Raw genomic sequence first — 115,343 nt, forward strand, 5'->3', positions numbered from 1 at the left:
GTCAGGGTTTCAAGCAGCAACGGATAAAGCGTGCCGAGCAACACCATGGCGGCGGCAATCGACAAAAGGACATTGTTAAAAATAAGCGCCCCTTCGCGCGAAATCGGCTGAAACAGCCCGCCGCCCTTCAATGTCGGTGCCCGCCAGGCATAAAGTGTTAGCGACCCGCCAACCGCAATGAACAGCAGGAACAGGATAAACACCCCGCGCGTCGGATCGGTGGCAAAGGCATGCACCGAGGTCAGAGCACCCGACCGCACAAGAAACGTCCCCAGAAGCGAGAAGGAAAACGCCAGGATCGCCAGAAAGATGGTCCAGCTTTTCAGTGCGTCACGCTTTTCCACTACGATGGCCGAATGCAAAAGCGCAGTCCCCGCAAGCCATGGCATGAAGGATGCGTTTTCGACCGGGTCCCAGAACCACCAGCCACCCCAGCCAAGCTCGTAATAGGCCCACCAGGAACCAAGCCCGATGCCAGCGGTCAAAAAGACCCAGGCTGCCAGTGTCCAGGGGCGCACCCAACGTGCCCAGGCCGGATCAACCCGGCCTTCAATAAGGGCTGCGACTGCAAAGGCAAAGGCGACTGAAAACCCGACATAGCCGAGATAAAGGAACGGCGGATGAATGGCGATGCCCGGGTCCTGCAACAGCGGGTTCATGCCTTCCCCATCCAACGGCGGGTTCAAGACGCGCTCAAACGGGTTCGAGGTCAGAACAATAAACAGGATAAAGCCAGCCCCGATCAGCCCCATCACACCCAGCACACGGGCCAGCAGGGTAGGCGGAAGATTGCGGCCAAATGCCGCAACCGCGCCACCAAACAGGGTCAGGATCAGCACCCAAAGCAGCATCGATCCTTCGTGATTGGCCCAAACACCGGTGATCTTGTAGATCATCGGTTTGGAGGTGTGGCTGTTAGCCAGAACGTTAAGGACCGAGAAGTCGGAACTGACATAGGCATAGGTCAGCGCAAGGAAACTCGCCGCGACCAGTGCAAAGCATGCCAAAGCCAACCGTGGTGCGACGGCCAGAAGTGCGGCGTCACGCCGCGATGCCGCCAGAAACGGTACGGTGGATTGGGCCACTGCCATCACCAATGACAGTATCAGCGCGTAATGTCCGATCTCTACAATCATATTATCGTTTCTCGTCCCTAGCAGGCTTTACAGTATCAATTATGTGCCCGGATGCGACATATAATCCCTTTAAAAAGGCTTGGAAACCTTGCGGAATATCAAATATGCGCTATTTGCTGCCCTAGGACGGGCGAAAATATGGCAATAGACATTACATATTGTACGCAAACAGGCTATAAAACGGTGGTCAGTAAGCGTATTGGTAGGCCAGAGGTTGACAACTGATGAGTCAATGTCCCGTCATTGACATAGCACAGAAAGAGACTTGGGCGCGTCGTGCAACGACGGCCTCCATTGTCATTGCTGCGACACTGATCCTGATCAAGGCTGTCGGCTGGTTTCTGACCGATTCCGTCAGCCTTCTATCTTCGATGATTGATAGCATGCTTGACGTTGGTACCTCTGTGATCAACTTCATGGCGGTGCGGTCGGCCTGGCGTCCGGCGGATTACGATCACCGGTTTGGCCATGGCAAGGCAGAACCGCTTGCCGGTCTGTTCCAGTCTGCCTTCATGATTGGGGCTGCGATCCTGGTTCTGGCAGAGGCGGCATCGCGCATCACCGAACCCATGCCGATTTCCTTTGCCGTCGAAGGCCTTTGGATCATGGGCGTTTCGCTGATCATGACCATTGGCCTGGTTTTGCTTCAACGCAAGGCGGTGCGGATTTCAGGCTCCGCCGCAGTCGAGGCGGACTCGCTTCATTACAGCAGCGATATCCTGTCCAATCTGGCGGTGATGATTGCCCTGTTTGGCGGGATGTCGGGCCTTGCCTGGGCCGATCCGGCGATTGGTGGACTGGTTGCGATCTTCCTGCTGTATTCCGCGGTCAAGGTTGGTCGGACCTCGGTCAAGGTTTTGATGGATGCGGAACTACCCGAATCTGATAGCCAGCGCATCATCGAACTGACCATGAAAAACCCCGATGTCATCGGTATCCACCGTCTGCGGACCCGGTCATCGGGCGTGCATCGCTTTGCCGAGATCGAATTGATCATGGATGGCGGCATGCTGATGCGCGAATCGCACACCATCTGTCATCAGGTGATGGACAGCATCCGTGCCGAATATCCTGATCTCGATATCACCATCCATCCCGAACCGCCCGAAGACATCCATCTTGATGAATTCAGCGGCTATACCGAGGATCCGGAATTCTGGCACACCGGCCGCGCCAAACGTGCCGGGCAGCACGACATCCCGGTCAATAACAGTGGCGGCGAAGTCGCGGCCATGGGGCGCTAGGCGCCAGCCGGTTTCACAGATGACCACAAAAAATGGCGGACCCTTTCGGGCCCGCCTTTGTTTTATGCAGTGTTTTTGCAGTTTGCTGTGTTGAAACCTAAAGAACGGTCAACATACTTGCGACCAGCGGGTGACGGACGATGTCCTTGTCACGCAGCTGGACGCAGGCGACATCCTCGACATTTTCAAGACGTTCGGACATTTCCGAAAGACCCGACATTTCCGGCAGAAGGTCGGTCTGGTCCGGGTCGCCGGTCAGGATCATGGTGGAGTTCCAGCCAAGGCGGGTGACCAGCATCTTAAGCTGTCCGTATGTGCAGTTCTGCGCCTCGTCGATCACCACAAAGGCGTTGTTGAGCGTGCGACCCCGCATATAGCCGATCGGTGCAATTTCGATCGTGCCATCGGAGATATAAGTCTTAAGTCGCTTCGCCCCCAGACGATCGTTGAGCGCATCATAAAGCGGGCGCAGATACGGTGCCATTTTGGCTTCGACGTCGCCTGGCAGGAAGCCGATATTTTCCCCGGCCTCAACTGCCGGGCGGGCCAGAACAATGCGGGCGATGTCGCCGTTATCAAGGGCTTCGACCGCCTTGGAGACGGCGATATAGGTCTTGCCGGTGCCGGCCGGGCCAAGGGCCATGACCAGATTGTAATTGTCGATGGCATCCATCAGGGCTGCCTGGTTTTCACTTTTCGGGCGGATGTTGCGGCGGTAGCTTTGATCGCGTTGTCCTTTCTGTTCTGTTCCGGTCTGATCCGACCCGCCAAGCGGGTGCCAATCAGCATTGTTTTCATCAAACAGTTCATGAACATTGTTATTAGACTGCTGCGGACGGTTACGACGACGTGCTGCGCGCTTACCCATGACAATCACCTCAACAAAGTGGCCAAAAAAGCAAAACGCGCCATTCCGTTATGGAAAGGCGCGCATTCAATTTTCATCTCGCGATGGAAGTGGCGGTAGGAGTTTCCGCCGGTCACAGCATGTTGCATGTGCGATCCGGGGGGCGAAAATTCTCGGTTTAAGACGCTTTTTCGCGGCACTCGGGAACTCCTCCTGCGGTCCAGTTATTGACCGTTAATTGGAATCGTACCCCTATATGCAGTGTCTTGTCACGGCTTTTTGCGCGATTAAAGTTTCATGAATTCGCTTTATGAGTCTTTTCAGGTATTTATCCCGCATCTGCGAAGGAAGTTTTTTCCAATCAACCGTGCGTTGGTGTTGCTGAGCGCGATGGCAGGGCGCTACTGATCACCCAGGCGAGCGTTAAAAACGCGATTGATGTCACAAGGCATCCGACCAACCCGCCATAAAGATAGGCCACCCCCGAAAGCACCGTTCCGGTCAAACGCCCGATGGCGTTCGACATATAATAAAACCCGACATTCATAGCGACCTTGTCGCCCTCGGCATAGGCAAGGATCAGGTAGGAATGCAGCGATGAATTGATCGCAAAGACAATCCCGAACACCAGCAACCCACCCAGAACGGCAAGTTCCGGGGCGAAGTTCTGTGTGATGGCGATGGCAATAGCAGCAGACACGGCAATAAGGGCGGCGATCCAGATTTGCGCAGTTCGGCCATCGGGTTCACGGGTTTTCGCACGCAGCATCTTCGGTGCAATGGCCTGAATAAAGCCATATCCGATCACCCAAAGCGCCATGTAACTGCCGACCTCAATATGGCCCCAGCCAAGCTCTGACGCCAGAAACACCGGAAGGCCCACGACAAACCAGATATCGCGCGATCCAAACAAAAACAGCCGGGCGGCGGACAGCACATTGATCTTGCGATCACGCGAAAAGACATCGCGAAATTTCGGCTTCATCGCACCTGCCGGGCCTGCCATCGCAGAGCCGAGCGATATCGCAACCGCCACAAGTGTCAGCGCAAGGCCCGCTGCCATCGCCAGAAGCGCACCGGAAAAGCCAAGCCAGGACAGCAACGCACCACCCATGAAAAAGCCCACACCCTTAAGCGCGTTCTTCGATCCGGTCAAAAGTGCGACCCAGCGGAAAAGTGCCCCTTCGGCATGGGCCGGGACCAAAACCTTGATCGCCGATTTGCTCGACATCTTGGTCAGATCCTTGGCCACCCCCGATGCCGCCTGAAGCCCCATGACATAGGCGACCGAAATCGCCGGAAGCCAATCGGGGTTGGTAAATGATAGTGCGGTCAGCGATGCAATTTGCAATGCCAACCCGGCAAAAAGGGTAAAGCGCAATCCGCGTGCCTGGGCCAGCCATCCACCGACCAGATTGGTGACGATGCCTGCCACTTCGTACAGGATGAACAACAACGCGATTTCAAATGCCGAATAGCCCAGCGCATGAAAGTGCAACAGCACCAACATACGAAGCGCCCCGTCGGTCAGGGTAAAGCCCCAATAGGCCCCGGTGACCAGCGCATAGTTGCGGATTGCGGCCGACATTTTGCTATTTCCCCAACAGGTGTTGCGCGACTTTGGCCGCCAAATCCGCCATCCGGCAGACATATCCCCATTCATTGTCATACCAGGCCAGGATTTTGACCTGCCGCTTGTCGATCACCATCGTTGATCCGGCATCGATAATCGAAGACCGGCTGTCATTAAGGTAGTCGGCACTGACCAGCGGGCGTTCTTCATAGCCAAGAATACCGGCAAGATAGGTTTCAGATGCCTCGCGCATCAGGCGATTGACGGTCTCATTATCGGTGTCTTCTGCGACTTCAAAGACACAATCGGTCAGCGACGCATTCAGCAACGGGACACGCACGGCAATACCGTTCAGCTTGCCCTTGAGTTCCGGGTAAATCATCGTGATTGCGGTCGCCGAGCCGGTGCTGGTCGGGATAAGCGATTGCAGGCACGACCGCGCACGACGCAAATCCTTGTGCGGCAGATCAACAATCGTCTGGGTGTTGGTCACATCATGAATGGTGGTGATCGATCCATGCACGATGCCAAGTTTCTCATGCATGACCTTGACCACCGGTGCCAGACAGTTGGTCGTGCAGCTCGCCGCGGTCAAAAGGTGATGCTGCGTTGGGTCATAAAGATCATCATTCACGCCATAGACGATATTAAGCGCACCTTCTTTGACCGGGGCGGCAACGATGACCTTTTTAACCCCCTGATCAAAATAGGACTTCAATGTCTCGGGCGTTTTGAACTTGCCGGTGCATTCCAGAACAATGTCGCATCCCATGCCGACCCAATCGGTCTCGCCGGGGGTGGCATTTTCGCTAAAACTGATCTTGTGCGTCTGATCGATGACCACATAATCATCGATGCAGGCAACACCATTACCCCAGCGGCCATGGACCGAATCAAATTCCAGCAAGTGGGCCGCGGTAACCGCCCCGCCCTTGATTTCGTTGATATGGACAAATTCAAGGTCCGGGTGACCCCATCCTGCGCGCAGAACCAGACGGCCCATGCGGCCAAAACCATTGATGCCAATGCGGATTTTGCGGCTCATATCAGGGCTCCGTTAGTTTGCAATTTTTGATGGAGTGAACCAGCCACGGGTGCGGTTGGCAATGGCGACAAGCGACAGCATCACCGGCACTTCGACCAGCACACCAACCACGGTGGCAAGGGCCGCCCCCGATGAAAAGCCAAACAACCCGATGGCGGTCGCCACAGCCAGTTCAAAGAAGTTCGAGGCCCCGATCATCGAAGACGGGGCGGCGATTTTATGCTCCACACCCAGCACCTTGTTGGCGACATAGGCGATGGCGGCGATGAAGTAGGTCTGCAAAATGATCGGCACCGCCAGAAGGGCAATGATCATCGGCTGGGCAATGATCTGCTGCCCCTGAAAGGCAAACAGCAGAACCAGCGTGCTAAGCAACGCAATCATCGATACGGGTTTAAGCCTGGCATCAAAGCTATTGAATGCCGCGACCCCGCCTTTCATGACGCGGTTTCGGATGATCTGGCCGACAATCACTGGAATAACGATAAACGCCACAACCGAAATGGTCAGCGTTTCCCAAGGAATGGTGATCGCCGAAATGCCCAGCAACAAGGCCACAATCGGCGCAAAGGCAAAGATCATGATCGTGTCATTAAGTGCTACCTGGGTCAGCGTAAAGTTCGCATCCCCCTTGGTCAGGTGTGACCAGACAAACACCATCGCCGTGCAGGGGGCTGCCCCCAACAGGATAAGACCGGCGATATAGCTTTCGATTTGTGACTCGGGCAAAAGCGGGCGGAACAGAAAGCCGATAAACAACCAGCCAAGGGCTGCCATGGTAAACGGTTTGATCAGCCAATTCACACCAAGCGTGACACCGATCCCGCGCCATTGCCGACCGACTTCGAGAAGCGCACCAAAATCTACCTTCATCAACATTGGCACAATCATCAACCAGATCAGAACCGTCACCGGCAGATTGATCTCATAGACGGTCAGATTGCCAATCGCCTGAAACACGCCGGGGAACATCTCGCCCAAGACGATGCCGACCACGATGCTGACAGCAACCCAGATGGTCAGAAAACGTTCGAAAATACCCATCTAGCAGCATCCTTTTTTATCGACGGTGGCAGAACGGCTTGGCAGCCCGCACAGTTCGGGGTGCCCCTGACAGCAGTCATCTGCAAGAAACCCCAGAAGATCGCGCATGGCATCGGGAACGATCCGGTAAATGATCGACCGGCCTTCGCGGGTGCTGGTAATCAGCCCGGCCTGACTAAGTGTGGTCAGGTGTGATGACATGGTGTTGTGCGGAATGGATATCTGCCGGGCCAGTTCGCCCGCGGCAATACCGTCATTCCCGGCCCGGACCAGCAAGCGGAATGCTGCCAGTCTGTGTTCCTGTGCCAAGGCGCCAAGGGCGCTGATTGCGTGTTTTGTTTCCATATGTCGGGAAATATCGACATATATTGGCGCTGGCAAGTGACATTTGTATTGCAGTGGTGGTCATGCCCAAGTGCGACGTCAAAAAGGATATTTGAATCAGCCAGATGCGGGCGTTTCAGAAAATGTATTTAAATAACTAGAAATATAGTTATAATGACCGCATGAGTGAAAAAACCATTGCACCGGCCTTTGCCGCACTGGGCCACGAAGCCCGTCTGAAAATCTATCGTCTGCTGGTCAAAGCCGGGGACGAGGGACTTAATATTGGCGATATCGGGCGGGTGCTTGGCCTTCCGGCATCGACCCTTTCCCATCATCTGGGCACCCTGGTTCAGGCTGGTCTGGTCAAACAGGAAAAACTGGGGCGCGAAACCCGTAACCGGGCGGATTTCGATGTTATGCGCGATCTTGTCGGCTTTATCACCGATGAATGCTGCAGCGGTGTCGATCTTGATGTCGCCAGTGAAACGGAAAAGGCCTGCTAGGTCGGGCTTTTTTTTGGATCAATATAACTAATTTTCTAGGGATATGGATATGAGTGCCCTGACATTTCAATTGCGCCGCATCGGCACTTCTGCCCGTCAAACAGACCGGGTTTTGCTGGCAGCCTGCATTATCCTTGCCGCGATCTTTATCTTTGACGCGCCGCAATTTGTCCCAAGTTTGCAGTTCACGGCTGAGTCCTTTGTTGGCACGGCACCTTTTCTGGTGCTCTCAATCGGTATTGCTGCCTATGCGACGGCAACCGGGGCCGATAACCTGATTTCGCGCGCCTTCGCCGGGCGGCCTGTGCGGATGGTGTTTACCGCGGCCGCCTTTGGGGCGCTGTCGCCATTTTGCTCCTGCGGGGTGATCCCGCTGATCGCAGCTCTGCTTGCTATGGGGGTTCCGTTGGCGCCGGTCATGGCGTTCTGGTTGGCCTCGCCCGTGATTGACCCGGCGATGTTTGTTCTGACCGCGGGCACGCTTGGGACCGAATTTGCGGTGATTAAAATGATCTCGGCGATTGGCCTTGGTCTGATGGGTGGTTTTATCACCCTATGGCTGGGCTCGCGGGGCTTCCTTGCCGACCCGTTGCGTGACGGGGTTGGCAATGGTGGCTGCGGCGGGGCCAAGGTCCGTTCGCACAAGGCGGTTGTCTGGAAATTCTGGCGCGATGATGAACGGATCAAAAAGTTCAGATCGTCCGCCATTGCCAACATGATCTTTTTGGGCAAATGGATCGCCTTTGCCTTCCTGCTTGAAAGCATCATGGTTGCTTATGTCCCGGCCGAAAGTGTGAGTGGATTGCTTGGTGGGGACGGGATTGGCCCGATTGCCATTGCCACCCTTGTCGGGGTTCCGGCCTATTTGAATGGTTATGCCGCCCTTCCAATCATGGAAGGCCTGATTGCGCAGGGCATGCAATCGGGGGCGGCGATGGCGTTTCTGGTGGCAGGCGGGGTGTCGTCGATCCCGGCGGCGATTGCCGTTTTTGCGCTGGTCAAAAAGCCGGTCGTTGCGCTGTATCTGGTTTACGCGCTGGTCGGTTCGTTCGCAATTGGCGTTATTTCGCAAGCCTGGCTGGGTTAAACCGCCCGCTTCATGTCCGATATGATGATTTCACGGTGGCAATGACGTTAAAAATCGCTACATTGCGCGCCAAGAAATTCATATCGGATTAAAGTTGATAACCATGTCGATGATTGACAAGCAGGTATCGCGTCGCCGTACCTTCGCTATCATTGCTCACCCGGATGCGGGTAAAACCACCCTGACCGAAAAACTGCTTCTTTTCGGGGGTGCCATACAGATGGCTGGTGCAGTGAAGGCGAAAAAGGAACAAAAGGGTGCCCGTTCGGACTTCATGAAGATCGAACAGGATCGCGGTATTTCCGTGTCCTCTGCGGTTATGACGTTCGAGTTCGAAGAAAATATCTTCAACCTGCTTGATACGCCGGGCCACGAAGACTTTTCCGAAGATACCTATCGCGTGCTGACCGCCGTTGACTCGGCTGTCATGGTGATTGACGGTGCGAAGGGCATCGAGGCCCAGACACGCAAGTTGTTTGAGGTCTGCCGTCTGCGTGACGTGCCGATCACGACGTTCGTTAACAAGCTTGACCGTGAAGCCCGTGATTCATTCGAACTGATCGATCAGATCGAACAGGATCTTGCCCTTGATGTGTCGCCGGTGACTTGGCCGATTGGCTCGGGCCGTGATTTCCATGGTTGTTATGATCTGGTCAATGATCAGCTTCTGTTCATGGAAAAAGGCGGCAACGTCGTCAAGGAAGCCATTCCGATCAAGGGGCTTGATGATCCAAAGCTTGATGAACTGATCCCGGATTACCTTCTGGAAAAGCTGCGCGAAGAAGTCGAAATGGTGCGCGAAATCTGTCCGCCATTTGATTTGCAAAGCTACCGCGAAGGCCATCTGACCCCGGTCTTCTTTGGGTCGGCAGTCAATAACTTTGGCGTGCGTGAATTGTTGCGCGGCATTGGCGAAATCGCACCTACCCCGCGCCCGCAAGAAGCGGCAACGCGTCTGGTCGAAGCAGTGGAGCCAAAGGTCGCAGGCTTCGTGTTCAAGGTACAAGCCAACATTGACCCGAACCACCGTGACCGCATTGCGTTCATTCGTCTGTGCTCGGGCCATTTCAAACGCGGCATGAAGCTTAAGCATGTGCGCGCCGGCAAACTGATGGCGGTGCATAACCCGATGCTGTTCTTTGCCAATGAACGTGACATTGCCGAAGAAGCCTGGCCGGGCGATATCATCGGTATTCCGAACCACGGCACGCTGCGCATTGGCGATACCCTGACCGAGGGCGAAGATCTTCGCTTCCGCGGGGTTCCGGCCTTTGCCCCGGAATTGCTCCAGAAAGTCCGCCTTGATGATCCGCTCAAGGGCAAGCACCTTCAGCGCGCGCTTGAACAGCTCGCCGAAGAAGGCGCATCGCAGGTCTTCAAGCCGATGATGGGCGCGGACTGGATCGTTGGCGTGGTCGGACAGCTTCAGTTCGAGGTTCTGAAAGAACGCATCTCTGCCGAATACGGCATCAAGGTGCATTTCGAACCGACGCCTGCCTATGCCGCCCGCTGGGTGGTGGGCGATGATCCGCTTGAAATCAAGAAATTCCGGGATGCCAACCAGTCCGCGCTGTTCGAAGACCATGACGAAACACTGGTCTTCATCGCGCGTAACGCCTGGCACCTTGAAACCACGCAACGCGACTGGCCGAACCTCAAATTCGAGGCCACCCGCGAACAGAACCTGATTGCAGCGTAATTACTGCACGCAGCCAAACGCAAAAAGCCGCCTTCATCCGAGGGCGGCTTTTTCTTTGCGGGTCTTCGGCGGTTGTCTAGTTGCCGATGAAATAGCGGCCAACACCGACCAGAACCATCCCCACGGCCATGGCGGCAAACAGGTTTCGCGCAAGCGCCATGGTAATCACGGTGGCGGCTGCCCCGGCAATGCCAATCGCACCTGCCGAAAGCGCACTTGGCACCCAGACGGAAATCAAAACCGCACCGGGCAGGCGTTCCAGCACATGCGCCCAGCGGCCATGTTGCGGCAAACGGTCCGCCATCAAAAGCCCACCCAGACGCATGCCATAGGTCACCGCCGCCATGCCAAGGATGGTCAGAACGGCTTCAAGGCTGAAACTTGTCAGATCAGGGAATTGGGTCATTGGCCCGTCTCCATTGCAGTCTCCGTCACAGGTTTGGCAGCGTTTGTGCCTTCGGGCGCGCCATAAGCATCGCGGCCTTCAACGGCAAATTCGGCCTCAAGGCTGTCATCATCCATGTCTTCGCGCCAAGTCAGGGCGGCGACAAGGACACCCGCACCCGCACCGGCCAGGATCGACCAGGTGCCGGGCAAGGTGTAATGGCCGATGACCGATCCGATTGCGGCGGCAATCCATGGCAAAAGGTCAACCTTGCCCTTCCACATGCCAATGGTCAGCGCGGCAAAGACGGCGGTAAAAGCGAAATCAAGCGCATAAACTTCCGGGTCGGGAATGCCCCCGCCAAGCAGGTAACCCACCGTATTGCCGGTCGCCCAAACCACGCCCAGGAAAATCCCCCCACCCAGCAAAAAGCCCGGATTGGCCAAATCCTTTTGCGTCATCGAAACGGCCCAGTTTTCATCGGCCACCATATGCATGCCGGTCACCTTGACCCACAGCGGTCGACCGCGAAACACCGGTCGCAGTGACGCCCCGATCAGGATATAGCGCATATTAATCACCGCCGTTGCGATGATGATGGTGGCACTTGGAATGGTTTCGCGCCAAAGATCGACCGACACGAACTGTGCCGATCCGGCAAATACAGCCAGGCTCATGAACAACAGCTCGCCAAGCGACAATCCACGCTGTGCGGCCAACACCCCAAGCACCGCCCCAAAGATGATGGTGCTGGGCAAAAGCGGCAGGCAGGCAAGGGCACCGCGCCGGATGGTGTCCGCGTCGAAATGCCCGATCTCGGGTTGGCTCTGGGGCTGGTTTTGGGGCTGGTTCTCGGTCTGACTTTCGGTCTGTCCGGGGCGTGACATTTCCGACGTTTCCTGTGGTTGTTGGTGCCGGCTCGTTTTGGCGACCGGCACTTTCATGGGCGTAAACGGGTGGGCGAGGAGCCATCATTTCAGGCGCCATACTGCCCGATATCAAATAGGCGGTATTGGACGATATTGCTATCGGTTGTTGGTGCCGGTTTTGGCCCTAGGGGCTAGTCCGGCGCGGTGGCGAAATCGGCGATCAGCATATCAAGGAACAGCTTGGTGATCGGATCGGGTTGCTTGCTGTCATCAAGGCTTGCCTGAAAGGTGACCTTCACCTTCAACCGATCCGGCAGCACCATGCGCATGCGCCCGGCCTCGACAAACTGCTTGGCGTAATGTTCTGGCAAATAGCCCAAAAAGGCGCCTGACAGGATCAGGCGTGCTTCGGCCTCCATGTCCGAGACGGTCGCATGCGGGCGGGAAATCGCGAATTCCTTCAAATCCCGACCCAGCCAGGATTTGCGCCCGATCAGGCGATAACGCCGGATTTCATCAATATCTATGTCCGCATCATCCAGCGCAAAAAGCGGATGGTCTGAGCCGCAATAGAACCGGTGGATTTCGTCATAAAGCGGGATATAGCGCAGACCCAGCACGGTCTTTGGGAAGCTGCAAATACCGATCTGGATATTGTCGGTCACCACTTCGCGCAGCAGGTCATTGGGCGGATAAGTCACGACATTGAGCGTCACATCCGGTGCGCGTTCCATAAACCGCGCAATGGTCTTTTCGATCCGCCGTGCCCCCGGATCGGTGATGGTATTATCGGTAAGCCCGATGGTCAGAGTGCCGCTCAGCTTGTCACGCAGCGCCCGCATCTTGGTTTCATATTGCGCGACCGATTTGAACAGCCGGTGGGCTTCTTCAAACACCACTTGGCCTTCGCGTGTCAGGGCAAAACCACCCCGTCCGCGTTTGCAAAGCGTGAACCCCAGCCGTGTTTCAAGGGCGGTGACATAGCTTGAAATTGTTGAAAGTGACAGATTGAGATCACTTTGCGCCGCGGCAAAACCCCCGGCCTCGACGATGGTCAGGAAGATGCGCAAAAGCTTGAGATCGGCCTGTTCCGTGATCATCGGGCGGGGTCCATGGGCAAGGGGTCATTACTTTGAGGATTGCCAAAGTAAAGTTCAGAAATACGTGATTTTTAACGGCCGCGCAATTTGATCTGATCGGGCCAACAAAAACATCCGGCCATTGGTTCAGATCGTATCGAACCGATGTGCCACTTCAGGAGGTCCCATGTTCACCGACGACAAGCTTGCAAAACTGCGTGAAAAATACGGCAACGCCAAGGGTGCCGACATCTTTGATCCGCATTTCCGCGAAGTGGCAGCATCGCAGTTTTCCGAAAGTGGCGGGCGCAAATGGCCGTTTGCTGGCGTGCCGACTTTCCTTGATGCACCGTTTGCCGCCGATGCCGAAAGTGACAACTTCGCAGACCTCGACATCGCACTCGTCGGGGTGCCGATGGATCTTGGGGTGAGCAACCGTGCCGGTGCCCGTCTTGGCCCGCGCGCGGTGCGTAATATCGAACGCATCGGTCCGTATGAACATGTCCTTCGCATGGTGCCCGGTGCGATGGCGCGCATTGCCGATATTGGCGATGTCCCGTTCCGCAGCCGCTATTCGCTTGAAAGCTGCCACGAAGATATCGAGGCCTACTTCAGCAAGATTGTCGGCGCTGGCGTCATTCCGATTGCGGTCGGCGGTGATCATTCGATCAGCTATTCGATCCAGAAGGCGGTGGGCAAGGATCGCCCGGTTGGCATGATCCATCTTGATGCCCATTGCGACACCTGCGGTGCCTATGACGGTTCGCGCTTCCATCATGGCGGCCCGTTCCGTGAAGCGGTTATGGATGGCGTCCTTGATCCCGAACGCACCATCCAGATCGGTATTCGCGGTGCGTCAGAATATGTCTGGGAATTCTCCTATGACAGCGGCATGACCGTGATCCACGCCGAAGAAGTGCCGAAAATGGGCATTGATGCCGTAATCGCCAAGGCCCATGAAGTGGTCGGAGATGGCCCGGTTTATCTGTCCTTTGATGTTGATTGCCTCGATCCGTCCTTCGCACCAGGCACCGGCACGCCGGAAGTCGGTGGCCTTACCTCGCGCGAGGCATTGGCGATCCTGCGCGGGCTCAAGGGGCTTGATTTTGTCGGTGCGGATGTTGTCGAAGTCGCCCCGCAATATGATGCCACCACCAACACCGCCCATATCGCCGCACAGGTCCTGTTCGAAGAACTGTGTCTGGTGGTCGATGCGATGAAGCGCCGCGACGCTGGCGCGTAAATACAACTGATGTCGCCTGCCCAAGCTAAGCGTGTGACGGGCAGGCGATGTCGATTTTGTGCCCGATTAGGGATCAAGACTTGCGATAAACGCGCCGGGGCTGACACCCCACATGGCCTTGAAATGCCGGTTCAGGTGGCTTTGATCGGCAAAGCCGGTGGCCGCGGCCGCATCGGCAATGCTCGCCCCGTCAAACAGCAACCGCTTGGCACGCCGTAACCGCATATGATTGAAATAGGTATGCGGCGGAAGCCCGGTTGCCGCCCGGAACACGCGCAGCAAATGAAACCGGCTGAGCCCGGTAATCATCGCAAGATCATCAAGCGATATATTGGCATCCAGATGTGCCGCCATATAGTCAATCACCGCCCGAACACGTTTGTCCTCTGACCCCGGCTGATACAGATAGGGCGGGGCATCGGCATGGCGCAGCGCAAGCCGGGCGGCACTGTATAGAAGCTGACTGTCGCGTTCCAACAAGCTGTTGCTGCCGTTGCTGCCATCGTCATTCGGGCGAAACAGGCGGTGCAGCCCTTGCAGTTGCAAATGCAATTCCGGGTCGTTGACGACACAGGAGCCAAAAAACGGCAGGCCACTGTTTTTGGGCGAAAGCTCCGTCACCAGATCGCCAAACACCTTCGGGTCGATGAACATGATCTGGTATTGATAGCCATCATCGGATGCCGGGCTGCCATCATGCACTTGCATCGGGTTCATCATCAAAAGCTGCCCCCGCGCGGCGACATAATTTGTCCCGCGGGTCGTAAACCGCTCCGCCCCGTTCAGGACAGTGCCAAACGCGTAATAGTCGTGGCTGTGTTTTGGGAAAGAGAAATTCTTGTAATCGGCTTCGAACATATCAATGCCGTCGGCTGCCCGCCAGTGGCGGGCAATCTCGCGGGGGCGGCCGGTCGCCGGTCGCGATGACGTCTGGCGACGCTGGGCTGCCGTGTTCTGTCGCGCAGCACTGTTCATAAGGCCATTATAACGCCAAGGGCGGATGCCAGCTTGTACAATATTGTCATCGTGACATTTTAGTTGGCATCATTCCAAAAAAATCGCCGGAGGCCCGAGCAACCTTGCGGCGGAGGGTCGAGTCGCGGTTGATTTTTGGAAATCTGCCGCTTTGAAGCCCTTCGAAACGGATAATGACCTTCGGCCAATTGTATAATGCGATGTTCATATGAACATTTTCGGGTGGCCGGAATGTTGTTTTGCGCAGCGCAAATGACCATCCGGCACCTTGTTTGATCGACAAATGCGGGTTTCATCCAACTGTTACAAAACCGCGCCCTGCACACATGTATGAATCGCGCCAAACGTAAATTTTGCTGTTTGGATGTCCCATGTTTCTTGATCGCATTCGTATCGGATCGCGCATCTTCGCCGGTTTCTTTGTTCTGGTTGTTCTGCTGGTTGGCCTGTCTGCCCTGTCATCAACATATCTTCTGGGCTTTGGCGCACATGCAGACCGCATTGCCAAAAGTACTGGTCTGGTCGGGCTTGCCAATGACTATGCACTGCGTCTGGAACGTCTTTCCAACCAGGTTCTGTTGTTTGCCCAGACGGTTGATCCGCTTGACCGCGAAGGCATCACCACCATGCGCGAGGCGGCCGAGCAAAGCGGTGCCACCCTTGTCACCCAACTGCGTCAAAACGGCGATAGTGATCGCGCAGATGCACTTGAAAGCCTTAGTGCCGATTACATCGCAACGCTGGAGCCCCTTGTGCTGCGGGCTGAAAACCTGTCGGCGGCATCGGAAACCATGCTGCTTGGCGCCAATCAGCTTGGCAAATCCGCAAGCCAGCTTGAAGATTTCATCGCCAAACGCGATCCGGTGATCGCCGAGAAATATGCAGACAAGCTTGGCGCGGCCAACTTGGCTGCCATCGTCAATTCCCTGCAATTCCCGATCCTGCGTACCGCGGACTCACTTGATGCCGCCCGCACGCAGACCTCGGCCCTGACCGATCTTCAGGAAGAAATCAAAGCGTCCTTTGACGGTCTGACGCGCAACGAGAAAAAACTTTTCTCCTACGCGATCCGCGACAATGACTTGCTAAAACAGGGTGCCAACCAGCTCGAAGCCTCCATCGCCGGGTTCCGTCAATCGATGGATGACTTCAAATCGGCCGTCCGTGAAGTCCAGACCATCACTCAGAATATCCGAACAGACGCCATGACCAATCAAACTGCCCTGGTCGAGGCCGCCCATAATCAGTCGGAAAACTCGGCCCTGACCAACATCGTGGTTGCCGCCATCGGGGTTCTGATTGCCGTCGCCCTTGCCCTTGGCATCGCGATCAGCATCCTGCGTCCGCTGCGTCGGGTAAATGGTGACATGACGCGGCTCAGTGAAAACGACACCGATATCGCGCTTGCCGATATCAAGCGCCGCGATGAATTCGGGGCGATGTCACGGACCGTTGCGATCTTCCGCGAAAACGCGCTTAAGATCGAAAAAATGGCCGAGGAACGCATCACGCTTCAGCGCATCGAGGAAGAAAAACGACGTGCATCGCTTGGCGCGATGGCCGAAACGATTGAGGGCGAGACCACCGGTCTTGTCAAATCGGTCAATCATCAGGTGACCCGCATGCGCGAAGCCGTGGTCGAGGTCGCGGCCGCCGCCGAACGCGTCACCGGACAAACCGAAACCGCAACCAGTGCCGCACACGACAGCCAGTCGCATTCCAATGCCATCGGCGATGCTGCCAACCGTCTGCGCGAAGCCATCGTCTCGATCGCCAACCGCGTCGAACATCAACGTGAAATCGCGCAAAGTGCTGTCGGCTCGACCGAGGAATCGGCAAAGGCCGTCGATGACCTGCGCGAAGTTGCCACCAGCATCGAACAGATTGTCGACCTGATCCGGGGCATCGCCGGGCAAACCAACATGCTGGCTCTGAATGCCACCATCGAGGCCGCTCGTGCGGGGGATGCTGGCAAGGGCTTTGCCGTGGTCGCGGCAGAGGTCAAAAACCTTGCTAGCCAGACCGAACGCGCGACCGAACAGATCACCGAACATGTCAACGCCATGGGCGCTGTTACCGATCGCTGTGTTGCCTCGATGGAGGATGTCGGGGTCACGGTTCGTTCGATGATGTCGATTTCCGAAGAGGTCGCAGGCGATGTTGAACATCAACGCCGCGAGACCGAGGAAATTACCGGTGCCATCGCCCTTGCCGGCGATGCGGTGCGCAATGTTGCGACTGCCATCGGTGCAGTATCCGAAGATATCGAAGTCACCCGCAAGCTCAGCCTTGATCTTAATCGTCGTGCCGACGAGGTTGACCGCAATGTGACCGAGCTCACAGCATCCCTTGACCGTGCGGTGGCGTCCGCGGCAGGCAACGAAGACGCAGATGCTGATGACGACAACGCCAACGACACCACCAGATGGCACGATGACAATCTGGTGGTCTTCCCGCAAACGCAACAGCGCGGTGCCGCCTGATTTGTCGGCATCAGCCCGCCGTTTCACTGCTAAAATTCAAAATTGAACAACAAAGGCCTGCACACCGTATAGAGGGTGTGCAGGCCTAATGCATTTGCTCAGTGCTATCGGCGCAAAACGCAGGATTTGTCAGCAGTTAAGATACAAACTGCGACGTTTCTGATACACTTTTTGTGTGGTTCTCACTGGCGGGTTGCAATATCGTTCGGGGCAACGGTATTTCATCAAAAGCATAAAGCCTACTATTCGGTACTGAATTGAAATACCGGCACTTTCCCGGCGCGGGAACAGTGTCATTTGCAGTAAGGTTGTTTGGTCAGCCCGACTTGGAAGTATCAATGTGATGGCGCGTAAATCAACGCTTCTGATCGCAGGTGTTGCACTGATTGTTGTTGCGGCCTCTGCCTATATCTTTGCCAAAGACGACATCACGGCGTTAATTGCGCCCGATGCGCAACCCGCAAGCACGGCACAGCGCGGCGGTGGCGGCGAACGCAGTCTTCCGGTCATTGCCGAATATGCCAGCCTGATGGATGAAAAGACCGTTGTCGAAGCGGTCGGCACGGGCAAATCGGCCCTGGGCGTTTCGATCTATCCAGCCGTGTCGGGCGAAGTTGCAGATGTGCTTGTACGCGCCGGTGACAAGGTGACCGAGGGACAGGTTCTTGTCATCCTGGACTCTGATCGCGAACGCCTTGCCCGCGATCTTGCTGCTGTTCAGGCCCGCGATGCCGAACAACTTCTTGCCCGCTATGAAAAGGCCCGTCCGCTGGGTGCCGTTGCCGAAAGCGAAGTCGACAGTGCCCGCACCGCCCTGGCCGAGGCCCGCATTGCCCTTGATCAGGCAGAGGTCAATCTGGCCGATCGGACCATTCTGGCCCCGTTTGATGGCATCGTCGGCATTCCGCAGGTTGAGGCTGGCGACCGTGTTGACAGCTCCACAGCCATCGTAACGCTTGATAATATCGATAGCATTCTGGTCGATTTCGAAGTTGCCGAAACACGGTTTGATAATGTCCGTCCCGGCCAGTCTGTCCGGGTCGAAACCTGGAGCCTGCCGGGCGAGGAATTCACCGGTGTGGTTGAGTCTATTGGCAGCCGTATCGATCCCGAAAGCCGCACCTTTGCCGTGCGCGCCCGGGTGCCAAACCCCAATAGTCGCCTGCTCGCCGGGATGTCCTTTGCGGTTTATGTCGACATCGAAGGCAAACAATACCCCGCTGTTGCCGAAATCTCGGTCCTGTGGGGTGATGAAGGCACCTATGTCTGGCGGATCGGCGATGAAGACAAGGTCTCGCGCGTTCCCGTCCGTGTTGTGAAACGGACCAATGGCCGGATCCTTCTGGATGGCGGGATTGAAGAGGGTGATCTGGTCGTGGTCGAGGGCGTCTTGCGTCTGCGTCCGGGCCGGACTGTTTCGGCAACCATTCGCGGTGATAACCCCGCGCCTGAAAATGCGCCGTCGGATGCGGGCGGCGTTGCCACCCGCGAAGGCGCTGGCGAGGGGTCCTGATCATGACGACAGGAACCGAAAATCACGATCATAACGATCTTGCGTCACTCAGTATCCGACGCCCTGTTCTGATCAGTGTGGTGTCCATGCTGATCATCCTGGCCGGTCTTGCCGCGATGCTGGGGGTCGAAATTCGCGAACTGCCCAATGTCGACCGCCCGACCATCACCGTGACCGCCGACTATGACGGGGCATCGCCGGAAACGGTCGATTCCGAAGTCACCGGGATCATCGAAAGTGCGGCATCGCGCGTCAGTGGCATCAAGGAAATCAGTTCGCAAAGCGAAGAAGCCAATGCCCGCATTCGCATCGAATTCTACCCAGATGTTGAAATCAACGATGCCGCCAGCGACATCCGCGAAGCCATCAGCCGTGCGGAACGCAGCCTGCCCGACGGGGTGGAAAACGTCCGCGTGGTCAAGGCCGATGCCGATGCCAGTGCGATCATGCGCATTGCGGTTGTCAGCAACAGCCTGACCGAGGAAGAACTCGCCAACATCGTCGAAGACCAGATCAGCCCGTCCTTGCTGTCTGTGCCCGGAGTGGCCGAGGTCGGGGTTAACGGGGATCGCGAACGCGTTTTGCATGTGCGCATCGACCCGCTCCGCATGGCAAGTTATGGCCTGTCGGTTCAGGATGTGGCCGACCTTCTGCGAACCGCCCAGTTTGATATTCCCGCCGGCAGTTTTGAATCATCCGATCAGAAATTGTTTGTTCGTGCCGATGCATCCGTTTGGGAGGTCGACAGACTGAACCAGATGCTGGTGCGCGACGGTGTCCAGATGGGCGACGTTGCCGATATCTATTACGGCCCGGACGATGCAACATCCTATGTGCGACTGAATGGTCGCACGGTGATCGGGCTGAGTATTACCCGTCAGGCACAATCCAACACGATTGCGATTTCCAATGGCGTGCGCGATGTCGTTGAACGCCTCAACGAGCAATATGACGATCTTGATGTGTTCGTGAACTCCGATGACGCGGTCTTTATCGAAGGCGCGCTGTGGGAAGTAATCTTTAGTCTCGGTCTTGCCATCGCGATTGTGATCGGGGTGCTTTATCTGTTCCTCAGATCCTTTACCGCGACGCTGATCCCGACCATCACCATTCCGATTGCCCTGATCGGTACGGTTGCCGCCATCTGGGCGATGGGCTTTTCGATCAACATCCTGACCCTTTTGGCGCTGGTTCTGGCAACCGGCATGATTGTCGATGACGCGATTGTTGTGCTTGAAAACATTCAACGCCGCCGTCATCAGGGGCTTGGGTCGATGGCCGCGGCAGTGCTCGGCTCGCGCCAAGTGTTCTTTGCCGTGATCGCCACCACGCTGACACTGATTTCGGTGTTCGTTCCGATTTCTTTCCTGCCAAGCACGGCGGGGCGTCTGTTCCGTGAATTCGGTTTTGTGCTGGCCTTTGCGGTGGTGGTGTCATCCTTTGTCGCACTGTCGCTGTGTCCGATGCTGGCATCGCGCCTGAAACATATCGATCCGCATGATGGCAAGGCCGACGACGCCCCCAACATGCTGGAGCGTTTCGGCTTCTTCTGCGCCGGGATTTATCGCCGCATTCTCGAAGCCGCCCTTGGCAGCCCGATCATTACCGTAATGATTTGTGTCGTTGCCGGTGGGCTTGCCTTTGGCGTCTATACCAACGTTACGCAGGAATTGCTGCCCGATGAGGATCGCGGACGTATTCTTGTTTCCATGCGGGGTCCGGACGGGGTCGGCATCGACTATATGGACCGTCAGGTCGAGGCGGTTGAAGACATCCTGCGCCCGGTGGTCGAGGCGGGGGATGCCTATAACATCTACACCATTGTTGGCCTGTGGGATCCGAACCGCGCCCTTGTGATCGCCCCGCTAAAACCGTGGGAAGAACGGTCCCGCTCGCAGCAGGAAATTACCGCGTCGATCCGCGGGGATCTGAATGCCCTTCCGGGTGTGCAGGCCTATGTCTGGCAGCCCAACAGTCTGGGTTTGCGCGGCGGTACGGGCGAGGGACTTGAATTTGCCCTGACCGGGACAAGCTATCGCACGCTGGCCGAAAATGCCCGCGTCATGCAGCAGGAGATCGAGGCGAACTATCCCGGCTTCACCGGCCTTCGGGTATCCTATCAAACCACCCAACCGCAGCTTCTGGTCAATATTGATCGCAAGCGCGCCTTTGATCTCGGTATCCCGATCGAAGAACTTGATACCACGCTGCGTGCGATGATCGAAGGATACGAAGTCACCGAAATCAATGTCGATGACCAGAACGTCCCGATCAAGCTGCGCAGTGCGTTGGGCAGCATCAATGACCCGTCGGACCTTGAAAATCTGTTTGTCACCGGCACCAATGGTCGCATCCTGCCGCTGTCTTCTGTCATCACCTTGACCGAAGAAGCCGTCGCCTCCGAACTTGAACGCGAAGGGCAGCAACGCGCCGTCACCATTTCGGCCAATCTGGCACCGGGCTATACCCTGGCCGAGGCGGTCGCGGATGTGAACACGGTTGGCGATCAGTTGCTGCCACCCGGTGTCGGCATCCTGTTCCTTGGCAATGCCGCCGCCCTTGGTGAAACCGCCAATGATGTACAGATCACCTTCCTGATTGCCGTCCTTGTCGTGTTGTTGGTTCTGGCCGCCCAGTTCGAAAGCTTTACCTCCGCGCTTGTAGTGGTGTTGACCGTGCCGTTTGGTTTGGCGGCGGCGATCTATGCGCTGGAGCTGAGTGGCACCTCAATCAATATCTACAGCCAGATCGGGCTTGTGATGCTGGTCGGGTTGATGGCCAAGAACGGGATTCTGGTTGTCGAATTTGCCGATCAGTTGCGTGATGCCGGGAAATCCGTGCGCGATGCCGTGCATGATGCCGCGATGGTGCGTTTGCGTCCGATCATGATGACCATGATTTCCACCGTTCTGGGCGGCTTGCCGCTTGTCCTTGGCACCGGTGCCGGGGCAGAGGCGCGTGCGGCCATTGGCTGGGTGGTGTTTGGCGGTCTTGGCTTTGCCACCGTCTTTACATTGTTCCTGACCCCGGTGCTCTATCTGTTGCTAGCGCCCTTGGTGTCGGCCCGTGCCGATGGTGGCAAGAAACTGCAATCGCAACTGCGCGCCGCCGAAGCCATTCCTGATCATGGCGAGGCGGCATCACATGTCGCGGCGGAGCCCGGAAGTGGCGGTCTTCAAGGAAGTGCGAAATAATATGAATAATCCTCACATTTCTGCGATTTCGGGAATTGCCCTTTTGCTTGCACTGGCTGGCTGTCAGTCTGTCGGGCCGGATTACACCGCGCCGAACTTCGACCTTGTCGGGGCCTACACCCCGGAAATCCCGGTAATTGCCGCCAATCAAAGCAAACAGGACCGCTGGTGGGAAAGCACCACCGACCCGGTTTTAAATGGTCTGATTAATGAAGGTGTCGAAAACAATATCGATCTTCAGATCGCAATAAGCCGCATCCGTGCAGCGGCGGCCACTGCACGTGGCGTTACCGGGGCCAATGGGCCGCAGGTTGGCGCATCGGTTAACGGATCGGCCAGCCGGTCGACCTCCAGCCGCGCCAGCGGCAGCCAGGTAGATGATTTTGGCTATGGCGCGGGCATTGATTTGGAATGGACCGCCGATATCTGGGGCGGTCAAACCCGCGAGGAAGAAGTCGCCGAGGCGGATTATCTTCAACAGGTCTACCTGCGCGAAGACGTCTATCGCACGATGATCGGCGACATCATCCGCAACTATATCGAACTGCGCGGGGCGCAGCGGCGCCTGGCCCTTTTGCGGGACTCGCTTGATCTGCAACGCCAGACCAGCAACATCGTGCAGGTCCGTTTGCAAACCGGGCTGGGGTCCGAGCTTGATCTGTCGCGTGCGCGCGCCGAGGTCGCCGATCTTGAGGCGACGGTTCCGATCCTGCAAACCACCATTGACCGGTCGATCAACGCGATTTCGATTCTGGTTGGCGCACAGCCGGGCACCCATCGTGATCTGTTGCTGGATGCATCGCCATTGCCCGAATTTCAAAGCAGCCCGCCAATTGGCATCCCGGCCGATTTGCTCCGCCGTCGCCCGGACGTGCGCGCGGCCGAGCTGGCGCTGATTTCCGCGACCTCGCAAATCGGGGTGGAAACCGCAACGCTGTATCCGGAATTGACGCTTGATGGGTCGTTGGCCCTTGGTGTGACCGGCTATGGCACCGGTCCGATTGTCCGCACCGCCATGGCGGCCATCGGCGCATTGATCGATGCGACCCTGTATGATGGTGGCGAACGGCGTGCGAATATCACGGTGGCCGAGGAGGAGGCAGAACAAGCCTTCCTGACCTACCGCCAGACACTTCTGAGCGCGATTGAGGAAGTCGAAAGTGCGATTTACGGCTATGTCGGGGCGGTGGCACAGCGCGATTCCCTGATCGCATCGGTGCAATATCACCGCGATGCCTTTGAACAGTCACGCGTGCGCTACGTGCAGGGCCTGTCGGACTTTCTTGATGTGCTCGATTCCCAGCGCAGTCTGACAACGTCGCTGCAATCATTGGCCGATTCAGAAACCGATCTGGAACTTGAAACCATCAATCTCTATAGTGCGGCGGGCTTAAGTGTCGAGGATGTCGAACGTTATGCCAACGAGGCTGGCGTGACGTTGGTAAACGGCTAGAACCTGTTGCGGCAAAGCACATATCAGCAAACTGTGGCTTGAGTTTCGCCGCCGTTCATCCTAGGTCTTTGGCAATCTGCATTCCGGGGAAAACCATGACCGGCGATCTGTTTGCCAATGAACCACCACGCAATCTTTTGCCCTTTGACGGCGAAGTGTTGTTGCTGCGTGACATCATGGATGCTGATGAAGCCGACAAGACCTTTGCCCGGCTGCAAAGCAACATCGTCTGGCAACAGGAAATCGCCAAACTCCATGGCAAGGAAATCCCGGTCCCGCGTCTGACCGCCTGGTATGGCGAAGTCGCCTATCGCTATAGCGGGGTGTATCACCCGGCAAGCCCGTTTCCCTCTATCGTCGCCCCGTTACGCACCTTGGCCGAAGAACTGGCAGGGGCGCGCTTTAACACCGTGCTGCTCAACCAGTATCGCGATGGGCGCGACAGCGTTTCCTGGCACGCCGATGACGAGGAAGTTCTGGGCGAAAACCCGGTGATTGCCAGCCTGACATTTGGGCAGGAACGCCGGTTTCATTTCCGCCACAAGAAAACCGGTGATCGCCTCAGCATCGATTTGCCGCATAACTCAGCACTCATCATGTCAGGCGCGACCCAGCATTGCTGGCTGCATCAATTGCCAAAGACCGCCCGCCAGGTCGGACCGCGGATCAACCTGACCTTCCGCAATACCCGCCCCGAAAGCCGATAAGTGATCGTGTCCTGACGCGGTAATGCGTTCTGGTAGTATCGTGCTGGTTCTGGCTATAGTGTCGGCAATTCAACTGGGTAAAGATCACACACGACAGTTTCGGGGATAAGGCACGCATGGCAAAACGCGTAAAACTTCTGGATGTCGCCAAGGCGGCCGGGGTTTCGCAAGGGACAGCCTCCAATGCGTTTGGCAAGCCTGACCTGGTCCGCCCGGAAGTCCGCGAACGCATCTTTGAAGCCGCGCGCGAACTGGGCTATCGCGGGCCGCATGTGATGGCGCGCATGCTGCGCACCGGCAAGGCGGGGGCGCTGGGTGTCGTATTTCCCGATAATCTTGAATATGCCTTTACTGATCCGGTGGCGATTGAGCTGCTGCGCGGGATCGGGCGCGAATGCGCCCGCCACGGCGTCAATGTCATGATCATTTCGGCCGAAAACCCCGAACAGGCGATTGCCGCGGTCAATAACGCCGCGGTCGATGCCTTTCTGGTGCATTGCTATTCCGATAATAACGATATCATTGCGGCCATCCAGCGTCGCAATCAGCCGCTGATCAGTATCGATACCGACATTGCCGGTGCGGCGGGCACAGTGGTACTCGATGACTTCTCGGCGGCAAAAAATGCGGCCCGGCATTTGCTCGATTGCGGCGCCTCGAAATTCGCTATTCTGTCGCTGCAGGCAACCGAACACGATCATTTCGGCCCGATGAGCCCCAACCGTCTGGGCGCGGCCAGCCACCGGGTTGTGCGCGAACGGCTGGCGGGCTATCACGCGGCGCTTGAGGCCGCCGGAATTGCCGCAAGTGATGTTGTCCACATCGAATGCGACAACCAGTCCGAACAAAGTGCGCAAATGACGACAGAGCTTCTGTCAAACCATCCCGAAATCAACGGCATTCTCGCCATGTCGGACGTGATTGCCATCGGCGCAATCGACGCCGCGCGTGCCATCGGGCGCAACGTGCCGGGCGATCTCAAGGTCATTGGCATTGATGGCATTGTCGCTGGCGAACGCACCGACCCGCCACTCACCACCATGCATCAGGATTCGGTGGAAAAAGGAAGGCTTGCTGCCGAAATGGCGCTGTCCGATGAACCGGGCAAAACCATCACTCTTCAAACCAGCCTGTTGCTGCGTGGCTCTACTCAGGCCCCGAACTAGGCGAGCTCGGCGTAGCGATAACAATCCGTCGTGTGGTCCATTACGATCCCCGTGGCCTGCAGGAAGGAATAGATGATTGTGGTGCCGACGAACTTCATGCCGCGTTTTTTCAGATCCTTGGAGATTTTGTCGCTGAGGTCGGTCGAAACCGGCACATCTGACATCCGTTTCCAGTGATTGATCACAGGCATTCCTCCTACAAATGACCAGATGTAAGAATCGAAGCTTCCGAACTCTTTTTGGATGGCGATGAATGTTTGCGCATTTTGAATAGACGCCGCGACTTTTAATTTATTTCGAATAATCCCGGGATCGGCCAGAAGGGCTTCCTGCTTGGCCGCGTCATAGGCCGCGACTTTGTTCACATCGAAATTGTCATAAGCCGCGCGATAGGTATCCCGCCGTGCCAGAATGGTCAGCCAGCTTAGGCCCGCCTGCGCACCTTCAAGGATCAGCATTTCAAAGAAATGTCGGTCATCATGCACCGGCACACCCCATTCCGTGTCGTGATAATCGACATAGAACGGCTTGTCGGCATGGCTCAGGGCCCAGCCGCAGCGCGGGTGGTGCTGATGATCAGTGTTTGGCATGTGTCTTCCTCCTTGAATGCCCGCATTCTGGCCGTGGAGCATGCGAACTCGCAAGCTGTAATCGGGGTGCGCCTGACATCTCCTGACAGTTTCTGGCAGGCGTTTTGACAAGCCGGTTGGTGAGCATGATCACAAAGCGATGAAAACTTGCGCTCATTTGCGGCAAAATCAACGCTGTGTGCTTGCGTCAGGCGCAATTGCCGACTAGGTTTTGCTGCGTGCAAACATCTTTCCGGGCCCAAAGCATCCGTGCGCCCGGCGATTGTAAGGAGCGGCGATGCTGGCGATTTTTTGGCTTATTGACACTGTGGTGGGGATCTACATTTTCATGCTGATTGCATCTGCAATCCTGTCATGGCTTGTGGCGTTCAACGTGATCAATACCAGCAACCGGTTTGTTTATTTGGTTGGTGATTTCCTCTATCGGGTTACCGAACCGGTATTGCGCCCGATCCGGCGGATCATGCCCGATCTTGGCGGCATTGATATTTCGCCGATCATCCTGATCCTGATTTTGCAGTTCGCCAACATGCTGATCCAGACCGATGTCCGGATGGCGCTTATCGGGTATTAGGCCTGACCCTAATGTCTCATTTCGCCTAGTAAAATGTCTCATTTAGACAATGTCTGATCACGCGCCCGTGTTACGGTCCGAGCCATCAGGGGTTCGGCTGTTTGTTCGGTTAACACCAAAGGCATCGCGGAACGCGATTGGCGATGTGGTGGCCGACACTGACGGGCAGCAGTGGCTTAAGGTATCGGTGACGGCGGTGCCGGAAAACGGCAAGGCCAATCAGGCGCTGATAAAACTTTTGGCAAAAGCGGCCAAATGTCCTAAATCGTCGGTCAGGATTGTTTCCGGGCAAACTGATCGCACCAAAACGCTGCTGATCGACGGAAATCCCGAAGAGCTGATGGCGAAAATATCCCAACTCACGGGGCGGACAGACATATGAGTGACGCGAAAATCATCGACGGCAAGGCATTCGCAGCCAAACTGCGCACCGACATCACAGCCGAAGTATCGAAACTTAAAACCGAACATGGCGTAACACCGGGTCTGGCCGTCATTCTGGTCGGCGAAGACCCCGCCAGTCAGGTCTATGTCCGCAACAAGGGCAAACAAACCCTTGAATGCGGCATGAATTCCTATGAGCACAAGCTCCCGGCGGAAACCAGCGAAGAAGACCTGCTGGCCCTGATCGCCAAGCTGAATGCCGATGAAAATGTCCATGGCATCCTTTGTCAGCTTCCGGTGCCCAAGCACATCAACGAGCAGGCCATTCTGGCCGCCATCGACCCGGCCAAGGATGTTGACGGCTTCCACGTTGTGAATGCCGGCGCTCTGGCGACGGGCGGCGAAGGTTTCGCGCCTTGCACGCCGTATGGCTGCCTGATGTTGCTTAAAGATGCGCTTGGGGACCTGTCGGGCAAACGTGCGGTCGTGGTTGGCCGTTCGAACATCGTTGGCAAGCCGATGGCGCAACTGCTGCTGAAGGAAAGCTGCACGGTCACGATCGCGCATTCGCGTACCCGCGACCTTCCCGAAGAAGTCCGTCGTGCCGATATCGTGGTTGCCGCGGTTGGCCGCCCGAACATGATCAAGGGCGACTGGATCGCGCCGGGTGCCACCGTGATTGATGTCGGCATCAACCGCGTTGAAGGCGCTGAAGGCAAAATGAAGCTGGTCGGCGATGTCGAGTTTGAAACCGCATCCAAAGTCGCCGGTGCCATCACCCCGGTTCCGGGCGGTGTCGGCCCGATGACCATTGCGTGTCTTCTGAACAACACCCTGATTTCGGCTTGTCGTGCCAATGGCCTTGAAGTGCCGAACCTTGGTTTTGACAGCTAAGCCATGTGAGCAAATTGAAACTGAAAAGGGCAGCCATCGGCTGCCCTTTTTTCGTGGTATTTTTGCAAGCTACTCCGGCTTGACGAAAGCATCAACAACGTTTGAAATATGGTAAGCGACTGGGGTGTTTTCCGACATTATTACCTTTCCATCCACTATAAAGATGAGATGAAAAACGTTTTCTTCTGTTTCCATAACCTCGTTACGTACTTCGTCGTTAGCAAACAGAAGTTTTAGGGCCTTTCTCGAAAAACGATCAATACGGCCCATGTTGCCGGAGTCAGAATTATCTCGTGCTTGGTAAACAGTGAGGGCCTCATCGGTAAACCGCTGCTCGTCTTCTATTGGCTTTTTAACGAGATCATATGAAACGGCTCTGACCAGCTTCTCTGCTTCAGATGATGTTATATTGAACTGTTGAATAACTACACCACCGTCTTGAACGATGTTGTTTATTTGGGAGCCTGTGTCTTTCGCGATGGGCTTGAAAATATTCAGATAGTTTTTTAATTGCGGTTTTGAAGCGGAGAAATTTTCAATCTTTTTGTTGCCTAGATAGTGGTGTGCGATTTCACTAAGATGAGAGGCAAAGCCAGCTAAAACTTCTCGATGCTCCAGAATTATTGATGCTTGTTCTGCAAGACTTATGAAGTCGGCGATTATGCTACCTGTTCGTATTTCCTGAACATATAGCTGTACATTCTCGCCCGCGGTATCGTGGCCTGCTGACTGCGCAAATCGTTGGTACTCTTCTGCATACGCGGAAAAAGATGCAGTTAATTCAAGCAACTGGACTGGGCGTTTGTTCTTGATTTCGACTGTTAAGCGTAGTGAGTCCGGCTTTGACATGCAACTTAACCTCAAAGGCTATAGAGTGTTTATCTAATACAACCTTATATGGAATAAGTTTTGGTAGGAAATATTTTCGACAGCGTTTTCCTGTGGTTTATTTGCTGCCGTGATTGCTAAAGCGGCCAAACCCACAGCAACATCGGTACACCCACAGCCACGACGATGATTTCAATCGGCAGGCCGAGGCGCCAGTAGTCGCTGAAGCGGAAGCCGCCGGGGCCGAGGATGAGGGTGTTGTTCTGATGGCCGATGGGGGTCAGGAACGCGCACGAGGCGCCGATGGCGACCGCCATCAGGAACGGGTCGGAGCTGGCATCGAGTTGGGCGGCGCTGCCAATTGCAATCGGGCACATGACGGCGGCGGTTGCGGCATTGTTCATGAAGTCCGAGAGCGTCATGGTGACAATAAGGATCAGGGCAAGGGCAACTGGCGCGCTTCCTTGTGCGACGGTATCGAGCAGGAAGCGCGCAATCAGATCGGCACTGCCGGTACTTTCCATGGCATTGGCGACCGGGATCAGCGCGGCCAGCAACACAACCACCGGCCAGTCGACCGCATCATAAAGGGTGCGCGGCGAGACCACACCCACCAGCAAAGTGGCAAGCACGCCAAGTGCAAACGAAATGGCGGCAGGCAGGATGCCAAAGGCCGCAAGCGCAATTGCAACGGCCATGATGGCGGTGGCCTTGAGCGCCTGTGTCTTATCGCCAAGGTTGAGCGACCGTTCGGCCAGCGGCGCGCAGCCCAGGCGATTGCCAAATTCGTGAATAGAAGCAGGCGTTCCTTGCATCAAAAGCACGTCACCCGCCTGCATTTTCATGGTGCGCAAGCGTGACATCGAACGTTGTCCCTGACGGGACAGCGCCAGCAAGTTGATGCCATAGCGGCTGCGGATGCGGATATCGGCCGCAGATCGCCCGATGAAGGAGGCGTTTGGCAGGACCACGACTTCGATCAGGGAGATATCGTCGGACTGAAGGGCTCTTTTCTTTGTATCAGAGTCCTTTTTCTCAGATTTGGAGGCGTCATCCTTTTCGCCGTCAGCCTTTGGCGCGTCACCGGATTTTTCGGCTGCCTTTTGTGCCTTTTGCGCGCGAACCTGTTCCTTGGCTTCTTCCTTTTGTTCGGCGTTGGCTTCTTCGCTGCGCAGTTCGGCTTCCAGGGTCAGCTCAAGGCCGGAAAGGGCACTTGCCAGTCCTTCGGGTTCGGCTTCGATCAGCAGGATGTCGTCCTGTTGCAGTTCGCGATAGGGGCTTGGTGCCGGAATGCGGCGTTCGTTGCGGATCAGGCCGATCACCTGCGCGTCCGACTTTTCAAGCTCGTCATTGATTTCGCGCATGAACATGCCGATGGCCTTGCTGCCCTCGGTAATGCGGGCCTCGGTCAAATAGGATCCGGTTTCAAATCCTTCGGCCCCGGCACGCTCGCGGGTTGGCACCAGAAAACGGCCCAACAGAATGACAAACAGCAGTCCGGCAAGGGCGATGGCAACGCCGACCGGGCTGTAATCAAACATCGAAAATCCTGCCCCGTTTACCTCGGCCCGAAAGCCCGAAACGATCAGGTTGGGGGGCGTGCCGATAAGCGTCGTCATGCCGCCAAGGATCGAGCCAAAGGCAAGCGGCATCAGGATTTTGCCTGGCGGCAGGTCCTGTTTGTTGGCGATTTGCAGGGCAATCGGCATCAAAAGCGCTAGTGCCCCGACATTGTTCATGAAGGCCGACAGGATCGCGGCCAGAAGGCTGAGCGCTGCCATGGTGACAAACGGCCCGGCCGATTGCGGCAGGACGGTACGCGACAGGGTATCAACCGCCCCTGACCTTTGCAGGGCGGAAGACAAGATCAGTATACAGGCGACCGTAATCACGGCCGGATGGCCAAATCCGACAAAGGCCCCGTCGGTCGGAACCAACCCCAGAACCACACAGACCAGAAGGGATGCCATCGCCACCATGTCATGGCGCCAGCGCCCCCATAAAAACAGCACGACGGTGCCAAGCAGCACGGCCAGAATCATGATTTGCGGGGTGCTCATTCGGGCTGTCCTGTTTGTTGGGGCGCTTTTGTCGCGATCGGGATTGAAGCCTATGAGGGCGGCGATGCGCGGTCAAGTTCGTCCGTGCGAACGAGCGCAAAATCATCCTGCCAGAATTGTCAGGAGCCTGTGTTAGCATGCACCTGTTTTTGTTCGATTTTCCAAGTGTGTCCTGATGCCGATTGACAGTGCTGCCACCCCGTCCCCGACCGTTTCGATATCTGCCAAACAGGCGCGTAACCTGGCACTTGTCGGGCAGGGCTTTGCCGCCAATCCCGACCGGGACGTGACCAAGCGCCAGATCCTTAAAACCATCCGCGCGACCAATATGTTGCAGGTCGACAGTGTCAATGTCCTGACACGGGCCCATTACATGCCGATCTTTTCGCGGTTGGGCGTTTATGACCCGAAGATGCTTGATGAAATGGTCTGGGGAACGGCGCGCCAGCGCAAGCTGTTTGAATATTGGGGCCACGAAGCATCGATGATCCCGGTTGAGGATTATCCGCTTTATCGTTGGCGGATGCGTGATGCCGAACGGGGCATGGGGACGTGGGGACGGATCGCGCGGGTTCAGCGCGAACAACCTGATCTGATTGACAACATCCTGCGCCATATTGACCAAGAGGGCGCGGTTGCGGCCAGTTCTCTTGAGACCGAGGGGCGTAGCAGCGAGAAATGGTGGGGCTGGTCGAACACCAAAACCGCGATGGAATACCTGTTCTGGAGCGGACAGGTGATGGCGCGCAAACGGCGCAGCAGTTTTGAGCGCGAATATGATTTGCCGCATCGGATCATTGGCGACGCGGCACACGAACCCGAACGGGATCGACAGGATGCGATGTGCGACCTGATCTGCCAGGGGATTGCCGCCATGGGGGTCGCCGCCGAGATTGATCTGCGCAAATATTTCCGTTTGCCAACCGATGAAACCAAGGCCTGTCTGGCGCGACTGGTCGAAGAGGGCCGGTTACTGCAAGCCGACGTCGAAGGATGGAAGCAGCCGGGTTATCTGTGCCCGAAGGTCAATCCGCGGTCACGTGCCAAGCCGACATGCCTGATGGTGCCGTTTGATCCGGTGATGTGGGAACGTGATCGGGTGGAGCGGATTTTCGGCTTTAACTACCGGATCGAGATTTATGTTCCCGCCGAGAAACGCCAATACGGCTATTACGTTTTGCCATTCATGTTAAATGGCGAATTTGTTGCCCGGGTGGATTTGAAATCAGATCGGCAGGCCGGGGTGCTTAGAGTGCAGAGTGCGCATCTTGAAGACCATGTGAGGGCCGCCGATGTTGCCGGGCCGTTGATGGAAAACCTGCAACGGCTGGCGGTCTTTCTGGGACTGGGCGGGGTCGAGGTGATGCCCGCCAATGACTTTTCAAAGTATATAGGGTCAGCACCCATTAATTTGGTTTAAATGGTTAAACAGATTTGTGTGGATACGCGGAGCAAAGCCGCAGGAAGATATGCATCTTTCAAGGTTTTGCGACAAAGTAGCCCGTGCAAATCCGTTTAATCCTTAGGACAGGCGTTAAATTTGCAAACTCCTGCGTCAAAATCCTTGCGCGGGATACCAACCCGCTCGGCGGACTTTTCCTTGGATTTCGCAAATTTAACGTCTGCCATTCAAATCAAATTAATGGCTGCTGACCCTATCCAGTGTACCCGTAAGGTAAACGGGGCGCAGGTCCCACATCCGCGCCCCGTTTATCCGTCGAACTGGCTGACCACAAAAGCTTCAGGACAATGTGGTCATATTGTTTCACCTGGCCTTACCAGCAGGTGTAACCCCCATCTGCCAGAACGATGGACCCGGTCATCAGGCTGGAAGCGTCAGAGGCAAGGAACAGGACAACCGATCCGATTTCTTCGGTCAGGCCAAGACGGGCCATCGGGGTGCCGTTGATCCATGCGTCATACATTTCCGGCTTGGATTTTACGAATTCATTGAGCGGGGTTGCGATATAGGTCGGTGCGACGGCATTGACGCGCACACCGCGGTTGCCCCATTCGGCCGCCAGCGACTTGGTCAGGTGGTGGACCGCTGCCTTGGAGGCGTTGTAATAGGCCTGTTCCTGCGGCTTATTGACGATGAAGCCGGACATGGAACCGACATTGACGATGACGCCGTTTTTCTTTTCAAGCATCTGCTTGCCGAATTCACGGCAGCACCAGAAGGTGCCGTTCAGGTTGACGTCAATGACATTGAGCCAATGTTCATCGGTGACGGTTTCCGCCGGGGTTTCCGAACGTGCGATACCGGCATTGTTGACCAGGATATCAACGCCGCCCTGCTTGGCCATTTTTTCGGCACTTGCACGGACCTGATCGGTGTTGGTGACATCCATGATGTCGATATCAGCCGAGTAACCTTTGGATTTCAGGTAATCGCGGCCTTCTTCGGCAACACCTTCGCTGATGTCACCGATGATGACATGGGCGCCGGCCTCTGCCAGTGCTTCGCAGCAGGACAGGCCGATGGCACGACCGCCGCCAGTGACATAGGCCCGACGGCCCGTAAGATCGAACTTTTTCAGATACATTTTGGACTCACAAGTGGCTTGGTTGGTAAGACGGGATCGCAATGTTTGTGGGACATCGCGATCCGGTTTTTGCACGTATCAGGATTTGGCCAGCGCCAGCCCTTGGGCATCAAAGCGATGGATGCGATCCTGTTCCGGGGTCAGGAAAATCTTGTCATGTTCGCCAAGCGGGATTTCCCCGGTGGCACGAACCGTCATCGGACCGAGACCGTCGGCTTCGACATGAAGATATGTTTCGGCACCAAGGTGTTCGGCGATCTTGACGGTTGCCGGGATTTCACCCTTTTCGGTGCTGACCGCGAAGTGTTCCGGGCGAATGCCGATTTCGTGGCAATCGTATTTTTTGGCAAGCTCCCCGCCCAGGAAGTTCATTTTCGGTGACCCGATAAAGCCCGCGACAAACTTGTTTGTCGGGTTGTTGTAAAGTTCCATCGGCTTGCCGACCTGTTCAACACGGCCGGCCTGAAGGACCACGATCTTGTCGGCCATGGTCATGGCTTCGACCTGATCGTGGGTCACGTAGATCATGGTGGTTTTCAGTTCCTGATGCAGGCCGGTGATTTCGAGCCGCATGTTCACACGCAGCGCCGCATCAAGGTTGGAAAGCGGTTCGTCAAACAGGAAGGCCGCCGGGTTGCGGACAATCGCACGGCCAATGGCAACACGTTGACGCTGACCACCCGAAAGTGCGCCCGGACGACGTTCAAGATAGTCGGTCAGGTTCAGGATCTTGGCCGCAGACTGGACTTTCTCTTCGATAACTTCCTTGCTTTCACCGGCCATTTTCAGGCCAAACGCAATGTTGTTATAGACGGTCATATGCGGGTAAAGCGCATAGGACTGAAAGACCATGGACAGGCCACGTTTGGCCGGGGCCTCGTTGGCGACATCGGTTCCGTTGATCAGGATTTTGCCATCGGTGACGTCTTCAAGGCCTGCAATCAGTCGCAGAAGCGTTGATTTGCCACAGCCCGACGGACCGACGAAAACCACGAATTCACCGTCATTGATATCAAGATCGACACCGGGAATAACATCGAGTGTGCCGAAGGTTTTCTTGACTTTTTCCAGTCGGATAGCACCCATTTTGGTGTTCCTTCTTTCCAGATTGCTATCAGGCTGCGGTTACTTGACCGCGCCGAATGTCAGACCACGAACCAGCTGTTTCTGAGAGAACCAGCCAATCACGAGAATTGGGGCAACCGCGAGCGTCGATGCGGCTGAAAGCTTCGCCCAGAACAGGCCCTCGGGACTTGAATAAGACGCGATGAAAGCTGTCAGCGGGGCTGCATCGGACGTTGTCAGGTTGAGCGTCCAGAAGGCTTCGTTCCATGCCAGAATGATGTTGAGCAGCATGGTCGATGCGATACCGGGAACCGCCATGGGCAACAGCACAAAGATGATTTCCTTGGGCAGGGTTGCGCCATCCATGCGGGCCGCTTCGAGGATGTCGGTCGGGATTTCCTTGAAATAGGTGTAGAGCATCCAGACCATGATCGGCAGGTTCATCAAGAACAGAACCATGATCAGACCAAAGCGGGTATCAAGCAGTCCCCAATCGCGGAACACCAGATAGATCGGGACCAGAACGCCAACCGGCGGCATCATCTTGGTCGAGAGCATCCACAGAAGGGCGTCCTTGGTGCGCTTGGTCGGGTTAAAGGCCATTGCCCATGCGCAGGTCACGGCAAAGACCAGACCGACCAGGGTGGAACCGACGGCGAGGATCACCGAGTTCATGGCGAACTTGAAATAGTTCGAGCGTTGCTGGACCTCGGCATAGTTTTCCAGTGTCCAGTCGAACGAGATGAAGCTCGGCGGGATGGACACCGCTTCGAGTTCGGTCTTGAAGCTGGTCAGCACCATCCAGAAGATCGGGAAGAAGATCAGAAGACCCACGATCCACGCGAAGACCGAGAAGCTGACATAGCCAAGGGGTGTTTGTTTGCTTTCCATGTCGTGCCCCTATTTGTCCAGGTTCTTGCCGATGAGGCGGATCAGGAAGATCGCCACGATATTGGCCAGAATGACCGCGACAATGCCGCCGGCAGATGCGCCACCAACATCGAACTGCAACAGCGCCTGCATATAGACAAGGAAGGCGATGTTGGTCGTTGCCAGGCCCGGGCCACCACCGGTGGTGACAAAGATCTCGGCAAAGACGGTAAGCAGGAAGATGGTTTCGATCAGAACGACCACTGTGATCGCACGGCTAAGGTGCGGAAGCGTAATATAGAAGAAGATCGCGACCGGACCGGCACCATCCATCTGGGCGGCTTCTTTTTGATCGCGGTCAAGCGATTGCAGGGCTGTGAGCAGGATCAAAACGGCAAAGGGCAACCATTGCCATGACACCATGATGATGATCGAGGTCAGCGGTGCATTGGTAAACCAGTCAATCGCGGGCAACCCAAACAGGCTGGCGATCCAGGCAAACATGCCTGACACCGGATCCATCAAAAGGTTCTTCCAGACCAGCGCGTTCACGGTCGGCATGATGAAGAACGGTGCAATCACCAGCAGGCGCAGGATGCCACGCCCGAAGATCGGCTGATCCAGCATCAGACCCAGAAGGATGCCACCCACCACCGTGATGACCAGAACAGACCCGACCAGCAAAAGGGTATTGGCAAGGGATGCGAAGAATGCCGGATCTGTCAGGAAGAATTCGTAGTTAAGTGTACCGATCCACTCTTCCATTCCCGGCGACAACAGGTTGTAGCGCAGGAAGGAGAAGTAAATCGTCATGCCCAGCGGGACGGCCATCCACAAGAACAGGACGATGATCGACGGTGCGGACATGATACGCCCGGTAAGGGTCGAGGCCCGTGTCGACATGATGTGCTCCCCGAAATTGTCGTTTCGATCCGTGACTTTAAGGGAAAAAAAGGGTGGTGTGTTTTGCAACCACCACCCAAGTTTCTCTCAGGTCAAGGAGGTTCAGACCGGACGTCGCATCAAGGGCGGAAGTCCGGTCTGGGTAGTGTATCAGTAGTAACCAGCCTTGCGCATGGTGCGATCAGTGCTGGACTGAGCGGCCGAAAGGGCCTCTTCAACACTCATCTGACCTGCAAGGGCTGCGGAGAACTGCTGACCGACCGTGGTGCCGATACCCTGGAATTCAGGGATTGCAGCGAACTGAACACCAACATACGGCTTCGGTTCCAGGGTCGAGTTGATCGGATCAGCGCTGTCGATCGCCAGAAGGGTCTCGTCTGCGAACGGTGCCGCTTCAAGATATTTCGGGTTTTCATAAAGCGACATACGGGTGCCCGGCGGTACGTTTGCCCAACCTTCTTTGGAGGCAACCAGTTCCAGATAGGCTTTCGAGGTTGCCCAGGAGATGAACTTCTGAGCAGCTTCTACTTTCTGGGAACCCATCGGAATGCCAAGGTTCCATGCCCAGAGCCAGTTGGCGCCGGTGCAGGTTACAGCGCACGGTGCTTCGGTGAAGCCGACCTTGTCTGCAACTTTGGATTCTTTGGGGTTGGTCACGAAGGATGCCGCAACGGTGGCGTCAATCCACATGCCGCATTTGCCGGAGTTGAACAGCGACAGGTTTTCGTTAAAGCCGTTCGAGGTCGCACCGGGAGGGCCGTAGTTACCAAGGACGTTGGTGTACATGTCGAGGGCATTTTTCCACTCGGCACTGTCAAAGGTCGGGTTCCAGTTCTCGTCGAACAGGCGTGCACCAAAGGCGTTGCCCATGGTGGTGATCAGCGCCATGTTTTCACCCCAGCCGGCCTTGCCACGCAGGCAGATGCCATAGACACCTTCGTCAGGCTTGTGGAGTTTCTTGGCGATTTCAAGAGTCTGGTCCCAGGTCAGGCGACCGTTGATTTCGATACCGGCAGCTTCGAACAGATCGGTGCGGTACATCATCATCGAGCTTTCGCCGTAGAACGGTGCAGCATAAAGCTGACCATCGTTGGAAACGGCAGAGCGGATGGCAGGCATCAGGTCATCGACGTCATAGTCGGAACCAAGATTATCAAGCGGTGCGAGCCAGCCTTTTTCAGCCCAGATCGGCACTTCGTAGGTCCCAATGGTCATGACGTCATACTGACCGCCTTTGGTGGCGATGTCAGTGGTAACGCGCTGACGCAGGGTGTTTTCCTCAAGCGTGACCCACTCAAGGGAAATGTCAGGATTCTTGGAGGTGAAATCATCCGTCAGCTTCTGCATGCGGATCATGTCACCGTTGTTGACGGTAGCGATGGTCAGTTTCGTTTCGGCATTGGCGTGTGCAACACCGCCTGCCAGCAGCGCACAAAGCGCTACTCCCATTACGCGTTTCATATTTCCTCCCAAAGGACTATTTACCCGCTGAGCAACTTCGGTTGCCCACATTGATCATTTGTTCAGGTAATGAGCATTCACTCAATTTCGCTATTGCTTGTCAAACAAAATCGTTTTTGCGGCGCACAAAGAAACGCCCTGCCGATATGGGTGGCAGGGCGCAGAACTATTTGCTGTGTGGGTGAAAAATGCCGCGTGCTAGCGCAGCAAACTTTCCGCAGTGGCTTCGTCGGTAATCAGCGTTGAAATCAATTGGCCACGCATCGCACCGCGAATCGCGGCGACTTTTTTCGCACCCTTGGCGACCGCAATGGTGTTGGTCGCGGGCTGGACAGCCGGCGCACTGGTGACACAGTGATTGACCGGGTGATCAAGGATATTGCCGTCCTGATCAAACGACCAACTGATCACTTCGCCAATGCCGCCACTTTCGCGTAGTGACTCCAGCTCGTCTTTCGAGATAAAGCCGTCAATATGCAGCGGGGCATCATCGCCCAGATGCCCGACCCCGATAAAGCGGATGTCGGCCTCGCGCGCGAGTTTGAGGATATTGTCCATCGGGGGCTGTTGCTGCATGCGTTCGCGCATCTGCGGATCGGCGATGATCACCGGGATCGGCAGCGGATAATGCGGCGCACGGGTGCGGTCGGCAAGATCGGTCACCGCATCATAGAAACTGGCCGCCCCGTCATGGGCAATGGTGCCGACCAGGGAGACGATCTTGTGATGATAGGCATCAATACGCCCGATTTCATCGACCATGGCGCGCATGGCGCGCCCCGTACCAAGTGCGATGATTTTTGGTTCGGTGGAATGCAGCGCACGTTCGAGATAGTTTGCCGCCGCCTGCGCCATACCAAACATCGCATCGGGTGCCGCCGGATCGGTTGGCACCACATCGCAACCGGCAATGCCATAGGTCTCGCAGATCGCCTTGCCCAGTTCCATGCAACGCGCAATCGGGTGATCAAGGCGAACCTTTACCAGCCCCTCGCTGACGGCAGCAGATACCAGACGCTGTGCGGTCGGGCGTGACACGCCAAGCTTCTGGGCGATTTCATCTTGCGTGTTGCCAGCACAGTAATAAAGCCAGCCAGCGCGGGCTGCTTCATCGAGGCGGGCCGCTTCCTTGCGGGTGCGTTTGACCATCTCATTCCCCGGACTTTTTGATCCGTTGCCAAAAGGCGAACAGGTATTTTTTGATTTTGAAAATTTGTCTTCTTTTTCCCTAGCGCCTTTTTTTGCCGCTGACCAGCATCTTGCCGGGATATGGAACGACAAAACCCGCCCATGACAGGCGGGTTTTGGTTGTAATCTGTTGCTGATCCAAGGGATCGCTTATTTCTTCGGCAGGAATTCTGCGACCAGTTTCTCGGCAATCTGAACTGCATTCAGGGCGGCACCCTTGCGCAGGTTGTCGCCAACACACCACAACGACAGGCCGTTTGCGACTGTCGGGTCCTTACGCACGCGCGAGACAAAGACATTGTCTTCGCCCTGGACTTCCTGCGGGGTGACATAGCCTTCGTCCTGACGGTAATCGACAACCGAAACGCCGGGGAAGTTTTTCATCGCCTTGCGGGCTTCTTCGACCGTGATCGGTTTTTCAAACTCGATATTGACCGCTTCGCCATGGCCGACAAAGACCGGAACGCGCACGCAGGTGGCGTGGACTGCGATTTCCGGCGCAAGAATTTTGCGGGTCTCGACCGACATTTTCCATTCTTCGCGGGTCGCGCCATCATCCATGAAATTGTCGATATGCGGGATGACGTTAAAGGCGATCTGTTTGGTGAATTCCTCCTTCTTGGGCGGATCATTCACATAGATGCCTTTGGTCTGGTTAAACAGCTCGTCCATGGCGGCACGACCGGCACCCGACACCGACTGATAGGTCGCAACAACGATGCGTTTGATCGTGGCGATGTCATGAAGCGGCTTAAGGGCCAGAACCATCTGAATGGTCGAGCAGTTCGGGTTGGCGATGATGTTCTTTTTGGCGTATCCGGCCAGCGCATCGCCATTGACCTCGGGCACGACCAGCGGAACACCCGGCTCCATGCGCCAATAGCTGGAATTGTCGATGACAACACAGCCTGCCTCGGCAGCCTTGGGCGCCAGTTTCTTGGCGGTTTCACCACCGGCCGAGAACAGGGCGATATCGGCCTTTGAGAAATCAAAGGTTGCGGCATCAAGAACACTGATCTCGTCATCTTCGCCATAGCCCACGGTGCGCCCGATGGATTTCGACGATGCCAGCGCAAAGATTTCGTCTGCCGGGAATTTGCGTTCGGCAAGGGTGTTTAGCATCTCGCGCCCGACATTTCCGGTCGCGCCGACAACGGCGATTTTGTAGCCCATCAGGGTGCCTCTTTCAGTCTTGTCGGCATGGTGATCAAAATGGTGCCGGAACGGGAAAGCCCCGTGCGACAACGGATGACGCAGCGACCATGCCTTTGGGTAATGTCTGATAATCTGCGGCGAGATGTAAGGGTTTCTCGGCGATTGCGCAAGCATGTCGTTGCCAATGTGATCATGATTACTACTTGAGATCGCAGAAAAATCTGGCAGAATTACCAAAGGGGTTCATGTAACGAACCTGAAATCAGAAACGTTTTGCATCTTGCCAGGTTGATTTCTGAATTTCTGCCTGGTTGGCGTCCACGCCACCGATGTGACCACCTGACGATCCTCCGGACGGCCAGACAAAACGATCCTGATCACGGGTTCATTACAGATATGCGGCATTGCTGCATATGGGGCGATCACTAGGACCAGGACCCATTAATTTGGTTTGAATGGTTTACCGGATTTGTGCGGATACGCGGAGGAAAACCGCAGGACGATATACATCCTTCAAGGTTTTACGACAAAGTAGCCCGTGCAAATCCGGTTAATCCGAAGGACAGACGTTATATTTGCAAACTCCGGCGTCAAATCCCTTGCGCGGGATGCCAACCCGCTCTGCGGCATTTTCCTTGGATTTCACAAATATAACGTCTGCCATTCAAATCAAATTAATGGGTCCTGGTCCTATCCCGACTTTTATAAAAAGGACGGCCAATGACGTACCCGATGAGTTTGGATTGGACACAGAAAAAGGTTCTCGATTTCTTTCGGGAACATGTCACGCGCGGGACTTTGGTATTCCGTGTGGATGACAAGCACGAGATCGTGCTGGGAGATGGGTCAGAACCGAGGGCGGGTATGACCGTTCCGGACTGGACCAACACACTTAAAATGGCACTGAGCCCGGACCCGGGCTTTGGCGAAGCCTTCATGCATGGCGGGTTCGACCTTGTGAACTGCGAGATGGAGGACCTGATCAAGGTGCTGCGTCTTAATTTCGAAGGCGGGCATTCGACCAGCGGGTTTGGCAGCTTTATTGAAAAGCTGCAGGCGCTGAAATTCCAGATCGGGCAGTTTACATCGGTCAGGGCCGCCTCACACCGCGTGCGCCATCACTATGATATCGGCAATGATCTCTACACCCGGTTCCTTGATCCGGAGATGCAATATTCATGTGCCTTCTGGGATGATGGGGCGCAGACCCTTGAGGAAGCCCAGCATCGGAAAATGAGCCTGACCACCCAGCGGCTCAAGATCAATGAGCCGGGTCTGCGCGTGGTCGATATCGGTTGTGGCTGGGGCGGGTTAAGCCGCTTTATCCATCGTGAGACCGGGGCAGAAGTGCATGGCATCACGCTTTCGACCGAACAATATAACTGGGCGCAGGAAAAGCGCTCCGAGATGGGCGGTAATATGAAGGCGGGGCTTGATTACCACCTGCTGGATTATCGGCTGTTTGCCGATGCCAATGCCGGGAAGTATGACCGCGTGGTATCGGTCGGCATGTTTGAACATGTCGGTCGCCATCAGTTCAAAACCTATTTCGAAAAGGTCAGTGAGCTGCTTAAGGCCGGCGGGAGGGCTGTGATCCATACCATCATCAAGCCGCGGGCTGAGTTTACCTCACCGTGGATTGATAAATATATCTTCCCCGGCGGGTACATTCCGGCGGTGCATGAAGTGATCGAGGCCGCCGAACATTCCAACCTGACGGTAGAGGCGTCCAACTTCCATGCCGGTCGCAATTATGCCCAGACGCTGATTGCGTGGCGCGATCGGTTCCGCAAAGTCGCCGATGAGCTTGATCCGGAAAAATACGACGAAGAATTCAAACGCATGTGGGAATTCTATCTGGCCGGATGCATCAATGCCTTTGACGCGGGCGAGGGCGGCGGCGGCATGCGGGTCGGCCAGTTCGTCTTTACCAAGCCGGGCTTTGAATATGCCTGAGGATCGCAATGATATAGGGCGGGGAGCGATGGTTTCCCGCCCTGTTTGTTTTCTGCTTGCTGCTTCCCATATTCAATAAAGAGCCGTGCGACCCTGTTGCGGTAAAATGCACTGCATGACTGCAAATCAAAATCAAAACAAAGAAGATCAAAGACGTGCCTTCAAACCAAGCCACATCGCGTGATGGACCGGCACGACAGATGTGAAAAGCGGAAAACCGGTCATTCTGTCGGGAGGAAACGACATGTTTGAAATGATCACCCGGGATGACGCGACCCGCGCCAGAGGCGGTGACACAGCACTTGCCCCGCATATCGGACGACCTGAGGACTATGTCCGGGCCTTGGCCGAAATCGAAATGTCGAGCTGCGAACGCGATATGCTGCGTGCACATGCCAAAGCGCCGGGGCGCAAGATTACGGGGCTGAAGCTGGCCGAGACGGTCGGGCATTTCGGATGCCGCATCGGGAATAAGAAGTATGGCCGGCTTGCCGCCAAGGTCGCGGCCGCAGCAGACCTTCCGATGTGCAAAACCGATGTCAGTGATTATCTGGCGGCGATATTCACCCTTGCTGATGGCACGCAAAGCGAGGGCGAGGACTGGACATGGGTGATGCATGACAATGTCGCCCACGCGCTTGCGGATGCGGGCATCGTCTGAAATCCCAGATTGCTGATTTCATAAATTTCGAATTTTGCGGGCGGGTCGTGTAACACAGGCCGCCCGTGTTTCGTCCTTGTGGGCAGAGGGGAATTTTTCCCCTGTATTCCTCGTGTCACCAAGGAGAATTGCCATGACCCGCTTTGCCTTTCATGAAGTCAGCCCGAAACTGTTTCAGGCCCAGTTCGACCTTGCCACCAAGCTTGGCGAAAACCCGCTGATTGCACCGGTACTGCGTGACCTTATTGAGTGTCGGGTGTCGCAGATCAATGGCTGCGCCTATTGCGTTCGGATGCATTCTGACAGCTTTGCCAAACATGGCGGGGATCCGGTCAAACTTGCGATGTTGCCAGTTTGGCAGGGTGCCGAAGGGTTCAACGCGGCAGAGCGTGCGGCACTGGCATGGGCCGAATGCCTGACCCGGGCGGAATGCCAAGTCACGATTTCGAAATGCCACCGCGTGCTTCTTGATCATTTCGAAGAAGCCGAGATTGCGGAGCTGACCTGCATCATTGCGACGATGAATGCATGGAACCGGTTGGGCATCGCGCAGCATGAATTTGCATGATCGTCGCAAGCTTCCTGACGGAAGCGCAAAAACCCCTTACAATCGGAGACACACAGCGATACGGGATTTCCCCGTATCGCTTCACGCGTTTGGTGGGACATCTGTGGCAGATCGGGTTTTTGAACAACACAGGGCACGGTTGACCGCGTTGGCTTATCGTATGTTGGGCAGTCACGCCGATGCCGAAGATGCGGTTCAGGATGTCTGGCTACGGTGGCGCAATCAGGATCATGAGACGATCAATGACGCCACCGGCTGGCTTGTCCGGGTGTGCAGCAATATCTGCCTTGATGTGTTGAAATCAGCCCGCCGCCAGCGCGAAAACTATGTCGGTCACTGGTTGCCAGAGCCGTGGTTGCCACCCGAACAACCCAAAGCCGAAACGCAACTGATCGAACAGGACGGCCTTGGACAGGCTTATATGTTGATGCTTGAACGTCTTGCACCGGTGGAGCGTGTGGCGCTTGTGCTGCATGAAGTTTTTGATTGGATGCATGACGATATCGCCCCCCTGATCGAACGCACCCCGAACAATACCCGTCAGATCCTGTTCCGCGCCCGACGCAAGATGCAGCGCGACAGTGATCGCGATGCGACGCCCGAACCGAATGCAACGGCCTGTGATCGGGATCGGCTGGATGCGTTTGTCACGGCCATCGGGACGAGTGACGTTGGCCGGTTGCTAGATCTGCTGGCACCTGATGTGATTTTGCATTCCGATGGTGGCGGCAAGGCACTGGCGACGGCAAATCCGCTGTTTGGCGCCGATCATGTGTCGCGGTTCTTTCTTGGTGTCTGGGGCAAGCGCAGCCCGGGCGAGCGTATCTTTGGTGTCACGATCAAGGATCAATGCTGGATCCTTATGGCCGAGGACGGCGTTGTGGCCACCGCACTCTGCGCGACCGAACGTGATGGGAAGATTGTCGATCTGTTTGTTCATCGAAACCCGGACAAGCTGGCGCTGTTTTCCGGCATTCTTGCCGATGCCATCGAGATCACCGATTAATGCAAAAAGGCCGGATAACTATCCGGCCTTTTTAATATCGGGATCGCTTTAAACGATCAGACGAGCTTGTCGAGTTCGCTGATCAGCGACTCACCCATAACCGTGGTCGAAACCTTGGCCATGCCCGGCTGCATGATGTCCGCAGTACGCAGGCCCCCCTTAAGGACGTTTTGTACGGCATCTTCGATCAGGGTGGCATCGTCGCCCATGTCAAACGAATAACGCAGCATCATGGCGAAGGACAGGATGGTTGCCAGCGGGTTGGCGATGTCCTGACCGGCGATGTCCGGGGCGGAGCCATGTACCGGCTCATAAAGCGCCTTGCGCGCACCGTTTGCATCGGCCGCACCGAGCGATGCAGACGGCAGCATACCAAGCGATCCGGTCAGCATGGCGGCACAATCGGAAAGAATGTCGCCAAACATGTTGGTGGTGACCATCACGTCAAACTGTTTCGGGTTACGCACCAGCTGCATGGCAGCGTTATCGACATACATGTGGCTCAGTTCGACTTCCGGGAAGTCCTTGGCAACACGTTCGACAACTTCGCGCCACAGAACGGTGGATTCCAGAACGTTGGCCTTATCGACAGAGCACAGGCGCTTATTGCGTTTCATTGCCATGTCAAAGGCAACGCGCGCGATGCGTTCGACTTCCGGCTCGGAGTAAACAAGGGTGTTGAAGCCGTGACGGACACCGTCGCGTTCTTCGATGCCGCGCGGCTGACCGAAATAGATGCCACCGGTCAGTTCACGCAGGATCATGATATCAAGACCCTTAACGACGTCTTCCTTGAGCGTTGATGCACCGACAAGGGCGTCAAACACCAGTGCCGGACGCAGGTTGGCAAACAGGCCCATTTCCTTACGGATTTTGAGCAAGCCACGTTCCGGTTTGATGTCGAACGGCATGTCGTCCCATTTCGGACCACCAACAGCACCCAGAAGAACAGCGTCGGCTGCCATGGCATCCGCAAGCGTTTCGTCGGTCAGCGGGTTTTTATGGGCATCGATTGATGCGCCGCCGATCAGACCTTCGGTGATTTCGAAATTCACGCTGCGCTTTTTCGCCATCCAGTCCATGACGCGCTGAACCTGACGCATGACTTCCGGGCCAATTCCGTCGCCCGGCAGCATCAGTACTTTTTTGGTGGTGCTCATAAATGCTTCCTTCCCAGATTTTTGGGGCCGCTTACCCCGTAACGATCAGAAAACGGGCGGCAAACCGATGTTTGCCGCCCGCTTTTGCAATTACAGCGACAGCCAGGGCTGCGATGCAGCGCGCTTGGCTTCGAAATCGTTGATGGCATCGGCCTTCTGCAGGGTCAGGCCAATGTCGTCGAGGCCATTCAGCAGGCAATGCTTGCGGAATTCTTCGACTTCAAACTTGATGCAGCCGCCATCCGGACCAGTGATTTCCTGATTTTCAAGATCAACGGTGACGGTGGCATTTGCACCGCGTTCGGCGTCGGCCATCAGCTTGTCGACATCTTCTTGCGGCAGACGGATCGGAAGGATGCCGTTCTTAAAGCAGTTGTTATAGAAAATGTCGGCAAAGCTTGGTGCGATCACGCAGCGAATACCGAAATCAAGCAGCGACCACGGTGCGTGTTCACGCGACGAGCCACAGCCGAAATTGTCACCCGATACAAGAATCTTGGCATTGCGATAGGCCGGTTTGTTCAGAACGAAATCCGGAATTTCGTTGCCGTTATCGTCGTAACGCATTTCATCAAACAGGTTCTTGCCAAGGCCCGAACGTTTGATGGTTTTGAGGAACTGTTTGGGAATGATCATGTCGGTATCGACATTGATCATCGGCAGTGGTGCTGCAACACCGGTGAGCTTGGTGAATTTTTCCATTATCTTATCCCTTGCTTCCAGTTTCCCAGGCCAGACCGAGTGCTTCGATCAATTCTTCGGTCGCGTCGAGTTCCTGGGCCACGAAGTCCGGCAGGTTGATGCCGGTCAGTTGCGGCAGGAGGTGCTCAAGCACCGGTGCGCGGCCCAGACGAGGGGCACTTTCGCGGAAATTGATCAATGTGTGATCGGCCATGGGGAACCTTCCTTAACCGAGTTTGCGAATGTCGGTCAGATGACCGGTGATCGCAGCCGCAGCTGCCATGGCCGGGCTGACGAGGTGGGTACGACCACCACGGCCCTGACGGCCTTCGAAGTTACGGTTCGAGGTCGAAGCGCAACGCTCGCCCGGGGCCAGACGGTCCGGGTTCATCGCCAGACACATCGAGCAGCCCGGTTCGCGCCAGTCAAAGCCTGCTTCGATGAAGATCTCATGCAGACCTTCTGCCTCTGCCTGTTCTTTCACAAGGCCGGAGCCCGGAACGATCATGGCATTGACGGTTTCGGCAACCTTGCGACCCTTGGCGACTTCGGCAACAGCACGCAGGTCTTCGATACGACCGTTGGTGCAAGAACCAATAAAGACTCGGTCGATCTTGATTTCCTCGATCGGGGTGCCGGCGGTCAGCCCCATATATTCCAGCGAACGGGCAATGGCCTTTTGCTTGCCGGCATCCTTGCCGTCAGACGGGAACGGAACGGTGCCGGTAACCGGAACAACGTCTTCCGGGCTGGTGCCCCAGGTAACCTGCGGGACGATTTCGGCGGCATCGATTTCGACAATCTTGTCGTAATGTGCGCCTTCGTCAGACGGCAGGGTCTTCCAGTATTCAACAGCCTGTTCGAACGCGGCACCTTTCGGGGCCATCGGGCGGCCCTTGATATATTCAAAGGTTTTCTCGTCCGGGGCGATCAGGCCAGCGCGTGCGCCGCCTTCGATCGACATGTTGCAGACCGTCATGCGGCCTTCAACCGACAGCGAACGGATGGCTGAGCCAGCATATTCGATGACATAGCCGGTACCACCGGCAGTGCCGATGCGACCGATGATCGCAAGGGTGATGTCCTTGGCGGTCACACCCGGATGCAGATCGCCTTCGACCTTGACCAGCATGTTTTTGGCCGGTTTCTGAACCAGCGTCTGGGTGGCCAGAACGTGTTCAACTTCGGACGTACCGATACCAAATGCCAGCGCGCCAAATGCGCCGTGGGTCGAGGTGTGGCTGTCACCACAAACCATGGTCACGCCAGGAAGGGTAAAGCCTTCTTCCGGGCCGACGATGTGCACGATGCCCTGACGCAGATCGTTCATCGGGAAATAGTGAATGCCGGTATCCTTGGCGTTCTGGTCAAGGGTTTCAACCTGAATGCGGCTGTCTTCTTCCTTGATGCCTTCGGAACGGTCAGAGGTCGGAACGTTGTGATCCGGCACGGCGAGCGTCAATTCCGGATGGCGCACTTTGCGGCCTGAATTGCGCAGACCTTCGAAGGCCTGCGGGCTGGTCACTTCGTGGACGAGATGACGGTCAATATAAAGCAGGCAGGTACCATCATCCTGCGTGTCGACCACATGGCTTTCCCAAATCTTGTCAAAAAGGGTTTTAGGTTGACCCATCTCGACCTCCTCATAATACATCGATCTTTTGAGCAGCAACGATCAAGCCGCTGGGTGCGGTTCTGAATGGGACGAAGATCGCGACAATACCTGCTTTTGACGGCGGGTGGGGCTTGACGTTTCTCCGGCGCAACCGGCTTTATCCGGTTTGCGAAATTTTATTATCCAGAACCACGCGGGTTTGTTCGTTTTTGCCGCGGGAGTGCCTTTATACACGCCGCCTTCCAAATCGCAAGGTATCGGGCGCGTGTTTTTGGATCATGCACACTTTTAAATAGAGTGTATCATTTTACAGCATCCCAGAGTAGCCAAATCAGCGTTTAACGATATAGGTAAGGGATATCTGATATAATGAAAGCTGATAAATTTATCGTCGGATTTCTGCGGGACTGCATTCTTTGAGGCTAAATCCGGCGATTCGCTATAATGCAACCAATGAGTGTATTTGGCGGTTTCTGGTCTCGCCCTGACCAGGGACCGGAAACGAAAACGGGCCCACCCGAAGGTGAGCCCGTCTTTGTTCTGATGCTGAGAACAGCGAAGAATTACTTCTTCTTGCGTTCTTCGGCGGTCAGTTTGCCTTTGTGGCCGGTGGTCTGCTCGGCGATACGTGCAGATTTACCGGTACGGCCACGAAGGTAGTAGAGTTTCGCGCGACGTACGTCACCGCGGCGAACGACTTCGATTTTGTCGATGGCCGGGGAGTACGACTGGAAGATACGCTCAACGCCTTCGCCCGATGCGATTTTACGCACGGTGAAGGAAGAGTTCAGGCCGCGGTTCTTACGCGCAATGCATACGCCTTCGAACTGCTGGATACGCTCACGGGTACCTTCAACGACTTTCAGGTGTACACGGACGGTATCACCTGCATCGAATTCCGGAACTTCGCGCTGCGCAACGATTTTGTCGAGCTGCTCTTTCTCGAGCTGCTGGATGATGTTGGTCATGGTTTAACCCTCTTTGATGTTCCCGTTTGCCACGTACCGGTCCCAAAGGTCCGGGCGTCGCGCGCGGGTAATTTCTTCTGCCTGAGCATGCCGCCAGGCTTGTACCTTGGCATGATGTCCGGAAAGCAAGATCTCCGGCACGTCACGCCCGTTCCAATTGGCCGGGCGCGTGTAATGCGGATATTCAAGCAACCCGGTTTCAAAGCTTTCCTCGTCGACAGACTCGGTCTTGTTGACCGTTCCCTCGATGAGGCGAATGCACGATTCAATCAGGACCATGGCCGGCAGTTCGCCGCCCATGAGGATGTAATCACCGATGCTGATTTCCTCGGCCTCGTGTTCATCCAGAACCCGTTGGTCGATACCTTCGTAACGACCGCAAAGCAGGATGGCACCCGGGCCTGCTGCCAATTCGCGGCAGCGTTTCTGGTTCAGCACTTTTCCCCGCGGGCTGAGATAAATCAGCGGCAATTGCGGTGCATCTGCACGCAATTCACGCAGGGCGGCGTCGACAATATCCGGGCGCATGACCATACCGGCCCCGCCCCCAAAGGGATTGTCGTCTACAGTGCGGTGGCGGTCGGTTGCATGATCGCGGATGTCTTTGACATCAAGCGACCAGATCCCGTTTTCAAGCGCCTTGCCAGCCAAAGACTGACCAAGCACACCCGGAAACATTTCCGGGAACAGGGTTGCAACTTTTGCCTGCCACACAGACATCGATCAGGCCTCCTTCCCGCTGCCGGTCGCGGTTTCCGCGCCTACTGCATCTGCAGCAACGGCATCAGAATCGCGGTCGGCCTGAGAGTCCTTGCGGGGTTTGTTCGGACGACGGTTACGATTACCGGGTCCGTCCTCATCCTGCAGTAGCCCCTCGGGCGGATTTACCACCATCTTGCGTTCCGAAAGAATGACCTCGGGCACGACTTCCTTGGTGAAGGGAAGAACAACAACCTTGTTCTTGGCTTCTTCGAGCGCGACTTCGATTACGTCGCCAGCGCCAAAATCAGCCACACCCCGTACGGTGCCAAAAACCGAACCATCAATGTGGAACGCTTTCAGACCGACAAGGTCAGCAAGGTAGAATTCATCTTCTTCAACCGTGTCAGGCAGTGCAGCACGCGGTACATGCAGCTTGGTGCCCCGCAGCCGTTCGGCGGCGTCCCGGTCGTCCACACCTTCGATCTTGGCGATCAACTGGTCGCGGACATGTCCGACAGGAGACAGCTTGTATTTCACGCGTCCCTTGGCGTCGAACAACGGGCCGTAACCGACAAGGTTATCCGGATCGACGGTATAGCTTTTGACGCGCACGGCACCACGCACCCCGTGCGGGGCGGTGATCATGCCGACGCAGACATAAGCTTCGTCGTTTTTGGATTTGCGGGTATCAGCCATTTCGGTTCACAAGTTTCCGGTATCTGATCAAAGCGTGCGTTCAGCGATTACTCGCCTGCAGCTTCTTCTTCAGCAGGTGCTGCTGCTTCGGCAGCGGCTTCCGCAGCAGCGGCAGCAGCAGCTTCGGCTTTCTCAGCTTTCTCACGAAGACGTTCCTGAGCTTTCGCTTTCGGAGCAGACTTCTGCGGCTGTTCGGTCGGTTTGAACGCGTCAGCCAGGCCAGCTTTGCCCAGGAAACGTGCAACACGATCGGTCGGCTGTGCGCCAACGGACAGCCAGTATTTGATGCGCTCTTCTTTGAAGGTCACGCGGTTGTCAGCATCCTTCGGGAGCATCGGGTCATAGGTACCGACGCGCTCGATGAAGCTGCCGTCACGCGGGGCACGAACGTCAGCAACTACGATACGGTAGTACGGACGCTTCTTGGCACCGCCACGGGAAAGACGAATCTTGACAGCCATTCGGATAAGTTCCTTTCAGCTTGGGTTTGTAGTCTTCTAAATCATGACCCCGAGGGGCCTATTCACTTGGTCTTTGATCCGGCTTTGTGGGCCGGTTTTGGTTCCTAAGAGGAATTCTTGAAGAACCCATTTCAGAACCGGGGGCTTGGCTATTTCTTTTTGCCGAACCCCGGGAATCCCGGAGGCAAGCCACCGCCGCCTCCCAATCCCGGTAACCCGGGCGGCAAACCGCCCCCGCCACCGGTAAATCCTTTTGGCAAGTTGTTGAGATCGGGCATATCGCCGCCCTCAAGCATTGCCGGGTCCATTTTCGGCATGCCGCCAAACAAACCCTTTTTGCCCATCTTGCCCATCTTTTTGATCATGGTGGACATGGTCTGGTACTGCTTCAGAAGCTTGTTCACATCCTGAACGCTCAAGCCACAGCCAGCGGCAATACGCTTTTTGCGCGATGCCTTGATCAGGGCCGGGTTTTCACGTTCCTTCGGCGTCATCGACAGGATGATCGCTTCCTGGTGGGTCAGAAGTTTGGGATCAAGCTTGGTCTGCGACATCTGTTTTTTCAGCGCGCCCATGCCCGGCAGCATCCCCATGATGCCGGAAAGATCACCCATTTTCTGAAGCTGTTTGAGCTGTGCCAGAAGGTCGTTCAGGTCAAACTGACCCTTGCGCAGCTTCTTGGCCATTTTCTCGGCGTCTTCGGCCTTGATGTTTTCGGCAGCCTTTTCAACCAGGCTGACAACATCGCCCATGCCAAGAATACGGTTGGCGATACGATCGGGATGGAAGGCTTCCATCTCGTCGATTTTTTCGCCGATACCGATCATCTTGATCGGGCAACCGGTGATTTGACGCATCGAAAGGGCGGCACCACCGCGCGCATCACCATCAACACGGGTTAGAACGATACCGGTGATGCCGACCTTGTCGGCAAATTCCTTGGCAACGTTGACCGAGTCCTGACCGGTCATCGCATCGGTAACCAGAAGGGTCTCGACCGGGTTGACGGCATCACGGATCTGGGCGACTTCGCTCATCAGTTCCATGTCGATATGCAGACGACCGGCGGTATCAAGGATGACCGCGTCATAGCCTTCCTTGCGGCCGGTATCCATCGCACGTTTGGCAATCGAAACCGGTTTTTCGCCCATGACGATCGGCAGAATGCCAAGACCGTTATCGTCGGCCAGAACTTTCAGCTGCTGCTGGGCGGCCGGACGATAGATATCAAGCGATGCCAGAAGGACTTTCTTGTTGCGCTTTTTGGTCAGGTTCAGCGCGATCTTGGCGGAACTGGTGGTTTTACCCGAACCCTGCAGACCGACCATCAGGATCGGAACCGGCGGGGTGGAAGCGAGATTGATTTCCTCGCCTTCGCCCAGCATGTTTTTCAGTTCGTCATGGACGATCTTAACAACCATCTGGCCCGGCGTGACCGAGCGCAGAACATCGGCACCAACTGCACGTTCGGTGGCGTTGGAGATAAAGGTTTTAACGACCGGAAGTGCCACGTCCGCCTCAAGCAGGGCGACGCGTACTTCGCGCATGGCCTCCTTGACGTCGGATTCTTTCAGCGCGCCACGTTTGCGCAGCTTATCGAGAACCCCGCCAAGGCGATCGCTTAGTCCTTCAAACATTCCAAATCCCGTCTGTGTTGCTGGTGTTTCCACCGTGTGCGCACAAAAAACTAAAACCCAGTGCTCGAAACTCGAGGACTGGGGGAGTCACCTCTTGGGCGACCTTTGGTGGGGAGGGTTTATTGGATCAGGGGGTGGGAGTCAAGCGCAATCGGGCGCAAAAGCGCGTTATTCTGCGCTTTTCATCCTGTTTGGCGCGCAATCGGCGATTCCGCCACTGTGCCCGGGTGTTTAACCGGCAGTAATGCCCGGCTCGTGCCCTGAGTTACGCAGGCTCAATCGCGTGATTGTCAATCAGACGCGCCTTGCCCAGCCGGGCGGCAACAAAGATTCGGGCCGGTTTTGTCACCGTATCACTGATCAGTTCCAGCGTATCGGCATTGCGGACTTCAAGGTAATCGATCGGATCAAACCCGGCAGACAAGATATCTTCGCGCCCCTTGGCCAGAAGCGGGCCGAGTTCGGCGCCCTTGGCGGCCTTGGCGGTGATTTCAGCAAGCACTTTGTTGAGCGTCGGGGCAATCGCGCGTTCTTCCGGCGTCAGATAGCGGTTGCGCGATGACATGGCGAGGCCGTCATCTTCGCGCAGGATTTTTGCCCCGATGATCTCGACCGGGATGTTCAGATCTGCGCTGAAGCGCCGGATGACCATCAGTTGCTGATAGTCTTTCTGTCCGAAAATCGCCCAATCTGGCTGGGCCTGGAGCAGCAATTTGGTGACAACCTGTGCCACGCCATCAAAGTGGCCGGGGCGGGCCGCCCCACACAGCACATTGGTCATCGCGCCATCCACAGAGACCTTGGTGGCAAAACCGTCGGGATACATTTCCTCGACCGAGGGGGCAAAGCACAGCTCGACCCCGGCGTTATCGAGCAGTTTCTGATCGGCGGGCAGGGTGCGGGGATATGCACCGAAATCCTCGTTCGGGGCGAACTGGGTCGGATTGACGAAAATCGAAACGATCACCCGATCTGCATGTTCACGCGCCAGATGTGTCAGGCTGATATGGCCATCATGAAGCGCGCCCATGGTCGGAACCAGGGCGACACGCAGGCCTTCGGCGCGCCAGTTGGCAACAGTCGCGCGCAGATCAGCGACAGTGTGAACAGTCGTAAGGGACATCGTTTTCGTCGTATCGAAGATTGCAGAAAATCGCGGCGGTCTGGATCAGACCGCGCGCAACTTACCTTTTTTCGCTAACCCAAAGCAATGTTCATCCGTCGGGAACTGACGGGTGCGCACTTCGTCGGCGTATTGGCCGACGGCCTCGGATACCGCATCGCCAAGATTGGCGTAGCGTTTGACGAATTTCGGCGTGAAGTCGGAAAACAGACCAAGGATGTCTTCGGTGACCAGAACCTGCCCATCACAGGCGACCGAGGCACCAATGCCAATGGTCGGGATGTCGATGGCCTCGGTGATCTGACGGGCAACGGGTTCAACCGTGCCTTCGACGACAACCGAAAAGGCACCGGCCTTGGCAACCGCCTTGGCATCAGCAAGGGTTTTGCGTGCGGTTTCTTCGTCACGGCCCTGACTTTTGAAGCCGCCCATGGTGTTGACCTGTTGGGGCATCAGGCCAATATGGGCCATGACTGGCACGCCGCGCATGGACAGGAATTCGATGGTTTCGGCAAGTTCGGCACCGCCTTCAAGCTTGACGGCGGCACAGCCGGTTTCAGCCAGAATGTGGGATGCTGTGCGGAACGCCTGTTCCTTGGATTCCTGATAGCTGCCAAACGGCAGATCAACAACAACACAGGCATTCTTTGATCCGCGCATCACGGCCTTGCCATGGTTGACCATCATATCGACGGTCACGGCAAGCGTGCTTTCCATGCCATAAACAACCATGCCCAGTGAATCACCGACCAGAAGCAGGTCGCAATGTTCATCAAGACGTTGCGCCATCGGCGCGGTATAGGCCGTCAGGCAGACAATCGGATCTTTGCCCTTACGGGCACGGAGTTCTGGGACGGAGGTCCGGCCCATCTTTTTGCTGGTGGCACTCATGACGTTTCTCCCCCGGTACAACCGGATTTCGCTGCCCGATCTTTGTCGAGCGTGCGGTCATGTTTACAATATCATGACCGCGATCGGGAAACCTTTTTTGCAATCGCGAAATAGGCAATTCGGCCAATAACCGGGATTTTGGGCATAGTTTGGCTGATCGTTCGAAGGATCAGCGTCCTAAATTGCTATTGGCCGATTACAGGCACGCAGAAATCAAAGACCTTCGGCAAGATCTTCAAGCATGTCGAGACCGACCGCCTCGATATGGCGGTTATCCTTGAGCGTGATCGTTGCTTCCTTGCGCAACTGGGTCAGGGTACGTGACACGGTTTCAATGGTCAGACCCAGATAGTCGGCAATGTCGGAACGGCTCATGGGCACGTTGATGGTCTCGCTGCTTTCGCCGCGATGTTCCTGACGGCGGGCCAGCATCAGAAGGAAGGATGCGACCTTTTCCTTGGCGGTCTTGCGGCCAAGCAGAAGCATCTGATCCTGTGCGGCGGCCAGTTCATCGACCGCCATGCCCAGCATGCGTTTTTCAAGATGCGGAAACTTGTCGAACAGTTTTTCCAGCTTCTGGCGCGGGAACCGACATGCGGTTACCGGTTCAATCGCCTCGGCGGTGTAGCTGTAATTGGCATTCAGTGCGAGACCAAGAAAGTCACCCGCAAACAGAAAACCGGTGATCTGGCGGCGGCCATCGCCGAGCAATTTATACAACTTTACAGAGCCGGATGTGACGTTGAAGACGTAGTCTGCGTCTTCTGCCTCGTGGAAAATCGTCGTGTGCGGGTCATAATGTGCATGCGTAAGCAATTGACGCAGCTGATCATGTTCATCGCCATGCAATGCGGAGCAAAAAGTTAAGTCCTTGATAGAACAGGCTTCGCAGATTTGGGGGCGGACTGCCATCGTAGACTCCGATGCTGGTGACCCGGTAGGCGCATTGTAAACAAATCTATCCGATGAGATAGCCCTGTTTCAAGCAATTCTAACTATCGCCTTGATGGAACTTCTTTGAGTTCCCCGGAGGCGTGACGTCATCGTCATCAAACAGAATGCGATTTGCCGCACCTTCCATATCGTCAAACTGCCCGGAACGCAACGACCACAAGAAGGCCCCAAGGCCAAGAAGCCCCAGAAACAATGCAATCGGGATCAGGAGAAGGAGGTTGCTCATGGCATTATATCCCTGCCTGCTGCGACAACGTGGTCGCCGGTTTGATGCCGACCCCGTCAGACTTGCCCGATTTTGCGTGTAAACGCAAGGCATTGGCGATCACAATCAGGGATGAGGATGACATGGCGATTGCCGCAAAAAGCGGGGTGACAAACCCTGATACCGCCAGCGGGATCGTGATCACGTTATAAGCAAAGGAAAGGGCAAAATTTTGACGGACAAGTCGATCAGCCTTGCGCGCGACATCAATTGCCTCGATCACGGCGCCAAGCCGATCACCCTGAAACACGATATCGGCCGCATTTTGCGAAATTTCAGCAGCCGTCGCCGGGGACATTGACGCATGCGCCGCGGCAAGGGCCGGTGCGTCGTTGATACCATCGCCGACCATCAAATCATGGTTGCCGCGATCAGCGCGGGCCTGAATATGGTTGGCTTTTTCGGTTGGCGACATCCGTGCCATCCAGCTGGTAATGCCAAGTGTTTCGGCAAGCTGGCGCACGGTGCTTTCGCGGTCACCTGACAACAGGGTCATTTCAAAGCCACGCGTGCGCAGGGTGTCGATCACTTCGGGTGCGTCGCTGCGCATCGTATCGCGGAAGACAAACCGGGTCGGGGCAATGCCGGGTTCAGACAGCCACAATTCCGGTCCGGTAATATCGGATGGTACATCGGCGTTTTCGGCAACATCGCAGAAAGCACGACTGCCAAGCCGGATCGGACCCGCTGGGCCCTGCATCATCAGGCCGAGACCTGCTTGTTCGGTAACATTGGTTTGCGGGGGCACGTTTCCGGCGGCACGCACCAGTGCGCGGGATAACGGATGGTTGCTGTTGGCGGCCATGCCGGCGGCAAGCATCAGTTTGTCTTGCTGTGGTTCGCCGACCAGTTCGGGTTTGCCCGTGGTCAATGTGCCGGTTTTATCGAAAATGATGCCGGTGATCTTGGTCAGTCGTTCAAGGGCGGTTGCCGATTTGACAAGAATACCCGCACGCAACAGACGCCCGGTCGCAATGACCTGAACAACGGGAACCGCAAGCGCCAGCGCGCAGGGGCAGGTAATGATCAGAACCGCGATGGCGTTCATCAGCGCATCCTGCCAGCCGATGCCACCAATCAACCACCAGCCGATAAAGGTCGCCAGCGACAGGGTATGAACAACTGGCGCATAGGCCTTTGCCACCCGATCAGCAATGGCGACATATCTGGCACGGCCCTGTTCGGCATTTTCCATCAGACGCACGATTTCGGACAGCAACGTATTGCCACCGGTTGCCGTGACTTCGATACGAAGCGGGGCGGAAATATTGGTTGTTCCAGCAAATACGGTGGTGCCCGGACGGGTCAGAACGGGGATGCTTTCACCGGTGATGATGCTGGTATCGACATCGGACTGGCCGTCGATCACCTTGCCGTCGATGCCGATGCGTTCACCGGCCGCAGCCAGAACGATCATGCCTGGTGTGGCCTTTTGCGGTGCGATCAGACGCCGCGTGCCATCAGGTTCAATCACGGTGATCGAGCGGGCATTCAGCGATAGAAGATGTTCAGCCGCCGAGCGTGCCTGCCCGCGTGCGCGACCATCAAGATAGCGCCCGATCAGCAGAAAGAACAAAAGGGTAATCGCACTGTCGAAATAGGCATGCGGTTCGCCGCGAATGGTTTGTGCCAAGCTCATGCCAAGTGCCAGAATGACGCCCAGACTGATCGGCACATCCATATTGACGCGACGATTGCGAATGGCCCCAAGGGCGGATCGATAAAACGGCAATCCGGCATAGGCGGCGGCAGGCAGCGCGATCAGGGCCGATATCCAGTGAAACAGATCGCGGGTCGCCCCGCCCATGCCCTGAAAATATCCGGCCCAGACCGAGACCGACAGCAACATCACATTGCCCGCCGCAAACCCGGCAACCGCCAGACAGCGCAGCAATTCCTTGTTGCGCGATGTTGTCGCCTGTTCAAGGGCGGCTGGATCAAACGGGATCAGGCGATAGCCCATCTGCATCACCGGGCGAATGATGTCTTCGATATCGGCGACTTCACCCTGCCAGCTCAGTCGGAGGCGGCGTGTCGTCATATTGACGCGGGCCTGCAATACGGCACTGTTTCGTTGCAGGAGGGTTTCGATCAGCCAGACACAGGCAGCGCAATGGATGCCGTCGACCATCAGGTTCAGATGATGATGACCGTCGGTATCGGTGCTGGCCAGTTCGGTGAAATCAAAGCTTGCGATTTCGTCTTCGTCCGGGCGAAGGGCCCGGACCTTGGGATCGATTGCGCGTCGGTTGTAATAGGATGTCAGTCCCATTTCGCCCAAGAGCTCAAAGGCACCAGCACACCCGGCACAACAAAAGTCGGGTGCGGCAGGTGACATGGCTGTCACCGGCTCGCCGCAATGGCGACAGGGCTGAAGGGCGACGTTCATGGATTTACGACGACATACTCGACAGTTTGATAATCATCCCCCATCGCGTTGGCGATGGTGCGCAATTGCCAACGACCATAAACCGGGAAGGCAGCACTTGCACGATATTCACCCGGTGCGATTTCGGCCATCGCGATGGTGGTATCTAGATCATCACGGTCTGCCCGCGACATCACAATAGACATTTTCGCCCCGGTGATCGGGTTGGAATCTTTGTCGCGGAACAGGACGGTGATGGTGCCGTTTTGATCAATGACACCATCGACACTAAGTTTGCTGCGCCAGCCCAGTTCTTCCTGACGGGCAGCACCGGAAATGGCCGCGTTATAGTTGTTGCCCTCTTCGAAGGCATGTTTGGTCACAAGGCCATTCCAGCTGGTCATCGAAAAGGTGATCAGCGAGATATTGGCAATCAGCATGACGGCGAAGCCGCCGACAAAATACCACGGAATCCAGCGATCCGACTTGCGCGGGCCATTCTGATCTGTGGAAGGTGATGTCATCTGCATTGCCATATCTTGTCTCCTGAACTGAAACGCTTTTGCGATCAGCGGTCGTTTTCCGGACCGGCGAACACTGTATCATATGTTTCGGTATTGCCGGTTTCCTTATCGGTCACCGTGAATTCAAATGGTGTCGATTTACCATCAAGTGTTTGGGGATCCGCTGCCACAAAGACGCGGAAACTGCCGACCCGGTCGGGGGCCACGTCCAGATCATAGGTGCCGTCCTGGTTCGGGGTCAGGCCGATGATCTGGAAATCAGTTGCGTCAATCCCTTCAAGCGACAGAACATATGTTTTTTCTGCCTGTTCCTTGTTGAGAACCTTAAGGGTATAGCCGTTGCGCACGTCACCATCAGACAGGGCGACGAACAGCGGGTTACGGTCCCGCAAAACATTGAGCTCAAGCACCGAACGGTTGGCCAGACCAAACATCATGACCACGGCAATGATCACCAGCAGCAATGAATAGAAGATTGTGCGCGGGCGAATGATGCGCACGCGGGTCGCCTTGCCCTGTGAACGAAGCTGGGAGTTCTGGACCGAGTCGAACCGAACCAGATCGCGCGGGAATCCGACCTTGTCCATCATCTCGTTGCAGGCATCGATGCACAGCCCACAGCCAATGCATTCAAGCTGCAGGCCATCGCGGATATCAATGCCGGTCGGGCAAACGTTCACGCAGGCGTGGCAGTCGATGCAGTGACCGGTTTCTGGCACTTCGCCGCGCACAAGGTTTTTACGTTTGATCGGACCACGCGTTTCACCGCGCCAGCTTTCATAGGTGACGATCATGCTTTCATCATCAAGCATGGCGGACTGGAAGCGCGGCCAAGGGCACATATAGGTGCAAACCTGTTCACGTGCCCAGCCTGCCAGAAGGTAGGTCGAGCCAGTCAGGAATGCGATGGTGACATAAGTGCCAAAGGTGGCGTTGGCGGTAAAGATATCGACCATCACGGTCGGGGCATCGTGGAAATAAAGGACAAAAGCACCACCGGTCGCCATGGAAATGGCGATCCATGCCACATGTGTTGCCCCGACTTTCCAGATTTTTTCCAGCGTCCATTTCGATTTGTCGAGGCGGACACGCGCGTTGCGGTCACCCTGGATATAGCGTTCCACCAACATGAATAGGTCGGTCCAAACCGTTTGCGGGCATCCATAGCCGCACCAGATACGCCCGAACAAGGACGTCGCAAGGAACAAGCCCACAGCCGCCATGATCAGGATGCCGGTGATGTAATAGACTTCCTGCGGCCAGATTTCGATGAAGAAGAAATAGGCACGCCCCAGATCCATATCGATCAGAACGGCCTGATCCGGTGCGCTTGGCCCACGGTCCCAGCGCAGCCATGGCACGACCCAGTAAATGGCCAGAAGTGCAATCAGCGCAAACCACTTCAGATTCCGGAAACGTCCTGAGACGCGCTTCGGATAGACTTTGTCGCGCTTTTTATAAAGCGGGACTTCATCATAATCGCCTTCGTCGACGACGTGCGGGACGTTTTTGGGTTCGATATCTGGTTGCTGCAAAGTGGACATGGCCATGTTCGCTACCTGGTTGTTGCTCTGAACCTTGCGACTGCTCTCTGTGCGGGGCGAACCCGCCAGTCGCTTTAAAGGTTGGTCTGTCAGGAGAACTTGGGTTTCTGGCAGCTTTGCAGAGCAAACTCTAATTATTCAAATCTCAGGCAGAAAATACGAGAGACCCGGCTTGCTCACCATGACACATGTCAATTTATTAGCCGATATTGGTATGAATTGTTGTGGGTGAGCCGCCCGGTAAAGAAAAAGGCCCGCGATTACAAATCACGGGCCTTTTTGGAAAAGTTGTCTTGGACTGCGGACTTAGTATGCGGACTTACTGGCCGCCACCGAGCGAGTGGACATAAACCGTCAGCATTTTGATGGTTTCTTCGTCCAGACGGCCTTCCCATGCCGGCATGACGCCGCGACGGGAATTCATGACCGTTTCGGTGATGGTTTCTTTCGAACCACCATAGAGCCAGATGGCATCCGTCAGGTTCGGTGCACCGAGATCCTGAATGCCTTTGGCATCGTCACCGTGGCAAGAAGCGCAGTTTTCCTCAAAGACCACCGCACCGCGATCAGCCGCAGCGGCGTCAGTTGCACGGTCCGTGAAGGACAGAACATATTGAACCACATCTTCGATCTGGTCGCGTTCAAGCAGTTCGTCACGCCCAAATGCCGGCATATCATTGAAGCGGGTATCTTCATTGGCATCCCAGCGCACACCGACATGCAGTGTCTGGTTGATGGCATCAAGCGTCCCGCCCCAAAGCCACGCATCGTCCTGAAGCGACGGGAAGCCCGGGTTACCCGAACCACCGGTGCCATGGCACGGTGCGCAGTTATCGGCGAAAACGGCCTTGCCGCCAGCCATGGAGAAGTTCAGAAGTTCGCTGTCATTGGCGATTTCCGATACATCCAGGGCAGCCAGACGTTCCATGTAAGGTGCACGTTCGGCCGCAACACTGGCCATGGTTTCGTGCAGTTCGGTACGGTTGGTGGTGCCAAACATACCTTTGAGATAGTCATTGGCAGTCGGCCAGGACGGGTAAACCACCCAGTAACCAACAGACCAGATGACGGTGATCCAGAAGACATAGACCCACCAGGACGGCAGCGGAGTATTCAGTTCCTTGATGCCATCCCATTCATGACCGGTGGTATCTGTGCCGGATACCTGATCTTTCTCGACTTTTGTCGACATTGCTCTGTTCTCCCCTCAATCCTGATCCCGGAAGGGGATCTGCGCATGCGATTCCATGTCCTTGTTGCGCTTTTTGCTTGGCCACATGACCCAGGCAATAATCGCGCCGAACAGCAGCATCAGCCACAGACCCCACAGAGGGCGGAAAAAGTCAGCGAGTTGCGTAAAGAATTCCATGACGATCCCCTTGCATTAGCGCAGGTTCATCTGCGGGTTGTAGGTGGTGAAGTCGACCATCCGGCCCAGGACCTGCAGGTACGCAACAAGCGCATCCATTTCGGTCAATTCTGCCGGGTTGCCGTCAAAGTCACCTGTTGCCGCATTCGGATAGCGCGCGAGGAAATCATCGTCATAGGCCGCATCCTCGCTGGCCTGCAGATACAGGTCTGCCTTGGCTGCCTCGATCATCTCGTCTGTGTAGGGGACACCTACCATCTTGAGGGTCTCGAGATGTGCCTGAGCGTCATCGAAATTCAGTTTGCGTTCCGCCAGGAACGGATAACCCGGCATGATCGATTCCGGCACAACAGCGCGCGGGTCAATCAGGTGGGCCACATGCCATGCGTTGGAATATTTTCCGCCGACACGTGCCAGATCCGGACCGGTTCGTTTTGACCCCCACTGGAACGGATGGTCATACATCGATTCTGCTGCAAGGCTGTAATGGCCATAACGTTCGACCTCGTCACGGAACGGACGGATCTGCTGGGAATGGCAATTATAGCAACCTTCACGGAGATAGATGTTACGACCGGCCTGTTCGAGTGGCGAATAGGGACGGACACCTTCCACTTTCTCAATGGTCTGTTCCATCGTGAACAACGGTACAATTTCAACGATACCGCCGATGATGATGGTCAGGAAAATACCAAGGATCAGAAAGAAGACGTTCTTTTCTACGATATGGTGTTTTTTAAGAAGCATCTCTGGTTCCCCCCTTATTCGGCTGCAACGGGTGCAGGTGTGCCGATTGGTGCTTCGTTACGGAGGTCACCCTTGATGGTCTTGTAGATGTTCCAGACCATCAGCAGCGAACCCAGCAAGAACAGCAGGCCACCGGTTGCACGAATGATGTAGTAGGGATGCATTGCCTCGACAGTTTCGATGAAGGAATACTGCAGGAAGCCAAGGTCGTCATAGGCGCGCCACATCAGGCCCTGCATGATCCCCGAAACCCACATCGAGGTGATGTAAAGAACGATCCCGATGGTACCGAGCCAGAAGTGATGAGCCACAAGGCGCATCGAATACAGGCGTTCACGGTGCCAAAGGACCGGGATCAGGAAGTAGATCGCACCGAACGATACGAAGGCAACCCAGCCAAGCGCACCGGAATGCACGTGACCAATGGTCCAGTCGGTATAGTGCGACAGGCCGTTGACCGCCTTGATCGACATGACCGGGCCTTCGAAGGTCGACATGCCGTAGAAACCGACAGCCGCCACCATGAAGCGCAGAACCGGATCCGTGCGCAGTTTGTCCCAGGCGCCCGAAAGCGTCATCAGACCGTTGATCATCCCGCCCCATGACGGCATCCACAGCATGATCGAGAAGGTCATGCCAAGGGTCTGTGCCCAATCCGGAAGTGCGGTGTAGTGCAGGTGGTGCGGACCAGCCCAGATATACAGGAAGATCAGCGCCCAGAAGTGGATGATCGACAGGCGATAGGAATAAACCGGACGTTCGGCACGTTTCGGAATGAAGTAGTACATCATGCCGAGGAAGCCAGCCGTCAGGAAGAAGCCCACAGCGTTATGGCCGTACCACCACTGGGTCAATGCATCCTGTACGCCCGAGAACATCGAATAGGACTTCGTGCCCATGAACGAGACCGGAATGGCAAGGTTGTTGCCAAGATGGAGCATCGCAATGGTCACGATAAAGGCCAGATAGAACCAGTTCGCGACATAAATGTGCGGCTCGGTACGTTTCAAAAGGGTGCCGACAAACATTGCCAGATAGCAAACCCAGACGATCGTGATCCAGATATCAACGAACCATTCCGGTTCGGCATATTCACGACCCTGGGTCACACCGGTAACATAACCGATGGCCGCCATCACGATGAACAGCTGGTACCCCCAGAACACGAACGCCGGAAGTGCGCGACCGCCATAAAGCGGTGCGCGGCAGGTGCGCTGCACGACATAGAATGACGTTGCCAGAAGCGCGTTACCGCCAAAGGCAAAGATCACTGCCGAGGTGTGCAGCGGACGCAGGCGTCCGAAGTTCAGAAATTCTGTATCAAAATTGAGAACCGGAAATGCGAGCTGCCATGCAATGACATCGCCCACCAAAAATCCGACTACTCCCCAAAATACGGTCGCAAGTGCGGCCCAGCGCACAACGTCCATATTATAATTGACAGCAACTGAAGGCGATGCTGCCTGTGCCATGCTCCCCTGGCTCATGCTTGACTCCCGTTCAAGGTGGTCGGGTGAACTGCCCAAAACCCTCTCGGGCAGTTTCAAAAGTCCCGATGAACCGACGACCTTCTTGATCTTCGGTCCACCTGCACAAAAAGCCCCACCCAAAATGCACCTTGTCTGAAAGTCAGGGCGCGTTATTCCGGGCGAGGTTTCCCAATTCGTTCGGCGAGTATGCGGACAGTTCATCCAAAAGCCATTGACCTACGTCAATCTCGGCTTGCAAACCCGTCAGAAATTCAATCGGCGGAAACGTATTGGCCCTTCGGCTGGGTACTTCTGTACTGGCTGTGTTTATGCGCGCCAAACCCTCAAAAGGTGTTGATGCACATCAAGGTGGGGCCGATTTATTTGCGGCATGATCTGCTAAATTCCAGAGGGCAGGATCATGTCAGAAGCCTATAAGTCACTTCCACTTACAGCACAGACCGCGGATATGACATATCCGCTGGTTCAGATGTTGAAAGTCGACATGTCTTTTGACCGTTGGCGTGCATTCGTCGATCAGTATTGCATGCCGGTTAATAAGGAGTCCGTTAGTGCAGGCACCGACGGTGATGACATCCTCTGGCAACGTGAGCGCGGCATCATCGTGATCGCCAACGAGCGCGGCTATATCCATGGACTGTTTTCGTATTATGTCCGTGATGACATGACCGATGGCGTTGTCTTGCATGTCGACAATGTGATGGCGGTTGAAATCGTTTCGGGCGACTATGTCCTTGATACGATGCGCGATGCCATGAGCCGTTTGGCGCGGGTGCATGATTGCAGCAACGTCTATGTTTCGCTTGGTGAACTTGATGAACGTCTGAGGGGATATTTTTCCCGGGCCGGATATGCACCAAGCAAGGTGCGCTATTGCGCACCAGCAAGCCCGCGCTTGACGGCCTAGAGTTCAATCCAAGTCTGGCCTTTTCCGGTTTGATAAAACGCCCCCTCTGTCGGGAATTCCAACTGTGGACGCCTTGCGCAATCAGGATTATAAGGCGGGTATGAACGGTATTCCTTTTGTCAAAATGCATGGTTTGGGAAATGATTTCGTTGTCTTTGACGGACGACGCGATCCCGCTGTGCTTGATCTTGATGACGCGACCGCTGCCCGTATTGCCGATCGCAAGACCGGGGTCGGTTGCGATCAGTTGATCGTTATCGAACCGGCCCGCGATGATCTGGCCGATGCCTTTATGCGCATCCGCAACAATGATGGCGGCGAGGTTCAGGCGTGTGGCAATGCGACCCGCTGTGTGGCCAATATCGTCATGGGCGAACTTGGCCGCAAAGACGTGATCATTGAAACCGTTGTCGGTTTGCTGGATGCCAATGGCTTGGCCGATGGCCGTGTCACGGTTGATATGGGACAGGTCAAACTGGATTGGCGTGACATTCCGCTGTCCGATGCGGTCGATACCAACCATATTCCGCTTTCACTCGGTCCGCTTTCTGATGCGGTGGGTGTCAATGTTGGCAACCCGCATGGTGTTTTCTTTGTTGATGACGCCGAGTCCATTGATATCGAGAAATTCGGCCCGGTGCTTGAACATCACGAAATGTTCCCGGAACGCGCCAATATCGAAGTTTGCAGCATCATCGATGAAAACAAGATCCGCATGCGCGTTTGGGAACGCGGTGTCGGCGTGACCCGTGCATGCGGGACGGGCGCCTGTGCAGCTGGGGTTGCGGCGGCACGTCGTGGTCTTACCGGTCGCAAGGTCGAAGTGATCCTTGATGGCGGGCCACTGACCATTGAATGGCTGCCCGATGATCATGTGTTGATGACCGGCCCGGTCGCGACCAGTTTTTCTGGCTTTTTGCACGCGTCCCTTCTGGGAAACCATTGATCAGGTTTTCCTGATTGGTCTTTTGACCGGTTTGATCTGGCCTTGCGTCGGGTGAGTTGATCGGGCAAAACAAGGCGCATCAGGATTTGGTTCAATCCATGTCGGGACACCCAATCCCGTCTTTTGTGAAACTCAAAAGCAGGTTCAGATAATGGCTGACTTCAATACGCTTGACGGTGTCAATGTGGCTGGCAAGCGCGTTTTGCTGCGCGCTGATCTTAACGTTCCGATGAAGGATGGTGTTGTTGGCGATACGACTCGTATCGACCGCACTGTACCGGGCCTGATCGAACTGGCGGATGCCGGGGCGAAACTGGTGGTGATTACGCATTTCGGTCGTCCCAAAGGTGCGCGCGTCCCGGAAATGACCCTGAAACCGGTTGCCGATGCCCTTGCCAAGCAGCTTGGCCGTCCGGTGAAGTTTGCGGATGACTGCATCGGTGACGCAGCGGCAAGCGTGGTCAACAGCCTGAAAGACGGCGAAATCGCCCTTCTGGAAAACCTGCGTTACCACGCCGAAGAAGAAAAGAACGACCCCGCTTTTGTCACTGAGCTGGCAAAACTTGGCGATATGTATGTCAATGACGCGTTTTCCTGTGCGCACCGAGCACATGCCTCGACCGAGGGGCTGGCACGGGCGCTTCCGGCCTATGCCGGTCGATTGATGCAGGCTGAGCTTGAAGCGCTTGGCAATGCGCTTGAAGCACCAAAACATCCGGTGATGGCGATTGTTGGCGGTGCAAAGATCTCCACCAAGCTTGATCTTCTGGGCAATCTTGTTGCCAAGGTCGATCAGCTGGTTATTGGCGGTGGCATGGCCAACACCTTCCTGGCGGCAAAGGGTGTCAATGTTGGCAAGTCACTGTGCGAGCATGACCTGCTTGATACCGCGCGTGAGATTTTCAAAAAGGCCGAAGCCGCCAATTGCGAAATCGTCCTGCCGGTTGATGGTTTGGTGGCCAAGGAATTTGCAGCCAATGCGCCGCATGATGTTTGTGACATCAACGACGTCGCCGCAGAGGGCATGATCCTTGATGCCGGTCCGGCAACCATCGAAGATCTGAACAAGCGTCTTGAGACTTGTGAAACGCTGGTCTGGAACGGCCCGTTGGGTGCGTTTGAAATTACCCCTTTTGACACCGCAACAGTTTCGGTCGCCCAGCATGCAGCAGAACTGACCAAGGCCGGAAAGCTTTTGTCGGTTGCAGGTGGTGGCGACACGGTTGCGGCCCTGCGCCATGCCGATTCTGATCAGGCATTTTCATATGTCTCGACCGCGGGTGGTGCGTTCCTGGAATGGCTGGAAGGCAAGACCCTTCCGGGGGTGGCGGCCCTTCGCGCCGGCTAAGCCATTTGGTTTGAGTACAAAACAACAAACCCCGCCAACTTGGCGGGGTTTTCTTTTGCGGCGCGCTTAGGAAACCTAGTCCTTCTTGACGTCAGGCAGGCTGTTCTGGGCCGTGCTTTGCATGATTTCATCGCGTTCGGTCAGGAAACCTGCATAGCCGTTTTCCATCATGGCTCCGCCCAGTTCGATATAGACGGTAAACAGGCGCGATAAGGTATCGGCCTCGTCCGTATCCAGAACCGACAGCAACTCACCCGATCTGGCTTGCCCGGTTTCGAAATGCTCCCAGGCATGTTCGAGCAGGATTTTACCGAGATAATCGAGATCACTATATTTGCCTTGGCCGATGGCATTGCGGATTTCACCAAGGGTGATGTCGGCAGCGATCAGGACTTCCGAGGGGATGGTGACAAGGCGGTCGGGGCCTTTGATGTCTTCGGGCAGGTCGCGCAGAATGTGGATGATATAGCAAAAGATCGCCATGTCCCGCGCGTGATAGAGCGGCGGATTGGTCAGTGGCGACGTATAGCCGATCTCTGCGTCATAACGGGCGGACAACAGATAGACAAAAATCGATGCCGGTGCCGCGGTCGCCCCTTCGCAATAGGCGATAAAATCGTCCCATTCGTCCATCGGTTCTTCGGCGATGTCACGATGAAGCGCATCTGCCAGTTCGATCCATGGATCTGCGGGAAGGTCGCTGCGTCCCAAGGTCAGGCGCAGGGCCTGATAGACCTCAGACGACAAAGGGCCGTTTTCGGGCAGGGGATTATCCAGATCTGCCTTGGCGGCGATGACCTGTGCTTGCCATTGATGAATGGTTTGCAGGACAAATTCGCGTTGGGCATCGCGCTCGGCATCGGGCAGTTCAAGGAACCCGTCATCTACGATATCGTCGATCACACGCATCGAGGCATAGGCTGCCAGAAAGAAACGCTGCCGTTCGGGCGAAAGGCGCATTGCGGCACGATACAGATTGGCATTCTTTGCAGCTGCCAGTTCGTTGCAGGCATCGAAAGGTGGTCCAAGTACAGCGTGTTCAGGAGGGAGCGAATGGCTCATGCGTGTCTGGATGTCCCGTTGGTTTGCTTTCAAACAGTCATACAGCACTGCCAGCGCTGCGCAACATCCGAATTGGGAATTGTCAGGGGCGTTGGCACACGGTGCGCAATCGCATGATCAGAACTGGATCCGGTATCTGGCCGTCAGCCCCAACATGGCATCAATGCCATCAAGTAGACCATCACTGGGGCTCGTTGTGGTCAAATCACGTGAAACCGAGCCATGCAGACCGATCCAGATATCTTCGAGCGGCATGTAGGACAGTGAGCCGGCAAGTCCGGCATCGTTGGTCAAACCTGTTCCGGTAAAACCGAACCTTGAACGCGCACGATGTTGCATACCGAATGCATCGGTCTGGTAAACACCAAAATTTCCCGGTGTCGCGGCATCAAGATCAACGAACGGTCCGACGGTAAAACCAACATCAGGAGACGGTGAATAGCCAAAGCCGATTTGGGCATTCATGCCGTGATCAGAACGTGGCGTGCCACCGAATTCAAGCCAGTACTGTGCCGGATTGTGAGGATCTGTCGCATCAGGACCAAGCGTCAGGCCATAGCGTGCCGACGGGGTGAAGCTGCGATCAAAGCCGGTTGGGTTTGAAGATGAAATACCACCGGGGCCAAATGCGCTGCCGCCTGGGATCAACGTGATGCCGGTTTGCGATGTTGGTTCAGGTTGCAGCGATTGGGCAAAAGCCGAAGGGTTCTGAACCAGACCCGCATGCAGCAAAGCCGTCAGAAATATCCATATCCGGTGTCTTTTTGCCCAATTTGGCCAATGCAGCTTTTTCATGTCGCCTGTGCCCACAGGTGATCAAACAACCACAGCAATCGAGGCAAAAGCCAGACTGCGTCCTTTGCCGGACGCTTGAATGGTTTGATTTTGTCGGTCCCAACCAACAACCGTTGAACCCTTGCTGCGTTCTTGGCGCGTAGCAAACTTCATCGGGTTCTTGACGGACGGGGTTTTCCGGCGTGACTTGATCCTGTGTTTTGCCGGGGATTGCCGGTCAGGATGTGCTCGTGCTCAGAAAGTCCCGAATTGCGTCGATTTGCGCTTTATCATTTAAGTGGGGTGCGTGCCCGCAGTTCGCCACTGCAAAAACCGGCATTTGTGGTTTTTTCTGTTTCATTTTATCGACGATGGATTTCGGAATCAGATCGGACTGTTCGCCACTGATCAGCATGACGGGACAGGGCAGGGCTTCAAATTCGGCCCAGGCATCAAAGTTATCAATATGTTCGGCAAAAACGCGCATCACTTGCGGGTCGTAATGCATCATGAAATTGCCATTGGGCAGGCGACGTACGGAACGTGATGCCAAAAAGGCCCATGTCGCATCATCGGCCACCCCGAAGGAGGCATAAACCAGCCGTACAAGCTGTTCGACCTCGTCGATGGTTTCAAATTCCGGGGATGCCCCGACATAGGATTTGATACGCGCAACCGCCGTAGGATCAAGTTCTGGGCCAATGTCATTAAGCACCAGCCGTTCGATGCGTCCGGCGACTTCGGTTGTGGCATAAAGGCCAATGAGGCCACCCATGGATGTGCCGATCCAGTCGCAGGTATTGATGTTGAAATGATCAAGCAGTTCAAACATCTGCGCGACATAGAACGGCACGGTGTATTCCGTGTCCGGATCGCTGGCCCAACCGGAAAATCCCCGCCCGATCATTGACGGGCAAAGAACATAGTATTTGTCGGTGAAATGCGGCGCGACATGATCAAAGTCATCGGCAAGACGCGCCAGCCCGTGCATCATCAGAAGCGGTCGATTGGCCGGATTTCCCCATGCCCTGACATGGACTTCATAGCCACAGCATTTGACGAAATGTTCGCGAAAATCGGCCATGGGGTGCTCCTTGTCAGGGATGTCTTGTTCGGATTGTCAGGCGGACTTCTTGCGGGCGATCATGAACAGGCGATTGAACGGAAACAGGGTACGTCCGTCATCGCGTGACGGATAGACCTGATTAAGCCGTTCCTTGTATTTCGCAGTGAATTTTGCGCGCGCTTCATCATCGGGCAGGGCATCCATGACCGGACGCAGGATCGTTGAACTGGTCCAGTTATAGACCGCGTCTGGCCCGGTCAGCACGTGGCAATATTGGGTTTGCCAAAGGTCGACTTCATCACATGCAGGTGTCAGCACATCGAAATAATCACCCGGGCGCATGATGCGGGCCGCATGCATCGCGGTTGCCACTTCCTTGCGCCAGTCCATCCCGGCTTCGCCGATCAACTGGTGGCTGGGTGCCAGGAAATTGTTGGGCACCTGAATGGCGATGATACCGCCAGGGCGAAGATGTTCAAGAAGGCGCGGAAACAGCTTTGAGTGATCGGGCACCCAGTGCAGGGCCGCATTGGAAAACAGCAGATCAACGGGCGCGTCCGGTTGCCAGTCGGCGATGTCGGCCTTTTGCCAGGTGATGTTTTCATCCCGCTTGCGCGCGGTTTCAAGCATCTCGTCAGACGAATCAACACCTGTGATACGCGGTCCGTCAGGATCGCTTGAACCATATGCATCGGCAAGTATGGCTGTTACCGAACCCGGGCCACAGCCCAGGTCGACAATATGACGCGGTGAAAACCCGCTTGCCGGTTTGGGCAAACGCGAAATCAGATCGATGGCCGGTCGCAGGCGTTCATTGCCAAACAAACCGTAACGGGCAGGATCCCAGTGTGTATTGCTCATGGGAAAGTCTTATCGCGTTTCGGATGTCATTTGAAGCATCGAGGAGACGTGCCGCCAAAAACAAGCGCCCCAGACCAGAGGTTGGGGCGCAGAAATCCGACGACACATCAAAAACAGCGATCAGTGATCGGACGCTTCAAGCTGGTCATAATGGCCCTTGATCAGATGGAACATGAACAGCACGGCACCAATGAACATCGCAAGCCCGACGAAGTAGGAATAACCGTCCTGCGAACCTGACGCGTAAAACAGGCCGAAAAGACCGACCACGATGGTCAGAACACCAAAGATCAACCGATCCATACCCATGTTGGAACTCCTCTAAGCCGAATGTTTGTTATTCAAATTTATCGAAAACTGTACTGCGATCAAACCGCAAACATCGTCTTATGCCTGACCCTTTTCGCGAATTCTTTGCGGTATGTCATGAAACTCGGCGGCAATTTGTAAATAAACCGGCCTTTTGAACGGCACGATAAGATCCGGCAGGGTCGCCAGATCGTTCCAGCGCCAACTGTCAAATTCCGGATCCGGGACATCAATATTGATGTGTTTGTCCTTGCCGGTAAAGCGCATGGCGAACCATTTCTGTTTCTGGCCGCGATACTTGCCCTTGAACGCCTTGCCAATCAGGTGTTCGGGCAGATCATAGGTCAGCCAGTTCGGCGTTTCGGAAATGATTTCGGCCTTGTCGGTGCCGATTTCTTCCTTGAGTTCACGCATGGCGGCTTCAATCGGCGTTTCGCCGTCATCAATACCGCCTTGCGGCAATTGCCAGGCGCCTTCAAACCCGAAACGGTTGCCCATCCAGACCAATCCGTCTGCGTTAAACAGGGCAATACCGACGCATGGCCGATAAGGAAGATCATCTGCCGTGACTTTGTCTGCGTTCGGGGTGTCGGACTTCTTTGCCATGACTGCTCCTGACTGACAGGGCCGGGGTACCGGCATCTGTCATTAGTTCTCGATTGTGTTGGCGGGTTCGTCGGGCTCCGCAGGGTCGGCAGATTCCGAAAGTGCTTCTTCCTGCTCGGCCTGTTCGGCCATGACCTCACGTTCGCGTTCTTCGGCTTCAAGGCGGGCGGCCTCTGCCTCGTCGGCAGATTGCGGCGTGACCTGCTGGCCTGATACGGCACTAACCGGGACCAGAACAACCCCCTGACGTTTCAGGCGGAAGGCCCAGTTGCGCAATCGCTGGATCGTCACCGGATAGGATTGCGCAATCCCGACGGCAACGCCATTGCGTTTGGCGATTTCGACCAGTTCGGCCAGTCGCCTGTCGATGTGGCGGCGGCTTGGTGTGTCATCGATGATGACATTGCTGATCGCATTTGGTGTTCCGTCGTTTGCCGCCAGTTGCGCGCCATAGCTGGCGACACCGCTTCCGGTGCCTTCGACATACATCAGGCCAGTACGCGAAATGAATTCGATCACCGGGCGAATGGCGCTATCGAGGCTTCCGAATTTTGATCCCTGAAGGCTGACCAGACCGGCATAGCCCGGGAAACGTGCCAACAACCATTCCAGACGGACAAGGTTTTCACCCTCTGACAGGGATGTCAAAAGTGCGCGCGGTCCGGGGTCTGACAGCGGGAAGTCCGCCGGTTCCATCGGAAGTTCAAGGAAAACCTCGTGGCCCATGGCGCGTGCTTCGCGGGCAACTGTTTGCAGATCGCGGGCATAGGGCGAAATCGCCAGTGAAATGTTAAGCGGCAGATCATTGATGGCCGCGTCGGTGCGCTCTTCGTTCAGGCCAACACCGGTCAGCATCACCGCGACAACCGGGGTGCCTTCGGGCAGTTCGAACGGGCGTTTGTAGGCTTCAAACGGCGTGGTGCCATCATCGCCGATGCGCGGGATGCGGCCAAAACTGCCTTCCTCGTCAAGACCGGGCAGGGGGGCCGGGCGCAAGGGATCGGGTTCGATCGGTTCGTCAAACGATCCTTCTTCCTCGATCAGGGCGGCGAGTTCTTCTGGTGTCGGGGCGCCATCACCGGTTCCATCGGTTGCGCCCGGTGTTCCGATCAGGTCGGAAACGCCATCAAGGTTGCCGGCAATGTCTTCGGCTGACGGGCCTTGGCCATTTGCACCATTGGCAGCCTCCATCGCGGCGCGATCGCGATCCTGAATGTCCTTAACACCGCGCGCGATTTCTTCTTGCAGTTCGCGTTCGGTGCCCGGAACAGTGATCGTGGCTTCCGGTCCGCCAGCATGAAACAGCCGCCAGCCGGTTTCCGGATCAAGCACCGGGATCATCGCGACCGCTGTTGCGCAAAATGGCGACAGGAACAGGGTAATGATCAGCAGTTTCGAAAGCCAGCTGCGCCGTGATTTCGGCCGCTTTGGCATTCGTTTGAACTGCACCTCGATCGGCAGTTCATTAAAGGGCAGGTCATCGAGGTCGACGTTGTCTTCGTCGTCGGCGTCAGTCATCCCGTCGCCAAGGTCGTCGGCCAAATCACTGGCCATGTCCTCGTCGATGTCACCGTTCTTTTTCTTTCGGAACGGCAAGGAATTTAGGATTTTCCTGAACACGCGCAACTAGTCTCTCACGATGCCGGGTCCAACCTTACCCATTCGGACGCGGGCCAAACAGCGAAATACCCCGGATCATGTCAAGCGCGCGCGACAGCTGATAATCATCAATCGCCAGCTGTTCGGCCTCGTCACGGCGGGAATTTGCATCCTGTTCCGCATCTGTGATGCCTTCGTCCTCGTTACGAAGGGCGCCACTAAGCGATGCTTCGGAGCGACGGGTATCCGCCTCGATGCTTTCGACACGTGCCTGCGGAACGATGATGTCCGGCACAATGCCGACTTCCTGAATGGATTTGCCTGACGGCGTGTAATACCGCGCCGTGGTCAGACGAAGTGCCACGTTTCCGGGCATCGGCAGGATGGTCTGGACCGATCCCTTGCCAAAGCTGCGCGTACCCATGATGACGGCACGGCGGTGATCCTGAAGGGCGCCGGCGACGATTTCGGATGCCGAGGCAGAACCATCATTGATCAGAACCACAATCGGCAAACCTTCGCTGAGGTCACCGCTGCGTGCGTTGTACCGTTCGGTGTTTTCGGTATCACGCGGACGGGTCGATACGATTTCACCCTTATCAAGAAAGGCATCGGAAACCGAGATCGCCTGATCAAGCAAGCCGCCCGGGTTGTTGCGCAGGTCAATCACCAGACCCTTGATTTCAGGGCCGATTTCTTCGCGCATGTCGGCAATGGCACGCTGCAGGCCGCTGGCGGTCTGTTCGTTGAATTTGGTGATACGGATATAGCCGATATCGTCTTTCGGTTCGGCGCGGACCGACTGGATCTTGATCACTGCGCGGGTCAGGGTGACATCGAACGGTGCCTGTTCACCCTTGCGGATGATGGTCAGGACGATGTCGGTATTGACCTTGCCGCGCATCATCTCGACCGCGTCATTCAGCGTCATGCCGCGAATGGCGGTGCCATCGATATGCGTAATGAAGTCGCCCGGCTGAAGGCCAGCCTTTTCGGCCGGCGTGTCATAGATCGGCGCGATGACTTTGACAAAGCCGTCTTCCATGGTGACTTCGATGCCAAGACCACCGAATTCGCCGCGGGTATCGACCTGCATTTCCTCGAAATTATCCATGTTGAGATACGAGGAATGCGGATCAAGCGATGTCAGCATGCCGTTGATGGCCGCTTCGATCAGTTTTTTGTCATCGACTTCTTCGACATATTTGCTTTTGACCTGTTCGAACACATCGCCAAACAGGTTGAGCAGCCGATAGGTCTCAGCCGAGGAGGTTGAAGATTGCGCCAAAACTGGCGACGCAAGGCCGATAGTCATGCCGGTCGCGAGTGCGAGTACTGCCAATCGTGAGGTTTTCATCCACTTACCTTGCCGTTTTTCGAGGCCAGCCATGGAAGCGGATTGATTGCTTCCCCGTTCTGGCGCATCTCCAGATATAGTTTTGGCGAAGTTTCACCCATAATACCAACAGGTTCGCCCGCCAATAGATATTGTCCTACCACACTGTCCAGCCGATCAAAACCGGCGATAAGGCTATGGTATCCTTCGCCGTGTTCGATAATCAAGAGCCGGCCATACCCGCGGAACGGGCCGGCAAAGACAACTTTGCCGTCAAAAGGTGAGACAACCTGCGCATTTGCGCGTGTGCTGATCTCAATTCCCTTGGATCTGTTTACGGTCAAGCCATCCGGGCCGCGTGATTTTTCACCAAAAAGTGTAACCACTTTACCACTGGCGGGCATGCGGAGGTTGCCTTGTGCCAGTGTGATCGAACTGCCAACAGCGAATTCTTCGTCACTTGTGTCGGTGCCACCGGTCTTGCCCGCATCAGATTTGCTTTCGGGCGGCGGTGGCGGTGTGTTTTTGGCAATTGTTGTCGCACCAAGCGTGTCTGCATCCGGTTCGGTACGTGTCGCAACACGAACTTCCGGACGGGCGCGCGGGCGTGGCAGCCCTTCGGCACGATTTTCCAGATTGCGCAAAAGTTCGCCCAGCGATTTGGCTTCATCGGCAAGCAGACTTACCGCCTTGGCGGCTTCTTCGGCTTCGGCCTCTGTCTGGGCGCGCAGGCGGCGCTTTTCATCCAGAAGGGCGGCAAGGGATGCGCGTTCTTGTTGTAATTCCTGGGTGGCAGCGGCCAATTCGCTGCGGCGATTGCGAATATCTTCGCGCAGTGTGGCAATCTCGCCCAGTTCCTTGCGCAGATCGCGGGCGTGCTGTTCGACACCGGGCAGGGCGGCCTTAAGCAACACTGCCGAACGCAACGTATCCTGCGGCGATGTTGGCAGGGCAATGACCGCTTCGGGCGGGGTGGTCGACAGGCGCTGCAGGGCCATCAGGATACGGGCATATTGCCCGGCCTTGTCTTCAAGGCTGGTGGCCGCGACCTTTTCACGTGCTTCAAGCGTTTCGAGCTGATCTTCCAGTTCGGTCAGCGTCGTTTCAAGGCGCTGGGTGCGTCTGGCGACAGATATCGCCTCGGACTGAAGGGCTTGTTCCTCGGTCCAGAGCTCCCGTGATTTGCGTGACAGGAACTCTTCCTGTTTTTGCTGTTCGGAAAGCTGGTTTTCAAGTTGATCAAGTTGCTGATCAACCTTTTGCAGCGATTGGGCAAAAGAAGGCGCAGCCCCGCCTGCAGCAAAAACCGCAAAAGCGATCAGCGCAGGCAGGGCGATCTCATAAGCTAACTTAGCTCGCAAGAAGCGCGTCATTCTGTTTCAGGCCCTTAAGCAAGGGTTTACCAGTCATTTCCGCCGGTTGCGGCACGCCAAGCAATTGCAGCAAGGTCGGTGCGACATCGGCCAAACGACCATTTTCCAATGTTACCCCTTCCGGACCGTTAACAAGGATGGTCGGAACGAGATTAAGTGTATGTGCCGTGTGCGGTTCGCCGGTTTCCGGATCGACCATCACTTCGCAGTTGCCGTGATCGGCGGTAACAAAGGCAACGCCGCCGACCGACTTGATCGCGTCAATTACCTTGCCAAGGCAGGTATCAACCGCCTCGGCGGCCTTCATCGCGGCTTCAAGGATGCCGCTATGGCCGACCATGTCCGGGTTGGCAAAGTTCAGGATGATGGTATCGTATTTTTCCGACTTGATGGCGGCGGCCAGTTTTTCAGTCACTTCCGGTGCCGACATTTCCGGCTGCAGGTCATAGGTCGCGACTTTGGGGGAGGCGACCAGAATGCGGTCCTCGCCCTCGAATACCTGTTCTTCGCCGCCGTTAAAGAAGAACGACACATGCGGGTATTTCTCGGTCTCGGCGATGCGAAGCTGCTTCATACCCGCCTTGGAAACCACTTCGCCAAAGATATTTGGCAGGGTCTGCGGCGGATAGATCGCATCCATATATTTCGCATGTTCGGACGAATATTCGACCATCCCGGCCTGAACGGCGAACTTGACTGGCGTGCCGCGATCAAAGCCATCAAATTCCGGTGCGCAAAGGGCTGCAAGGATTTCACGTGCGCGATCCGCCCGGAAATTGGTCATCAGAAGGCCGTCGCCATCCTTCATGCCGTCATAATCGCCAATCACGGTCGGCAGAACAAATTCATCGGTCGTACCGGCTTCATACGAGTTGGCAATCGCGGCCTCCGCACTATCAGCACTGCGGCCATCGGCGTAATTCTTGCCCTGAACCATGGTGAAATAGGCCTGGCTTACGCGTTCCCAACGGTTGTCGCGGTCCATGGCGTAATAACGGCCGGTGACGGTGGCGATTTCAACATCGGCATCACCGATCAGGGCGCGGAATTTCTCAAGGAACTTGGCGGCACTTTTCGGTGCGGTATCACGGCCATCAAGATAGGCGTGAATTTTTACCGGCACACCGGCACTCGCAATGATCTTGGCCAGGGCCGCCATGTGGGCCTGATGGGAATGCACCCCGCCTTCGGACAGAAGACCCGCGATATGGCAAACGCCCTTGGAATCGGAAAGTTTGGCGATGATCTTTTTGACGGTGTCGGTATCGGCGATGCTGCCGGTTTTGACGGCCTCGTCAATTTTCGGCAGTTCCTGCATGACCACACGGCCAGCACCCAGGTTCATGTGACCGACTTCCGAGTTGCCCATCTGACCTTCGGGCAGGCCGACATCCAGACCGCAGGCCTTGAGGAACCCGGTCGGATTGTTGGCGTAAAGGTCATCCCAGACAGGCGTGTTGGCAAGGGCGACAGCGTTGTCCTTGCTTTCTTCGCGATAACCCCAGCCGTCCAGAATGCACAGCACCACAGGGCGCGGGCGCTTTACGGAATTCGATACAGTCACGTTCATAAACCCCACAGATAAAGGAAAAGGCTGAATGTCCCGTAAATATGGTGACTTACGGGCTCTTTCGCCATCAATCCCGCCATGCGGACAGGGTGGGTCAGTCTTCGCACACGACAGGTACATCAATTACCCGGGCAATTTAGCACGATTACCGTTGCTTAACAGCATCTGCCGCAGAAAATTTTGCAGATGCAAACCAGTTCTTTTGACAGTGTCTAAAGACGCAGATAGTGTTCAATCTGACGGTGAACCTCTGAGGTGGCAGAAATGTTATCTCGCACCGTGACGGGAGAGTTCGGATATCATGCGATTTGCATGATGTGCGGCGCCGAAGGAGCAATGCCTCATAAACACTCTCAGGCAGATGGACCGTCACGGAAGAGGCTCTGGAGAGAGAAACCAAAAAGCGCCTGGGAGAAAGCGCTGGTCAGGTTTCCACCGAAGGATGAACGCCCCAAGCCGATCTTGATCGGGCAGGGCGGATAATCTCAGGTCAAGGGACAGAGGGGGCAAAAACACCGGTTCGTAAACAGCGCGAAAACAAGCGCGTTATTGAGCCGTGAAGGAGGCCCTTGATGACAAATCCCGCGACCGATCCATCTTCGGGATCGCAAAAGAAATCCCAACATGACGTCAACCTGTCGGTTGTTGACCTTTACACGATTGGTATCGGTCCTTCGAGTTCGCATACGGTTGGCCCGATGCGCGCGGGGTATCGTTTCTGCCTTGAGCTTGAGGCGCGCAATCTTTTGCAAAAGACCGGCAGTATTGTGGTTGATCTTTATGGATCGCTTGCCCTGACCGGCAAGGGGCACGCAACCGATACCGCGGTGATCATGGGCCTGAATGGCAAGCGCCCGCGCAATATCGATCCTGATGATATCGTGCCGACTGTGAAGGCGATTGATGAAACCAGCCAGTTGCAGCTTTACGGGCAGTATCCGGTTGCCTTTAACCGCGATACCAATCTGGTGTTTCATTTCACCGAAACCCTGCCGCAGCATCCCAATGGCATGCGCATTACCGCCTTTGATCACGATGGGGTGAAAATCCATACCCAGGAATATTTTTCGGTCGGGGGTGGCTTTATCGTATCCAGTGACGATCACGGTGCGGAATATTCCGGCGATAACATCACCTTGCCATTTCCGTTTTCGTCCGCCGATGAGCTGATGGAAATCTGCAAGCGCGAAGGCCGCTCCATCGCGGAAATCATGATGGAGAACGAGCAAAGCTGGCGCAGCTCTGATGAAACCATCGCTTTTGTTGATCGCGTTCATGACGCGATGATGAACTGCATTGACCGCGGCATCCGCACTGACGGTATCTTGCCCGGTGGCCTGAATGTCAAACGCCGGGCATCGAACCTTTACAAGGAACTGACCGAAAAGCCCGAAGCTGGCTTGCGTGATCCGTTGACGGTGATTGACTGGGTCAATCTGTATGCCCTTGCCGTCAACGAAGAAAATGCCGCAGGCGGGCGGGTTGTCACCGCACCAACAAACGGGGCGGCAGGCGTTATTCCCGCCGTTCTGCGTTATTACGAAAAGTTCGGTGCCAACGCCAATCAGCACAAAATTCGTGAATTCCTTCTGACCGCGGCGGCCATCGGGTCGATCTATAAAAAACGCGCCTCAATATCCGCGGCCGAAGTTGGCTGTCAGGGCGAGGTCGGTGTTGCCTGTTCAATGGCGGCCGGTGCGCTGTGTGCGGTGCTGGGCGGAACGCCCGAACAGGTCGAAAACGCTGCCGAGATCGGAATGGAACATAACCTTGGCCTGACCTGCGATCCGATTGGCGGTCTGGTGCAGGTTCCCTGCATCGAACGCAACACCATGGGCGCGGTCAAGGCGATCAATGCGGCACGTCTGGCATTGCGCGGTGACGGCCAGCATACCGTGTCGCTTGATAAGGTGATCGAGACCATGCGCCAGACGGGACTCGACATGCAAAGCAAGTACAAGGAAACCAGCCAGGGCGGTCTTGCGGTCAATGTCAACGTGGTCGAGTGTTGATCCCAACTCTTAAGAATAGGGCAGAAAACCGGGCTTTTTGGCATTTGAAATGTAAATTAGACGGTTTTCTGCTTTTGTTTCTTGCGACTTGCGGTTGGTGTTTTGCTATGATTTGCCGACTAAAAATAGGGGCAAAGACCCCAATATCGGTTGGACATAGATATGAGCAAAAAACTGTTCCGCATTTACATCGCGGTCAGTCTGGATGGCTTCATTGCGCGTGCCAATGGTGCGGTGGACTGGTTGGGGGAATATGACCCGGCCGAGTTCGGCTTTGATGACTTTCTGGACTCCGTCGGTACGCTGATCATCGGGCGAAACACCTTTGATCAGGTGATGGAATTTGGCGACTGGCCCTATGAGGCCCGCCGCACAATCGTTCTGACTTCACGCGAACTGCCCAAAGATAGGCCTGCCAACACAGAGGCCTATGGCGGCAGTATCATCGAACTGGTCGATCAATTGCGCGACCGGCGGTCGGCGGATGGCGACATCTGGGTCGTCGGCGGGGGCAGCGTGGTCACACAGTTCCTGTTTGGCGGTTTCGCCGATCAGCTTGATATCTTTACCATCCCGGAAGTGCTGGGTTCCGGTATTTCATTGTTCGGGCGTGACGCCGGGGGGATCAAACCCCGTCTTCTGGCGTCCGAACGGTACAATTCCGGCGTCGTGCGCAGCCAGTACGGTTTGGCGTAAGCCCGAAAACAAACAAGCCCGCATCTGGTGAACCGGATGCGGGCTTTGTGTTCCTGTGCCGTTTTTGGCGCAGGATGAAGGCTTAAATCTCTTCAAGTGCCTCAAGCGATTCTGGCAGGATTTGACCGCCATCGACCACGATTTGCTGGCCGGTGATATAGGCCGCTTCATCGGATGCAAAGAACAGGGCGGCGTTGGCGATATCCTCGACACTGCCCAGACGTTTCAGCGGGATCGAGTTCGCCATCGAGCACAGATAATCCTCGCCAAGATCGGCCAGGCCCTCTGTCATGATATTGCCGGGCATGACGGCATTGATCGTCGTGTTATAGCGCGACAATTCCATGGCGGCCGTCTTGATAAAGCCAAGCTGTCCGGCCTTTGACGCACCATAGTGCGACCATCCCGGATAGCCGGTGACAGGCCCGGTGATCGAGGACGTGATCACCACGCGCCCCTTGCCGCTTTTCTCGAAATAGGGAATGCAGGCCTTCACGCACAGGAAGCTGCTTTTAAGGTTGGTCGACATGACCTGATCCCAGTCATCCGCCGTCATATCGACCATCTTGACCTGTGGAAATATGCCGGCATTGGCGCACAGGATGTCAATCCCGCCAAAGGTTTTGGCCGTGTAGTCGGCAAGCGCGCTTACCTGATCGAAATCCGAGACATCACACAGGAACATGTCGGCGGTGCCCCCGGCGGCCTTGATTTCATCCACCGTCGCGGCCGCGTCCTTTTCGGTGCGGGCGGCGATCATGACCTTTGCGCCCTTGCTGGCAAATACCTTGGCGATACCCTTGCCAATGCCCTTTGAGCCACCGGTGACGATGACGCTTTTGCCGGAAATCGAAGTCAGCATGGTCGATCCTTTCGTGAAGTCATTGGGCAATGCGCCAGCTTTGCGGTGTGCTGCGGATTGCCGGTTCCCTGATTGTGCGCTGAGTTATGTTTTCTTGATGATTGGTCGAAATATTCCGTGATGCAACAAAAAATGTTGCAAGTTACACATTTTGTGCCGCATTATTCACAAAATGGTACTGAGACGGTCCTGAAACGGCGCACAACATCCGCTTCGAGGCGGTCACGAAACAACGACAGGAGGCATCAATTGGGCGGCATTTACGATGACAACATGATTGATGTGCTTAAGGCTGGGGCCGTATCGGTCCTGCCCGGTTGGGGTATGGGGCCGGATACCGATGTGTCGCTTCTGACCGTTTCGGAAAATGCGACCTTTTTGGCAACCGATCCAAATAGCGGTGCAAAACTGATCCTGCGCGTTCATCGGCCGGGCTATCACACGCGTGCGGAAATCGAGTCTGAACTCGCCTGGATAAACGCCCTTCGGGCCAGTGACATCGTCGACACACCCGAGCCACGCATGCGCAGCGACGGATCACTGGTTGCCGAGTTTGATCAGGGCGGGGTCAGTCGCCATGTGGTCGCGTTTGATTTTATGCGTGGTGCCGAACCCTCCGCTGATGAGGCACTGGTTGATGGATTTTTCAAGTTGGGCGCGATCAGTGCGCGCCTGCATGGTCATGCGCGGCAATGGACCCGATCGGTTAATTTTGTGCGCAAAAGCTGGACGTTCGATACCACCCTTGGCGCCAATCCGCATTGGGGGGATTGGCGGGACGCACAGGGCCTTGATGACGATGGTCTGGCGTTGCTTGAACGTCTATGCAGCCATCTTGATCAGAAGCTTGCGTCCTTCGGGATGGGCAATGATCGCTATGGTCTGATCCACGCCGATTTGCGTCTGGCAAACCTTCTGGTCGATGGCGACCGGCTGGGTGTGATTGATTTCGATGACTGCGGGTTTGGCTGGTTTGGCTATGATTTTGCCGCTGCGATCAGCTTTATCGAGCTTGATCCGATTGTCCCGGCACTGAAAGAAGCATGGATTGAGGGATACCGGACCGTAGCCCCGTTTTCGGCCAGTGACGCGGCGATGCTTGATAGCTTTGTTATGCTGCGTCGCCTGCTTTTGACCGCTTGGATTGCCAGCCACCCGGAAACACCGACCGCGCAGGAAATGGGCACGGGCTTTACCGCCGGGACCCTGCAAATGGCGCAGGATTATCTGACAGCCGAGAGTACGAAATGAAGCCTGTGCGCCCCATCCTTGATATGAACGCCTATGATGGCAAAACGTCTTTCAGGCGGACCAACATGGGCGATGACCTTTTGTCGCGCCGCACCCGGAACTTTGGCGCGGCATCGGTTCTGTTTTACCGCGATCCGATTGAAATGGTGTCGGGATCAGGCTGCTGGATGACGGCGGCGGATGGCACCAGCTATCTGGATTTCTATAACAATGTGCCCTCGGTCGGGCATTGCCATCCGCGTGTGGTCGCGGCTATGGCGGATCAGGCCGCCAAGCTTAATATCAACAGTCGTTATCTGCATCAGACGACCGAGGAATATCTCGATCGTCTGAAGGCGACATTTCCGAATTACCTTGAAAATATCGTCCTGACCTGTAGCGGCAGCGAGGCCAATGACCTTGCTCTGCGCATTGCACAGCGTGCGACGGGTGCCAGTGGTTTTATCGTGACTGAGTCCGCCTATCACGGCAACACGGCGGCGGTGACGGACATTTCGCCATCGGCGTTGAAACGTGGCCAATTGCCTGATCACGTGATTGCCATTCCGGCCCCCAGCAAGCTTACATACGGCGATGATATTGCCGCTGGTTTTGCCGATGAGGTCAATAAGGCCGCACTGGTTTTGCAAGATCGCGGTTATGGCGTTGCGGCCCTGATCGCCGATAGCATTTTTTCCAGTGACGGTGTGTTTTCCAACCCGCGCGGTTTCTTGCGTCTTGCGGTCGCGATTGTGCATCGGGCAGGCGGGCTGTTTATTGCCGATGAAGTGCAGCCGGGTTTTGGCAGAACCGGTGATGCCTTCTGGGGCTTTGCCCGACACGATGTCGAACCCGATATCGTCAGCATGGGTAAACCGATGGGCAATGGTTTTCCGATGGCGGGCATTGCCGTGCGGCCGGAATTGCTCAGCGCCTTTTGCGACGATGTCGGATATTTCAACACCTTTGCCGCAAGCCCGGTGGCATCGGCGACGGGGCTGGCCGTTTTGAATGTCATCCGCGATGAAAACCTTCAGACCAATGCGGCCCTTTGTGGCAAATCACTGCGTGAAGGGTTGCTGCATCTGGCTGATATTGATGGCCGTATCAGCGATGTGCGCGGGGCTGGGTTGTTTATCGGTGTTGACCTGTCACCCGATGGCGATCCTGCCAACCCCAGCGGGCAACTGGTCAGTGACATCATTAATGCCATGCGCGAGAACCGGGTTCTGATCGGGGCGGCCGGGAAATACGGCCAGACATTGAAAATTCGCCCGCCGCTTTGCCTGAAATCGTCCGAGGTCGATTTCTTTATCGAGGCGCTGGCGAAGTCGCTACGCGCCTGTCGATAAGCGTCCGGACTGCGATTTAGGGATCAGGTGCGCGTCGCCGCCTTGACCATGCAGCCACCGGCACGGATGGTTTCATCAAGAACCCCCATCGGGCTCTCATCAGTGACCAGAACATCGACCGACGTCCAGTCGCAATAGCGCGCCGGGAAGGCCTGATTGAACTTGGTGTGGTCGGCAACGATCATGCTCCGCGTCGCGCGTTCCATCATGACGGAATAAACATCAGCCGCCTCGATCAAGGCGTCACTTGCCCCGTCACCGTCAAGGCCACTGGCCCCCAGTATTGCCCATTCCACCCGATAGTTTTCTAAAAACCGCACGGTCTGCGCGCCATGCATCGCACCTTCCTGTGCGTGATAAAGGCCGGGCGCCATGATCACCCGGATCGTCGGGTTGATGGCAAGTACGGTGGCAACGCCAAACGAATGGGTGATGACGGTGAGATCCGTCATGTTCACGGCCAATCGTTTGGCGACATGCACCGTGGTGGCCCCGGATCCGATCATGATATGGCGCGCACCGGCCAGAACCGGCACGGATTGTTTGGCGATGCTTTCGCGTTCGGCAATGTGAAGCTGATGGCGTTCATTCAGGCCCGGCTCGCTGGCCTGACGGCGGACAGCACCGCCATAGGTACGGTTGATCAGCCCTTGCGACGTCAATTCGTCAAAGTCGCGTCGAATGGTTTCATTTGAGACATTCAAACGTTCGGCCAGATCCGCGATCCGCAATGACGGTTCGAGGTCCAGTTCGCCAAGAATGCGTTGTTGTCGAAGGGATTTCTTGTTTGCTGCCATAACGCGATGATAGTGCCCGGACCATCATCGCGCCAGCCGTTTTAAGCAATCCGTCAATCGGAATTCAGCCCGTATCTACGGCAATGGGCGTGGTAGCTGCTGGCAAGTTCATCTGCGCCGATCAGATTGCCGGCTTCGTCCTTGTAGGTCAGATGATGTTCAATCGGCTGACCCTGCCAAAGCTTTTCAATCTCGGCCCGTTTCGGCGTCTTGCGGAAATCGGCGATGAAGTCGTTGATGGCGCAAAGCAACGGATAGGACGCCGGATCGGCTGCGACCGCCGCGACATAGAAGAACGGGTGTGGCAGGATCGGCTTGGGCAGAACTTCCAGACGACCATGCCAAGGGCTTTGCGGGTTCTTCGACGCCCAGTAAAACACCGGATGGTCGCCGGCAAAGGCATCAATCGCCCCGTCGGCAACCGCGTCATGTACGCGTGAAATATCGCCATAGGCGATCATGTTCGAAAGCTTGGCAATGCCACCGGGCTTGTTTTCATTATCCGCCCAGCGAAGACCGACATCTTCAAGCACGGCAAGGGCGGCGGGGTCATTAACCGTGCCCAGTACCTTCCCCTCTAGATCGGCAATGGTGTTGATTGATGTGTTGTCCGGTCGGCGGATCAGCGAAAAGTTCAGATAGGTGTAGGTATCTGAAAACGCGACGCCCTTATAAAAATCACTGGGCGGCAAGGCGCACCAGACAACATCGGCGGGCGGTTGTCCGGCCTTTTTGCCAACAAACAGAAGCTCGGTCAAAAGATCCCACGGATGTTCAATGAACTCGCACTCAACGCCGATGGATTTGGCAAAGGCCTCGGCATAGTCGATATCAATACCATGCAGCGGGCCACTTTTTCGCGGGCGGAACGATGCCCCGACCAGTGCCGGGTCAATCGCGATGCGGATTTTACCGCGCGCCTTGATGTCGGCAAGGCGGTCAAAGGCCGGATCTTCGGGAATGTAACTGGCGGCCAGAAACTGCGAAAGCTTGGTCGATACGTTTGCTGTATCGGTGGTGCAGTTTGACAGTTTGGCGATTTCTCCTGACGCCCAACTAACCTTGCTGCGTGTGCGGGCCGATGAGTCTTTGCTGGCATCGAGCAGTTCAAACACGACCTGATTGTGGCCGCTGATATGTTCAAGGCGTCCCGACATCTGGGCAAAGCGATCCTTAAGCCCACCAAGTGCCTCTTCAATTTCACCACCCAGGCTGTCAAGGTCATTGCCGATATTGCCCATGCTTTCGCGCAAGGATTTGGTGACATCGGACAGATCGATTAGATCGACGGCCTCGTTGGTACGTTGCATGGTGCTTTGTGCCAGATTGCCAACCTCCTTGGCCACCACAGCAAAGCCGCGGCCATGTTCACCGGCGCGGGCGGCCTCGATCGTGGCATTGAGGGCGAGCAACTTGATCCCCTTGCCGATATCTTCAATCGCACTCAGAACCTTTGCTGCACCTTCGGCCTTGGTTTCCAAGTCCTGACTGATCTTTTCAAGATCGCCACGAATGGCATCGGTTTTCGACGAGACCGTTGCGCGCGTACTTTCCTGCACATCGTTGGCCGTATGGGTGCTTTCTTCGATTTCGCGGCGTGTTTGTTCAAGACCGGTGCGCAGATTGTTGGATCGCACATCAATCTCGCGCATCAGGCTATCTTGGGTTTCGCCCGCTGTATTGGCGAATTTCAGAAGGTTTTCAATGTAATCAAGGGCCGTGGAAATACCGCGCATCAGCCCGTCAAGTTGGTCGGCTTGTGGTGGTGGGGTATCCGCCTGCATGGGCTGAGTGTCTGATGATTGTTGCGGCTCGTCCTGATCGACCAGGTCTGCACGCGGCGCCAAGATGGTTTCTTCCATTTTTCAAAGCCTCACCACTGCCACTGAATTTTGTGAATTTTTATTTCTTATAAGGAAACTCTATCGTCGGGTGGAAAATGTTGCAAGGCAGCATATTATGAAAGTTGATAACAGGTGTTGTGATGCCTTGAAGTTGCAATGCTTTTCGAATCTCGCAGGGCGTTTGGTGCCCGCACACCGGAACTTTGTGTTGCGTTGCAATGCCTAATGCTCGGCAATGCCGAACTTGCGGCAATGAGCGTGATAGAGGGTTGCCAGTTCATCCGCCCCGATCAGGTTTCCGGCCTCGTCCTTGTAGGTCAGGTGATGTTCAAGCGCCTGGCCCTGCCACAGTTTTTCGATGTCGGCGCGCGCAGACGTGCCACGGAATTCGGCAATGAATTCGTTGATCGCACACAGCAATTTCCAGGATGCCGGTTCGGCGGCCACGGCGGCAGTATAGTAATAAGGCAATGGCAGGATATTACCCGGCAGGACTTCAATACGGCCATGCCATGGGCTTTCCGGGTTATTTGCCGCCCAGTGGAAGATCGGCTGATCAACCGCAAAGGCATCAACGGCCCCGTCGGCCAAGGCATCATGCAGGCGTGTCTGGTCGCTATAGGCAATCAGGTTGGAAAGCTTGGCGATGCCGCCCGGCTTGCTTTCATTATCCGCCCAGCGCAGCCCCTGTTCTTCAAGAACCTGAAACGCCACCGGATCATTGATGATGCCCAACACCTTGCCATCAAGGTCCGAAAGGCGATTGATCGCCGTATTCCCGGCCCGCCGACAAAGCGCGAAGTTGAGGTATGTGTAGGTATCTGAATAAGCGACACCCTTGTAAAAGTCGCTGGGGGGCAGGGCGCTCCAGACCACATCGGCGGTCGGTGCGCCGGGCTTTGCGCCCACAAAAAGAAGCTCTGTCAGAAGATCCCAGGGATGTTCAACAAATTCACATTCAACGCCCAGCCATTTGGCAAGTGCCCTTGCGTAATCGGCATCAAGGCCGCGCAGCGGATCATTTGGCTTCAGGCGGAATGACAGCCCGACAAAGGCCGGTTCAATGGCGATGCGGATTTTGCCGCGCGCCTTGATATCGGCCAGTCGGTCATAGGTCGGATCATCATGCAGGTGATGGGACTTCAGAAACTGTGCAAGGTTGTCTTCCGCCAGTGCCGCATCCGAAAGGCTTGTGCTCAGCGCCTTGGTGTCATTATGCGCCCAGGTGACCTTGCCGCGTGTGCGGGCCGATGCATCCTTGCTGCCCGACAGTAATTCAAACACCACCTGATTGTGTTCGGAGATGTCAGATAGCCGTTCTGACATGTTGGCAAAGCGTTCCTGAAGGGTGGTCAGCGACGCTTCGATTTCATTGCCAAGGCTATCAAGGTCATTACCGATACTGGCCATGCTTTCGCGCAGCGCCTTGGTGACATCCGAAAGATCGATCAGATCGACCGCCTCGTGGGTGCGCTGCATGGTGCTTTGCGCCAGATTGCCGACTTCCTTGGCAACAACGGCAAATCCACGGCCATGATCACCTGCGCGCGCGGCCTCAATCGCGGCGTTAAGGGCCAAAAGCTTGATACCCTTGCCGATATCCTCAATCGCGCTCAGGACCTTGTTCGCACCTTCGGCCTTGGTTTCCAGTTCGGCGCTGATGCGTTCAAGGTCGGTTCGGATTGCGTCGGTCTTTGCGGCCACTGTGGCGCGGGTGGCTTCCTGAACGTCATGGGCAACAGATGTGCTGTTTTCGATCTCGCGCCCGGTATCATCCAGACCGGCACGCAGATTGTTTGACCGCACGTCGATTTCGCGCATCAGGCTGTCTTGGGTTTCGCCCGCCGTATTGGCAAATTCCAGAAGATGCTGGATGTAATCCAGTGCGGTGGAGATCCCGCGCATCAGGTCTTCGATGCCAGCATTGGTTTGGGCGACCTTGCGCGCAGTTTCGCCGTCCTGCGTAGCCAAAACAGTTTGTTCCATATTCAACGCCTTACCATTACCCAAGAGTCATTTTTTGATTTTGGGAATATTTTTTTCTTGTGGGGAATGTTAGCGACGCTGTTTGTATGTTGCAAGGCAGCATGGGCTAAAACGAGAAAATATCTTTATTTTCTCGGGCATAAGCTGAGCAACGGTATAGGGTGCCTTGCACTGCAGGTAGGGTCTGTCCCTATCTTTATGCCGCGATGCGGTATTACTCGCGGTGATAGGGATGGTTGGTCTGAATGGCGTGGGCGCGAAACAGCTGTTCGGCAATTAGGGCGCGGACCAGCATATGGGGCCATGTGGCCTTGCCCAGCGACCAAAGCGTATTGGCCCGTGATTTCAGGGCTGCGCCATGCCCGTCCGCCCCGCCAATGGCAAAGGCGATATTGCCGGCATATTGATCCATCCAGCCTTCAAGCTTTTGCGAAAACTCGATCGATCCATATTCCTTGCCGCGCTCATCGAGCGCGATCAGGAAGGCATTTTCCGGAATGACGCCAAGCAGGAGATCCGCTTCGCGGTCTTTAAGCTGATTGGGGGGGAGTTTCTTTTTTTCTTCGACTTCGCGCAGCACGAAGGGCCAGCGCAGTCGGGCAGCGTAATGGTCAAAAAGATCTTTCTCGGGGCCGGCTTTCATCCGTCCCACCGCAGCAAGGGTGATTTGCATGTCGTCGATCCAGACCGTTACGCAAGATACCTGTTTGGCGCCGTTACCCGCCTTGGGCAGGCGCCAAACAGCGCGGGCTGTTAGTACAGCCGCGCTGCCTGCTGTTTCAGAGCCGGGTTTTCAACGCCCCACATCTCTTCGATGTTGTAAAAGGCACGAACTTCCGGACGGAAAAGATGAACGATGACATCGCCCGTATCGACCAGAACCCAGTCACCCTGTTCCTTGCCTTCGGCCAATGCACGGCCCTGACCGGCATCCTTGATGGCTTCGACAAGGTGTTCAGCCATGGATGCGACCCGGCGCGATGACGAGCCGGTTGCGATGATCATGTGATCGGCAAGGGAGGTTTTATCGGTCAGATCAATGGTAACAAGGTCTTCGGCCTTGTCATCTTCGAGCGTTCTCTGGATCAGCGAAAGCATTTCGCCGGAGGTCAGAGTCTGTTTTGCGGTACCTATGGTCGCCACCTTAATGTTTCGCGCGAAGGCCGGACTTTACCGGCCAAATACATCGCTGCGATGCTTACACCTGCCATCTGCCTTCGGCGCGAATTGCGGTCGAAGAGGCCGGATGGCGCTTGATTGGCAGGTATACCCAGGCCGGAACATCCAGATCGGCCAGCAAACCCGCCCTGTCCATGGGAATGCGCCAGCGTTCCATACGGCGCGCGGCGGTCCCGGACAATGCCTTGTTAGAATACCCTTCACGGTCGAGAACCGCAATGGGAGCACGTAAAATCAACCTTTCCCACCATTTCCATTTATGGAACTGGGCCAGGTTGTCTGCTCCCATCAGCCAAACGAACTTTGTTCGGGTAAAACGGCGTTGCAAGGCTGCAAGAGTGTCGGCCGTATAGCGGGTTCCAAGCTCGGTTTCAATTGCAGAAACAACAATGCGGGGATGCTTTGCCATCATCAGTGCCGAATCAAAGCGGTCGGCAAGGTCCGCCATGCCGGTCGATGACTTAAGCGGGTTTTGCGGCGACACCAGCCACCAGACCGCATCAAGCTGTAGGCGTTTCAACGCTTCGAGCGATATATGAAGGTGACCTTCATGGGCGGGATTGAACGACCCGCCCAACAGGCCGACTCGTGGTGGGGCCGCATGTGATCTGGGGGCAGATGACGTCATGGACGGGTCTGACCGTTACCACGAACAATGTATTTATAGCTGGTCAGCTGTTCGACTCCGACCGGGCCACGTGCATGCAGCTTGCCGGTCGAAATGCCGATCTCGGCCCCCATGCCAAATTCGCCACCATCTGCAAACTGGGTCGATGCGTTAACGATGACGATCCCGGAATCCACCCCATTGAGGAAGGTGGCCGATGCGGTGGCGTTTTCGGCAACGATGGCATCGGTATGGTGCGATCCAAACGTGTTGATGTGATCAACCGCCTCTTGCACGCCCGACACAACCTTGATCGACACAATCGCATCAAGATATTCGGTGACCCAATCGTCGGCCGTGGCCGGTTTGATGCGGCCATCAATCGCCTGCGCGGTTTCATCCCCGCGAAGTTCGCATCCCTTGGCAACCAGTGCCTCGGAAATGCGGGGCAACAGACGGCCTGCGACCGAACTATCGATCAGGATGGTTTCCGTCGCGCCACAAATCCCGACGCGGCGCATCTTGGCATTGACGACAATGTCGACCGCCTTTTGCGGATCGGCACTGGCATGGACATAGGTGTGGCAAAGCCCTTCCAGATGCTTGAACAGCGGAATACGGCTCTCATCCGTGATGCGCGCAATCAGCGACTTACCTCCGCGCGGGACGATGACATCGATGTAATCCGACAGTTTCAGCATCTCGCCAACTGCGGCACGATCCGTTACCGGGATCATCTGAAGGGCATTTTCGGGAAGGCCTGCTTCCCGGATGCCAGCCACCATGCAGTCAAAGATCGCACGCGATGAGTGGAAGCTTTCAGACCCACCACGGAGGATGGCGGCATTACCCGATTTGATGCACATCGCACCGGCATCGGCCGTCACGTTCGGGCGGCTTTCATAAATGATGCCAATCACGCCAAGCGGGACGGATACGCGCGCGATATCAAGGCCGTTATGTTCCGGGCTCCAACGCGCCAGCTCACGACCGACAGGATCGGGCAGCTCGGCAACGGCCTCAATACCCTTGGCAATACCTTCGATGCGATCAGAATCCAGTGCCAGACGGTCCAGCAAGGCTGCCGTCAGGCCCTTGGCGCGACCGGCTTCCATGTCCTTTGCGTTGGCGGCAAGGATGGTATCTGCGTTTTCGCGCAGTTTGGCGGCTGCGGCCTTAAGGGCAGCTTCCTTTGGCTCGGCCGGGACCTGTGCGAGTTCGAGTGCCGCCTTGCGGGCCTTGATTCCCATATCGCGCATCAGTGCTGCGATATCCTGGCTTTCGATACTGGCAAGCGCCGTCATGGTCCTGGTTCCGTTCCTGTCATTCTGGCCAGTGCAAAACGCACTTGGCCAATTGTTCTGAGATTTTATCAACAAATTGGCAAAATAGACATCAAACCGGCTATCTGCAATGTCCTTGAATGGACAAAGCGCGCTGAATGCTTGCCAAATAGTGCGTAGCGGTCCATCTGTTGATGACACAAAGAGATGACATGCCGTGCACATACCGCAATGCTGCCCGGTTGCTGATTGGGGATAAGGTTTTGAAAAATATGGGTTCCGATCAACCGACTGCGCGTGCAGAGTTCGGCGTTGTGAAGACGTTCCTACCCTATTTGTGGCCGCGCGGCGAGTTTGAGCTCAAGGTACGTGTTGTTCTGGCTCTGCTTTTTCTGGTCGGGGCCAAGGTGGCAAACGTCTATATCCCGGTGCTGTACAAATACGCGGTCGATGCGCTTGGTGGTGGCGACAAGGCTGGTGATGCGGCGGCAAACGCTGCCCAGTCGGGATCAACAGATACCACAGCCCTGATTGTTGTGCCGGTAGCATTGATCGTCGGCTATGGGCTTGTGCGGATTCTGGTTTCGGCCTTTGGCGAGATGCGCGATGCGGTCTTTGCCAAGGTGGCCCAGCGCGCCATTCGCAGATCCGCGCTGAGCGTTTTTGAGCACCTGCATGGATTATCCCTGCGCTTCCATCTGGATCGTCAGATGGGCGGGCTTTCGCGCGCGATTGAACGTGGGGTGAAGGGCATTGAATTTCTTTTGTCCTTCATGCTGTTTAACATCCTGCCGACCTTGCTTGAGATATTCATGGTCTCGATCATCCTGTGGGCGCTTTATGATGTCTGGTTTGCGCTGATCACCTTTACCACCATCGTGATCTATATCGTCTTCACACTGGTGGTGACCGAATGGCGCATGAAGTTCCGGCGCGAAATGAACAAGCGCGATGACGAGGCCAATACCAAGGCCATCGACAGTCTGATCAACTACGAAACCGTCAAATATTTCAACAACGAAGCCCATGAATCCACCCGGTATGACAAGGCGCTGCGGGGCTATGAAGTTGCGGCTGTGCAGTCGCAAGTCTCGCTTTCCAAGCTCAATGTCGGGCAGGGTGCGATCATTGCCGTCGGCCTTGTTCTGAACATGCTGCTGGCCGCCCAAGGGGTTAAGGACGGCACCATGACGGTCGGTGACTTCGTTCTGGTGAATACCTATTTGCTGCAACTTTACATGCCGCTCAACTTCCTTGGGTTTGTCTATCGCCAGATCAAGCAGTCGCTGACCGATATGGAACGCATGTTCTCGCTTCTCGATGTCGAAAAGGAAGTCGAAGACAAGGCGGGTGCCAAAAGCCTTGCCTGTGATGCGGCAACCGTCCGGTTTGAAGATGTGCATTTCTCCTATAACCCGGATCGCAAGATCCTTAAGGGGGTCAGCTTTGAAGTGCCAGCTGGCAAAACCGTTGCCGTGGTCGGGCCAAGCGGGGCGGGCAAATCGACCCTGACGCGGCTGATGTTCCGGTTTTATGATGTGTCGGGTGGCAAGATCACGATTGATGGTCAGGATATCCGTGACGTCACACAGAATTCGCTTCGTCGCGAAATTGGCATCGTACCGCAGGATACCGTCCTGTTTAACGATACCATTGCCTACAACATTTCCTATGGCCGTCCCGGTTCGGAACAGGGCGAGATCGAAAATGTCGCCAAGCTTGCCAGCATCGACGGATTTATCGCAGGCCTTCCCGAAGGCTTCAAAACCATGGTTGGCGAACGTGGCCTGAAACTTTCGGGCGGTGAAAAGCAACGCGTGTCGATTGCGCGCATGTTGCTCAAACGTCCGAAAATCATGATCTTTGACGAAGCCACGTCCGCCCTTGATACCCGCACCGAAAAGGATATCCAGCAGGCGCTTCGTGAAGTGTCGCGCGGGCACACGACCCTGATTATTGCGCACCGACTGTCCACCGTGATTGACGCCGATGAAATCATCGTGCTGCGCGATGGACAGGTGGCCGAACGTGGCCGCCATCAGGAATTGCTGGATCGTGATGGCCTGTATGCCGAGATGTGGGCCCAGCAACAGGAAATCCGCCAGGCCGAGGAAATCCTCGCCCACGCGGGTGAAATTCCAGGCTGATTTTTCTGGGGGCAGATTTGAAGCTGTGGTTTCGGGCGGTTGCCTAAGGCAATGGCCCGAATACCGCGGTGCTATCAAGCAACCAAAGCGCCGTGCTGATGGTGATAAAGGACAGCGATGTGGCTGCCATCAGGGATGCCGCGCCCATTGCTTCGTGCCCGTAGCGCTGACAATAGATCGGGTAGACGCTCAACATCGGTGCACAGGCATAACCGACAGCAGCGATCTTCATCACCGGATCAAGATCGGGGACAAGTCCCAGCAAAAGGAAAATGATCAACGGGTGCAGCACAAGTTTGCCAAACACGATGCGCGCCATGTCAAACCGCAAACCGCGCAGTTTGAGCCCAACAAGCCCGCCACCGATGACAAACAGCGCCACTGGCCCAGAGGCCGATGCCAGCATATCAATCACCGAAAAGATCGGACCGGGCAACGTGATCCCGGAGATCGAAAAGCTCATCCCGATCACAATGGCGACAATGATTGGATTGCGTGCAAGCCGGGTAAAGGTCTTGCGCAGAATTTGCCAACGACTGGTGCCCTCAGCCTCGGCACTATCGCCCAGGATCAGGGTCAGTGGCGTGATCACCAGATTTTCGATGATAAAGCAAAGTGCCAGTGCAATACCCGCCGTCGGACCAAGCAGCTGCAGAACAATCGGATAGCCGATAAAGCCGCTGTTGGACATCGACATGCCCATACCCTGCAGGGCGGCATTCTGTTGGCTTTTCTTGGCGATCAATCGGGCAAAGAAATAGCCCAGCGCGAACACGATCAAGGACCCGCTGCCATATGCCGCCAGATAGTTGGTGTCGAACACCTTATTGATGTCATGGGCAATCAACGTGCGGATCAAAAGGCACGGCAAGGCAAAGTTGATCACAAATGCCCCCATGCCACGTGCGACCGTTTGCGCAACGATGTTGCGATAGACAGCGATATAGCCAATGGCGATGATCAGGAATATCGGCAATGTAACGGCAAGGATATCAAGCATCTGGGCCAGAGGCTTTCATTGTGGTAAGGCCTTCATCAGCTAGCCCCCTATTGGCCCAAGGTCAAGAAACAGAATGATTTCAAAAAAGAACCATACGGTAATGGATTGGCCAGAAGGACTGGATGGCAATAGCTTTTCCGGGGTGACCCGGCTTGCGAATGCGTCTCCACGTGGCGCACGCGCGGCCGAAATTCTTGACCGTCACCGGCTACTTGATTGTTTGGCGGTGTATGAGCCCGAGGTTGTCGGGACCTTGCCGCTTGCGATTGATACGCTGGATTCTGACATTGATATCCTGTGCAACGCCCCTGATTTGACGGCGTTCTCTGAACTCTCAGACCGGGTGTTTGGTCATTTTGACGGTTATCGTCTTCACAAGCGTCCTGCAACCCGCCATGTCGCGGCAGCATCGGTTGTCCGATTTGAGTGTGACGGACTGCCTGTCGAAATCTTTGCCACCGATTGTCCGACACGCTCGCAATACGGTTTTGTCCATATGCTGTTCGAGGCGAGGATACTATGTGTGATGGGCGATGAATTTGCCCGCGAGGTCAGGGCGCTGAAGCAGTCAGGCATCAAGACCGAACCGGCCTTTGCCAGACTTCTGGGATTGTCCGGCGACCCGTATATTGAACTGGCTGAACTTGTCAGCCTTTCGCCACCACAGCTTTGCCAACTACTTGGTGTTGGTGGAAACTAGGTGTTCTCAGTCACCGGATCACCGACGGTCATTGTGCCACCCGTGATCACGCGACAGGTCACACCACCCCGCCAGTCTGGTCTCAAAGCTTCTTGCAGTCCCATGGCAACCGCATCCATGCGATTGCACGGGTCTGTTTCGCCGGTAATTTCAAACACCACGTCACCGATTGAGAGTTTGCTGCCTTTGCTGCGTGGCAAGGCAATCCCGCGGACAAAAAGGTTGGCGCGGCGTTCGGTCCAGTGAATGTCATCTCGACCGATTTCGTGGCATGCCGTCTGCCAGTCTTCTTCGGCCAGAATGGTGACCTGACGTCGGCGCAGCTTGCCGCGAAAATCTCCGTCGATACCAAGTTCGGTTGTGACTGCGACGCTTTCAAGGCTTTCCATCGGGGCGCGCGGGCGTGCCTTGCGCGCGATACCTACAAGTTCGGCTTTATCGACCATTCAGGTTTTCCATTGACCGGAGATCACCCAGCGACCTGCGAAGTTTTCCGGCACCAGAATGGTCTGGCGCGGCGTGCCACTTTCATCAAGATCAGGGTAATCGGTGGTGTAATGCAGCCCCCGACTTTCGCGCCGCCACAGGGCAGATTGAATGATCAGCTTGGCAACGACCGACAGGTTACGCAGTTCCAGAAGGTCATTGGTGACACGGAAATTGCCGTAATATTCATCGATTTCCGATAACAGCAAATCCACCCGGTGCTGGGCGCGTTGCATGCGCTTGGTGGTGCGGACAATGCCGACAAAGTCCCACATCACGTTGCGCAGCTGTTCCCAGTTATGGGCAACAATGACTTCTTCGTCTGAATCGGTGATGCCGGTTTCATCCCAGTCCGGGATCGGTTTGAAAAGATCCTCGACCGGCAGGGCTTCGATAATGTCCTTTGCCGCGGCCTCGCCAAACACAAGGCATTCCAGAAGCGAGTTCGATGCCAGTCGGTTTGCACCATGCAAACCGGTGCCTGCACATTCACCAATGGCATAAAGCCCGGTCAGATCGGTACGCCCGCGCAGATCGGTCAGAACCCCGCCACAGGTATAATGGGCTGCCGGAACAACCGGGATCGGTTGTTGGGTCATATCGATGCCGTAGCTCAGGCAATTTTCATAGATGGTCGGGAAGTGTTCCTTGATGAAATCTGTCCCCTTGTGGGTGATATCAAGGTAAACACAATCTGCACCAAGACGTTTGAGTTCATGGTCAATCGCGCGTGCAACGATATCACGCGGGGCCAGTTCGCCACGTTCATCAAACCGGTCCATGAAGCGTGTGCCATCAGGCAGCAAAAGCTTGCCGCCTTCACCACGTACGGCTTCGGAAATCAGGAAGGATTTGGCTTGCGGATGATACAGGCACGTCGGATGGAACTGGCTGAATTCCATGTTCATCACACGGCAACCGGCACGCCATGCCATGGCAATACCATCGCCCGTTGACCCGTCCGGGTTTGAGGTAAACCGGTAAACCTTGCTCGCCCCGCCGGTGGCAAGGATCACGGTGCGCGCATTGAATGACTTGACCTTTCCGGTGCCAAGATCAAGCGCATAGGCCCCGATGCAGCGGCGACCTTCGCCACCGAACTTGCGATCAGTCACCAGATCAATCGCCAGATAGTTTTCAAAAACATCAATGTTCGGATGATTGACCGCCTGCCCCTGAAGCGTCGTCTGAACCGCACGCCCGGTGGCATCTGCCGCGTGCACAATGCGGCGATGACTGTGACCGCCTTCGCGGGTCAGGTGGAACGGCTGATTGTTATCGCCATTGGGGTCGCGGGTCAGTTGAATGCCAAGTTCATCAAGCCAGGCAATTGCCTTTGGCGCATTGGTGGCGACGAATTCGACGGTTTCGCGTTTGCAAAGGTCGGCGCCTGCCACCAGCGTATCACGAACGTGGTTTTCGATGCTGTCGGCGGCATCAAGCACAGCGGCAATACCGCCTTGTGCCCAGTTGGTCGATCCATCATCGATCTTTCCCTTGGAAAGAACGGCAACTTTTACATGCGGGGCAAGTTTGAGTGCCGTGGACAAACCGGCAGCACCACTACCGATAATAAGCACATCATACTGGAAAGAGTTTTCGGACATTTTTTCCCATCGCTTTCGGGCGGTGCCAGATGGCGGAAACTGGCGCGGTGGCGTCAACATCGGGCTCCGAACAGAGGCGCAGAATAGGACTGCTTTTAGCCAATCTCAAACATATTTGTCTGAAATGGTGTGATGATTTCTGTCTGCCTGTGTCAGATTTATTGCGCGTTGCTTGCAAATGGCCGCCAACCAGACAGATTAAGAAGGACCACCCAACACCAACTAGGGGAGTTTGCTGTGGGCAATTCTGCGCACAAGGAGACGGTTTATCGCGGTGGATGTCATTGCGGCGATGTCCGTTATGAAGTTCACGGGCCGGTTGACGATGCGGTGATGTGTCACTGCGAACTGTGTCGCAAGCTGCACGGACATGTCAGCTCTTATGCCCGCTTTGACCGCCATCATCTGAAACTGGCCAAGGATGACGGGCTGCGGTGGTATCGCATGTCCGATAAAACCGATCGCGGATTTTGCAAGGAATGCGGCACCGCCCTGTTCTGGCGCCCTGTGCGCAACGACAATATGGCACTGATGCCCGGAACTCTTGATGATACAAAGGGTATGACCACAGTCGGGCAGATTTATTGCGCAGATAAAGGGGATTATTATCCGCTTGATCCGGCAATTCCCCAACATGATCAATCAGACAAGGCCGACAATGCTGCCGTTGCCGATCAATCCTGATCGGTAACGCCGGGCACCTTCATCCAGGTCAGTTCGTGCTTGTTGTTATACAGATGCACGACCTTTGATCCGGGGATATCGGCAAACTCGGTGATTGCGGAATAGTCCGTATCGCCCTGCAATTTGATGGTGCAGATGAAATTGGTCGCCATCCCGGCATCCATCCACTGATTGACCAGTGTAAACAGTCGATCCGGATAGCAAATGACGTCCGAGCACAGCCAGTCAATATAGCCGATTTCTTCCGGGTTGAGGCCAAAGGCACTTTCCTGACGGAAATCCACACGCGGCAGATTGGCGATCTTGGCATCAAGACGCGCCTTGTCGATGGAAATGACGTCGGTACCAAATTCATGCAAAACCCAGGTCCAGCCGCCCGGGCTTCCGCCCAGATCCATGGTGCGATCACCGGCCTGCGGATAGGCGCCAACCCGGGTGAATGCCTCCCACAGTTTAAGGTAGGCACGGTTGGGTGGGGTGACCTTGTCTTCTTCAAACTCGACCTCGCCGTTTTTCCACGGGCTGGAACAATCGGCCGATGCAATGATGGTATCGGGATCAATCAGAGTCCATGAACCAAGCGGTGCGGTCGGGGCGGGTTCACCAAACACCTGACGCTTGGCAGACACATGGGGCAGATGCCCTTCGATCAGCTTGGCGCGCGAAAAATGGTCAAACTTGAACAGGGCCCAGTTGCGCTGATTGAATTTCAGGATTTTGGCCGCACCCTTGATCGACGGGATGGCAATGCGCACCGGATTGCGCCAGACATTCTGCGCCCAGAATACGCGCCGTTCCGGACCGGGGGCGAACATCAACCGGTCATGGCGTTCACTGACGTCACCAAGTTCGGCTTCAAGTTGATCCTCAAAGCCGACAGGGGCGAGGTAGCCGGTGGCATCCATTGGCTCGATTACGGCATCAACGCCGTCCGGGGTATCGAATGTCTGTGTGTTTTCCATCATGGGCCTGCTTTTACGCGGTTTTGACCCAATAAAAAAGCGGGAAAGCTGCATGACAGCTTTCCCGCCTGTGATTGTCGAGAAGTAAGACGACAGATCAGAATTTGTCAGCCTGAACCAGACCGTCGATCAGGATAACCTTGGTCGGATCGCCCTTGATGCCAAAGTCATTGTCGTTGATCATCGCAAGTGCACCGTCGCCCATGATGGCAAGGCCTTCAAGCTTGTTCGGGGCTTCCGGGTAGTCCGCGCTGTCAAAACGAAGCGTCTTGGAAACCGGGGTGAGATTGATGCTGTCAAGATCGTTTTGCTGTTCCAAAGTCGGACTGGTCGACATGTCATCCCATCGGGTGGCAAGGATGTTGGTTGCCCCTTCAAGTTCGACTTCATGCAGCTTCGTGGTCTTGTCAGTGCGTTCAAGCACCAGAAGACGGTCATTGCCAAGGGCGAGAACTTCGGAAATGCGCGGTGCGTTCTGTTTCTTGGACGGATCGTTGCGGAAGCTCTGCGGATCATCCAACTGATAGATATATTCACTGCTCAGTTTTGATGCTGCGCGATCATAAACGAACAGGCGGGTGTTCTTGGCCGCCTTGTAGGCATCGGCATTCGGGTTGGCCAGCGGGTTCTGAACCATGAAGTAAAGCTTGGTTTCGTCTGGCGATACGGCCATGGATTCAATGCCGCGGTTGGTCTGGCGTTTGACCAGAATGGCCGGAAGGCCACCGGTGACTGTATAAGCCGAACCTTCGAAATCCTTTTCCGAACCGGCCGGAACGATACGTTCAATGACGGTGCCGTCCGCCGCCGCATGCAGGATTGACGGACCGTTTTCTTCACCAATCCAGTAGGACCCGTCAGATAGACGAATAATACCCTCGGCATCGATGGAGGAAACAGACTGTTCAAGCGGATTGCCATTGGCATCGACCGGCTTTTCGGTCTTCGCCACGGTCAGCTTGTTGGTCAGGCCGGTCAAAGGCACACCATTCTGATCTTTCAGCGTAATGACGTCCTTGACGTCAAAGCTGCCATCGTCATTCAGGAAGATAGTATAGATCGAAGGCGAGTAATCCGGGGTCGGATAAACGCGGACTTTCTGCCCCTTGCAGACCTGATCGGCAGAAACACCAAGGACGGCTTCAACATCGCCACAGACAAAGTTCGGGCCACGGTCAGAAACGGCATAGAACATGTTGGCCGGATCGCCCGGGCGGCGGTATGCGCCAGAACCAAAGCCGACGGTAAGCGGGCGTGCCTTGCCTCCGTCAACCATGACGGTTGAAAGGTTGTTGATCGCACTTTTGGTTTCAAAAACCTTGGCTTCGCCTGCCATGGCAGAACCCGCCATCAGCATGGCGGTAACACCGAAAAGACCGGCTGCAAACGTCCGTTTCATCACTGGGAATTCCCCGAAAAATTTCACAAAAACACTTAGGCTCAAGCCCGCAATGTTCGGGCGAACTGTGTTCCTGTTCACATTAAGGGTTCTGTGTGACAGTTTGTTTGCACTTGAGCGTCGCTTTGATGAAACAAATCAGACGCTTGGCCAGGTTTGGGATGTACTACTTCCAGAAATCCTCGCGGCGGACCGTGAAGGTTTCCGAAACGCTGGCATATTCCTGATAGCCAAGCCGCGCGAGCGGCTCAAACAGTGTGATATCAACCATGCCATCGCGAATGATGTCATCATCGATATGCAGGCCAACGACGGTTCCAATCACCATCGCACACGGGCGTTCCGGATTGGCGCTTGGCAGGTCGACAATCTGGAACACTTCACATTCCATATGGATCGGCACACCCTTGATCAGATGCGGTTTGACGCATTTTGCCGGCAGCTTTTCCAGCCCGGCATATTCAAACTCATCTTCGCCCGGCGGCAGCGGGGCCGAGGAAAAATTAAGTTCTTTCAGCATCGCCTTCGGCGCAACGCCAACAACAAACTCGCCGGTATCGCGCGCATTGCGCAAACTGTCGACCGACCCGCCCGACGAAAACATTACCATCGGCGGATTGCCATGCACCGCATTGAAAAAGGAATAAGGCGCAAGGTTGGCCCGGCCTTCCTTGTCGAGTGTCGATACCCAGCCAATCGGACGCGGCGCCACACAGGCCTTGAACGGGTCATGTGGAAGATTGTGGGCGGTTTTTCCGGGCTCGTAAAACATCGGGACGTCCGTTCTGGTTGGCGGTGTCTTTTATCCGACTGCAAAAAGCAATCAGATCACTTGATCATGCGTCATATTTCATTGTCCCGGCGCGTATTCGTGTTCGCGTACATGATCCGGGCGGTCGGACAGATGCAGGCGTGTCTGCGCCATTGGCGTTTCGGCGATGATCTTGCCCCGGCGGATAACGAACAGGCGGTTGGCGCGCATGCGGATGGCCTCGATGGTGTCGCGGGCCTGCAGGATGACGAAATCGGCATTGTTGCCAACTTCAATCCCATACCCTTCAAGTCCCATGATCTTGGCGGGTTCTGTCGTGACCGCATCAAAGCAGGCGCGGATATCATCGCGTGACGTCATCTGGGCGACATGCAGCCCCATGGATGCGACTTCAAGCATGTCGCCAGAACCCATCGAATACCAGGGATCCATGACGCAATCATGACCGAAGGCCACCGTGAGCCCGGCCTTGCGCAATTCCGGCACACGGGTCATGCCGCGACGCTTGGGATAGGTGTCATGACGGCCCTGAAGGGTGATGTTGATCAGCGGATTGGCAATGGCGGAAACCTCTGCCTCGGCCATCAGGGCGATCAGCTTGGAGACATAGTAATTATCCATCGAGTGCATGGATGTCAGGTGTGAGCCGGTCACCCGGCCCTGAAGCCCCAAACGCTGGGTTTCATAGGTCAGCATTTCGATATGACGCGATAGCGGATCATCAGATTCATCGCAATGCATATCGACCATAAGCCCGCGGTCCGCCGCCATTTCGCAAAGTTCTTTGATGCTTTGTGCACCATCGGCCATGGTGCGTTCGAAATGCGGAATGCCGCCCACAACATCGACACCCTTGTCCAGCGCACGGATGGTGTTTTCCTTGGCGGTCGGGCTGCGCAAATAACCATCCTGCGGGAAGGCCACCAGTTGCAGATCGATATAGGGTGCGACCTGTTTCTTGACTTCCAGCAACGCATCAACCGCCAGCAACCGGTCATCGCAAACATCGACATGGGTGCGGATGGCAAGCAGTCCTTTGGAGACCGCCAGATCGCAATATTTAAGCGCGCGCTCAATCACCGCTTCGGGGGTCAGAAGCGGTTTAAGCTCCCCCCACAGTGCGATGCCTTCAAGCAACGTGCCCGACTCATTCATGCGCGGCAGACCGAGTGACAGGGTCGCGTCCATGTGGAAATGGCTGTCGACAAAGGGCGGGCTGACCAGCATGTCACCACAATCAAGCACCTCAACCGAGGGCACATCGATATGTTCGGCAATCTCGATGATTTTGCCGTTCTGACACGCGATATCCACACCGGTTGGGCCATTGGCGATATTGGCGTTTTTCAGGATCAGATCGGGTTGCATGATGTCATCCTTGGTCTGGTGGTGGCAGTCATAGTTGTGGTGCTGTGCTTAACGCTGGCCCTTGAACCATGGCACAAGAAGCGCCTTGGGGTAATCGGCTTTGCGGGCGACAACAATAAGCGCAATGATCGACAGGATATAGGGCATCATCAGGAATACCTGCGATGGCAGGAATGCGCCGACCTCGGTCTGCAGGCGTACCTGAAACGCGTCAAATGCCCCAAACAGCAAAGCCCCGATCAATGCCTTGCCCGGTCGCCAGCTGGCAAACACGGTCAGCGCGATACAGACCCAGCCACGGCCATTGATCATGCCAAAGAAGAACGCATCAAAGGCCGACATGGTCAGGAAAGCCCCGCCCAATGCCATCAGTGATGATCCGACAACGACCGCACCAATGCGAAGGCCATAAACCGAAAGCCCCTGTGCCTCTACCGAGGACGGGTTGTCGCCAACCGCCCGGATCGCAAGACCAAGTGGCGTGCGATACAAAACCCAGCCAGTGACGAACACCAGCACAAGGGCCAGCATCGTCATCGCCGTTTGCGAAAACAGTGCCTGACCGATGAAGGGTAGGTCTGAAAGAAACGGGATATCAAGCGGACGGAACGGTTCGATGCGCGGCGGGGACGAAACATCGGGCAATGCCGTGCGATAGGTGAAATAGGACAGGCTGGTCGCAAGCAACGTCACCCCGATGCCTGACACATGCTGGCTGAGCCCCAGCGGCACAGTCAGGATCGCATGGATCAGGCCAAAGAAGCCACCCGCAAGGGCTGCAACCAATACACCGCCCCAAAGACCGGCACCTAGCCATACAGCCATCCAGCCCGCCATGGCACCGGCGGTAAAGATGCCCTCGATCCCAAGGTTAAGCACACCGGCGCGTTCGCAAATCAATGCGCCCAACACGCCAAAGATCAGCGGGGTCGCAATGCGAATGGCGGCTTCCCAGAAGCTGGCGGCAAGAAGAATATCAATGATTTCCATGGTCTTTCCCCTTAGCCCTGCGCCGATTTGCGATCAAAGTGAACCCTAAACCGGGTCAAGAACCCGCCGATCAAAACGCACAGCAACGCCATGGCAACGATCAGATCGGCGAGATAGCTTGAAACGCCAATTGCACGGCTCATGGAATCTGCACCGACAAAGACCGATGCAACAAACAACGCCGATGCAATTACGCCGATGGGTGACAGACGGGCAAGCATAGCGACCACAATTCCGGCATAGCCATATCCGGGCGACAGGTCAGTTGCGAGGTAACCACGCGTGCCAGCCACTTCCGATACCCCGGCAAGACCGGCCAAACCACCCGACAGGGCGGCAACAAGGATCATGGTTTTGGTCACCGAAATGCCGGAAAATTTGGCAGCTGCGGCATTTTCCCCCACTGCACGAATTTCAAAGCCCCATACCGTGCGTTTGACGAAAATCGCCAGCGCAATGGCCGAAACAAGTGCGATGAGAAGCCCGATATGTACCCGCATGCGTTCCAGAAGGGCCGGGAATGCTGCACTATCAATGATCGGTTCAGACTGCGGCCAGCCCATCGACATCGGGTCTTTAAGCGCCCCTTCGAGCATCATCTGGACGAACAGCAACACGATGAAATTCAAAAGCAGGGTGGTGACCACTTCATCGACGCCAAGGCGGGTTTTCAAAAGCGTCGGGCCAATCAGCATCAGCGCACCTGCAATCATGCCTGCGATGATCACAACCGGGATCATCACCCAGCTTGGCCCATCAATCACACCCGAACCAACGGCAACGGCGGCCATGGCCCCCATGTAGAGCTGGCCTTCAGCACCGATATTCCAAAGCTTGGCCCGGAATGCGATGGCGGCCGCAAGCCCAGTCAGGATCAGGGGCGTTGCGCGGGTCAGCATTTCCGAGGTCGAGAACACGGAGCCAAAGGCACCGCTGATCATAAGGCCATAGGCCTCAATGATCGGCGCACCGGCAAGGGCAAGCGGAATGGCGGCCAGAAGAATGGCAATCGTCGCGGCCAGAACCGGGACGCCATAAACCAGAAACGGGCCGGGATTGCTGCGGGGTTCAAAGCGGATCATGCCGTTTCTCCCGGATTGGTGGTCGTCGTGGCAGGAGGGGCATCGGGGGCATGCGAGGCGGCTTTTTGTCCGGCCATCATCAGGCCAAGTTCGGACCGATCAATGCTATCGGTTGGCATGGCGGGTGTAATATGCCCGGCATGGATCACCGCGATTTGGTCGGAAATGGTCAGAAGTTCATCAAGGTCTTCGGAAATCAGGATCACTGCGGCCCCGCCCTGGCGGGCTTCCAGCAATCGACGATGGACTTCGGATTGCGCGCCGACGTCAAGGCCGCGTGACGGCTGATTGGCAAGGATCAGCTTGGGCGACTTTTCCAGAACACGCGCCAGGATCAGTTTCTGGATATTGCCGCCGGACAACAGGCGCGCCGGGGCATCCGGGCCCGGGCAGCGCACATCATAATCGGCAATCGCATGTTCCGCACGTTTGCGGATGGCCTCGAAATCAAGGAAACCGAGTTTCTGGTATTCCGCGCTTCGGACATCCTCGATTGCGATGTTTTCAGCCACCGTCATTGATCCGACCATGCCGTCATGATGGCGGTCTTCCGGAATGCGTGCGATGCCGTTCTGCGCGAAGGTGTGGGCGTCGAATTTGGTGACTTTTTCGCCAAATATTTCGACTGTGCCGCGATCGGGTTTATCAAGCCCGGCGATAAGTTGCGCCAGCGCCGCCTGCCCATTGCCCGATACCCCGGCAATGCCAAGAATTTCGCCTTCCCGGGCGGTGACATTCACCCCATGCAGGGACCGGCGGGAATCACCGCGATCAATGGTCACATCGACAAGTGTGATGACGGGCTTTCCGGGCGCGCGCGGTGTACGGCGGCTGGCGGGAACTTCGCGACCGACCATCAGTTCGGCGATGGATTTATGGTTCGCATCGCTGGTTTTCATTTCGCCAACCTTGGCACCGCCGCGCAGGACCGCAATCCGGTGCGAAACAGCAAGAACTTCGGCCAGCTTGTGGGCGATGATGATCACCGCAAGGCCGGTTGCGGCAAGTTTGCGCAGGATGGCAAACAGGCTGTCGGCTTCTTGCGGTGTCAGAACGGCGGTGGGTTCATCAAGAACCAAAAGCCGCGCATTGCGATAAAGCGCCTTGAGGATTTCAACGCGCTGCTTTTCACCGACGGTCAATTTGTGCACTGGCTGATCAAGATCGACATTAAGCCCCGATCCGGCCATCAGTTCACCAAGCTTTGCGCGTGCGCTGCTGCGATCACGACGGAGCCTGAAAATAGGTTCGGTCCCAAGGACAATGTTATCAAGCCCGGTCAGGTTTTCGGCCAATGTGAAATGCTGGTGAACCATGCCGATCCCGGCATCAAGGGCAGCCTGCGGGGCGCCCGGTTCAAGCTGTTCAAGGTTACCATCGCGACCAGCGACCGTAACGGTGCCTTCGTCTGCGACATAGTGACCGAACAGAATATTCATCAAGGTGGTTTTACCCGCACCGTTTTCACCAAGAAGGGCAACGATTTCGCCCTTGTGAACGGTCAGGTCGATGGCGTTATTGGCAACGAGTGGGCCAAATCTTTTGGTGACACCTGCCAGCGACAGCAGCAGGTCTTGCGACGTTTCGGATGATGTGTGCGCAGCAGATGACATTCGGGTAATCCGTTTTGTTTTTATGCGTCACGCTGTGGGGCAGTGGGCGGCTTTGTGGTGGGTATGATGTCGTAAATGACAAAGGGCAGTTCGATTGTTTAACCGAACTGCCCAGTGATTTCAGCGAAATCTTACATTGATGATTTCGGTTCTTCGTCGTTTACGTCAACCGTGAAGGACCCATCAAGGATTTCAGCCTGTTTGACTTCGACTTCTTCAACCGTGCCGTCCGGCAGCAGTGCCGGATCGAGAACGACAGAACCGCCGCCATATTCCATGTAGCTGAACTTGCCGTAATCTTCGGCCTTGAATTCACCGGCTTTGACCGCCTCGATGGCATGGTCAATGGTGGCTTCCATGTGCCACAGGGCCGAACCCAGAATGGTGCCCGGATAATCAGCCGCGGTGTCGATCACGTTGCCAACGGCCAGAATGCCGCGTTCCTTGGCGGCATCGGAAACGCCAAAGCGTTCGGCATACATGATGTCCGCACCGCTATCAATCATGGCAAAGGCTGCTTCTTTGGCCTTGGGCGGGTCATACCAGCTGTTGATGAAGGTCACCATGAATTCGACATCCGGATTGACCGATTTGGCACCTGCCATGAAGGCATGCATCAGACGGTTCACTTCCGGGATGGCAAAACCGCCAACCATGCCGATCTTGTTGGTTTCGGTCGCCTTACCAGCCGCCATGCCGACAAGGTAGCTCGGCTCGTGGATGAAGTTATCAAAGACCGAGAAGTTTTCCCCGTCCGGGGCAAAGCTTGACCCCATCAGGAACGCGGTTTCCGGATAGTCGGCCGCAACCTTGCGCGCAGCACGTTCGACACCGAACACTTCACCAACGATCAGGTCTGAACCGTTTTCGGCATATTCGCGCATGACGCGCTCATAGTCGGTGTTGGCGACGTTTTCGGAAAACTCATAGGAAATATCGCCACGTGCTTCGGCGGCATTAAGCGCCTTGTGAATGCGCGATACCCACTGCTGTTCGACCGGAACGGTGTAGATTGCCGAAACCTTAAGCGGATCGGCGGCCTCGGCCGGTGCACCAAAGCCAAACGATACGACGGCGGCTGCGCCAGCGATGGCCGACAGCATGGCACGACGCGTTAGGCGGAAAGTACCAGACTTCATTTTTGTCCCCCTGCGGATTTATTGCCGTTATGCGAAACTCAACCTTTTGCATAGATTGTGGGCAGATTGTATACGCGATCACAAAAGAGGCAAAGCACCTTCTGTCCAAATGGTCAGTTTTCCACTCTTTGGTGTAAGTATTTGGGAATGCACGGGGTTTGGGGTGAATTAACGCGTGCAAATGGCAGGTTTCTGCGCAGCCAAAAGGTGATCGGTGGATATTCCGGTGCCGATTGGTGCTGTTTCGCGCAGGCCCGATACCCGAGTCCGGGCTGTATCAACCGTATTTGTGACCATGCGGTAGCAGGGGCAAAATCTTCCGGTTTTTCGGGCATAGCGGTTAAGATTGTCTAAACAGGTGACGCACTTTCTAACACAATGCGAATCCTTGAAAAATTTCGGAGTCGGTTAACTCTTTCATTAACTATTTCGGTTGATGCTTTCATCAAGATTTCAAGGGGGAACCTAGAAGGCATCATGACAAAAAAGACATCTTTACCACTTGATCAGGTGATGGTTGGCGATTGCATCGAGCTGATGAACAGCCTGCCGGAAAAATCCGTCGATCTGATTTTTGCCGATCCGCCCTATAACCTTCAGCTTGGTGGCGATCTTCTGCGCCCGAACAATTCCAAGGTCGACGCTGTTGACGATCATTGGGATCAGTTCGACAGCTTCCGTCACTATGACGAGTTCACCCGTGACTGGCTGACGGCGGCGCGCCGCGTGCTTAAGGACACCGGTGCGATCTGGGTGATCGGTTCGTATCACAACATTTATCGTGTTGGTAACATGCTCCAGGATATCGGGTATTGGATCCTCAATGATATCGTCTGGCGCAAAACCAACCCGATGCCGAACTTCCGCGGCAAGCGTTTCTGCAACGCGCACGAGACCCTTTTGTGGTGTTCCAAAAGCGAAGAGCAAAAGGCCATCACCTTTAACTACGAAGCGATGAAGCAGCTCAATGAAGGCCTGCAGATGCGCTCTGACTGGTTGATGCCGATTTGCTCTGGCTCGGAACGTCTTAAGGACGACAAGGGCAAGAAGGTCCATCCGACCCAGAAGCCCGAAGCATTGCTTCAGCGTGTTCTGATGGCGACCACCCGTCAGGGTGATGTGGTGCTTGATCCGTTCTTTGGCACCGGCACCACTGGTGCAGCCGCACGTCGTTTGGGCCGTCACTTCATCGGTCTGGAACGCGAAGAAAGCTATGCCGAGGCCGCGCGCGAACGCATTTCCAAGGTTCAGATGCTGGATGGCGACAGCCTTGAGCTGACCGAGTCGAAGCGTTCCCTGCCGCGTATCCCGTTTGGTGCGGTGATCGAACGTGGCCTGCTTTCGCCGGGCGACAAGATCTATGACAACCGGGGCAATGTTGCCGCCATGGTACGTGCTGATGGCTCGATCAGTCACAAGGACAATGCCGGTTCGATCCATCAGATCGGTGCCCACGTTCAGGGCGCACAGGCTTGTAATGGTTGGACTTATTGGCATTACAAGTGCGATGGCCGACTGGTTTCGATCGACAATCTGCGCAGTCAGCTGCGTAAGGAAATGGGTCAGGTCCCCGCCTGATCCAAGCCGCAAAACTTCGGCTAAATCCTTGATGCCTAAAAGAACCGGCGTGGTTGCAAAACCCGCCGGTTTTGCTTTTGGGCAAAAATCTTGCTATATTCCGATCATCAAACTTATCCGCAAGGATAGATGGAGAAGAATATGCAAGCAGGTGCAGTAGGGGGTGCAGCATACGCACCCAACCCGGTACAAATTCAGCAGGCAGCCGCGCCAATTGCTGAAACGGGTAACAACGACCTGAATTCACCGCCGGCACAGCGGATAGAGCAAGCAGCAGAAACCGAAACGTCGCAGCAGGCAGCCCCGACCCCGACAGAGGGCCGTGGACAGGTGATCGACATTTACGCCTGATCGCGCCGCGCGATGTTCAAAAACAAAAGGCCCGTGGTTTTGACCTCGGGCCTTTTTAATTTCGGTGCTTTCATTCGGCACAGCTATTCAGTTCAGGCTGGCCCGTATTTCAGGGCATGTCGGACGATCTTTTTCATGATGGTCGGCAGGGCAAAATCCGAAAGCCCGTCAATGGTTGTCCAACTACCGTCAAGTGTATCGGCATGATCAGCGGGCAGCGTCGTGGCCAGCACGCTGACATTGAGATGAAAATGCGTGAAGGTATGACCAACCTTACCGTCAAGTTCCGACCAATTGGCGGATACCGGTGCTTCGGACAACATCACATCATCGGGCGCGTCAATCGCGCGCCAGTCACTTCCGGGCACTTCATACAGGCCCCCCAGCAATCCCTTTTCCGGGCGGCGGCGCACCAGGATGCGGCCATCATCTTCGCGTCGGATCCAAAACGCATAACCAACCCGGGTTGGTTTGGGTTCCTTTTTGCGTTTCTTGGGAAGGTCGGGCGCGATGCCTGATTTGCGGCCTTCACAATCGGCTTGCCATGGGCAAATGCCGCACGCGGGATTGCGCGGTGTGCAGACTGTCGCCCCAAGATCCATCAATGCCTGTGCATAATCGCCGGGGCGGTCGGATGGGGTCAGGGCAGCCGACTTTTCCTTGATTTCCGGTTTGACGTCGGGCAACGGCGTTTCCAGCGCAAACAGGCGCGAAATCACCCGTTCGATATTGCCATCCACCGGGCTTGCATGGCGGTTAAAGGCAATGGCGGCAACTGCGCAGGCGGTATAGGGGCCGATACCCGGCAGTTTCAGCAACCCTTCCTCGGTATCGGGGAAAACGCCGTCATATTCCGATGCGACAACCTTGGCGCATTTGTGCAGGTTGCGCGCCCGTGCGTAATATCCCAGCCCCTGCCATGCATGCAAAACATCATCAAGTTCGGCATTGGCAAGATCGGTCACGGTTGGCCAGCGTTTCAGAAATGCAGCAAAATATGGCCCCACCGTTTGCACGGTGGTTTGTTGCAGCATGATTTCGCTTAGCCAGACATGATAGGGATCTGGCGTGTCGCCGGGTTCTGATCGCCAGGGCAGGGTGCGGTGATGGCGGTCGTACCATTCCAGCATGCTTGCTGCGAGGCGTTGGGTATCCTGATGGGTGAAATGCACGTCGATCCCGTGTTATGTTGTTTTGCGGACACAGACTTTTGGTCCGAAGGTATGCAGACCCTACGAAAGAAGCGGGCGTGAGCAAGAAAAAAGATAGTGTTGGTACGAAAAGTGGCTCGGTGATGGATCAGCCATCCAAAACCGTTGCGCCCAAAAAGAAGCAGGGCTTTGTCCCGCTGGGCAGCTCGGAACGTCGGATGGGCCTGCGTAATGTTGCACCCCTTGTTGGCAACCTGACCCGGCCGCTGGTGCGCAAGCGCGGCTTTTTCCAAACGGAAATCATCCTGCATTGGGCCGAGATCGTCGGGCGTGATCTTGAACAATACACAATGCCGCTGAAATACAGCCCGCCGCCCAAGGAAAGCATGGCCGGTGGTACATTGCTGATCAGGGTTGTCGGGCCGGTAGCCCTTGAGCTGCAACACCGCATGCCGCAGATCATCGAACGGGTGAACAGTTATTTTGGCTATCGTGCGATCAACAAGATCACGATGCTTCAGGGCGATATTTCACGGCCCGAACGGACCGTTCATCGCCCGACCGACGTGCCCGAGGCCGACATCAGCCCAACCAGTCAGGCCGACCTCGAAAAGATCGAAGATCCGCACCTTCGCGAAGTTCTGACCCGCCTTGGTCGTCACATCGCCGGTGCAAGCGGCGGTTTGCGCCCCAAAACAGGCAAGAAATAACGCTTTCGCGACCGTAACCGTGGGCATTTGATAACTTGCCCTGCGGTCACGATCTGTTGTCTTGCGCGTCGTCGATAATCGAATCAGTTTCATGAAATGAACGATCACGGAGTTGCCGCAATTGCGCACCACTTTGGCGACTCGTTGGTGGCATAGCCGTTTTCGGGGGTGTGTTGACTCGCGCGCTGCAACAGGCTTGTAATCACAAAACTTTGTTTTAACGGAGGTTTCCTTGCTAAAGGCAGTTAAGTTTCTTGCTTGTGCGTTTTTGATGATGGTTGGGGTCGCAAGCACCCAACAGGCACAGGCAGTTGAATGGAAAGAACATGTGCTGGGCGACGAAAATGCGCCGGTCACGATGATTGAATATGCATCTTTGACCTGCCCGCATTGTGCGTCCTTCCACACCGAGGTTCTGCCTGAGATCAAGGAAAAGCTGATTGATACCGGCAAACTGAAACTGATCTTCCGCGACTATCCGCTTGATGGTGTTGCGCTACGTGCGGCTGCAATCGCACAGTGCGCGGGCGAAGATCGTTATTTCGGTGTGCTTGGCATGCTGTTCAAATCGCAGATGACCTGGGCGCGTTCGCAGGACCCGATTGCCAGCATCAAGGAAGTGGTCCGCTTTGCCGGAATGACCGGTGATGCGGTTGATGCCTGCATGGCCGATCAGGAACTGATTGATGGTATCGTCGGCTCACGCATGCGTGGCGAACAGGAGTTCAACGTTAATTCCACGCCAAGCTTCGTTCTTGATGGCGACACCATTGCCGGTTCGCGTGACGCGGAATTCTTTATCGAAAAAGTCGAAGACCTTATCGACTAAATAAAACAATTCTGCCGGACACCGCATATGTGGTGTCCGGCAACAAGGGACAGGGTCGGACCGGGGGACATGATTGGTCCAGTTTAAATCGCTAAAGCTGACGGGTTTCAAATCCTTCGTCGATTCAACAGATTTATTGGTTGAAGACGGGCTGACCGGTGTTGTCGGCCCGAACGGCTGTGGCAAATCCAATCTTGTCGAAGCATTGCGTTGGGTGATGGGGGAAACATCGGCCAAGCAGATGCGTGGCTCGGACATGTCCGACGTGATTTTTGGCGGCACATCGTCGCGACCGGCGCGCAACGTTGCCGAAGTATCCGTCACCCTTGATAACAGCGAGCGCAAGGCGCCCGCGATGTTCAACGACTTCGACATGCTTGAAGTCACGCGCCGCATTGAACGTGGCGGTGGGTCGAACTATCGCGTGAATGGCAAGGATGTCCGTGCGCGAGATGTGCAATTGCTATTTGCCGATGCCGCAACCGGTGCACGGTCAAATGCCATGGTTTCCCAAGGTAAAATTGGTGCACTGATCGGGGCCAAACCGATCCAGCGTCGCCTGATCCTTGAAGAGGCCGCCGGCATTACCGGTCTGCATTCACGCCGCCACGAGGCGGAATTGCGCCTTAAGAACGCAGAACAGAACATGGAACGTCTTGAAGACGTTCTGTTGCAGCTTGATGGCCAGATCGCATCGCTGCAAAAACAGGCAAGACAGGCCGAACGGTATCGCAAACTTTCCGAAAGTGTCCGCGAGACCGAGGCATTGTTGTTCCACATCCGCTGGTCCGAAGCCCAAAAACGCCAGGAAGATGCACGTGAATTGCTGGTCGCGGGCGAAAGTGCGGTACGTGATCTGACCTCGTCGGTGACCGAGGCGACCACGGTTCAGGCCCATGTGGCCGCAAGCCTGCCCGATCTTCGCAAAAAAGAGGCCGAGGCCGCCGCCGCCCTTCAACGTCTTTTGATCGAGCGCGAAGGTCTTGATAAGGACAAGGCCCAGATCGAAACCCAGATGGGCCAATTGCGTGCCCGTATTCAGCAAATCGATGCCGACCTTGCGCGTGAGGCCGAATTGGCAAGTGATGCGCAAGGCGCGCTTGAAAAGCTCAAGAACGAGCGTGAAGAACTCCGCGAGGCCCAAGGCGGCGAAGATGACGCCCTTGATGAAGCCCGCGAAATGGCATCCGAAAAGGCGCTGCGCGTCGAAGAACTGGAAGCCGATGTTGATCAATTGACCAACAAGGTCGCCGAGGAAGAGGCACGCCTTAAATCGGTGCAGCAGCGCCTCAGCGAACTGAATGCCCGCCGTGCGCGCCTGACCGAACGCCATGACGAGGCCGTCGCCAAGCTTGATGATATCCGAATTGAGGCCGACTTTTCCGAGGCGCTTGAAGAAGCAAGCATGCATCTTGAAGAGTGCGAGGAACTGGTCGAACAGCGCAAAATGGCCGTCGAAGAGGCCGAGATGCGCTTGGCCGAAATGCGTGATCGTGAAGATGGTCTTAAAACCGCCGAAAGTGATGCGCGCGATGCACTGCGTGATGCCGAAAGCCGCAAGGCGCGCCTGACCGCCGAGATCGACGCACTTGAAAGCCTGCTGCGCGGCGGTGACGATGATAAATATCCCGGCGTGATCGAAAACATCACGGTTCAAAGCGGCTTTGAACTTGCCATGGCAGCAGCCCTTGGTGAGGACCTTGATGCCCCGGATGCAACCGATGCCGCAATGCATTGGGCCGCCATTGATCCGGCGACCGATGATCCGGCCCTGCCGGACGGGGTGTCGGCCCTTGCCAAATATGTCGAGGCACCCGCACTTTTGAACCGGCGTCTGTGGCAGATCGGCATTGTTGAAGACGAAGCAACCGGTAACTTCCTTGCCAAAAACCTCAAGGTTGGTCAGCGCCTTGTGTCGCGCGACGGGGCGCTTTGGCGTTGGGATGGCTATCGTATTCTGGCCGGGGCGGAATTGCCCGCTGCGGTCCGTCTGCGCCAGCGTAACCGACTTGATGAATTGCGCTGCGAACTTGAAGAAGCCGATGCGGTTGTCGAAGCTGCAAGCGAGCGGGCCGAAATCGCCAGCGAAAATGTCGAACGCCTTGATGAAGAAATCGAGGCGGCCCGTACGGCCGAACAGGAAGCACACCGCGCGGTGCGCGATGCTGAAACTGCGGCCTCATCCGCACGCGAAGAAATCGCAAATATCAAACGCGATGCCAGCGCGATTGAAAGCCGCCTTCAGAACGCCGAAGAGGCCGAAAAACGCGCCAAGCAGGACCTTGATGAACTGATTGCCGAACAGGAAGAGCTTGCAGCCCTGCCAGAGGAAAGCAGCGAGGGCCTGATGGAAATCAAGGCTGAGTTGATTGAAAAACGCGCCAATCTTGCCGATGCGCGTGCGGACCATATGGAAGCCCGCAGCCAGCTTGAACGCATGCAAAGCACCATGTCAGGCCGCCGCAAGCGCCTTGAATTCGTTGAAAACGAAATTGCCACATGGAACGAACGTGCATCGGGTGCCGGTGAACGTGTTGCCGAATTGCGCGAACGCCAGGAAGAGGCCCGCATGGAGATCGAGGAGCTTGAACTCAAGCCCGAAGAGATCGAAGAACGCCGTGCCATTCTTTCTGACCGGATCGAGCTTTCCGATCAAACCCGCAAAGATGCCGCTGATGAATTGCAGCGCGCCGAAAATGCTCAGCGCGAAGCCGATATCAACCTGCGCGAAGCCGAACAGAAATTGGCCGAAGCCCGTGAAGGTCGTGTGCGCTGTGAAGCGCTGCTTGAGCAGGCCGAACAGCATCGCCGCGATTTGATCGAACGTATCCGCGAACGTGTCAATGCGACGCCGGATCAGTTGGTTGAGCTTGGCAAGATTGACCTGACCAAGGACCTGCCAAGCGAAGGCGACATTGAAGCTCGTCTGCAACGCCAGACCCGCGAACGCGAAAATCTTGGTGCGGTTAACCTGCGTGCCGAGGTCGAACTGGCCGAGATGCAGGAACAGAAAGACACCATGGTGTCTGAACGCGATGATTTGATTGCTGCCATTGAAAAACTGCGCAATGGCATCAATCAGCTCAACCGCGAAGCCCGTGCGCGTTTGAAAGCGGCCTTTGACGAGGTCGACAAGCATTTCCAGCAACTGTTTGTCCGCCTGTTTGGGGGCGGCGGTGCGCACCTGATGCTGACCGATGCGGATGATCCGCTTGAAGCTGGGCTTGAAATCATGGCATCCCCGCCGGGTAAAAAGCTTCAGCATCTGTCGCTTCTGTCAGGTGGGGAACAGGCGCTGACTGCGGTGGCGCTTCTGTTCGCGGTCTTCCTGACCAATCCGGCCCCGATTTGCGTCCTTGACGAGGTTGACGCCCCGCTTGATGACGCCAACGTTGACCGGTTCTGTAAACTGTTGGAGGCCATTGGCCGTCATGCCAATACCCGCTTCCTAGTCATCACCCACCACCGTATGACCATGGCCCGTATGAACCGTCTGTTTGGGGTGACCATGGCCGAGCGCGGTGTTTCGTCCCTGGTCTCGGTCGACCTGCATCAGGCAGAAGTCTATTCCAAGAAAGAACAGACCGAGCTCGACTTCACCAGTTAGTCCGTGCCCTTTATTAAGCAATCCATTAATAAACTGATAGGGCACGCGATGTTACACATCATTGAAACTCAATGATGGTGAAGGCCT

At 55.9% G+C, this 115,343-nt stretch carries 105 protein-coding genes and 1 riboswitch (1 of these 106 only partly in view); of the genes, 34 read left to right on the forward strand and 71 right to left on the reverse strand.

The genetic code is table 11. The features are described from left to right. Positions 1-1,136, reverse strand: the 5' portion of a protein-coding gene (locus WBY09_RS14575) for a heme lyase CcmF/NrfE family subunit (RefSeq protein ID WP_197146581.1). Its footprint begins 847 nt before the window's first position; the window shows 1,136 of its 1,983 coding nt (coding positions 1-1,136); it begins with the start codon at positions 1,134-1,136; its stop codon lies off the left edge, out of view. Between the two features lie 224 nt (positions 1,137-1,360). Between WBY09_RS14575 and WBY09_RS14580 the strand changes: the two genes are divergently transcribed. Next, on the forward strand, positions 1,361-2,380 hold the full coding sequence (locus WBY09_RS14580) for a cation diffusion facilitator family transporter (protein WP_008889770.1): 1,020 nt from the start codon (positions 1,361-1,363) through the stop codon (positions 2,378-2,380). Positions 2,381-2,477: 97 nt separating this feature from the next. On the opposite strand, the gene WBY09_RS14585 is transcribed toward WBY09_RS14580, so the two are convergent. From WBY09_RS14585 to WBY09_RS14605, 5 genes are all read right to left on the reverse strand, one after another. Further along, on the reverse strand, positions 2,478-3,248 hold the full coding sequence (locus WBY09_RS14585; RefSeq protein ID WP_008889771.1) for a PhoH family protein: 771 nt from the start codon (positions 3,246-3,248) through the stop codon (positions 2,478-2,480). A 340-nt stretch (positions 3,249-3,588) separates the two neighbouring features. Beyond that, the gene (arsJ, locus tag WBY09_RS14590; RefSeq protein ID WP_197146582.1) at positions 3,589-4,815 is read right to left on the reverse strand and encodes an organoarsenical effux MFS transporter ArsJ; all 1,227 of its coding nucleotides are present in this window, start codon (positions 4,813-4,815) and stop codon (positions 3,589-3,591) included. 4 nt (positions 4,816-4,819) lie between these two features. Further along, positions 4,820-5,845: an ArsJ-associated glyceraldehyde-3-phosphate dehydrogenase gene (locus WBY09_RS14595; RefSeq protein ID WP_197146583.1), complete on the reverse strand. Its 1,026-nt coding sequence runs from the start codon at positions 5,843-5,845 to the stop codon at positions 4,820-4,822. 12 nt (positions 5,846-5,857) lie between these two features. After that, the gene (gene arsB / locus WBY09_RS14600) at positions 5,858-6,889 is read right to left on the reverse strand and encodes an ACR3 family arsenite efflux transporter (RefSeq protein WP_197146584.1); all 1,032 of its coding nucleotides are present in this window, start codon (positions 6,887-6,889) and stop codon (positions 5,858-5,860) included. Then, the gene (locus tag WBY09_RS14605) at positions 6,890-7,234 is read right to left on the reverse strand and encodes an ArsR/SmtB family transcription factor (protein WP_197146585.1); all 345 of its coding nucleotides are present in this window, start codon (positions 7,232-7,234) and stop codon (positions 6,890-6,892) included. Between the two features lie 161 nt (positions 7,235-7,395). On the opposite strand from WBY09_RS14605, the gene WBY09_RS14610 reads away from it, so the two are divergent. From WBY09_RS14610 to WBY09_RS14620, 3 genes are all read left to right on the forward strand, one after another. Further along, positions 7,396-7,719 (forward strand): ArsR/SmtB family transcription factor, encoded by a 324-nt coding sequence (locus WBY09_RS14610; RefSeq protein ID WP_336233113.1) that lies wholly within the window; start codon positions 7,396-7,398, stop codon positions 7,717-7,719. Positions 7,720-7,768: 49 nt separating this feature from the next. After that, complete coding sequence (locus WBY09_RS14615; protein ID WP_336233114.1) at positions 7,769-8,806, forward strand: permease; 1,038 nt, start codon at positions 7,769-7,771, stop codon at positions 8,804-8,806. Positions 8,807-8,909: 103 nt separating this feature from the next. Continuing rightward, the gene (locus tag WBY09_RS14620; RefSeq protein WP_008889778.1) at positions 8,910-10,505 is read left to right on the forward strand and encodes a peptide chain release factor 3; all 1,596 of its coding nucleotides are present in this window, start codon (positions 8,910-8,912) and stop codon (positions 10,503-10,505) included. Between the two features lie 76 nt (positions 10,506-10,581). On the opposite strand, the gene WBY09_RS14625 is transcribed toward WBY09_RS14620, so the two are convergent. From WBY09_RS14625 to WBY09_RS14635, 3 genes are all read right to left on the reverse strand, one after another. Then, positions 10,582-10,911 carry an AzlD family protein gene (locus tag WBY09_RS14625; protein WP_197146586.1) on the reverse strand — a complete coding sequence of 110 codons (330 nt, stop codon included), beginning with the start codon at positions 10,909-10,911 and terminating at the stop codon, positions 10,582-10,584. Next, a complete protein-coding gene (locus WBY09_RS14630) occupies positions 10,908-11,777 on the reverse strand; it encodes an AzlC family ABC transporter permease (RefSeq protein WP_336233115.1) in 870 nt (289 codons plus the stop codon). The genes WBY09_RS14625 and WBY09_RS14630 overlap by 4 nt, the downstream gene beginning before the upstream one ends. Positions 11,778-11,950: 173 nt before the next feature. Next, positions 11,951-12,859: a LysR family transcriptional regulator gene (locus WBY09_RS14635; RefSeq protein WP_336233116.1), complete on the reverse strand. Its 909-nt coding sequence runs from the start codon at positions 12,857-12,859 to the stop codon at positions 11,951-11,953. A gap of 166 nt (positions 12,860-13,025) precedes the next feature. On the opposite strand from WBY09_RS14635, the gene speB reads away from it, so the two are divergent. Further along, the gene (speB, locus tag WBY09_RS14640) at positions 13,026-14,081 is read left to right on the forward strand and encodes an agmatinase (protein WP_336233117.1); all 1,056 of its coding nucleotides are present in this window, start codon (positions 13,026-13,028) and stop codon (positions 14,079-14,081) included. Between the two features lie 66 nt (positions 14,082-14,147). On the opposite strand, the gene WBY09_RS14645 is transcribed toward speB, so the two are convergent. Continuing rightward, a complete protein-coding gene (locus WBY09_RS14645) occupies positions 14,148-15,056 on the reverse strand; it encodes an AraC family transcriptional regulator (RefSeq protein ID WP_008889783.1) in 909 nt (302 codons plus the stop codon). 46 nt (positions 15,057-15,102) lie between these two features. After that, positions 15,103-15,339, reverse strand: a complete 237-nt coding sequence (locus tag WBY09_RS14650) for a hypothetical protein (RefSeq protein WP_197146590.1) — start codon at positions 15,337-15,339, stop codon at positions 15,103-15,105. A gap of 88 nt (positions 15,340-15,427) precedes the next feature. On the opposite strand from WBY09_RS14650, the gene WBY09_RS14655 reads away from it, so the two are divergent. From WBY09_RS14655 to WBY09_RS14680, 6 genes are all read left to right on the forward strand, one after another. Then, positions 15,428-17,539 (forward strand): methyl-accepting chemotaxis protein, encoded by a 2,112-nt coding sequence (locus WBY09_RS14655; protein ID WP_197146591.1) that lies wholly within the window; start codon positions 15,428-15,430, stop codon positions 17,537-17,539. Between the two features lie 343 nt (positions 17,540-17,882). Further along, on the forward strand, positions 17,883-19,052 hold the full coding sequence (locus WBY09_RS14660) for an efflux RND transporter periplasmic adaptor subunit (RefSeq protein ID WP_197146592.1): 1,170 nt from the start codon (positions 17,883-17,885) through the stop codon (positions 19,050-19,052). A 2-nt stretch (positions 19,053-19,054) separates the two neighbouring features. Beyond that, positions 19,055-22,246: an efflux RND transporter permease subunit gene (locus WBY09_RS14665; RefSeq protein ID WP_336233118.1), complete on the forward strand. Its 3,192-nt coding sequence runs from the start codon at positions 19,055-19,057 to the stop codon at positions 22,244-22,246. A gap of 1 nt (position 22,247) precedes the next feature. Continuing rightward, a complete protein-coding gene (locus WBY09_RS14670) occupies positions 22,248-23,699 on the forward strand; it encodes a TolC family protein (protein WP_336233119.1) in 1,452 nt (483 codons plus the stop codon). Positions 23,700-23,794: 95 nt separating this feature from the next. Next, complete coding sequence (locus WBY09_RS14675; protein ID WP_296992691.1) at positions 23,795-24,406, forward strand: alpha-ketoglutarate-dependent dioxygenase AlkB family protein; 612 nt, start codon at positions 23,795-23,797, stop codon at positions 24,404-24,406. Between the two features lie 116 nt (positions 24,407-24,522). Next, entirely contained in the window at positions 24,523-25,572 is a 1,050-nt protein-coding gene (locus WBY09_RS14680) for a LacI family DNA-binding transcriptional regulator (RefSeq protein ID WP_336233120.1), read from the forward strand. Here WBY09_RS14680 and WBY09_RS14685 read toward each other — a convergent pair. Beyond that, a complete protein-coding gene (locus WBY09_RS14685) occupies positions 25,569-26,162 on the reverse strand; it encodes a DNA-3-methyladenine glycosylase I (protein ID WP_336233121.1) in 594 nt (197 codons plus the stop codon). The genes WBY09_RS14680 and WBY09_RS14685 overlap by 4 nt on opposite strands. Positions 26,163-26,439: 277 nt before the next feature. On the opposite strand from WBY09_RS14685, the gene WBY09_RS14690 reads away from it, so the two are divergent. From WBY09_RS14690 to folD, 3 genes are read left to right on the forward strand one after another with little or no spacing between them, the layout of a single operon-like run. Beyond that, positions 26,440-26,736, forward strand: coding sequence for a YggT family protein (locus WBY09_RS14690; RefSeq protein WP_336233122.1), 297 nt, complete (start codon positions 26,440-26,442; stop codon positions 26,734-26,736). 49 nt (positions 26,737-26,785) lie between these two features. Continuing rightward, entirely contained in the window at positions 26,786-27,118 is a 333-nt protein-coding gene (locus WBY09_RS14695; protein WP_336233123.1) for a DUF167 family protein, read from the forward strand. Then, positions 27,115-28,014 carry a bifunctional methylenetetrahydrofolate dehydrogenase/methenyltetrahydrofolate cyclohydrolase FolD gene (folD, locus tag WBY09_RS14700; RefSeq protein WP_336233125.1) on the forward strand — a complete coding sequence of 300 codons (900 nt, stop codon included), beginning with the start codon at positions 27,115-27,117 and terminating at the stop codon, positions 28,012-28,014. The genes WBY09_RS14695 and folD overlap by 4 nt, the downstream gene beginning before the upstream one ends. Positions 28,015-28,083: 69 nt before the next feature. Here folD and WBY09_RS14705 read toward each other — a convergent pair whose 3' ends face one another. Continuing rightward, the gene (locus WBY09_RS14705; protein WP_064781194.1) at positions 28,084-28,863 is read right to left on the reverse strand and encodes a hypothetical protein; all 780 of its coding nucleotides are present in this window, start codon (positions 28,861-28,863) and stop codon (positions 28,084-28,086) included. A 116-nt stretch (positions 28,864-28,979) separates the two neighbouring features. Further along, positions 28,980-30,902, reverse strand: a complete 1,923-nt coding sequence (locus WBY09_RS14710) for an SLC13 family permease (protein WP_336233126.1) — start codon at positions 30,900-30,902, stop codon at positions 28,980-28,982. 175 nt (positions 30,903-31,077) lie between these two features. Between WBY09_RS14710 and WBY09_RS14715 the strand changes: the two genes are divergently transcribed. Next, a complete protein-coding gene (locus tag WBY09_RS14715) occupies positions 31,078-32,322 on the forward strand; it encodes a winged helix-turn-helix domain-containing protein (protein ID WP_336233127.1) in 1,245 nt (414 codons plus the stop codon). A 355-nt stretch (positions 32,323-32,677) separates the two neighbouring features. On the opposite strand, the gene WBY09_RS14720 is transcribed toward WBY09_RS14715, so the two are convergent. From WBY09_RS14720 to WBY09_RS14750, 7 genes are all read right to left on the reverse strand, one after another. Further along, positions 32,678-33,448, reverse strand: coding sequence for an SDR family NAD(P)-dependent oxidoreductase (locus WBY09_RS14720; protein WP_008889797.1), 771 nt, complete (start codon positions 33,446-33,448; stop codon positions 32,678-32,680). A 78-nt stretch (positions 33,449-33,526) separates the two neighbouring features. Continuing rightward, the gene (locus WBY09_RS14725) at positions 33,527-34,534 is read right to left on the reverse strand and encodes an ABC transporter ATP-binding protein (RefSeq protein WP_063089204.1); all 1,008 of its coding nucleotides are present in this window, start codon (positions 34,532-34,534) and stop codon (positions 33,527-33,529) included. Positions 34,535-34,573: 39 nt separating this feature from the next. After that, the gene (locus WBY09_RS14730; protein WP_008889799.1) at positions 34,574-35,404 is read right to left on the reverse strand and encodes a carbohydrate ABC transporter permease; all 831 of its coding nucleotides are present in this window, start codon (positions 35,402-35,404) and stop codon (positions 34,574-34,576) included. Positions 35,405-35,413: 9 nt separating this feature from the next. Beyond that, a complete protein-coding gene (locus tag WBY09_RS14735; RefSeq protein ID WP_336233128.1) occupies positions 35,414-36,286 on the reverse strand; it encodes a carbohydrate ABC transporter permease in 873 nt (290 codons plus the stop codon). Positions 36,287-36,436: 150 nt separating this feature from the next. Further along, positions 36,437-37,747, reverse strand: a complete 1,311-nt coding sequence (locus tag WBY09_RS14740; protein ID WP_210519064.1) for an ABC transporter substrate-binding protein — start codon at positions 37,745-37,747, stop codon at positions 36,437-36,439. A gap of 198 nt (positions 37,748-37,945) precedes the next feature. Next, complete coding sequence (locus tag WBY09_RS14745; protein WP_336233129.1) at positions 37,946-38,896, reverse strand: sugar-binding transcriptional regulator; 951 nt, start codon at positions 38,894-38,896, stop codon at positions 37,946-37,948. Positions 38,897-39,085: 189 nt separating this feature from the next. Further along, entirely contained in the window at positions 39,086-40,108 is a 1,023-nt protein-coding gene (locus WBY09_RS14750) for an aspartate-semialdehyde dehydrogenase (RefSeq protein WP_063089365.1), read from the reverse strand. Positions 40,109-40,822: 714 nt separating this feature from the next. Between WBY09_RS14750 and WBY09_RS14755 the strand changes: the two genes are divergently transcribed. From WBY09_RS14755 to sigJ, 4 genes are all read left to right on the forward strand, one after another. After that, positions 40,823-42,046: a cyclopropane-fatty-acyl-phospholipid synthase family protein gene (locus WBY09_RS14755; protein WP_336233130.1), complete on the forward strand. Its 1,224-nt coding sequence runs from the start codon at positions 40,823-40,825 to the stop codon at positions 42,044-42,046. A gap of 244 nt (positions 42,047-42,290) precedes the next feature. Next, complete coding sequence (locus WBY09_RS14760; protein ID WP_336233131.1) at positions 42,291-42,707, forward strand: hypothetical protein; 417 nt, start codon at positions 42,291-42,293, stop codon at positions 42,705-42,707. 133 nt (positions 42,708-42,840) lie between these two features. Next, positions 42,841-43,275 (forward strand): carboxymuconolactone decarboxylase family protein, encoded by a 435-nt coding sequence (locus WBY09_RS14765; RefSeq protein WP_336233132.1) that lies wholly within the window; start codon positions 42,841-42,843, stop codon positions 43,273-43,275. After that, on the forward strand, positions 43,268-44,281 hold the full coding sequence (gene sigJ, locus WBY09_RS14770) for an RNA polymerase sigma factor SigJ (RefSeq protein WP_336233558.1): 1,014 nt from the start codon (positions 43,268-43,270) through the stop codon (positions 44,279-44,281). The genes WBY09_RS14765 and sigJ overlap by 8 nt, the downstream gene beginning before the upstream one ends. A gap of 56 nt (positions 44,282-44,337) precedes the next feature. On the opposite strand, the gene leuB is transcribed toward sigJ, so the two are convergent. From leuB to ccoN, 20 genes are all read right to left on the reverse strand, one after another. After that, positions 44,338-45,441 (reverse strand): 3-isopropylmalate dehydrogenase, encoded by a 1,104-nt coding sequence (leuB, locus tag WBY09_RS14775; protein WP_008889808.1) that lies wholly within the window; start codon positions 45,439-45,441, stop codon positions 44,338-44,340. 90 nt (positions 45,442-45,531) lie between these two features. Continuing rightward, the gene (gene leuD, locus WBY09_RS14780) at positions 45,532-46,143 is read right to left on the reverse strand and encodes a 3-isopropylmalate dehydratase small subunit (RefSeq protein WP_008889809.1); all 612 of its coding nucleotides are present in this window, start codon (positions 46,141-46,143) and stop codon (positions 45,532-45,534) included. A 4-nt stretch (positions 46,144-46,147) separates the two neighbouring features. Next, positions 46,148-46,336, reverse strand: coding sequence for a hypothetical protein (locus tag WBY09_RS14785; RefSeq protein WP_008889810.1), 189 nt, complete (start codon positions 46,334-46,336; stop codon positions 46,148-46,150). 12 nt (positions 46,337-46,348) lie between these two features. Then, entirely contained in the window at positions 46,349-47,755 is a 1,407-nt protein-coding gene (gene leuC / locus WBY09_RS14790; protein ID WP_008889811.1) for a 3-isopropylmalate dehydratase large subunit, read from the reverse strand. A gap of 545 nt (positions 47,756-48,300) precedes the next feature. After that, positions 48,301-48,705, reverse strand: coding sequence for a 50S ribosomal protein L19 (gene rplS / locus WBY09_RS14795; protein WP_008889812.1), 405 nt, complete (start codon positions 48,703-48,705; stop codon positions 48,301-48,303). 3 nt (positions 48,706-48,708) lie between these two features. Continuing rightward, positions 48,709-49,425 (reverse strand): tRNA (guanosine(37)-N1)-methyltransferase TrmD, encoded by a 717-nt coding sequence (gene trmD / locus WBY09_RS14800; protein ID WP_336233133.1) that lies wholly within the window; start codon positions 49,423-49,425, stop codon positions 48,709-48,711. A gap of 3 nt (positions 49,426-49,428) precedes the next feature. Then, positions 49,429-50,103 (reverse strand): ribosome maturation factor RimM, encoded by a 675-nt coding sequence (rimM, locus tag WBY09_RS14805; protein WP_008889814.1) that lies wholly within the window; start codon positions 50,101-50,103, stop codon positions 49,429-49,431. Positions 50,104-50,150: 47 nt separating this feature from the next. Next, positions 50,151-50,564, reverse strand: coding sequence for a 30S ribosomal protein S16 (gene rpsP, locus WBY09_RS14810; RefSeq protein ID WP_008889815.1), 414 nt, complete (start codon positions 50,562-50,564; stop codon positions 50,151-50,153). Positions 50,565-50,713: 149 nt separating this feature from the next. Then, positions 50,714-52,201 (reverse strand): signal recognition particle protein, encoded by a 1,488-nt coding sequence (gene ffh / locus WBY09_RS14815; RefSeq protein ID WP_063089190.1) that lies wholly within the window; start codon positions 52,199-52,201, stop codon positions 50,714-50,716. A gap of 265 nt (positions 52,202-52,466) precedes the next feature. Continuing rightward, the gene (panC, locus tag WBY09_RS14820; RefSeq protein WP_336233135.1) at positions 52,467-53,324 is read right to left on the reverse strand and encodes a pantoate--beta-alanine ligase; all 858 of its coding nucleotides are present in this window, start codon (positions 53,322-53,324) and stop codon (positions 52,467-52,469) included. Between the two features lie 45 nt (positions 53,325-53,369). After that, on the reverse strand, positions 53,370-54,215 hold the full coding sequence (gene panB, locus WBY09_RS14825; protein ID WP_336233136.1) for a 3-methyl-2-oxobutanoate hydroxymethyltransferase: 846 nt from the start codon (positions 54,213-54,215) through the stop codon (positions 53,370-53,372). A 213-nt stretch (positions 54,216-54,428) separates the two neighbouring features. Then, positions 54,429-55,127: a cyclic nucleotide-binding domain-containing protein gene (locus WBY09_RS14830; protein WP_051007599.1), complete on the reverse strand. Its 699-nt coding sequence runs from the start codon at positions 55,125-55,127 to the stop codon at positions 54,429-54,431. 79 nt (positions 55,128-55,206) lie between these two features. Continuing rightward, a complete protein-coding gene (ccoS, locus tag WBY09_RS14835) occupies positions 55,207-55,395 on the reverse strand; it encodes a cbb3-type cytochrome oxidase assembly protein CcoS (protein ID WP_008889820.1) in 189 nt (62 codons plus the stop codon). 4 nt (positions 55,396-55,399) lie between these two features. Beyond that, positions 55,400-57,772 (reverse strand): heavy metal translocating P-type ATPase metal-binding domain-containing protein, encoded by a 2,373-nt coding sequence (locus WBY09_RS14840; RefSeq protein WP_443082664.1) that lies wholly within the window; start codon positions 57,770-57,772, stop codon positions 55,400-55,402. A 47-nt stretch (positions 57,773-57,819) separates the two neighbouring features. After that, complete coding sequence (locus WBY09_RS14845) at positions 57,820-58,338, reverse strand: FixH family protein (protein WP_008889822.1); 519 nt, start codon at positions 58,336-58,338, stop codon at positions 57,820-57,822. Positions 58,339-58,370: 32 nt separating this feature from the next. Next, on the reverse strand, positions 58,371-59,876 hold the full coding sequence (gene ccoG, locus WBY09_RS14850; RefSeq protein ID WP_336233138.1) for a cytochrome c oxidase accessory protein CcoG: 1,506 nt from the start codon (positions 59,874-59,876) through the stop codon (positions 58,371-58,373). A gap of 313 nt (positions 59,877-60,189) precedes the next feature. Beyond that, positions 60,190-61,062 carry a cytochrome-c oxidase, cbb3-type subunit III gene (ccoP, locus tag WBY09_RS14855; RefSeq protein WP_064781177.1) on the reverse strand — a complete coding sequence of 291 codons (873 nt, stop codon included), beginning with the start codon at positions 61,060-61,062 and terminating at the stop codon, positions 60,190-60,192. A 15-nt stretch (positions 61,063-61,077) separates the two neighbouring features. After that, positions 61,078-61,239, reverse strand: coding sequence for a cbb3-type cytochrome c oxidase subunit 3 (locus WBY09_RS14860; RefSeq protein ID WP_008889825.1), 162 nt, complete (start codon positions 61,237-61,239; stop codon positions 61,078-61,080). 15 nt (positions 61,240-61,254) lie between these two features. Further along, positions 61,255-61,986: a cytochrome-c oxidase, cbb3-type subunit II gene (ccoO, locus tag WBY09_RS14865; RefSeq protein WP_008889826.1), complete on the reverse strand. Its 732-nt coding sequence runs from the start codon at positions 61,984-61,986 to the stop codon at positions 61,255-61,257. A gap of 14 nt (positions 61,987-62,000) precedes the next feature. Next, positions 62,001-63,458: a cytochrome-c oxidase, cbb3-type subunit I gene (gene ccoN, locus WBY09_RS14870; RefSeq protein WP_008889827.1), complete on the reverse strand. Its 1,458-nt coding sequence runs from the start codon at positions 63,456-63,458 to the stop codon at positions 62,001-62,003. Between the two features lie 418 nt (positions 63,459-63,876). Here ccoN and WBY09_RS14875 point away from each other — a divergent pair, with 418 nt between their 5' ends. The 3 genes from WBY09_RS14875 to WBY09_RS14885 all read left to right on the forward strand — a co-directional run bounded on the left by WBY09_RS14875 (position 63,877) and on the right by WBY09_RS14885 (position 66,677). Next, positions 63,877-64,383, forward strand: a complete 507-nt coding sequence (locus WBY09_RS14875; RefSeq protein ID WP_286792701.1) for a hypothetical protein — start codon at positions 63,877-63,879, stop codon at positions 64,381-64,383. Positions 64,384-64,483: 100 nt separating this feature from the next. After that, the gene (gene dapF / locus WBY09_RS14880) at positions 64,484-65,329 is read left to right on the forward strand and encodes a diaminopimelate epimerase (RefSeq protein WP_064781296.1); all 846 of its coding nucleotides are present in this window, start codon (positions 64,484-64,486) and stop codon (positions 65,327-65,329) included. Positions 65,330-65,480: 151 nt separating this feature from the next. Then, on the forward strand, positions 65,481-66,677 hold the full coding sequence (locus WBY09_RS14885) for a phosphoglycerate kinase (protein WP_286792699.1): 1,197 nt from the start codon (positions 65,481-65,483) through the stop codon (positions 66,675-66,677). A gap of 75 nt (positions 66,678-66,752) precedes the next feature. Here the strand turns inward: WBY09_RS14885 and WBY09_RS14890 are convergent, their stop codons facing one another. The 10 genes from WBY09_RS14890 to gpmI form a co-directional block, all read right to left on the reverse strand. Next, positions 66,753-67,739 carry a squalene/phytoene synthase family protein gene (locus WBY09_RS14890; RefSeq protein ID WP_336233139.1) on the reverse strand — a complete coding sequence of 329 codons (987 nt, stop codon included), beginning with the start codon at positions 67,737-67,739 and terminating at the stop codon, positions 66,753-66,755. 117 nt (positions 67,740-67,856) lie between these two features. Further along, positions 67,857-68,471, reverse strand: coding sequence for a hypothetical protein (locus WBY09_RS14895; RefSeq protein ID WP_336233140.1), 615 nt, complete (start codon positions 68,469-68,471; stop codon positions 67,857-67,859). Positions 68,472-68,751: 280 nt separating this feature from the next. Beyond that, entirely contained in the window at positions 68,752-69,597 is an 846-nt protein-coding gene (locus WBY09_RS14900) for an alpha/beta fold hydrolase (RefSeq protein WP_286792696.1), read from the reverse strand. A gap of 36 nt (positions 69,598-69,633) precedes the next feature. After that, positions 69,634-70,440, reverse strand: a complete 807-nt coding sequence (locus tag WBY09_RS14905; RefSeq protein ID WP_063089173.1) for a methyltransferase domain-containing protein — start codon at positions 70,438-70,440, stop codon at positions 69,634-69,636. Between the two features lie 120 nt (positions 70,441-70,560). Then, entirely contained in the window at positions 70,561-70,749 is a 189-nt protein-coding gene (locus tag WBY09_RS14910; RefSeq protein WP_008889835.1) for a hypothetical protein, read from the reverse strand. A 78-nt stretch (positions 70,750-70,827) separates the two neighbouring features. After that, positions 70,828-71,355: an RNA pyrophosphohydrolase gene (locus WBY09_RS14915; protein ID WP_008889836.1), complete on the reverse strand. Its 528-nt coding sequence runs from the start codon at positions 71,353-71,355 to the stop codon at positions 70,828-70,830. Positions 71,356-71,397: 42 nt separating this feature from the next. After that, positions 71,398-72,951 carry a divergent polysaccharide deacetylase family protein gene (locus tag WBY09_RS14920; RefSeq protein WP_336233141.1) on the reverse strand — a complete coding sequence of 518 codons (1,554 nt, stop codon included), beginning with the start codon at positions 72,949-72,951 and terminating at the stop codon, positions 71,398-71,400. Between the two features lie 58 nt (positions 72,952-73,009). After that, entirely contained in the window at positions 73,010-74,311 is a 1,302-nt protein-coding gene (locus WBY09_RS14925) for a S41 family peptidase (RefSeq protein WP_063089172.1), read from the reverse strand. Further along, positions 74,308-75,651, reverse strand: coding sequence for a murein hydrolase activator EnvC family protein (locus WBY09_RS14930; protein WP_336233142.1), 1,344 nt, complete (start codon positions 75,649-75,651; stop codon positions 74,308-74,310). The genes WBY09_RS14925 and WBY09_RS14930 overlap by 4 nt, the downstream gene beginning before the upstream one ends. After that, a complete protein-coding gene (gene gpmI, locus WBY09_RS14935) occupies positions 75,641-77,233 on the reverse strand; it encodes a 2,3-bisphosphoglycerate-independent phosphoglycerate mutase (RefSeq protein WP_336233143.1) in 1,593 nt (530 codons plus the stop codon). The genes WBY09_RS14930 and gpmI overlap by 11 nt, the downstream gene beginning before the upstream one ends. 273 nt (positions 77,234-77,506) lie before the next feature. Further along, positions 77,507-77,612, forward strand: a riboswitch (glycine riboswitch). A gap of 193 nt (positions 77,613-77,805) precedes the next feature. On the opposite strand from gpmI, the gene WBY09_RS14940 reads away from it, so the two are divergent. Both WBY09_RS14940 and WBY09_RS14945 read left to right on the forward strand, forming a co-directional pair. Beyond that, the gene (locus tag WBY09_RS14940) at positions 77,806-79,245 is read left to right on the forward strand and encodes an L-serine ammonia-lyase (protein WP_336233146.1); all 1,440 of its coding nucleotides are present in this window, start codon (positions 77,806-77,808) and stop codon (positions 79,243-79,245) included. Between the two features lie 162 nt (positions 79,246-79,407). After that, positions 79,408-79,941, forward strand: coding sequence for a dihydrofolate reductase family protein (locus WBY09_RS14945; RefSeq protein ID WP_063089168.1), 534 nt, complete (start codon positions 79,408-79,410; stop codon positions 79,939-79,941). 82 nt (positions 79,942-80,023) lie between these two features. Here the strand turns inward: WBY09_RS14945 and fabG are convergent, their stop codons facing one another. Next, positions 80,024-80,803, reverse strand: a complete 780-nt coding sequence (gene fabG, locus WBY09_RS14950; protein WP_286792691.1) for a 3-oxoacyl-ACP reductase FabG — start codon at positions 80,801-80,803, stop codon at positions 80,024-80,026. Between the two features lie 249 nt (positions 80,804-81,052). On the opposite strand from fabG, the gene WBY09_RS14955 reads away from it, so the two are divergent. Together WBY09_RS14955 and WBY09_RS14960 are read left to right on the forward strand one after the other, a co-directional pair. After that, positions 81,053-82,054, forward strand: coding sequence for a phosphotransferase enzyme family protein (locus WBY09_RS14955; protein WP_336233147.1), 1,002 nt, complete (start codon positions 81,053-81,055; stop codon positions 82,052-82,054). Then, a complete protein-coding gene (locus WBY09_RS14960; RefSeq protein ID WP_336233148.1) occupies positions 82,051-83,385 on the forward strand; it encodes an aspartate aminotransferase family protein in 1,335 nt (444 codons plus the stop codon). The genes WBY09_RS14955 and WBY09_RS14960 overlap by 4 nt, the downstream gene beginning before the upstream one ends. Positions 83,386-83,408: 23 nt before the next feature. On the opposite strand, the gene WBY09_RS14965 is transcribed toward WBY09_RS14960, so the two are convergent. The 7 genes from WBY09_RS14965 to WBY09_RS14995 form a co-directional block, all read right to left on the reverse strand. Next, on the reverse strand, positions 83,409-84,182 hold the full coding sequence (locus tag WBY09_RS14965) for a DeoR/GlpR family DNA-binding transcription regulator (RefSeq protein ID WP_336233149.1): 774 nt from the start codon (positions 84,180-84,182) through the stop codon (positions 83,409-83,411). A gap of 53 nt (positions 84,183-84,235) precedes the next feature. Further along, complete coding sequence (locus WBY09_RS14970; protein ID WP_336233150.1) at positions 84,236-86,044, reverse strand: methyl-accepting chemotaxis protein; 1,809 nt, start codon at positions 86,042-86,044, stop codon at positions 84,236-84,238. A gap of 204 nt (positions 86,045-86,248) precedes the next feature. Beyond that, on the reverse strand, positions 86,249-88,012 hold the full coding sequence (locus WBY09_RS14975) for a methyl-accepting chemotaxis protein (protein WP_336233151.1): 1,764 nt from the start codon (positions 88,010-88,012) through the stop codon (positions 86,249-86,251). Positions 88,013-88,226: 214 nt separating this feature from the next. Continuing rightward, the gene (rlmH, locus tag WBY09_RS14980; protein ID WP_120225710.1) at positions 88,227-88,685 is read right to left on the reverse strand and encodes a 23S rRNA (pseudouridine(1915)-N(3))-methyltransferase RlmH; all 459 of its coding nucleotides are present in this window, start codon (positions 88,683-88,685) and stop codon (positions 88,227-88,229) included. A gap of 80 nt (positions 88,686-88,765) precedes the next feature. Beyond that, on the reverse strand, positions 88,766-89,155 hold the full coding sequence (rsfS, locus tag WBY09_RS14985; protein ID WP_051007601.1) for a ribosome silencing factor: 390 nt from the start codon (positions 89,153-89,155) through the stop codon (positions 88,766-88,768). 55 nt (positions 89,156-89,210) lie between these two features. Next, positions 89,211-89,819, reverse strand: coding sequence for a nicotinate-nucleotide adenylyltransferase (locus WBY09_RS14990; RefSeq protein WP_040823073.1), 609 nt, complete (start codon positions 89,817-89,819; stop codon positions 89,211-89,213). Beyond that, on the reverse strand, positions 89,816-91,102 hold the full coding sequence (locus tag WBY09_RS14995; protein ID WP_197146623.1) for a glutamate-5-semialdehyde dehydrogenase: 1,287 nt from the start codon (positions 91,100-91,102) through the stop codon (positions 89,816-89,818). The genes WBY09_RS14990 and WBY09_RS14995 overlap by 4 nt, the downstream gene beginning before the upstream one ends. A 251-nt stretch (positions 91,103-91,353) precedes the next feature. On the opposite strand from WBY09_RS14995, the gene WBY09_RS15000 reads away from it, so the two are divergent. Continuing rightward, on the forward strand, positions 91,354-93,228 hold the full coding sequence (locus WBY09_RS15000; protein ID WP_120225848.1) for an ABCB family ABC transporter ATP-binding protein/permease: 1,875 nt from the start codon (positions 91,354-91,356) through the stop codon (positions 93,226-93,228). A 43-nt stretch (positions 93,229-93,271) separates the two neighbouring features. Here the strand turns inward: WBY09_RS15000 and WBY09_RS15005 are convergent, their stop codons facing one another. Further along, positions 93,272-94,228, reverse strand: coding sequence for an AEC family transporter (locus tag WBY09_RS15005; protein WP_197146624.1), 957 nt, complete (start codon positions 94,226-94,228; stop codon positions 93,272-93,274). A 100-nt stretch (positions 94,229-94,328) separates the two neighbouring features. Here WBY09_RS15005 and WBY09_RS15010 point away from each other — a divergent pair, with 100 nt between their 5' ends. Continuing rightward, on the forward strand, positions 94,329-94,928 hold the full coding sequence (locus WBY09_RS15010; protein WP_197146625.1) for a DUF4269 domain-containing protein: 600 nt from the start codon (positions 94,329-94,331) through the stop codon (positions 94,926-94,928). On the opposite strand, the gene WBY09_RS15015 is transcribed toward WBY09_RS15010, so the two are convergent. Continuing rightward, positions 94,925-95,374, reverse strand: a complete 450-nt coding sequence (locus WBY09_RS15015) for an MOSC domain-containing protein (protein WP_197146626.1) — start codon at positions 95,372-95,374, stop codon at positions 94,925-94,927. The genes WBY09_RS15010 and WBY09_RS15015 overlap by 4 nt on opposite strands. Beyond that, on the reverse strand, positions 95,375-97,021 hold the full coding sequence (gene nadB / locus WBY09_RS15020; RefSeq protein WP_252724045.1) for an L-aspartate oxidase: 1,647 nt from the start codon (positions 97,019-97,021) through the stop codon (positions 95,375-95,377). Between the two features lie 237 nt (positions 97,022-97,258). On the opposite strand from nadB, the gene WBY09_RS15025 reads away from it, so the two are divergent. Next, positions 97,259-97,705, forward strand: coding sequence for a GFA family protein (locus WBY09_RS15025; protein WP_197146628.1), 447 nt, complete (start codon positions 97,259-97,261; stop codon positions 97,703-97,705). Here the strand turns inward: WBY09_RS15025 and WBY09_RS15030 are convergent. From WBY09_RS15030 to WBY09_RS15065, 8 genes are all read right to left on the reverse strand, one after another. Beyond that, positions 97,696-98,670 (reverse strand): SAM-dependent methyltransferase, encoded by a 975-nt coding sequence (locus WBY09_RS15030; RefSeq protein WP_371810686.1) that lies wholly within the window; start codon positions 98,668-98,670, stop codon positions 97,696-97,698. The two genes, WBY09_RS15025 and WBY09_RS15030, sit on opposite strands and share 10 nt — an antisense overlap. Before the next feature lie 94 nt (positions 98,671-98,764). Then, positions 98,765-100,066 (reverse strand): esterase-like activity of phytase family protein, encoded by a 1,302-nt coding sequence (locus tag WBY09_RS15035; protein WP_336233153.1) that lies wholly within the window; start codon positions 100,064-100,066, stop codon positions 98,765-98,767. A 166-nt stretch (positions 100,067-100,232) separates the two neighbouring features. Then, on the reverse strand, positions 100,233-100,838 hold the full coding sequence (locus tag WBY09_RS15040) for a flavin reductase family protein (protein WP_008889862.1): 606 nt from the start codon (positions 100,836-100,838) through the stop codon (positions 100,233-100,235). Between the two features lie 78 nt (positions 100,839-100,916). Continuing rightward, positions 100,917-102,206, reverse strand: coding sequence for an amidohydrolase family protein (locus tag WBY09_RS15045; RefSeq protein ID WP_197146631.1), 1,290 nt, complete (start codon positions 102,204-102,206; stop codon positions 100,917-100,919). Between the two features lie 48 nt (positions 102,207-102,254). Continuing rightward, on the reverse strand, positions 102,255-103,196 hold the full coding sequence (locus tag WBY09_RS15050; RefSeq protein ID WP_062955907.1) for an ABC transporter permease: 942 nt from the start codon (positions 103,194-103,196) through the stop codon (positions 102,255-102,257). Positions 103,197-103,207: 11 nt separating this feature from the next. Continuing rightward, positions 103,208-104,278 (reverse strand): ABC transporter permease, encoded by a 1,071-nt coding sequence (locus tag WBY09_RS15055; protein ID WP_197146632.1) that lies wholly within the window; start codon positions 104,276-104,278, stop codon positions 103,208-103,210. Further along, positions 104,275-105,891 carry an ABC transporter ATP-binding protein gene (locus WBY09_RS15060; RefSeq protein WP_197146633.1) on the reverse strand — a complete coding sequence of 539 codons (1,617 nt, stop codon included), beginning with the start codon at positions 105,889-105,891 and terminating at the stop codon, positions 104,275-104,277. Before WBY09_RS15060 ends, WBY09_RS15055 begins: the two co-directional genes overlap by 4 nt. A 131-nt stretch (positions 105,892-106,022) precedes the next feature. Further along, on the reverse strand, positions 106,023-107,030 hold the full coding sequence (locus tag WBY09_RS15065; RefSeq protein ID WP_197146634.1) for a BMP family protein: 1,008 nt from the start codon (positions 107,028-107,030) through the stop codon (positions 106,023-106,025). Positions 107,031-107,507: 477 nt separating this feature from the next. On the opposite strand from WBY09_RS15065, the gene WBY09_RS15070 reads away from it, so the two are divergent. Beyond that, the gene (locus WBY09_RS15070; RefSeq protein ID WP_063089153.1) at positions 107,508-108,608 is read left to right on the forward strand and encodes a site-specific DNA-methyltransferase; all 1,101 of its coding nucleotides are present in this window, start codon (positions 107,508-107,510) and stop codon (positions 108,606-108,608) included. Between the two features lie 141 nt (positions 108,609-108,749). After that, entirely contained in the window at positions 108,750-108,959 is a 210-nt protein-coding gene (locus WBY09_RS15075; RefSeq protein WP_336233155.1) for a hypothetical protein, read from the forward strand. A gap of 92 nt (positions 108,960-109,051) precedes the next feature. On the opposite strand, the gene mutY is transcribed toward WBY09_RS15075, so the two are convergent. Then, on the reverse strand, positions 109,052-110,131 hold the full coding sequence (gene mutY, locus WBY09_RS15080; RefSeq protein WP_336233157.1) for an A/G-specific adenine glycosylase: 1,080 nt from the start codon (positions 110,129-110,131) through the stop codon (positions 109,052-109,054). Between the two features lie 77 nt (positions 110,132-110,208). Between mutY and WBY09_RS15085 the strand changes: the two genes are divergently transcribed. The 3 genes from WBY09_RS15085 to smc all read left to right on the forward strand — a co-directional run bounded on the left by WBY09_RS15085 (position 110,209) and on the right by smc (position 115,256). Continuing rightward, positions 110,209-110,820 (forward strand): DUF721 domain-containing protein, encoded by a 612-nt coding sequence (locus WBY09_RS15085; protein ID WP_336233158.1) that lies wholly within the window; start codon positions 110,209-110,211, stop codon positions 110,818-110,820. A 232-nt stretch (positions 110,821-111,052) separates the two neighbouring features. After that, the gene (locus WBY09_RS15090) at positions 111,053-111,649 is read left to right on the forward strand and encodes a DsbA family protein (RefSeq protein ID WP_063089149.1); all 597 of its coding nucleotides are present in this window, start codon (positions 111,053-111,055) and stop codon (positions 111,647-111,649) included. 73 nt (positions 111,650-111,722) lie between these two features. Further along, positions 111,723-115,256, forward strand: a complete 3,534-nt coding sequence (gene smc / locus WBY09_RS15095) for a chromosome segregation protein SMC (RefSeq protein WP_336233159.1) — start codon at positions 111,723-111,725, stop codon at positions 115,254-115,256. Positions 115,257-115,343: the final 87 nt, after the last annotated feature.

The sequence above is a fragment of the Thalassospira sp. CH_XMU1458 genome, from assembly GCF_037027205.1.
Classification (GTDB): Bacteria; Pseudomonadota; Alphaproteobacteria; order Rhodospirillales; family Thalassospiraceae; genus Thalassospira; species Thalassospira tepidiphila.

Excerpts from the sequence above, each read along its gene's own strand:
- WBY09_RS14580 (WP_008889770.1), top strand. The coding sequence starts at position 1,361 with ATGAGTCAATGTCCCGTCATTGACATAGCACAGAAAGAGACTTGGGCG.
- WBY09_RS14585 (WP_008889771.1), bottom strand. The coding sequence starts at position 3,248 with ATGGGTAAGCGCGCAGCACGTCGTCGTAACCGTCCGCAGCAGTCTAAT.
- arsJ (WP_197146582.1), bottom strand. The coding sequence starts at position 4,815 with ATGTCGGCCGCAATCCGCAACTATGCGCTGGTCACCGGGGCCTATTGG.
- WBY09_RS14595 (WP_197146583.1), bottom strand. The coding sequence starts at position 5,845 with ATGAGCCGCAAAATCCGCATTGGCATCAATGGTTTTGGCCGCATGGGC.
- arsB (WP_197146584.1), bottom strand. The coding sequence starts at position 6,889 with ATGGGTATTTTCGAACGTTTTCTGACCATCTGGGTTGCTGTCAGCATC.
- WBY09_RS14605 (WP_197146585.1), bottom strand. The coding sequence starts at position 7,234 with ATGGAAACAAAACACGCAATCAGCGCCCTTGGCGCCTTGGCACAGGAA.
- WBY09_RS14610 (WP_336233113.1), top strand. The coding sequence starts at position 7,396 with ATGAGTGAAAAAACCATTGCACCGGCCTTTGCCGCACTGGGCCACGAA.
- WBY09_RS14615 (WP_336233114.1), top strand. The coding sequence starts at position 7,769 with ATGAGTGCCCTGACATTTCAATTGCGCCGCATCGGCACTTCTGCCCGT.
- WBY09_RS14620 (WP_008889778.1), top strand. The coding sequence starts at position 8,910 with ATGTCGATGATTGACAAGCAGGTATCGCGTCGCCGTACCTTCGCTATC.
- WBY09_RS14625 (WP_197146586.1), bottom strand. The coding sequence starts at position 10,911 with ATGACCCAATTCCCTGATCTGACAAGTTTCAGCCTTGAAGCCGTTCTG.
- WBY09_RS14630 (WP_336233115.1), bottom strand. The coding sequence starts at position 11,777 with ATGTCACGCCCCGGACAGACCGAAAGTCAGACCGAGAACCAGCCCCAA.
- WBY09_RS14635 (WP_336233116.1), bottom strand. The coding sequence starts at position 12,859 with ATGATCACGGAACAGGCCGATCTCAAGCTTTTGCGCATCTTCCTGACC.
- speB (WP_336233117.1), top strand. The coding sequence starts at position 13,026 with ATGTTCACCGACGACAAGCTTGCAAAACTGCGTGAAAAATACGGCAAC.
- WBY09_RS14645 (WP_008889783.1), bottom strand. The coding sequence starts at position 15,056 with ATGAACAGTGCTGCGCGACAGAACACGGCAGCCCAGCGTCGCCAGACG.
- WBY09_RS14655 (WP_197146591.1), top strand. The coding sequence starts at position 15,428 with ATGTTTCTTGATCGCATTCGTATCGGATCGCGCATCTTCGCCGGTTTC.
- WBY09_RS14660 (WP_197146592.1), top strand. The coding sequence starts at position 17,883 with ATGGCGCGTAAATCAACGCTTCTGATCGCAGGTGTTGCACTGATTGTT.
- WBY09_RS14665 (WP_336233118.1), top strand. The coding sequence starts at position 19,055 with ATGACGACAGGAACCGAAAATCACGATCATAACGATCTTGCGTCACTC.
- WBY09_RS14670 (WP_336233119.1), top strand. The coding sequence starts at position 22,248 with ATGAATAATCCTCACATTTCTGCGATTTCGGGAATTGCCCTTTTGCTT.
- WBY09_RS14675 (WP_296992691.1), top strand. The coding sequence starts at position 23,795 with ATGACCGGCGATCTGTTTGCCAATGAACCACCACGCAATCTTTTGCCC.
- WBY09_RS14680 (WP_336233120.1), top strand. The coding sequence starts at position 24,523 with ATGGCAAAACGCGTAAAACTTCTGGATGTCGCCAAGGCGGCCGGGGTT.
- WBY09_RS14685 (WP_336233121.1), bottom strand. The coding sequence starts at position 26,162 with ATGCCAAACACTGATCATCAGCACCACCCGCGCTGCGGCTGGGCCCTG.
- WBY09_RS14690 (WP_336233122.1), top strand. The coding sequence starts at position 26,440 with ATGCTGGCGATTTTTTGGCTTATTGACACTGTGGTGGGGATCTACATT.
- WBY09_RS14695 (WP_336233123.1), top strand. The coding sequence starts at position 26,786 with ATGTCTGATCACGCGCCCGTGTTACGGTCCGAGCCATCAGGGGTTCGG.
- folD (WP_336233125.1), top strand. The coding sequence starts at position 27,115 with ATGAGTGACGCGAAAATCATCGACGGCAAGGCATTCGCAGCCAAACTG.
- WBY09_RS14705 (WP_064781194.1), bottom strand. The coding sequence starts at position 28,863 with ATGTCAAAGCCGGACTCACTACGCTTAACAGTCGAAATCAAGAACAAA.
- WBY09_RS14710 (WP_336233126.1), bottom strand. The coding sequence starts at position 30,902 with ATGAGCACCCCGCAAATCATGATTCTGGCCGTGCTGCTTGGCACCGTC.
- WBY09_RS14715 (WP_336233127.1), top strand. The coding sequence starts at position 31,078 with ATGCCGATTGACAGTGCTGCCACCCCGTCCCCGACCGTTTCGATATCT.
- WBY09_RS14720 (WP_008889797.1), bottom strand. The coding sequence starts at position 33,448 with ATGTATCTGAAAAAGTTCGATCTTACGGGCCGTCGGGCCTATGTCACT.
- WBY09_RS14725 (WP_063089204.1), bottom strand. The coding sequence starts at position 34,534 with ATGGGTGCTATCCGACTGGAAAAAGTCAAGAAAACCTTCGGCACACTC.
- WBY09_RS14730 (WP_008889799.1), bottom strand. The coding sequence starts at position 35,404 with ATGGAAAGCAAACAAACACCCCTTGGCTATGTCAGCTTCTCGGTCTTC.
- WBY09_RS14735 (WP_336233128.1), bottom strand. The coding sequence starts at position 36,286 with ATGTCGACACGGGCCTCGACCCTTACCGGGCGTATCATGTCCGCACCG.
- WBY09_RS14740 (WP_210519064.1), bottom strand. The coding sequence starts at position 37,747 with ATGAAACGCGTAATGGGAGTAGCGCTTTGTGCGCTGCTGGCAGGCGGT.
- WBY09_RS14745 (WP_336233129.1), bottom strand. The coding sequence starts at position 38,896 with ATGGTCAAACGCACCCGCAAGGAAGCGGCCCGCCTCGATGAAGCAGCC.
- WBY09_RS14750 (WP_063089365.1), bottom strand. The coding sequence starts at position 40,108 with ATGGGCTACAAAATCGCCGTTGTCGGCGCGACCGGAAATGTCGGGCGC.
- WBY09_RS14755 (WP_336233130.1), top strand. The coding sequence starts at position 40,823 with ATGAGTTTGGATTGGACACAGAAAAAGGTTCTCGATTTCTTTCGGGAA.
- WBY09_RS14760 (WP_336233131.1), top strand. The coding sequence starts at position 42,291 with ATGTTTGAAATGATCACCCGGGATGACGCGACCCGCGCCAGAGGCGGT.
- WBY09_RS14765 (WP_336233132.1), top strand. The coding sequence starts at position 42,841 with ATGACCCGCTTTGCCTTTCATGAAGTCAGCCCGAAACTGTTTCAGGCC.
- leuB (WP_008889808.1), bottom strand. The coding sequence starts at position 45,441 with ATGAGCACCACCAAAAAAGTACTGATGCTGCCGGGCGACGGAATTGGC.
- leuD (WP_008889809.1), bottom strand. The coding sequence starts at position 46,143 with ATGGAAAAATTCACCAAGCTCACCGGTGTTGCAGCACCACTGCCGATG.
- WBY09_RS14785 (WP_008889810.1), bottom strand. The coding sequence starts at position 46,336 with ATGGCCGATCACACATTGATCAATTTCCGCGAAAGTGCCCCTCGTCTG.
- leuC (WP_008889811.1), bottom strand. The coding sequence starts at position 47,755 with ATGGGTCAACCTAAAACCCTTTTTGACAAGATTTGGGAAAGCCATGTG.
- rplS (WP_008889812.1), bottom strand. The coding sequence starts at position 48,705 with ATGACCAACATCATCCAGCAGCTCGAGAAAGAGCAGCTCGACAAAATC.
- trmD (WP_336233133.1), bottom strand. The coding sequence starts at position 49,425 with ATGTCTGTGTGGCAGGCAAAAGTTGCAACCCTGTTCCCGGAAATGTTT.
- rimM (WP_008889814.1), bottom strand. The coding sequence starts at position 50,103 with ATGGCTGATACCCGCAAATCCAAAAACGACGAAGCTTATGTCTGCGTC.
- rpsP (WP_008889815.1), bottom strand. The coding sequence starts at position 50,564 with ATGGCTGTCAAGATTCGTCTTTCCCGTGGCGGTGCCAAGAAGCGTCCG.
- ffh (WP_063089190.1), bottom strand. The coding sequence starts at position 52,201 with ATGTTTGAAGGACTAAGCGATCGCCTTGGCGGGGTTCTCGATAAGCTG.
- panC (WP_336233135.1), bottom strand. The coding sequence starts at position 53,324 with ATGTCCCTTACGACTGTTCACACTGTCGCTGATCTGCGCGCGACTGTT.
- panB (WP_336233136.1), bottom strand. The coding sequence starts at position 54,215 with ATGAGTGCCACCAGCAAAAAGATGGGCCGGACCTCCGTCCCAGAACTC.
- WBY09_RS14830 (WP_051007599.1), bottom strand. The coding sequence starts at position 55,127 with ATGGCAGTCCGCCCCCAAATCTGCGAAGCCTGTTCTATCAAGGACTTA.
- ccoS (WP_008889820.1), bottom strand. The coding sequence starts at position 55,395 with ATGAGCAACCTCCTTCTCCTGATCCCGATTGCATTGTTTCTGGGGCTT.
- WBY09_RS14840 (WP_443082664.1), bottom strand. The coding sequence starts at position 57,772 with ATGTCACCTGCCGCACCCGACTTTTGTTGTGCCGGGTGTGCTGGTGCC.
- WBY09_RS14845 (WP_008889822.1), bottom strand. The coding sequence starts at position 58,338 with ATGGCAATGCAGATGACATCACCTTCCACAGATCAGAATGGCCCGCGC.
- ccoG (WP_336233138.1), bottom strand. The coding sequence starts at position 59,876 with ATGGCCATGTCCACTTTGCAGCAACCAGATATCGAACCCAAAAACGTC.
- ccoP (WP_064781177.1), bottom strand. The coding sequence starts at position 61,062 with ATGTCGACAAAAGTCGAGAAAGATCAGGTATCCGGCACAGATACCACC.
- WBY09_RS14860 (WP_008889825.1), bottom strand. The coding sequence starts at position 61,239 with ATGGAATTCTTTACGCAACTCGCTGACTTTTTCCGCCCTCTGTGGGGT.
- ccoO (WP_008889826.1), bottom strand. The coding sequence starts at position 61,986 with ATGCTTCTTAAAAAACACCATATCGTAGAAAAGAACGTCTTCTTTCTG.
- ccoN (WP_008889827.1), bottom strand. The coding sequence starts at position 63,458 with ATGGCACAGGCAGCATCGCCTTCAGTTGCTGTCAATTATAATATGGAC.
- WBY09_RS14875 (WP_286792701.1), top strand. The coding sequence starts at position 63,877 with ATGTCAGAAGCCTATAAGTCACTTCCACTTACAGCACAGACCGCGGAT.
- dapF (WP_064781296.1), top strand. The coding sequence starts at position 64,484 with ATGAACGGTATTCCTTTTGTCAAAATGCATGGTTTGGGAAATGATTTC.
- WBY09_RS14885 (WP_286792699.1), top strand. The coding sequence starts at position 65,481 with ATGGCTGACTTCAATACGCTTGACGGTGTCAATGTGGCTGGCAAGCGC.
- WBY09_RS14890 (WP_336233139.1), bottom strand. The coding sequence starts at position 67,739 with ATGAGCCATTCGCTCCCTCCTGAACACGCTGTACTTGGACCACCTTTC.
- WBY09_RS14900 (WP_286792696.1), bottom strand. The coding sequence starts at position 69,597 with ATGGCCGATTTTCGCGAACATTTCGTCAAATGCTGTGGCTATGAAGTC.
- WBY09_RS14905 (WP_063089173.1), bottom strand. The coding sequence starts at position 70,440 with ATGAGCAATACACACTGGGATCCTGCCCGTTACGGTTTGTTTGGCAAT.
- WBY09_RS14910 (WP_008889835.1), bottom strand. The coding sequence starts at position 70,749 with ATGGGTATGGATCGGTTGATCTTTGGTGTTCTGACCATCGTGGTCGGT.
- WBY09_RS14915 (WP_008889836.1), bottom strand. The coding sequence starts at position 71,355 with ATGGCAAAGAAGTCCGACACCCCGAACGCAGACAAAGTCACGGCAGAT.
- WBY09_RS14925 (WP_063089172.1), bottom strand. The coding sequence starts at position 74,311 with ATGAAAACCTCACGATTGGCAGTACTCGCACTCGCGACCGGCATGACT.
- gpmI (WP_336233143.1), bottom strand. The coding sequence starts at position 77,233 with ATGAACGTGACTGTATCGAATTCCGTAAAGCGCCCGCGCCCTGTGGTG.
- WBY09_RS14940 (WP_336233146.1), top strand. The coding sequence starts at position 77,806 with ATGACAAATCCCGCGACCGATCCATCTTCGGGATCGCAAAAGAAATCC.
- WBY09_RS14945 (WP_063089168.1), top strand. The coding sequence starts at position 79,408 with ATGAGCAAAAAACTGTTCCGCATTTACATCGCGGTCAGTCTGGATGGC.
- fabG (WP_286792691.1), bottom strand. The coding sequence starts at position 80,803 with ATGCTGACTTCGATTTCCGGCAAAAGCGTCATCGTCACCGGTGGCTCA.
- WBY09_RS14960 (WP_336233148.1), top strand. The coding sequence starts at position 82,051 with ATGAAGCCTGTGCGCCCCATCCTTGATATGAACGCCTATGATGGCAAA.
- WBY09_RS14965 (WP_336233149.1), bottom strand. The coding sequence starts at position 84,182 with ATGGCAGCAAACAAGAAATCCCTTCGACAACAACGCATTCTTGGCGAA.
- WBY09_RS14970 (WP_336233150.1), bottom strand. The coding sequence starts at position 86,044 with ATGGAAGAAACCATCTTGGCGCCGCGTGCAGACCTGGTCGATCAGGAC.
- WBY09_RS14975 (WP_336233151.1), bottom strand. The coding sequence starts at position 88,012 with ATGGAACAAACTGTTTTGGCTACGCAGGACGGCGAAACTGCGCGCAAG.
- rlmH (WP_120225710.1), bottom strand. The coding sequence starts at position 88,685 with ATGCAAATCACCCTTGCTGCGGTGGGACGGATGAAAGCCGGCCCCGAG.
- WBY09_RS14990 (WP_040823073.1), bottom strand. The coding sequence starts at position 89,819 with ATGACGTCATCTGCCCCCAGATCACATGCGGCCCCACCACGAGTCGGC.
- WBY09_RS14995 (WP_197146623.1), bottom strand. The coding sequence starts at position 91,102 with ATGACGGCGCTTGCCAGTATCGAAAGCCAGGATATCGCAGCACTGATG.
- WBY09_RS15000 (WP_120225848.1), top strand. The coding sequence starts at position 91,354 with ATGGGTTCCGATCAACCGACTGCGCGTGCAGAGTTCGGCGTTGTGAAG.
- WBY09_RS15005 (WP_197146624.1), bottom strand. The coding sequence starts at position 94,228 with ATGCTTGATATCCTTGCCGTTACATTGCCGATATTCCTGATCATCGCC.
- WBY09_RS15010 (WP_197146625.1), top strand. The coding sequence starts at position 94,329 with ATGGATTGGCCAGAAGGACTGGATGGCAATAGCTTTTCCGGGGTGACC.
- WBY09_RS15015 (WP_197146626.1), bottom strand. The coding sequence starts at position 95,374 with ATGGTCGATAAAGCCGAACTTGTAGGTATCGCGCGCAAGGCACGCCCG.
- nadB (WP_252724045.1), bottom strand. The coding sequence starts at position 97,021 with ATGTCCGAAAACTCTTTCCAGTATGATGTGCTTATTATCGGTAGTGGT.
- WBY09_RS15030 (WP_371810686.1), bottom strand. The coding sequence starts at position 98,670 with ATGATGGAAAACACACAGACATTCGATACCCCGGACGGCGTTGATGCC.
- WBY09_RS15035 (WP_336233153.1), bottom strand. The coding sequence starts at position 100,066 with ATGAAACGGACGTTTGCAGCCGGTCTTTTCGGTGTTACCGCCATGCTG.
- WBY09_RS15040 (WP_008889862.1), bottom strand. The coding sequence starts at position 100,838 with ATGTTTTACGAGCCCGGAAAAACCGCCCACAATCTTCCACATGACCCG.
- WBY09_RS15045 (WP_197146631.1), bottom strand. The coding sequence starts at position 102,206 with ATGCAACCCGATCTGATCCTGAAAAACGCCAATATCGCCAATGGCCCA.
- WBY09_RS15050 (WP_062955907.1), bottom strand. The coding sequence starts at position 103,196 with ATGGAAATCATTGATATTCTTCTTGCCGCCAGCTTCTGGGAAGCCGCC.
- WBY09_RS15055 (WP_197146632.1), bottom strand. The coding sequence starts at position 104,278 with ATGATCCGCTTTGAACCCCGCAGCAATCCCGGCCCGTTTCTGGTTTAT.
- WBY09_RS15060 (WP_197146633.1), bottom strand. The coding sequence starts at position 105,891 with ATGTCATCTGCTGCGCACACATCATCCGAAACGTCGCAAGACCTGCTG.
- WBY09_RS15065 (WP_197146634.1), bottom strand. The coding sequence starts at position 107,030 with ATGAAGTCTGGTACTTTCCGCCTAACGCGTCGTGCCATGCTGTCGGCC.
- WBY09_RS15070 (WP_063089153.1), top strand. The coding sequence starts at position 107,508 with ATGACAAAAAAGACATCTTTACCACTTGATCAGGTGATGGTTGGCGAT.
- WBY09_RS15075 (WP_336233155.1), top strand. The coding sequence starts at position 108,750 with ATGCAAGCAGGTGCAGTAGGGGGTGCAGCATACGCACCCAACCCGGTA.